Raw genomic sequence first — 115,343 nt, 5'->3', positions numbered from 1 at the left:
CACCCCGAAGGCAAGACGCATCGACACTTCTCCGGCCACCCCCATGCCGTCGCGCGCGATCAGGCCGATGATCACCGTGATGGCTCGCGGTCCACCCCGTACACCCGGTGGTGGGAGAGTGGATCTCGGAGACCGGAACCCGATCGCAAGATCAACAGAAGCGTCGACCCTACCATGTGGACGGACGTCGGCCCGGGCCGGTCTTCGTCGGGCTGTCAGACCGGCGCCGCAGCGCCCGGCGGCCTCAGTTCCGGGCCGAGCCCGAGTCGTCGGGCGCCCACCAGCGGGCCGTGCCGGGCGGGCCACCCTGCTGCGCCTCGATCGCCCGGATGTGCCGGTACGCGATCCACAGCGGCGGGAACGCCCCGACCGCGAAGGACAGGTCCACCACCGTCCAGAACCACGGGATCTCCCGCAGCGGCCCACAGATCAGCGCCAGCGGCACGATCCCGACGCAGGCGATCATGCCGAGTTGCACCACCCAGACGTTTCGCACCGGGTCGCGCAGCGGCCCCCAGAACGCCACCGCGAGCACCAGGTGGGCGAACGCGAGCCAGTCGGTCCCGTACCGCATGAACGGGTAGCGTTCCCCGGTCTCGACCAACCCGACGTGGACCCGCTCGATCCAGCCGACCAGCGCCGGGAACTGATCGGCGAGCGGATCCGCCGCCCGCAACAGCCAACGCACCTCGATCTCGAGCGGGAACGCGGTCACCCCGCTCAGGAACAACCCCACCACCACGACCCACAGCCAGCCACGGATCCGCCGTAGACGTGTCTCGATCTCCACTCGGCCAGGTTAGTACGCAGGTGCGACCAGGCTACGGCCGGTCAGCCTCGGTGAGTTGGTCGCCCAGCAGGGTGCGTTGGTAGAGCAACCGTCGCCCGGCGCGGGCTGCGCTCGCCAGTCCGGCGTTGCGCAGCGTCGTCAGGTGGTGTGAGGCCGTTCCCGCAGCCAGGCCGAGGCGCGCCGCAACGTCGCTGGTGCTGTGCGGGGCGGCCAGGAGGGTCAGCACGGCCGCCCGGGTCGGGCCGAGCAGCGCGGACAACGGCCTGTCTGCGGTGCTGCGCTGATCCGAGGTCCAGAGGTTCCCGAACCCTCGCGGCGCGTACCAGAGGGCACGGCCGGCCGGCGAGTCCGGCATGGCGTACACCTCGGAGCCGGCGAAGCCGATCGGCAGCAGGGTCAGGTCATGGCCGTCGAGGCTCCACCGTCCCTGCTTGTGCGGATAACGCAGGAGCAGGGCGGAGCCGGTCCAGTCCAGCTTCGCATGCAGTCCGTCGACCAGCATCCGGGCTCCGTACTCCGAGGCGGCGCGGGCACGGGTGGCGATCTCGACGTCGGCGGCGGCGCGCAGCCGGGGCCAGAGCGGCTCGATGGCGACGGTGAAATACCCGCGAATCTCGGCGAGGAGTTCCGCGAGGGCGGCCCGTGGGTCCCGGACGAACCGGTCGATCTCCGGCGGTGCGTCGTGCCCGGCCCAGCCGGCGACGACCTGCTCCACGACCTGGTCGAGCGGGGTGGCGGCGACGTCGGCCAGTTCCTGCGCCAGCGTCGGGCGGCCGGTACGCGGAACCGGGGTGAGGAAATCCGGGGCGTACCCGCGCGGGCCCAGCAGGACCGCCCGGAACGTGGGCCAGTTGGGCAGGGACGGGGTCACCCGAGACCGCCACGACGTCTGTAGCCAGCGATCAGCGCCGCCACGCAAGGCGAAGGCGCTGGCCACGACCTCGGCCAGCGGCGAATGCGCGAACCGAAGCCGAGCCAGGTCCGCGACACCGAACTCCCACTCGATCACCGCCCCATTCGAGCACGGTCGAACGAATCGCCGCCACGGCACGGACGCCCTAGCGTCGCCCGCCATGAGATACACCCGCCTGGGCCGGACCGGCCTGACCGTCAGCCGGCTCTGCGTCGGCACCATGAACTTCGGCTGGCAGATCGACGAGGAACAGAGCCATGCGATCCTCGACCGGGCCATCGAGGACGGCCTCAACTTCGTGGACACCGCCAACATGTACGGCCGGGAGACCGGCGACGGCCTCAGCGAACGCTTCATCGGCACCTGGTTTCGCAACTCCGGCCATCGGGACAAGGTGGTCCTGGCCACCAAGGTGTACGCCCCGATGACCGAATGGCCCAACGACGGCGGCCTGTCCGCCCGCCACATCGTGGCGTCCTGCGAAGCGTCGCTGCGCCGGCTGCGTACCGACTGGATCGACCTGTTCCAGATGCACCACATCGAGCGGCGTACCCCATGGGAGGAGATCTGGCAGGCGATGCAGACCCTCGTCAGCCAAGGCAAGATCCGGTACGTCGGATCCTCCAACTTCGCCGGGTGGCACCTCGCCCAGGCGCAAGCCACCGCCGATCGCCGTCACTTCCTCGGCCTCGTCTCGGAGCAGTGCAAATACAACCTGCTCACCCGGCACGCCGAGATGGAGGTGCTACCGGCAGCCGCTGAGCTGGGCATCGGCATCCTGCCCTACTCGCCGCTGCACTTCGGTGCGCTCTCCGGAGCACTGCGCAAACAACGCGACGGCGTACCCGGACGCGCGGTGCTGCACGCACCGGATCGGGTGGAACCGCATCGGGCGGCCATCGAGCAGTACGAGCAACTCTGCGCCGACCTCGGGCAGGAGCCCACCACCGTGGCGATCGCCTGGCTGTTGTCCCGCCCTGAGGTGACCGCCCCGATCCTCGGCCCACGCAACCCGGAGCAGTTGGCGCTACCGATCGCCGCGCTCGACCACCCGATCACCGAGGACACCAGCGCCATCCTCGACGGCATCTTCCCGCCGATCGGCAACGGGGGTCCCGCCCCGGAGGCCTGGGCCTGGTAACGCCGAACCGGGCCCGACGACAGGTGGGCAGACATCCAGCTCGGCAACTCCCGGGTAGGGTCTGCTGATCGACGCTGACATGCCGCACACGCGCGCCGCACTCGCCGACGACCTGGCGTCACTCGGGGTGCGGCGCGGGTCGGTACTGCTCGTGCATTCGTCACTCAAGGCGCTCGGCTGGGTCTGCGGCGGCCCGGTCGCGGTGGTCCAGGCGCTACGCGACGCGCTGGGCCCGGACGGTACGCTGGTGGTGCCCACGCACACGCCGGACAACACGGATCCCGCCGGCTGGCGGCACCCGCCCGTGCCGGAGTCGTGGTGGCCGGTGATCCGCGCCCAGATGCCCGGGTTCGAAGCGGCGGTGACGCCGAGCCGGTGGATGGGCGTGGTCGCGGAGACAGTCCGTACCTGGCCGGGCGCGCGGCGCAGCGACCATCCGCAGGTGTCGTTCGCGGCCGTCGGTCCGGCCGCCGAAGCCGTGGTGACCGGGCACCAGCTCGACGAGATGCTGGGCGAGCACTCTCCCGTGGGGGCCGTCTACCGGCTGGACGGCGACGTCCTGCTGCTGGGCGTCGGACACGGCAGTAACACGTCGCTGCACCTGGCCGAGTACCGGTTGCCGGACCCGCCGCGCAGGTGGGAGGGCTCGGCTGTCCGCACCCCCGCCGGCCGAACCTGGACGCGCTGGGTGGACGTGGACACTGACGAGAGCGACTTCGACCAGGCAGGCGCCGCGTTCGAGGCCATGGGCAGCGCGCGGATCGGGCAGGTCGGCGGGGCCGAGTGCCGGCTGATGCGCCAGCGGGTGCTTGTCGACTTCGCCGTGGACTGGCTCGCTGCCCATCGCGGCACCCGCGAACCACAGCGTTAGCCGCCGACCGGGACGACCTGTCGGCGGTGGTATGCAGGACAGCAATGCTGGGTGGGGTGCCGGCGCTCGCCGACACCCCACCCCCCGCTCGGTCAGGTCAGCCTGTCGAGCAGCTCGCGGTTGGCGTGGTGTTGTTGCCGTTCTTGTAGAGCGTGATGCCGAAGTTGTTGCCGTTGCCGTTCGGGCGGGCCGTGAGCGTGCCGCTGGTGCCGCTGATCGAGGCGTTCCAGCTGTTCTGCAGGCTCTGGCTGCCGTTCGTCCGGATGCTGACGACCCAGTTGTTGCTACCGCTGACCGAGAAGTTCACGTTGAACCGGTCGCTCCAGTCCTCGGCCCGGCTCACGCTGACCGAGCAGCCACCGCTGCCCGGCGGCGGGGTGGTGGGCGGAGGGTTGGACCCGCCGCTGTTCACCGTGATGTTGGAGCTACCGCTGCTCTGGTACCCCTCGGTGGCCATGATCTGGTAGTAGTGGTTGCCGAGGTTCATGCCCCGGCTGGCCCACGCGTCGAAGTGGTTGCCGGTGGTGATGGTGCCACCCACCCGCTTCGAGGTCCGGACGCTCCAGTACTGGTAGAACGTCGCGGTGCCGTCGATGGAGGGCTGGTTGACCCGCTGCGTGCGGTAGATGTCGTAAGTACCGCCGTCGCTGTTGACCGTGCCCATGGAGCTGGCGCCCGGGGGCCGCCAGCTGCCCCAGCTGTCCACGATGTAGTACTCGACCAGCGGGTTCCTCGTCCAACCGTAGAGGGTCAGGTACGAGTTGCCGTTCGGGTTGTAGGTGCCCGAGTAGGACACCGTCCGACGGGTGCCCGGGTTCCAGCCCTTACCCGCGACGAAGTTGTTGACGTTGCTCCACTGGGTGCTGTACTGGCCGCCGTTCCCCATGGTCATGGAAACGTTGCCGCTGTCCTTCCAGAAGGAGTAGAAGAAACCGTTGTGGTTTCCTTCCGAGTTCGACGTCACGGTCTGCGCGTGGGCAGGGCTGGCCAGGATCGCCATGGTGCCGGTGGTGACCAGCGCCACGGCGCAGGCGGCACCGATGAGTGACCTGAGGCGTACGCGTCCGCGGCGTCTCAGTTGGACGAGTCCCTCATTCATACTTCCTCCTCATGACGGCTGGCCGGGGCCAGCAGCGCTACGAGCCGACGAGGTCTCGGTGGCCGGGCGACCGCCATCGACTGTCGGCGTCGTACCGCGGTGGTGGGGTACCGATCGTGCTGTGTGGTGACCGGCGGCGTGGTCGCGATGCTCGACAATTGAGCTGCGTCGATGGCGACCAGTATTGGCCGGGCCAGGTCGCAACGTCAACAACTTCCGGAAATACTCTCGAAACCTTTGCTGCCGCAAGGGGTCAGCGCGACAGGCCATCAACGCTGCTCAACAGCACCAGCGGATCGACACGCCCCGGATGACTCCACGCCGGCCGATGGCCGATGACCTAGGGCTGAGGCCGACATCAGCGGAAGTTCCAGCGGCTTTCGACAGACGTACCGGGAGGGGGCCACCACGGCGGGTCCGGCTCAGGCAGGGCCTGCCCTGGCTCAGGCAGGCGGCCATCGCGGGCCGGAACACGCGTGACAGCAACGCGTGACGGGTGTTGGCGTCAGCCGGGCGGAGATGAGAAGGTATCCGCCGCGACCGTTTGATCATTTCCGGTCGGGCGCGTGCGCGGAAAACAGCAGGAGACCACCATGCCCGAAGACGGCAACGACCAGTCACGCCTGCGGATAGGTGGCTGGCTTCCCGGCAACGGCCAGCTCGGCGCGGGTCCGACCGGGCCGGCGACGGATCGCCCGGTCACCGGTTCGCAGCCGTACCAGCCCGCCAGACTCCTAAGGCGGACCACCCCGTGGCCGCCGCTGACCACCCTCGTCCGGCCGTTGCCTGCCCGGCATACGACCATCTACGCCGACGCGGGTGTCACCAACGGCCCTGACCTCGCGACCGGGACACCCGTCGCCGGTCAACTCTCCGCCGGCCATGCGCCACCTGGCATCGCGGCCGACCTGGGTGCACTCGCCGGCCGGGCAGACCCGCGGCGCACGCTACTGCTCGGCGGCGTCGCCCTGCTCGTCATCACCACCCTCGTCGGCGTGATGGCGTTGCGCGATGGATCCCAGGAGCCAATCCGCGGCGAGTTCGTTGCCGGGGTGCCCCAACCCGATGGTCTTGCGGGCGGTCCCGTCAACGGCGACTCGCCGCCCGGTCTGGACGGCACCGGATCCGACACCGGCCGCGACGGGCCCCCACCTCACGGCCCGTCCGGCGCTCCTGGCGTCATGCCCGGCCTCAGCCCGCAGGCCGTGCCCGGCCTCAGCCCGCAGCCCGCCAGCACCGGCGCCGGCACCGGTGGATCCGGCTCCGCCTACCCCGGCACCGCCCCACCGAACCCCGCCACGAACGCTCCGCCACCGGCCACGAGCACCCCCGCCGCACCCTCTCCCGCGCCGACAGCCCCGGCGCGGCCCGCCCTACTGCCCGGCGCCCGGATCGGCTTGGAGGTCGCCAGCCTGCCCGGCCAACGGGTCCGACACGCCAACTTCCAGGCTCACGTCGCACCGGTCGATGCCGCCAGCAGCACCGGCACGAAAGCGGACGCCGCGTTCATCGTCCGTTCCGGCCTCGCCAGCGGCAGCTGCGTCTCCTTCGAGTCGGTCAACTTCCCCGGCCACTACCTACGGCACTCCGAGTTTCGGGTATTCCTGCACCGTGCCGACGGCAGCGCGCTGTTCCGCGCTGACGCCACGTTCTGCCCGGTCACCGGTCTCGGCGGCACGCACACGTCACTGCAGTCGTACAACTACCCGAGCCGTTACCTACGCCACGACACCCACAAGCAGATGCGGGTCTCCCTGATCGGTGACGGCGCCTCGTCGTCGTCGGCCACCTTCGTCGTCCGCCCCGCCCTGTGACCAGGAGTAGCTACTGCTGATAGGTACTCAGGAACGTGCCGAGGCGGCCGATGGCGTCGCCGAGCACGTCGGTCGGGGCGAGGAAGACCAGGCGCAGGTAGTTCGGCTCGTCGATGTTGAAGCTCGTCCCGTGCGACAGCAGCATCTGCTGCTGCTCCAGCAGGTCGATGACGAGTCGCTCGTCGTCGTGGATCTTGTAGACGGCCGGGTCCAGGCGGGCGAACAGGTAGAGCGCGCCCGCCGGCTTGACGCAGTCGACGCCCGGGATCGCGGTCAGCTCCTGCCAGGCTCGCTCACGCTGCTCGTAGAGCCGGCCACCGGGTCCGATCAGCGGCTCGATGCTCTGGAAGCCACCCAGCGCGGTCTGCACCGCGTGCTGGGCCGGCACGTTCGGGCACAGGCGCATGTTGGCGAGCAACTGAAGCCCGTCCAGGTAGTCGGTGTCTCGGCCGGTGAAGCCGCTCACGGCGAGCCAGCCCGACCGGAAGCCGGCCGCCCGGTACGTCTTCGACAGTCCACCCATGCTGACGATCGGCACGTCCGGGGCGAGGGCGGCCAGGGTGTGGTGCTGCGCCCCGTCATACACGATCTTGTCGTAGATCTCGTCGGCGAAGACCAGCAGTTGGTGCCGGCGGGCGAGTTCCAGCATGTCGAGCAGGGTCTGACGGGAGTACACGGCGCCGGTCGGGTTGTTCGGGTTGATGATCACCATGGCGCGGGTGTGCGGGGTGATCTGCGCCGCCAGGTGGTCCAGGTCGGGCAGCCACCCGGCGTTCTCGTCGCAACGGTAGTGCACGGCCCGGCCGCCGCACAGCGTCACCGCGCCGGTCCACAGCGGGTAGTCCGGGCTCGGCACCAGCACCTCGTCGCCGGTGTCGAGCAGCGCCTGCAGGGACATCACGATCAGCTCGGAAACACCGTTGCCGAGCATCACGTCGTCCGGCTGCACGCTGGTGACACCCTGGTTCTGGTAGTACTGCGCCACCGCCACCCGAGCCGAGTAGATGCCCCGGGCGTCGCTGTACCCCTGCGCGGCACCGAGGTTGTAGACCACGTCGGCGACGATCGGTTCCGGGGTGCTCAACCCCCAGGGAGCCGGGTTGCCGATGTTCAGCTTGAGGATCCGGTGACCGGCCTCCTCCATCTGCTGGGCGCGGCGTAGCACCGGACCACGGATGTCGTACCGGACGCTCTTCAGCCGTTGCGCCTGCTTCATCTGGTGATCTCCGTTCTTCGCCGGCTCCCGCGCCGGACCCGTCGCGGGCGACAAGCAATCGTAGGCCCACGGCTAACGGCGTGTGATCGGCCGCCACGGCTGTCACGGCCGGCCTGAGCCAAATTAGAAACAGTCTTGACAGTTGGCATCAATATCGACAAACTTCTCCGAGAGAGCGCTCTCCCATGAACTCCCCGCGATGCTCGACATCGCCTCACCCCAGGAGGAGTCCCATGCCGCGAGCGCCACGCACTCTGGCGGCGGCCACCGCCGCACTCTTGATCGCCGGCCTGTCCGTCGCCATCACCCCGTCATCGGCCACGGCGGGCGGCGAGCGTCCCGAAAGCCCCACCGCCGTCGCGCCCACCGCCGATCTCGCACCGGAGATGGTCCGCGCGATGCGCCGTGACCTCGGGCTGACCGACGCGCAGGTGAACAACCGCCTGCGCGTCGAGGCGAGCGCCGCACACGTCGAGCGGCGCCTGCGCGACCGCCTCGGCGCGGCCTTCGCCGGCGCCTGGATCCCGTCGGGTGGGCAGCGGTTGACCGTGGCCGTCACCGACCCGGCGCTCGCCGCCACCGTCCGGGCCGAAGGCGCCGAGGTCACTACGGCCAAGCACAGCGAGTCCACGCTGGACCGGGTCAAGCGGGCCCTGGACCGCCACGCCGGCAAGGCCGACCACACGGCTGTCCACGGCTGGTACGTCGATGTGGCGACGAACCAGATCGTCGTCACCGCGGGCGCCGGATCCACCGCCGCCGCGAGCAGGTTCGTGAAGGCCAGCGGCGCCGACGCCAACCTGATCCGGATCATCGAGTCGGCGCAGGCACCCCAACTGCGCTACGACATCCGGGGCGGCGACCAGTACGTGATCAACGGCAACACCCTGTGCTCGGTCGGTTTCGCGGTGCACGGCGGTTTCGTCACCGCCGGACACTGCGGCGGCGTCGGCAGCCCGACGCTCGGCTACAACAACGTCGCCCAGGGGACCTTCGCCGGCTCCACCTTCCCCGGCCGTGACTACGGCTGGGTCCGCACCAACAGCAACTGGACCCCGCAACCGTGGGTGAACAACTACTCCGGTGGCAACGTCGCGGTAGCCGGCTCCCAGGACGCCGCGGTCGGCAGTTCCGTCTGCCGCTCCGGCCGGACCACCGGCTGGCGGTGCGGAACCCTGCTCGGCCGCAACCAGACGGTCAACTACCAGCAGGGTGCCGTGCACGGGCTCACCCGTACCAACGCCTGCGCCCAGGGCGGCGACTCCGGTGGCGCCTGGCTCAGCGGCAACCAGGCGCAGGGCGTCACCTCCGGCGGTTGGGGCAACTGCACCACCGGCGGCGAGACCTGGTTCCAGCCGGTCAACGAGATCCTCGGCGCGTACGGACTCACCCTGGTCACCACCGGCGGCGGCAACGGGAACCGGATCATCAGCAACTGGAACAACAAGTGCATCGACGTGCCGAACTCCAACTTCTCCGACGGCGTACCGCTGCAGACCTGGACCTGCAACGGCACCTCGGCGCAGTCCTGGACCTTCGTCGACGGTACGTTGCGCACCCAGAACAACAAGTGCATGGACGTGGCGTGGGGCTCCCGGGACAACGGCGCGGTGATCCAGATTGCGAACTGTAGCGGCAACCCGGCCCAACAGTTCGTTCTCTCCGCCGCCGGTGACCTCGTCAACCCGCAGGCGAACAAGTGCGTCGACATCGGTGGGTGGGTCAACGCCGACGGCGCCCGCCTGGTCACCTGGGAGTGCCTGGGCGGCGCGAACCAGAAGTGGCGGCGCGGCTGACATCCGTTACGGGACGCGGACGCCCACGGCCGACCGGCCGTGGGCGCCCGCCGTCGCGCTCCCACCACTCCGACGTCACACGCTGAGCGCTCGTGCATGACGATGCACGGGATACGCAAGGCGGGCGCCCGGACCGTCACCTCGGCGGTCCGGGCACGCTGCAAAGCGATCCGCGTAAGCCCATCCCGACGCCTCCGGCGCGTTCCGTCGTCAGGGTGCGGTCTCGGAGGCGGTACGCGGCCGGGCGCCGGCGATGAACGTGTCGAGCGCCGGCCCGTGCAGCACGCCGCCGGGCAGTGGATCGCGTAGTGCACGCACCACCAGGCGAGCCACGGGCAGCCGGTGCGGGCGCGGCGCCGCAGCGAGTACCACGTTGCCGTACCGCCGGCCGCGCAGCATCCGCCGGTCGGCGACCACGCACACGTCGGCGAAGACCGACCGCAGGGTGGCCGCCTGCACGCGGGTCACGGCCAGGGGCGGCAGGTCGGTCACGTTGACCAGGTAGATGCCGTCGGGCCGCAACACCCGGGCGACCTCGGCAGCGAACGCCACGGTGGTCACGTGCGGCGGCATCCGGGCCGCCCGATAGATGTCGGCGAACACCAGGTCGTACGCGTTGGCGCCGGCACTGGCGAGGGCCTCCCCCGCGTCGGCGACCCGGACCTCGACGCCAGCCGGTACGGGTGGCAGATCCCGCGCCACCAGTTCGACCACAGCCGGATCCCGCTCGACGACCAGTTGCGCCGAGCCGGGCCGGGTCACGGCGACGTAGCGCGGCAGCGTCAGTGCGCCGCCGCCGAGATGCAGCACATCCAGCGAAACACCGGACGGGGCGGCGAGATCGGCCACGGCGGCCATCCGGCGGACGTACTCGAAGTGCAGGTACGTGGGATCGGTGAGATCCACGTACGACTGCTCGACGCCGCCGGCCAGCAGCGTACGCCCGGTCGGCCGCGCCGGGTCGACGGCCAGTTCGAGCCGGTCGTCGGTCGCCCCCATGACCACGCAGGCTAATCGACCCGCCCGGACCACGCCCCGCTCCCCCGCCCGGCTGAAGATTCTTCCGGCCTCATGTCGAAACCGGGTCCTGCCGTTCGAGCTATCGGTAGAAGGCCGAGAAGCGGCCTGTACTGGTGAGGAGAACACCATGCTGTCGAGCGTGCATCCACCCGGTGGGGCCCCGGATCGGACCGGGCTCGCACGACGGCGGAACCTGCTGACCGCCGGCCTGGTCGGGGGCCCGCTGTACGTGCTGGTGTCCCTGATCTAGGTTGCGGTCAGAGAAGGCTTCGACCCGTCCCGACACGCCTGGAGCATGCTGGCCAACGGTCCCTTCGGCTGGGTGCACAGTGCGAACCTGATGGTGTCCGGCGCGCTCGTCGTCGCGGGCGCGGCCGGCCTGTACCCGACGCTCAGGAGCCGGACGGCGGCAGCACTGCTCGGGCTGTACGGGGCGGGCATGGTTGGTGCCGGAATCTTTCGCGCGGATCCGGGTCCGCGGCTTTCCGGCCGGCATGCCGGAGGTGGTGCCGGTAAGCAGCACCGATCCCGATAGCTCTACTCACGACGGCCGCCGATGACCTCGCCACCGCCAGGACCGGATCCGCCGACTGGCGTACGCGATCCTCGACGGCACCCTGATCCCGTTCGACCGCGTCGCCGACCAGAAGCCGTACTACTCCGGGAAACACAAGCGCCACGGCGGATAGTTGGCGCGGTCCCGAGCGTCTGTGGTGGTGAATGAGGCGTACTGGACGGAGCTGAACGGTTGGACGACAAGGCGAGCGCCAGGTTCGGCGAGTTCGCGCAGAGCCGGACCGCCGCCCTGATCAGGGCGGCCTACCTGCTCACCGGCGACCAGCATGCCGCCGAGGATCTGGTGCAGTCGGCGTTGGCCAAGACGTACGTCAAATGGCCGACGATCCGGCACGAGGACCCCGAGGGGTATGTGCGCGCGGTGATGTACCGCGAGCGGGTCAGCTGGTGGCGGCGCCGGGGACGACTACGGGAGACGCTTGTCGGCTCGCCGGTCGAGCGGGAACACCCCGACGACAGCCGCCACGCCGACCTGCGGCTGGCCATGCGGGCAGCCCTGCTGCGCCTTCCCGTGGCGCAGCGCGCGGTGCTGGTCCTGCGGTACTACGAGGACCTGTCCGAGCGGCAGGTGGCCGAGGTGCTCGGCTGCTCGGTCGGGACGGTCCGCAGCCGGACCCACCGGGCGGTCAGTCGGCTGCGTTAGGTGCTGCCCGGTGCCGAACTCGTGCTGGAGCTGAAGCAATGAACACCCCGATCGACGACCTCATCCGATCCACCCTTACCGATCTTGCCGAGGAGGCAGTTCCGATGAATCTGGCAGATTCCGCCATCGCTCGGGCGCGCAGGCGTCGTACCCTCACCGTTTCCGTGGGGGTGGCGGGCGTCGTCGCCGCCCTCATGGTCGGCACGCCGCTGGCGTTGGCGGCGGTGAACCGGGACGCCCCGCCGCCGTCCGCTCCCGCAGACCGGCCGCCGGTGGACCCCAGCCCCGTCCCGATCAGTCCACTCCCGTCCCCGCCGGTGGACCGCAGCCCCGTCCCAATCAGTCCTGTCCCGTCCCCGCCGCTGGACCCGAAGGGTCCGGGCACGGGCTCCTAACTCCAGGATCGTCAGCACGCTGTAGGCAATAAAGGCGCTGTATCCGCCACCCGGCGACGTGCCGGGGGTACGAGATATGTTCAAGGAGTGCCACTGTCGCCGACGGTCCGCAGTGGGGATCAAAGACAGATGCGCACCGATCCCGCCGCATTCGGTGTCCAGACCGTCCTGAGTGTCGGCTTGGTGTCGACGGTAAACAGCACGTGCGGAATAGGCCCGAATACGATCTGCACTACCGTCCATCACCCCCTGATAGCCTGAACCTCCGCGATCATCTACCGGCAGGCCGCCAGTTGCTGACGTCCACGCCATGCCGCCACCGCCTCCGGAAAGGAGACACGCATGGTGCTCGGTTGGGCACGCAGCCGGTGGGCAAAGATCTTGCTCGGCTTTGTGGTCGGAGCCGCAGTGGGTGTCGCGATCTATCATGCTAGTCGGCTCACCGGCCGCAACCTGTTCGTCCTTTGTGGTGCGACTGCTGGTGGCGTGGCGGCCGTCGTGGTTCACGGCTACAGCCGCAACGTGCGTCTCACGGACGTGACCATCAGCGTGCCCCAGTTCAGTGACCTGCACTTCGCCGTCACCAGGGACAGCCAGCAGGTCGCGTGGAAGCTGTTCGTCGAGGCGGTCACGCGGATCTCAACACAACCGCTCAACGCAGGCGATGGTCTACTCCGAGAGGCGCTGACCTCGCTGTACGGGCTATTCGCCACCACTCGTGAGGTACTCAAGGAGAGCCAACCCTCCCGGCAGACCGATGGCGGGCCCACCGTCGAGCACTTGGCGATCGCCATGCTGAACGTCGAGTTGCGCCCGTTCCTGTCTCGGTGGCATCCGATACTGGGCAGGTGGGAGAGCGCTCATCCTGAGCAGAGTGAAGCCGGATGGCCGCTGAACGCCGAGTGCCGTAGCGAGTTGGCGGCCATGCAGAAGCGGCTTCTGCCGTACATTCACGGGTTTGGGAAGCTAGCCGGCGTGCGCAAGGCGCCCCAGATCGTCGATGGCACGCTCGGCCCTCAGTTCGCCTCGATGCCCGCGCCACGTCAGGCTGCCGACCCTACTGCGCCCAATTGACGTCGCGTAGCGGTCTGCCGCCGCATCCGGGGCGCCTGGCGTGCGGACGTGGACATACTCTCGGCGACACCATCCGCTACGGACGGTCGCGTCCAGCAACTGCGCTCTGCCCACACGACGTGGCGTCCGTACCGAGGGCGGCGTCCCAGTCGGCCAAGGGGCCCGGTGACGTACGTGCTCGCATCGGGAGCGGCGGGTAGGGTATGCGGCCGTGGCGGTCCGCATCGACGTAGAAGCGTTTCATGATTCGATCCCTACGGCCGTGGGTGAGGCCGCCGCGCGGCTACTGGCCGACGGCAGCGTCGGTGAGCTGGAGCCCGCCGGTGGCGGCGTCCAAGCCGTGGTACGGGACCGCGACGCCACTTTCCAGCCGTGGGTGGGCATCGTCGACGGGATTTTCACCGGCGACTGCGATTGCGGGATCGTCGGGGACAACTTGTGCGCGCACGCGGTCGCGACGGCGTTGACCGCGTTCCACGCGGGCACCACCTTCTCCGGCGCCGCCACCCCACCCGGCGCCACCCCTGTCGAGCCCGACCACGCCCACTACCTTGAGGCGGTACAGCGGCTCTCGCCCCGCCAACTGGCAGACCTGGTGGCAGCGCACGCGCTCCGGGACCGCCTCTTCGCCACCCTGCTACTGGGCGAGGCCGGCATGCTCGATGCCGCCGGCGCGTCCGGCCTCGCCGGCTTCCGCACCGCCGTCGCAGACGCGGCGACGGTGACCAACCGGTAGCAGCTGGCAGATCTCCGACGTGGAAGCCGCCGGGCACCGCCTCGCCGCCGAAGTCGAGATCCTCTGCGCCCACCCCGCGACCGCTGACGCCCTCGACCTGGTCGAAGAGGCCATCCTCGTCTGGGACGATCTGTCCGGGCACCTCCGCGACGCGTACGACATCACCCGCACCGAACCGGAGGAGATCGCCGATCCACTCGTCGGCGCGCACCGCGACCTGTGTGAACGCCTCGACCTCGACCCGGCCGAGATCGCCGAACGGCTGAACCGGCTCGTCGCCTGCTGCCACAACGACACTCTGGACGTCGACGGGTACGCCGATCTTCTCGGCGCGCAGGCGGACACCATCACCTCGCCTACCTGACCGACCGCGTCCGTCGAGCCGAGGGCAGACCCGCGGCGGTACGGCATCCAGTTCTGCCACGGACCCGACGGCGCCGGCTCACCGCGTGGAACTTCACGTCCCGCCAAGCCGCAATCTCCGCCTCGCCGAGGGTACGGCCGCTTCATCGACTGCCGCGACTGCCTGAGGTCCAGACCAATCAGTTCCGGACTATCCCCTCCCAAGACACTGGAGCGGGCTCTTCGCAGTGCGGACACGCTCGCAGCATACCTAGCGGAGCCGGCCGGAACGGACAACGGAGTACGGCTGGTCGGTCCTTGGCTGCCTAGTGGGAGACTAGCTTCACTATCCATATGACCACCATCCGCGAGGCGTTCGCCCGCGCCGGCATCATCCTCGGCATCGCGCTCACCAGTGCCTGTACCGGTGACGCCTCGACCGCGCGACCGACCAGCAACGGTGCCGAGTCCAGCGCATCACCAACTCGGAAAGGGCTACTGGACGAATTGGCCGGCACCTACGAGCAGCCGTGCGGGACCCTACAAACCATCGTGATTGGCCCTGCTGGAACCGCTGTCCTTACCTGGAGTCTGCCAAGACACGATGCAGACAACACCATTGATGACCTCGAGGTCAGATTCGCGTTCAGCAAGCCAAACGACTACGACCTCCTGAGGGGAGCGGTCACGGCATCGAACTACCCAGGCATGCCAGCTGGTGCGCGGGTGCGTGTGGCATGGAACGTCGACGAACCGGGCATCGTGCTGACGACATCGGACGGCGACGATTGGCGCTTCCGGGATCCCGGCTACATGGAAGCCTGCTGAAGCGTGGCGGCGTCAGGCCTACGGTACGCGGCCTTTATCTCGTACAGCACGGACGCTGACAGGCAGTTAGCACGTTCGCTGCGAGGTGAGCTACACCGCTTCAACAGGCCCTGGTATCGGGCACGCGCCCTGCGCGTGTTCCTCGACCACGCCGGGCTCGCGGCCAGCCCCGGACTATGGTCGTCGATCACCGCCGTCCTCGATCAGAGCGAGTACTTCATCCTGCTCGCCTCAACCGAGGCAGCGGCCTCTTCGTGGGTGAATCGAGAGATCGAGTACTGGCTCGACCATAAGAGCGCCGAGCGGCTACTCATCGCTATCACCAATGGCACTGACGGCAAGATCGTGTGGGACGCCACCACCAAGACCTTCCACGAAGGCATGACCTGCATTCCGCCTGCGCTTCACGGCAGACTGCCCGAGCAGCCCCGGTGCATCGACCTTCGGGAGGTCCGAAGCGAGAACTTCTCCGCGCAAGATCCGCGATTCAAGGAAAGGGTTGCCGAACTCGCTGCGCCGCTGCACGGTATCGCAAAGGATGACCTCATCGGTGCCGACATCCGTCAACACCGCATCACGCGGCTACTCATCCGAGCGACCGTCGCCACGCTCACTGTGCTTACGCTGTTGGCCGCAGCAACCACGGTTGTCGCGATCAACAGAGCGCACTTTGCCGAGACCAAACGCGCCGAGGCCGAGGATCAGCGCAATCTCGCTACGACGCGCCTCCTGCTGCAGGAGGCAGACCGGGCACGTGTCGACGATCCGCGCGCTGCGGCACGCCTGGGTGCCGTAGCGCTCTGGTTACGCGACAGCGATGCCGCCCGCGCTGGCCTTCGCGAGACCATGAACAGCACGCCCATCGCCACCACCCTGCACCAGATCCTTCCCGTGCGGGCAAAGTTCGCCACCACCTCACCGACACTGGCCGTTCATCTCGGAGGCGCCGGCGTCGCACTCCTCGACGCCACCAACACCGGCAAGCCCACCTACCTCAACTGGAACGGCACGGACCAGCAGGAGCAGACGGAAGCGGTCGACTTCGCGGCCGATGGGAAACTGCTCGCCCTTGGCAACCGGGACGGCAGCGTAGCTCTGGTCGACCTGACAGACCGTGACCGTCCCCGTCAGATCGGACGGGCGGTACCCCATGGTAGCGGCGTGAAGTCCGTCGCTTTCTCCGGAAGCACGTTAGCGATCGAGGGCGGGGGCGAGATCGTGCTATGGAACATTGCCGACCCTGCGCAGCCGCAGAGGCTTGCATCACTCGGGCGACAGTCCGGCCCGGTGACGTTCTCCCCAGGCGGCCGCACTCTGATGACCGCCACGAGCCAACATTCCTATCTCTGGGACGTCACCGATCCCGCCACACCGCGGCAGCTCAGCAAGTTCGCCGCCCAGACGAGCGGGCCGCTGGTTTCGGCTGGATTCACTCCGCAGGGCGACATGCTGATGACGGCGGGCTTCGACAACTTGGTGATTCTTTGGGACGTTACGGATCTGAGTGCACCGCGACAGCTCGGGCCGCCGGTTACCGACGACAGTAGATTCGTAGCGATTTCTCCGGACGGACAAACCCTGGCCACCGCGAGCGACGACCGGACGGTGAGCCTGTGGGACATCTCGGACCCGATGGCGCCAACGCGTGAACGCCGGCTCACCGGCCACACCGGACCCGTGGTATCGGTTTCCTTTTCACCCGACGGCCTAACCCTAGCCACCACCAGCCTGGACCAAACCGTCATGCTGTGGCGGCTCAGCGACTCGTCGCTGCCGCGCAAAGTCAGCCAGCGCCCGATAGCAAACCGGGCGGTCACCGCCTTGGCGTTCGCGCCCGGCGGCCGCCTGCTTGGCGTCGGTACCGCAGACGGGGCCGTTCTGCTGTGGGAAACCACTGATCCAGGCAGTCCCCGAGCCATCGGTGAACCTATCGTCGGCCATGCCGGGGAACTCAACGCAGTCGCGTTCTCGCCGAGCGGCACTGTGCTGGCCAGCGCCGGCGGACCCCACGTGATCATTCGGGACATCGCGGATCCGGCACGACCCCAGGCGCTCAGTTCGCGGGGCGAAGACGGGCCCTATGCGGGGACCATGCAGGCCCTGAGGTTCCTTCCGGACGGAACAAAGATGGTGACCATCCTGGATGGGAAGCTCCAAATCTGGGACGTTGGCGATCCGAGAAGGCCTCGCACCATCGTCGAGCGCGACGCAAGCATGCAAGGTCCAGCACACCGACTCGCGATCGCTGCTGACGGGCGCGTTATGGCAACCGCTAGCCGCTCGCTCAACACGCTGGAATTCCCCGCCACCATCTGGGACAGCACTGACCCGACCGATCCCACAAACGTTAGCCAAGCCGGCGGCCACGGCAAATGGATCCATGCGCTCGACTTCTCTCCCGATGGAAAGACTCTTGCGACCGGGGGTGACGACGGCACCGTGGTCCTTGTGGACGTCACCGATCCGAGCAGTCCTCGCCAGCTCGGCCAACCGTTCACCCACCACTCCGGCTCCATGGTGTCATCGCTGCTGTTCACTCCCGACGGAAATAGGCTCATAACGGCCAGCGAAGACGGCACGATCACCGCCTGGGATCTAACGGACATGGCCACGCCACGTCGGATCGGGCAACAGAAGCGGGCGCACACGAGCAAGGTATCGGCCATGGCCATCAGCCCGGAGGGCCGCACGCTAGCTACCGGAGGCGATGACGGGAAACTGACTTTGTGGGATATCGGGGGTGAGAACGAAGAAGATGTAGACCTGATGAAGCAGGCGTGTGCCTTCGCCGGCCGAGGCCTGAATGAGAAGGAGTGGTATCAGTACTTCGACCGGGCAGCCCTTCCACACCGGAACATCTGCCCGCAGTGATCGACCCGGTTACGCCGAGATAGATCATGCAGAACAAGTCATCCACCGTCGCTGTCTCGATTGACTCCCCCACCGTCGACCCTGCACCGGTGACACTAATGCGTTGGTTGCCGCCTGACACACGGATGCTCTCCGATCGCCGCGAGGGCTCCACACCGCCTTTGTGTACACCGGAAGCCCCTGAGACAGCCGGCCGATCTTGCAAATAGATGCTGGCGTTGGCCGGCGCGCTGTCCGCCAGGTCACCATGCGGGGCACCTCGCACGAGCATCCCGGGCTAAACTCTATCGATCAACATGTATGTGCTGATCTGCCATGGGGGTGTGGATGACCGTCCAACCGAGGGCCGAGTGGGAACGGAAGATCAAGGTCGGACGCAGCGGACTGGCACCCGGGTGTCCGGCGCACGCCCACTCCGACTCCGTCTGGCACATACAGGACTTCGCGACCGCGCAGCGACTGTTGCGCGATCTACGGACCCGTCAGGGCGGCTTTGGCGTGGAGCACGCCGACAAGTTCCCGGCGAAGATGCGGCAACCGGTGACCTGGCGGGACGGTGAGGAACACCGGGAGCACCGCCGGCAGACCGCCCGGTACTTCGCCCCGCGGCGGGTCGACACCACCTACCAGGCGATGATCGAGTGGATGGCTCAGGACCAGTGTGCCGTGCTGCTGCGCAATGGGCGGGCCGATCTGTCGGAGTTGGCATTCTCGCTCTCGGTCGCCGTCGTCGGCCAGGTGCTCGGGCTCACCGAGGGCGGCGCGGGGCTGGCCACCCGGCTCGACCGGATCTTCAAGGACCTCGACGTCGTCCCCGGTTGGGCCAATCCGCAGGCGGTCCGGCGGCAGGCGGCGGCGGCCTACAACATGGGCGCGTTCTACCGGTCCGACGTACGCCCCGCCATCGCCGTCCGCCGCGTCCAGCGGCGCGACGACCTGATCTCGCACCTGATCGACGAGGGGTGCACCAACGGTGAGATTCTCGGTGAGTGCGTCACCTACGCCGGCGCCGGGATGGTCACCACGCGGGAATTCATCACGGTCGCCGCCTGGCACCTGCTGAGCGACGACGAGCTGCGCGCCTCGTACAGCGGGGGTGACCGGGACAACCGGATGACAATCCTCCAGGAGATCCTGCGGCTGGAGCCGGTGGTGGCCAACCTGGCCCGGTGGACGACCGGGCCGATGGAGTTCGACTCCCCGACCGGGCCGGTCGCGGTGCCGGTGGGCACCCGGCTGGACATCGACGTGGCGGCGGCCAACCTGGACGCCTCGGCGGTCGGGGAATGCCCCGGCCAGTTGCGTCCGGGCCGCCAGATGGCCGCCGGTGTGGCGGAGGTGGGCCTCGCCTTCGGTGACGGCCCGCACCGGTGCCCGGGCGCCCACATCGCGATGGCGGAGACCGAGATCTTCCTGACCAAGCTGCTGGCGCTGCCCCAGGTACGCATGATCGCGCCACCGTCGGCGAGCCTTCGGCCGGAATTCGCCTCGTACGCGATGAGCGGATTGCAGGTGGCGGTGGGGCCGACCGACCATCAGCGACGGACTCCGCGCACCAATGGAAGGGCGAAGATCCCGATCGCCGCCGGGTCGCGGCAACGCCCGGAGGGCGAGGCCAGCGACACGAACGAGCACTACATCGCCCCGAGTTGGGCGACGCAGCACATGTTCAACCGGGTCGTCGGCCAGCTCAGCCGGCGCGGGATCAGTCTCTTCGGCGCGCGGGAGCTTGCGGTCCGTGGGCGCCGGAGCGGCCAGTGGCGAACCACCCCGGTCGGTCTGGTCGAGTTGCAGGGCCGGCGCTACATCCTCTCGGCCACGGGCAACAGCCAGTGGGTACGCAACCTGCGGGCGGCCGGCACGGGCGAGCTGCGGCTCGGCTCCCGGGCGGAGCCGTTCCGGGCGCGGGAGTTGCCGGAGCAGGAGCGGCTACCGGTGCTGCGCGCCTACCTCACCAACCGGTGGAAGTCCGAGGTGGAGCGGCTCTTCGACGGCGTCGGTTCGGACGCCTCCGACGACGAGTTGCGCGCCATCGTGCCGAAGCATCCGGTGTTCGAGATTCTGCCGTTGACGTGAGAGCCGGGCAGAGCGCTTAGCTGTCGGCCCCGGATGTGATGATGGCGTCGTGATCGTGGAGTTCGACGGCGAGCTGTGGCTTTGGGCAGCCCGGCGTAACGAGAGCTGGACTTTCGTTAGCCTGCCGGCCGAGGCGTCCGAGGAGATCCGTGACCGCTGCAGCGGGGCTCGTCGCGGGTTCGGTGCGGTGCGGGTATGGGCCACCATCGGTGGCAGCAGGTGGACGACCTCGATCTTTCCCGACAGCACCCGGGGCTGCTATGTGCTGCCGGTCAAACGTGCCATCCGCAACGCCGAGGCCGTTGACGTCGGTGACACCGCCACCGTGACCGTCGAACTGGTCGATCGCTGAACTGTCGCACGGTCATCGGAGTAGCCGGGCTGGGTCGGCGGCGATCGTGGCCGCTTGCGGGTCGAGTTGCCAGCCTTTCGCGTACGCTGCCGCGAACTCATCGGGGCCCAGCGCGGCTTTGCCTCGCTGGGTGAGTTCGCGGACCTGTGGGTCGGTGTGGTCGTGCGTGCCTCGCAGCCGGGCGGCGGCGCCGAGCAGCATGGCCGACTCGTGTTGCCGCCCGCGCGTTGCGGCGAGCGCGGCCGTGTTCACTGTCACCGGTGACAGGGCCGGCAGTTCCCGGGTTGCCAACGCGGCCGCGTACGCCTCCCGCACGGCCGTGTCCGCGCCGGGCAGGTCGCCCAGCGCCAGGCAGAGCGCAGCCCGTGTGGTGCCGACCAGTGCCCGGGTTTGGTCTGCGGGTAGGGCGGTGTCGGTGGGTAGGCCCCGTTCGGCGTCGTCGAGAAGTTCGCCCGCCCTTCTCAGGTCACCGAGTCGTAGCCGCAGGCTGGCCTCTTGCGTGTCGATCAGGACCAGCATGTCCGCCGAGGATGCGTGCAGTGCCCGCTGTCGGGCGGAGTCGATCATGGCTATTGCCCGGCCGGTGTCGGCGCGCCGCAGGTGTATGTCGATCCAGCGGAGGTCGCTGTAGAGCTGGTCGCTGAGGCTGAGGGCGCCGAACTCGCCGGCCAGGGTCCGGGCTTCGTTCAGGTCGGTCAGCGCGCCGTCGAGGTCGTCGTACCGCCGTAGGTGGGCGCGCATCGGCAGCACGGCGGCCCGTCCCCATCGGTCGCCGGCCTGCTGAAAGCGGGTCAGGGACGTCTCCACGTGGGCGCGCATACGGTCGAGCGCGCCGGCGTTTCCGGCGATTTCGGCGAGGAACATGTGGGCCAGTCCGGACAGCCAAACGTGGTCGCCGTCGGCCAGTCCCTGGAAGGTCGTGAGCGCCGCCTCGTCGCCTTGGAGGAAGAGCAGGATCGGGCCGAACACGCGGTAGTGGCTCGGTAGCTGCGGATGCGCGAGCAGCCGGCCGGCGAGCTCACGCATCTCCGCCCGATCGTTCGCGGCGTGCCCGGCGGTGGTCCCTGACAGAGTGTCCGCCCGACCGAGCAGGTAGACGGCTCGGGCGCAGTCGCGTTCGGGCGTCGGCCCGCCGCCGGGCACCGCGAGCGCCTCTCCCAGCCAGTAAGCGCCGTCGCTTTGGCGGCCGGACATCTGCCAATACCAGGTCAGGCTCAGCGCGAGGGTGATCGCGCCGGGGGAGTCGCGGGTGGCGCACAGGTGGCGCAGGGCGGCGAGCGTGTTGTCGTACTCGGCACCGATGACCGTCATGGCCGGCAGCTGGCCGGTCCCGCGTAGCCGGGGGTCGTGGCGAGCCATCAGCTTGGTGAAGTGGGCGGCGGCCAGGGCGCGGGCCGTGCCGAGGTTGCCGGTTTCGGTCAGGCGGTCGGCGCCGTACTCGCGGATGGTTTCGAGCATGCGGTAGCGGCCGGGGCCGGGCGCGAGCTGCAACAGTGACCGGTCGACGAGCGTGGCGAGCAGGTCGGGTATCGCGGCGGCGGGAACGGTGGTGCCGGCGCAGACGGCGGCAGCCGAGGCTGGGGTGACGCCGCCGGCCAGCACGGAGATCCGTTCTGCCACGGTCCGTTCCCGCTCGTCGAGCAGTTCCCAACTCCACGTGATGACCGCGCGTAGGGTGCGGTGCCGGGGCGGGGCGGTGCGGTGGCCGGTGGTGAGCAGCTGGAAGCGGTCGGAGAGCCCATCGGCCAGGTCGGGCAGGGAGAGCGTCCGCAACCGGGCGGCGGCGAGTTCGAGGGCCAGTGGCAGGCCGTCCAGGCTGCGGACGACGTGGGTGATCTGCGGCAACGTCGAGCGATCAACATCAAAGCCGGGGCGTACGGCGGCGGCCCGCTCAACGAACAGGCGCACCGCGGCCGTACGCCGGGCTTCGTCGACGCCGTCATCGGGCTCGGGCAGCGGCAGTGGTCCGAGTGGCACGAGCGCCTCGCCGTCGATCGCGAGGGGTTCGCGGCTGGTGGCGAGCACACGGAGCCCGGGGCACCGGGACAGCAGGTCGGCAACCAGATGGGCCACGGCGTCGATCAGATGCTCGCAGTTGTCGACCAGCAGCAGACTCTCCCGGCCGCTGAGTTCGCCGGCGAGGACGTTCAGCTCGTCGCCCTCGGCGCGTTTGCGGGCGTCGAGCATCGCGGTGCCGCGCAGCCCGATCCCGGCGAGGACAGCTGCGGCGACCTTCACCGGTTCGGTGACGGACGCGAGGTCGACGAGCCACGCGCCGCCGCGGTACTCATCGCGGTGGAGGCGGGCGGCCTCCAGCGCGAGCCGGGTCTTCCCCGCACCGCCCGGACCGAGGACGGTGACCAGGCGTCCAGCGGTGAGCAGGGTGCCGATGCGGGTGAGATCGTCGTCGCGGCCGACGAAGCTGGTCAGCGGCACCGGCAGGCCGGCGGGCCGGATCCGGTCAGGTTCGGTGATCGGCTGCCGGCGGGCATCCCGCCCGTTTCCGCTCAGGGCTGTCGGGGGCGCCACGTTGCGGGTCGGTGCGTTCGACGCCGGGACGGGACGGCCGGGCTGCAGCAGGCGCAGATGGCGTTCCTGTAGGGCGGTGCCGGGGTCGGCGCCGAGGATGTCGGCCAGTGACTCGCGGACCCGCTCGTAGACGGCCAGCGCTTCTGCCTGACGTCCCGCGGCGGCGAGCGCGTCCATCAGCAGCGCGGTCGCCCGCTCGTGGACCATGTGCTCGGCCACGAGTCCGGTCAGCCGGGCGATGGCGGCCTCCACCCGCCCCAGCGACAGTTCTGCCTCGGCCAGGTCGGCGACCGCCTCGATCGACACCTGCGCCAGCCGCGCCGCGACCGCGGGCGCGACTGCGGCGATGACCACCGGTTCGGCGCCGGGACGTTCGTCCCACAACGCCACGGCCTCGGCGAGCGCGGCACTCGCCGCCTCCGGGTCACCTGCCCGCAGTCTCGCCCGGCCGGCGGCGGCGAACTGCTCGAAACGCAGTGCGTCCACATCGGCCGCGTGTACCGCCAGCCGGTAACCACCGGCCACCTGCACGACCACGCTACCGGCCGTGCCGGCCGGGGCGAGGGCGCGGCGCAGTCGGGAGACGAGGGTCTGTAGCGCGGCGGCGGGGCCGGACGGTGGTTCCTCGGCCCAGATCGCGTCGACCAGTACGCCTGGCTCCACCGCGCGTCCGCCGGCGAGCGCCAGCCGGACGAGCAGAGCTCGCAGTCGCGCGCCCGGGACGGGCAGGGCGGCGCCGCCGCGGGACACCTCGAACGCTCCGAGCAGCGTGATGCCAAGCCCTGCGCCCCTATCCATCGCCCCATCCTCGCGTGCTCACCCGTACGTCCTCACTCAGCGCGGCCCGCGCCAGCGCGGTGTCTGTCTCGTGTTCGTCCCGTGTCAGCGACCCGGGGCAGTCTTCGCCTGACCTGAACCACAGGAGGGACCCCATGAACGACCTCAAGCCCGATCCCAGCACGGTCCCCCGCGGCCGCGCAGCGGGAACCGCGCTCGTCGCCAGCGCAGTCATCTATTTCGTCGCCGAGTTCATCGCCGCGGCGGCGTGGACGGACCCGCCTTACAGCTATACGTATCACTTCATCAGCAACCTCGGGGTGCGCGGCCCGTCCACCGCGTTCGGGCAGTACATGTACTCGCCGCTGGCGTGGGTGATGAACACCGGTTTCATCCTGTTCGGCCTCGCCGCGCTGATCGGCGTCCTCATGCTGAGGGGCCTGCCGGCCGGGCGGCGCGCGGCGCTGGGCGCGATGGCCGTGCTGTTGGCCGCCGGCACCACTTTGGTGGCGCTGTTCCCAGGATCCAGCGAGGCGTCCGCCCTACACGGGCTGGGCGCTCTCGCGGCCTTCGGCGGCGGCAATGTGCTCGCGATCCTGCTCGGCCGGTCGCATCGGCTCCTTGGCGTTTCCCCGAAGTTGGGCAGGGCGCTGGTGTGGCTGGGGATTCTCGGGTTCGTCTCGCTGGTGGTCTACCTGACCCTCGCGACGGGGACCGGGGTTCTCATCGGCTTTTTCGAACGCGGTGTCCTGTACCCGTTCCTGATCGGCTTCATCGCTCTAGGAGCCGCGCTGAAAGCTCCGGTCCCAGCTGTCCGATGACCGGTCGGCGGCGGGGCTGGTCGACTCACGTACGAGATCGGGCCGGTGCCTGAGTTCCCGTCGAGAGTTGATGCCGAGCTTGCGGTAGATGTTGCGCAGGTGGGTGTCGACGGTGCGAGGGCTGATGAACAGCTGGGCGGCCACCTCGCTGGAGGTCGCGCCGGCGGCGACCAGCCGGGCGATGTGCAGCTCTTGGATCGTCAGCTGGTCGTACGTGTGTGGTGACCGCTGGCGTGGCCGCTCCCCGGTGGCGCGCAGCTCGACGGCGGCCCGCCGGGCGAACGCGTCGAACCCTGCCTCGGACAGCAGGCGGTGCGCGGTGCGCAGGTGCGGTCGGCAGTCCCGTCGGCGGCCCTCGCGCCGCAGCCATTCCCCGTACACGAGATGGGCTCTGGCGCGGTAGGCCAATAGCGGACTCCGCTCCAGGTGCGCGACGGCGGTTCGATACTGCTCCTCGGCCCCGGTCACCAGTGCCCGGGCATAGGCCGCGATGCCCAGACCGGTGGCGGTCCCGCTGGCGTCGGCGCGGTCGACCAGCGACTCCAGTGCCGCGGCGGCGGCGTCGATGTCGCCGCAGCGGACTGCCGCTTCGACCAGTTCAGGCAGGGAGAAGCTGGCGAGGAAGAGGGTGCCGTCCGCGACGGCCCGCCGAGCGGCGGCCAGTGCGGCCGGATAGTCGGCGAGACCGTTGTGCAGCACCGCGGACGCCCAGTCGATGTTGCCGAGCAGGAGACCACTGCTACTGGTGGTGGCCGCGTCCGTGGCGCTCTCGAACAGCGTGAGCGCCTCGGCGCGGCGACCGCGCATGGCCGCCAGGTGGATCCGGTGGTAGGGCATGGGCGGCCCGCCGATTGCGTCGGCGATCGCTTCCTCCTCGGCGATCGATGCCATCGCCAGGCCGAGGTCGGCGGTGAGGGCGCCGTATGAGCCGGTCTGGGCGAGCCCGAGACGCAGCAGGAGCGGCGAACCGGACTCGCGGCCGGTGCGCACCAGCCACTCGACGATCGTCGAATACCGTAGCGGGTCCCATATTTCCGCCGCGAGCATGAGGGCGAGGGCAGGGTACTCGGTCCATCTAGGCCCGTCGGGACCGTCCGGGCCGTCGAGAACCTGCCGGATCAGCGGGATCGCGCTCCGATGTCCCGCCGTTTGCAGCAGGTGCAGCGCATCCAGCACGTCCGGCGGTCGCGACGCGGTCACCGGTACCGACCGTACGGCGGCCAGCACCAGGTCCAGCACGCCGCTGGCCCGGCCGACGAGCAGACTCATCTCGATCGCGTCCTGGAAGCACCTGCGGGCCCGCTCCGGATCCAGACCGGCCAGGCGTCTGCCCGCGCGGATCATGAACTCCGGGCCGTTCTTGTCCTGGTGGCTCTGGAAGGCCACCTGCCCCCGCAACAGGTCGGCGTGGGCGAGTTGGAACTCGTCGAGTGCGGTGTGCTCGACGGCCCTGACCAGGGTGGCGGCCCGGTCGGGGCGGCCCGCGGCGAGGGTGGCCTGCGCCGCCGCGAGCGTTCGTTCGATTCGGCCGGCGGGGTCCCGGGAAAGCTCGGCCGCGCGTTCCAGGAAGGCCGCCGCGGCCACCACGCCGCCGCGCGCCTGGGCGCGGGTGGCCGATCGTACGAGTTCGGCGGCGACGCCGTCGTCGGGGCCGACGCTGGCCTGGGCGCGGTGCCAGGCCCGCCGGTCCGGGTCGGTGACGGCGTTGGTCGCCTCGGCTAGTGCCCGGTGCGCCCGCTGCCGTTCATGCGCCGACGCGCCGCGGTAGACCGCAGAGCGGGCGAGCGGGTGGCAGAAGCGGATGCCGGTGGCGAACTCGACCAGACCTGTCGCGGCCGCGCTGGCGCTGGCGGTCGACACGTCGATGTCCAACAGTCGTACGGCCGGCCACACCAGGGTGGGATCGCCCGTCGGGTCGGCGCTCGCCACGGTCAGCAGGAGACGGGCTTCGTCCGGTAGATCCGACAGCCGGGCTCGGAAGCTGCGCTCGATCCGGGTCGGCACCGGCGAGGTGTCCGGCGGCCCGAAGCCGCCCGCCTGGGGCAGTTCGAGCAACGCCAACGGGTTTCCTCGGGCCTCGGCCAGCAGCCGGCTGAGGACCTGTTCGTCGAGGAGCAGGTGACGGTGGGCCGCGATCAATGTCCGCGCGTCGGCGTCACTCAGCCCGGTGATGTCGAGGCTGGGCAGTTCGTGCAGTTCGTCCGAGGCCGGCATCCGCAGCGCGAACAGCATGGTGATGGGCTCGGCGGCTACCCGCCGGCCGACGAAGGCCAGCGCCTTCGACGACGCTGCGTCCAACCAGTGGGCGTCGTCGATCACGCACAGCAGCGGGCGTTCCCGGGCGGCGGCGACCAGGAGACCCAGGGTTGCCACGCCGATGTGGAACAGGTCGGGGGTGCCCGCCGCCAGCCCGAAGGCGACCCGGAGCGCGTCGGCGTGCCGGGTGGGCAGGTCCGCGAGGTGATCCAGCACCGGCACACAGAGCTGATGTAGCGCACCGTAGGGCAACTCCCGCTCGAACTCGGCCCCGGACGCCTGGATCACTCGCGAACCGGAGGCCGTGTCGCGGGCGTGTGCCAGCAGCGTGCTCTTGCCGATGCCGGCCTCGCCGCGGACCACCAGCGCCCCGCCGCGGCCCGACCGCGCGCCCTGGATCAGCTCGTCGAGGACTTTGATTTCGACGTCCCTGCCGACCAGGGGACCCCGATAGCCAGCGGCGGTTCGCACGCCGGACAGGCTACTCCCTGTCCGGCCCCGACGCAGACGCCCGGAATCGCACTGTTCGTGATCAGCGGCCGACCGGACGGTGAGGTGATTCCGACCGAGGCGAGGTGGAGCGGTGTCCCGCAGGTACGTCTGGATCGGGGCGAGCCGCGCGGCCGTGCCTTGACGCGTCCGCGACCACGCGGGCGGCTACGCAATTCCCACCGATGCGGTGCCGAGCCCTGATGACGGAAGGTCTCCCTGTCCACGCTAACGAAGTAAGCGAGCAGACGGGAAGCTTCATGACAGCCCACACTGACGTCGCCGCCGCCACCACCGCTGCGGCGCCGACCCGCTGGCAGGATCGGACCGGGCGCATCCTGATGGCGGTCACGGCAGCCGCCACCCTGGTGCCATTCGTCGAGGGCGTCTCCCGCCTCGGTGGCCTGCCCGAAGACCTGATCCTGACCGAGTACTGGCGGACCTGCGCCTACATCGTGTTCGCCGGGATGTGGGCCATGCTGGCGGTCGCCCCACGGAAGCAGCGCGGCATGTGGGAACTCCTGCTCTTCCACAAGATCGCGGTAACCATCCAGGCCGCTTTTGTTCTCGATGCCCCGCACGCGGTACGGACCCTGATCGCCGATGGGTTCGTCTCGGTGACCACCATCGCCGCCTATGTGCTGTGCCGTGGCTGGTACACCTGGCGCCGCGGGGCGCTTGGGCCCAACGACAACCGCTGACCGTACATGGCCGCGGTGGCGGCCATGCCGTCCGACACCGGTGCGAGCACGTGCCTCTGGCCGGCCAACCAGTAACCGAGAACTTGCGGAGGAATGTCGTCATGACCAACGCCGTCACCATAAATGCGACCGAGGTAGTCCTACCGGGCGTGGTCGAACCGAGCGGTCTGGAGGTGCGGATTCGGGAACTGCCCGCGCCGGCACCGGGGCAGGTTGTTCTTCGGATGGAGGCGACCGGCGTGTCGTTCGCTGAGCAACAGATGCGCCGCGGCAAGTACTACGACCAGCCGCCGTTCCCCTTCGTACCCGGGTACGACCTGGTCGGCACCGTCACCGCCGTCGGCCCCGGCGTGGACGCCGACCTGACCGGACGCCGGTTCGCCGCGGTGACCAAGATCGGCGGGTGGGCCACGTATGTGTTGATCGAGGCGGCGGACCTGGTTCCGGTGCCGGACGGGGTATCCGCCGCCGCCGCCGAGACCGTGGTGGTCAACGGCATCACCGCCTGGCAGATGTTGCACCGGCTGGCCAAAGTCCGGCCCGGGGACATCATCGTCGTGCTGGGCGCGAACGGCGGCGTCGGTTCCACGCTCGTCCAGTTGGCCCGACACTGCGGGGTCAGGGTGATCGGCACGGCGTCGGAACGACACCACGATGCGGTACGCGAGCTGGGCGCGACCCCCGTCGACTACCGCGACCCCGGCATGTACGACCGGATCAGGGAGTTGGCGCCGGACGGCGTGGACGCCGTGTTCGACCACGTCGGCGGCCCCGGCGTGGAGCGGTCGTGGCAGTTGCTGCGCAAGGGCGGAACGCTGGTTTCCTATGGCACGGCAGCGACGAAGAACGAGGAGGGCAACTCGCGGCTGCCGGTGCTGAAGCTCTTCGCGCAGCTGAAGCTCTGGCACACCCTGCCCAACCACAGAAACGCCTACTTCTACAACTTCTGGGCGGGCCACCGCCGGCTGGAGACCTTTCGGCGCACCCTGGCCGACGACCTCACCCAGGTGTTCCAGTTGCTTGCCGACGGTGTGCTCGACCCACAGATCGCCGCAGAGATCCCGCTGACCGGCGCCGCGTCGGCGCTGGCACTCGCCGAATCTCGCACGGTCACGGGCAAGGTAATCCTCGTGCCCTGAACGCTTTCCCCGACCGCCGGGATGCGCAGAGACCTCAGGAGTGGTGGTGCCTCGCTGGTGGGACGCCAACCTGCTCGCCCTCGCCCAGGACAACGAACTGACCCATCATCCCGTCGTCTTCGTGCGCGAGCAGGTGGCAGTGGTACATGTACGGCATGTTCGGGTCGGTGTGGTCCCGGAAGCGCATCGCCAGACGGTAGCGTTTGCCCTGGACAAGCAGGACGGTGTCCTTCCATCCGCGCAGAGGTGGTTCCGGCGCCCTGCCGTCGACGGTCAGCACCTGGAACTGCACGTCGTGGACGTGGAAGTTGTGCAGATACCCGTTGTCGTTGGTCACCTCCCACACCTCCACGGTGCCTTCGCGGACACCGAAGTCGATGCGGTCCATTGCCATCGACCGGCCGTTGATCTGGTTCGACGCGAGCACGAAGGTGCGTTCCTGGGCGGCTGCCTCGCCAGCGAGGTCCGGGGCAGCGCCGAGCACGGCGGGAACGGCGGTCCCGCTGGACAGCGAGCCCGCCGCTCGGAACTGGCAGATGTCGAAGCGGTCGTCGAAGCCGTCGAGCCGTCCCAGCACACCGCCGTGCTCGGCCGGATACGAGCGCAGTTCGACCTGCTCCCCCGGCTCGAAGGCCACCACGATCTCCGCGCGTTCCCCCGGCGAGAGGTACAGCCGGTCGGTCTCCCACGGCGCGGCGAGCAGACCACCGTCCGTGGCGATGAGCGAGAAGCGTCGCTCGTCGGAGAACCCGAAGTGGTACAGGCGCGCGTTGGAACCGTTCAGCAGCCGCAGCCGCACAAGCCGGGTCGTGACGTCGAAGTAGGGCCCGATCGTGCCGTTGACGAGGATCTCGTCGCCGATCACCCCCAGTGAGCCCGCCAGCGGTTCCCGCTGCGCGAACTGCTGCTCTCCGTCGAACGCGCGGTCCTGGACGATCATCGGGACGTCGTCGACACCGTACTCCGACGGCAGGTTCAACGCCTCGACCTGCTCGTCGTCGACGATGAACAGTCCGGCCAGGCCCCGGTACGTGTGGTCGGCGGTCGATCCGTGCAGGTGCGGGTGATACCAGAGCGTCGCGGCGGGTTGGTCGATTGTCCACCGCGGTTTCCAGGTCCCTCCGGGCGGGACCGTCTGGTGCGGACCGCCGTCCATCACCGCCGGCAGGTGCATGCCGTGCCAGTGCAGCGAGGTCTCCTCATCGAGGCCGTTGTGCACCGCGAACTCGACCCGCTCGCCGCGCCGGACCCGGATCGTCGGGCCCAGGTATGTGCCGTTCACACCCCAGGTGCGGGTGGGCCTGCCGTCCTTGAACCGGGTTTCTCCCGGCTGGATGCCGAGCGTGAAGACGCGGGCCCCCGATACACCGCTCTGCGACTGGGCCAGGGCGGGAATCGGCAATGCCGTGTCGAAGGCGATCTTTCCAACAGTGTCCCGCTTCGCGCTCAGGTAATAGGCGCCGAAGCCACCGCCGCCGAGGACGACCGTGCCCCCGATTCCCCACCCGAAGACCTTCAGCACCGTACGACGTTTCATGGGACAACCGTGTCGCGGCCGGCGGTGCCATCGCGTCGGCGACAACTGCGTAGCTACGAGGCTCACGCCCGTGCGGCCACCTCCTGAAGTACCGACGGCGGCGACACCAGCACGACGCCTCGATGGCGGTCGGGTGAGGTCAATCTCAGGGAAGCGTCTGCGCGCCGATGACGGACAACATCTGGAGTTTCTCGTAGCTCTCACTGCCGGGAGTGGCGGTGAAGACCATCAGTGAGTGGGCCTGGCCCGGGTCTACCAGACGCTGGCAGTTCAGCTCCAACTCACCGACCTCGGGGTGGACGAAGTGCTTGACCTCGTGCGGACGTATGCCGATCTCGTGGTCGTCCCACACCCGCCGGAACTCCTCGCTGCGGTCCAGCAGCAGCTCGGCCAGGTGCGCTGCCCGGGAGTCAGCGCCCCGGAGGGTGACCAGTTCACGCAGGCCGGCTGCGTACATCCGGGTCAGGAACGCATGTTCCTTGGGCGCGTAGCGCTGCCGGGCGGCGGGGTCGGTGAACCACCGGTAGCCCGCGCTGCGGGCCGGCCCGGTGTACCGCGTGGTGTCGCCGTTGAGCGCGACGCCCATCGGGGACTGCCGCAGGGTCTCCCCTAGCTCGGTGACGATCTCGGCGGGGGTGTCGTCCAGGCGGTCGAGCACCCGCAGCAGGCCCGGACTGATGTGGTCGTTGGAGGTGCCCCTCGGGGGCGGGTTGTGGCCGGCGAGGCGGAACAGGTGGTCCCGCTCGTCGATCGACATGTGCAGGCCCTGGGCGATCGAGGCGAGCATTCGGTGCGACGGCTGAGGGCCACGTTCCCGCTCAAGCCGGGAGTAGTAGTCGGCCGACATATGGCACAACGAGGCGACTTCCTCGCGCCGTAGCCCGTTCGTCCTGCGCCGCTGCCCACGCGGCAGCCCGACGTCTTCCGGTTGCAGTGCCTCACGCCGGCTGCGGAGGAACTTCGCCAACCCGCTGCGATCGATCACGATGCTCCCCCTTCGAGTACTGCCCCATTTCTACCGCTTGCCGAAAGTGGTAGCCACGGTCCGCCGATCCCCCCATGTGAAGTCGCAGGGGTGACCTGGCGAGCCTGTGATCGACAGGCCGTGGTTACCGCAGCGCATTGCGCCGACGATCGACGGCATACACCGGAGGATCCGGGCAACCACGTGAGGGAGCAGCACCCAATGCCACGTACACCGATCGACATCACCGTCCCCGACCTGTCCGGGAAGCGCGCCGTGATCACCGGCGCGAGCGACGGCATGGGCCTGGGGATGGCCGCGCGACTGGCCGCCGCCGGCGCCGAGGTGATCCTGCCCGTCCGCAATCCGCGCAAGGGCGAGGCCGCGATCAGCACGATCCGGCGGGCCGCCCCGGGTGCGAAGGTCTCGCTGCGCAGCCTCGACCTGTCCTCGCTGGCGTCGGTCGCGGCCCTGAGCGACACCCTGAGCGAGGAGGGTGCACCGATCCACATCTTGATCAACAACGCGGGTGTGATGCGACCCCCGAACCGGCAGTCCACGGCCGACGGTTTCGAGCTGCAGTTCGGCACCAACCACCTCGGCCACTTCGCGCTGGTCGCCCGGCTCCTCCCGCTGCTGCGCGCCGGCCGCGCCCGGGTGACCTCGCAAATCAGCATCGCCGCGCGCCGCGGCCGCATCAACTGGGACGACCTGAACTGGGAGCGTTCATACCACGGCATGCGCGCCTACAGTCAGTCGAAGATCGCGTTCGGGTTGTTCGGATTGGAATTGGAGCGGCGGAGCAGGGCGCAGGGTTGGGGCATCAGCAGTAACATCTCCCACCCGGGGGTAGCTCCCACCAGCCTGTTGGCTGCCCGGCCGGAGATCGGCCGTGGTCAGGACATCCCTCAGTACCGTCTGATCCGGGCCATGTCGGCGCGTGGCATCCTGGCCGGTACGGTCGAGACCGCGAAGCTGCCCGCGCTCATGGCGGCGACCGATCCGGGCGCCAAGCCCGGCGTCCTGTACGGGCCCAGCGGCCCGGGGAACCTGGGGGGTCCGCCGGCCGAGCAGCGGATGTATCCGCCGCTGCGCAGCGCCGATGAGGCCGCGCGGGTCTGGAGGGTCTCCGAACAGCTCACCGACACCGCGTTTCCAATGTGACGACCATTCGGAGGGTCGGGGTGACCTCTCACGATGTTGCTGCGGGCCGCGTCGCTGGCCTGGTCCTGGCCGGCGGTGCGGGGCGCCGCTACGGCGGCCCCAAGGCGCCCGTGTTTCTCGGGCGGGCACTACGCGTGCTCAGGGACGGCGGCTGCGACCCGATCATCGCGGTCCTCGGTGCCGGTGCCCGCCAGACCCGGGCGGTCGTCGACCTGACAGGTGTTCAGGTGGTCGACAATCCGGGCTGGGTCGAGGGCATGGCCTCGTCGTTACGGCTCGGAATCATCACGGCCACCCGCCAACCGGAGGTCTCGGCCGTGTGCGTGCATCTGGTGGACATGCCCGGAGTTTCCGCGACGGCGGTGGCACGACTGCTGGCACAGGCACACGCCGGCTGCCTGACCCGCGCCTGCTACAACGGCGAGCCGGGCCATCCGGTGGTGCTGGGTCGTGACCATTGGGCTGAGATCATCACGACCGTACGTGGCGACCAGGGGGCCCGGGCATATCTACGCCGGCATGCCGCCGACGTCACCGCAATCGAATGCGGCGACGTGGGCGCCGGGTACGACATCGACGAACGATGACCGGGCCTGCCCAAACCCGGGCGTGACTGCCGTGACCGCCGTCCTAGCCTGGGATCGGCAGGTCCTGGCAGTCATCGACTCCGATGGTCAGGGTGGAGGAGCACCTGACCGGTTGCCCGTCACACGGTCTCCGGTGTGCCCCGTCCGACGCCCATCCGGGGAGGATCGATGAATCCAAACGATGACGCTGGCCACGGCCCGCCGGGAGTGTCCCGGCGAGGCGTACTGGGTGGCGGTGCCGCCGTCGCGGTGGCGGTGCCGCTGCTGGCCACGGGGGCGGAGGCCACGCCGGTGGCCGACCCGGCGAGCGCCGATCTCGTGACCGTCAAGGTCAAAGTCAACGGTAAGCCGGTATCCGTGCAGGTGGATCCGCGGGTCACCCTGCTGGACACGCTGCGTGAAGGGCTGGAGCTCACCGGGACGAAGAAGGGCTGCGACCGTGGCCAGTGCGGGGCCTGCACCGTGCACGTCGATGGTCGGCGGGTGCTGTCCTGCCTGACGCTGGCGGCCACGGTCAACGAGCGTGAGATCACCACGATCGAGGGTCTGGCCCGGGGCGATCGGCTGCACCCGATGCAGCAGGCGTTCATCGAGCGCGACGGCCTGCAGTGCGGCTTCTGCACGCCGGGGCAGATCATGTCGGCGGTCGGAATGGTCCACGAGGGCCACGCGAACTCCGACGACGAGATCCGCGAACGCATGTCGGGCAACATCTGTCGGTGCAGCTGTTATCCGTTCATCGTCGAGGCGATCCGCGACGCGCAGAAGGTGATGCGCTGATGCGGGCCTACACGTTCACGCAGCCGCGCTCCGTCCGCGAGGCCCTTGCGCACGCCGACGCGGGCGCTGCCTTCCTCGCCGGCGGCACGACCCTGGTCGACCTGATGAAACTCGACGTGATGGCGCCGACCCGGGTCGTGGACATCAACCGGCTTCCGCTGCGCGGCATCAAGCTCGACCGCGACGGGCTGCACATCGGTGCGCTCGAACGGATGAGCGATGTCGCCGCCGACCGTAACGTGCGCCGCGACTATCCGATGATCGCTCAGGCGCTGGAGCTGAGCGCGTCCGCTCAGCTGCGCAACATGGCGAGCATCGGCGGGAATCTGTTGCAGCGCACCCGGTGCGGCTACTTCCGTGACGTCACCACCGGCTGCAACAAGCGGGAGCCCGGAAGCGGCTGCCCGGCGATGACCGGGTTCAACCGCACACATGCGATCCTCGGCACGAGCGATGCCTGCGTGGCGACCCATCCCAGCGATCTGGCCGTCGCGTTGGTGGCACTCGGCACCGACGTGCACCTGGCCACCGCGCAGGGCACTCGTACGGTGCCACTCGACACGTTCTACGCCCTGCCCGGCAGCACTCCCCACGTCGAGAACGTGCTGCGGCCGGGCGAGCTCGTCACCGGCATCACCGTCCCTCGCTCGATGTGGGCACCGCATTCGGTCTACCTGAAGATCCGCGACCGGCAGTCGTACGAGTTCGCCCTCGCCTCGGCGGCTGTCGCCGTCGAATGGCGCGGCCGAACCATCAACCAGGCCCGGATCGCCGTCGGTGGGGTCGGCACCACACCATGGCGGCTGCCGGTGGTCGAACGAGCGCTGGCCGGGCAGTTGGCCACCGCCGACACGTTCGAGGCGGCGGTCCGCACCGCCGCGGACGGCGCCCGGCCGCTGGCACACAACGCGTTCAAGAGTGCACTGCTGCGTCGTACGTTGGTCCGGGCCTTCACCGTTCTGGCGCAGAGCCGATGAACGACCAGTACGAGGCCGTGACCTCCCCCGTTCGCAGCGGCGGCGCTCATGCTTGAACTCGCCGCCGAGCTTCTCGAACGGATCCGTGACCGGACACCGTTCGTGGCCGCCACCGTCACCCGGGTGCAGGGCAGCGCACCGCGCCAGCCCGGCGCGTCGCTGGTCGTCGACGCGAACGGTGCGGTGCTGGGCAACGTCTCCGGTGGCTGCGTCGACTCCGCTGTCTACCAGGCGTGCCAGGAGATGCTGCTCGGGGACCGCGGCTCGAAGACCCTTCGGTTCGGCTACACCGACGATGACGCCCTCGGCGTCGGCCTCACCTGCGGCGGGACGATCGAGCTCTTCCTTCGCCACCACGACCCGTGCGCCGAACCCGGCCTCGAATCGGCGTGTACCGACGCCGTGCAGGACGAGCCGGTCGCCGTGGCCACGGTCGTGCGCGGCCCGGACACCCACCTCGGACGAATGATCGTCGTACGACCCGGGCAGCCCTGGGAGGGAACCCTCGGCGACGAACGGCTCGATCAGGTGGCCGTCGCCCACGCGACCGGGGTCCTGCACGCCGGGACGAGCGGCACCGTGGAAGTCGGGGTGGCCGACGGCTACTGCCAGGAGCCGATGACCCTGCTGGTCGAGTGCAACACCCCAGCACCACGGATGCTCATCTTCGGGGCCATCGACCATGCCGCGGCGTTGGCCCGCCTGGGCACCTTCCTCGACTACCGGGTGACCGTCTGCGATGCGCGGGCCACGTTCGCCACGCCAGACAGATTCCCGTACGCCGACGAGGTCGTCGTCGACTGGCCCCACCGCTATCTGGAGGCGCAGCGTCTCGACGGCAGCACGGTCATCTGCGTACTCACCCACGACCCGAAGGTCGACGTGCCGCTGCTCACCGCCGCCTTGCGGCGTCCGGTCGGCTATGTGGGGGCGATGGGTTCACGGCGCACCCACGAGCAGCGCCTGGTGCGGCTACGCGAGGCCGGCCTGACGGATCGGGAACTCGGCCGGCTGCACTCGCCGATCGGACTCGACATCGGCGCCCGCACCCCCCAGGAGACGGCGCTGTCGATCGCAGCGGAGATCGTCGCTCACCGGCTCGGCGGCACCGGGGTGCCGCTGCGCAGTGGGGTACCCATCCACCGTCGCACCGTCCCGTCGTCGGCTGCCTTCCCGCCGGACTGGACGGCGGAACACCTCGATCACAGCGCTGGCATCACCCGGCCTCGGTCCTCTTCCCGCAGCTAGGAGTCACGATGACCGTCTCCCCACTCGGCCGCGACATCGACCGCGTTGACGGCCGGGCGAAAGTCACCGGCGCCGCCCGGTACTCGGCCGACTACCCGGCCTCGGACCCGACATCGAAGATGGCGCACGCCTACCTGGTCACCAGCACCATCGCGCGAGGCTCGATTTCCGCGATGGACACCGCCGCCGCGCAGAACGCGCCCGGTGTCATCGGCGTGTACAGCCCGTTCAACAAACTCGGGCTGCGGCCGATGCCCGGCATCGGTGAGAACTACGCACCCCTGGAGGACACCCAGGTCCGTTTCCGGGGGCAGATCATCGCCATGGTCGTCGCCGAGAGCTCCCGGCAGGCGCGTGACGCGGCAGGGCTGATCACCACGACCTACGATGAGCAGCAGCCGCGTACGTCGCTCGCCGACGAGCCCCGCGTACCGGCCGCCGGGCCGCCCGGCCAACCCCCGCCGAGCGCCACGGTCCTCGCCCCGGGCGTCGACTCGATCGAGGCGGCGCTGGCCGCGAGCGACGTCGTCGTGGAGGCGACCTTCCATCAGCCGATGCAGCACGCCGTCGCGATGGAACCCCATGCCGTCCTCGCGGAGTGGAACAGCGACCGCACCCAACTGACGCTGTACAGCGGCGCGCAGTTGCCCCACCTCGGCGCCATGGCGGCAGCCGGCCGGCTCGGCGTGCCGCCGACGGCGGTGCGGCTGATCAGCCCGTACGTCGGCGGCGGTTTCGGCAGCCGGGTGATGCCGTGGTACGACGCCGCCCTGGCCGCAGCCGCGGCCCGCCAGCTGAACCGCCCGGTCAGGCTGGTCCTGGCCCGGGAGCAGGTGTTCACCGTGGTCGGCCACCGCAGTGCGATCGACCAGACCATCAAGCTGGGCGCCTCCCGTGACGGGGTCCTCAACGCGGTCAGTCATGTGACCGACGCGTCGATGCCGTTCGTCGGCTACCGACACATGCAGCCGGCCGTGGACACCTCGGCAGTGCTGTACAAAACCCCCAACCTGTCCATCGATCAGCGGCACGTCATGCTCGACGTACCACCGACCTGCGCCATGCGCGCACCCACCGAGGCTCCCGGATCCTTCGCGCTGGAGACCGCGATGGACGAACTCGCCATCGCCACGGGTATCGACCCGGTCGAGCTACGGCTGCGCAACTACGCCACTGCTGTACCCGGAACGGGTCTGCGGTGGTCGAGTAAGCATCTCGACGAGTGCTACCGCGTCGGCGCACGACGCTTCGGCTGGTCGGCCCGCCGAGCCGAGCCCCGCAGCCGGGTCGACGGGCATTGGCTGGTCGGGATGGGGATGGCCACCGCCATCTATCCGGGCAGCCGCAGGCCGGAACCAATCCAGGCGCGGGTCCAACTGTTCGACGACGACACCGCCGTGGTCTCCTCCGCGACCGCTGACACGGGCACCGGGGCGTTGACCATGCTGGCGATCACCGGGGCTCATGAGCTGGGCATCCCGCTGCGCCGGGTGACACCCGAACTCGGTGACACCGCCCTGCCGCCGGGCGCACCATCGGTGGCGTCGGCCGGCACGTCCACTACCGTGCCGGCGGTCGAATCCGCCGCCAATGCCGCGATCGCCGAACTCGTCACGGTCGCGATCACGAGCCCGCGGTCGCCCTGGCACGGTGCGAACCGCGAGGACCTGACCTACGAGAAGGGCAAGCTACACGGGAAGGGACGCTCGATGTCCTTCGGCCGCCTGCTCACCACGGTCGGCCGCCGCAACGTCGAGGCCACCGTGACGGCTCAGCCCGGCCCGGAGGCCACCCAGTACCGGTACCACAGTTTCGGCGCGCACTTCTGCGAGGTCAGGGTCAACCGGTACACCGGGGAGCCCCGGGTGACCCGCTTCACCACAGTCGTGGACATCGGCCGGGTCGTGAACGCCCAGGCCACCCGCAGCCAAATCGTCGGAGGCGTCATCTTCGGCATCGGTCACGCGTTGCTGGAGGACAACCCCCTCGAACTCGACACCGGGCGGCTGGCCGCCAGCAACATGGCCGACTACATGGTCCCCGTCAACGCCGACATTCCCGACCTCGATGTCCACTGGCTCGACAGACCCGACCCCGTCATCAACAACCTCGGCGCCCGCGGTGTCGGAGAACTCGGCACCGTCGGCTCGGCCGCCGCAGTCGGCAACGCCATATACAACGCCACCGGCATCCGGGTCCGCAATCTCCCCATCACCCTCGACAAACTGCTGTAGACATTCACGCCCGCAGAAGTACGACGGCCCAATAGGTTGAGTTGGTCGCGCATCGCCGTGGGAGGCCGAGTGGGGTACGAATCGGACCACAGCAGGATCACCCACAGCGAACTCGCTACCGAGCTGAACGAGCGGATGGACCGCGACCAGAGGGCACGGTCCGAGGTCGCCCGCCGGGCGACCTCGGACGACCTGTGGGCCCGGGTACGCGAGGTGGACACCGACAACACCGCGTGGCTCACGCAGGTCATCGAACAACACGGTTGGCCGCGACGCAGCCACGTCGGAGCAGATGCCGCAGCCGCCGCCTGGTTGCTCGCGCAACACGCCGACCACGACCCTGATTTCCAACGCCGCTGCCTGACCCTGCTCGCACAGGCGGTAGACGACGGCGAAGCCAAACGGTCCCACTTGGCATACCTCACCGACCGGGTCCGCCGCGCCGAAGGCAGACCGCAGCGCTACGGCACCCAGTTCTGGTACGGGCCCGACGGCACCGGCCCGCTCCAACCCCAACCGATCGAAGACCCACAACACCTCGACGAACGCCGCCGCAGTGTCGGACTCGGCCCCTCCGCCGAGTACGCCGACCAGCTGCGCCAGCAAAACTCCGAAGACCGTCGACGACAGTGACCGGCATCCGGGCCGTGCTCCCGTATCGACTCAGGGCGAGCCGTCAGACTTGATCGTCAAGCCCACTTGCCGTCGCACGCACCGCAGCCGAGGCATGCCCCGGACTCCACCGGGTACTACCAGCCGTTGCTCACCGCGCAGCGCGCCGCCTCCGCGCCGACGCCCTGAACCTCGGCGTGAGATCACCCGTCGGCGTCGCCGAGGCGCCGTGGGCCTTTCTGGACAAGTACTTCTGGGGTTGACCCGGTCCGACGGACCGGGTCAACCCCAGGTGCAGATAATCTCGGGCTACGGCGTCATCCGGATGCCGTCGGGTTCGCTGGCACATTGGCAGCAGATTGGCCGGGGCGCGAGCCACTGCGCTGCGGGAGGCTCGGGTCAGACCAGTCGGATTCGGAACATGTCGCGGTCGATGACGCGGTTGTCGTAGTAGAAGAGCCCGAGCAGGCTGCCGGCGTCCGTGTTCTCCCAGTCGGGAATCATGCATGCGCTGTACCCGCCGCTGTCGCCCTGTCGTCGGGGTTGCAGCCACGGCACCTGGCAGCTGAAACCCTGTCCGCCCCCGTTGATGCCGCCGAGGATGAAGAACGTCCGGCCGTAGGCGTGAGACGCTGCTCCCTCATATGTGGACGCGAACGGATACTCGTCGCAGGAGAATCCGGCCGGCCGTGGCCGGCCCTGTGGATCGGTGCAGGCGATCCTGCGGTTCGACTCGTTGCGGGTGCCGTCGGTGGTGCGGGTCAGCCGGCTCGGCAGGCCGAAGTTGAGTGCCAGGCCGATGTGGCGGGCGTAGGTGGGGTGGGCCAGGGAACTGATCGTGTGGGTCGGCTCGACGAACGCGACGGTACAGCCGACCGGCCGCCCCGGTAGCGCGTCGTCGCAGCGGTGTGCGGGCGGTGTGATCGACAAGGAGTTGCTGATGGGTGGTGTCCAGGCCGGGTTGCTGAACGTGAACTGCCAGGAGGCCGACGACTGCCAGGACACGTACGGCCCGCCGTACTGCGATGAGAAGGACGCGGCGCCCGGCACCACTGAGCCAGGTCCGAACAGTGTGGTGATCCCCGGGCTCGAAAGGTAGGAACACATCTGGCCGCAGAGTGGTACGGCGTTGAGAGTGGTGCCGGCGATGGCGCCCGCGCCGCGGTAGCCGGTGAAGCGGACGTAGGTGTCCCACCGGTCGCTGCGTCCGCTGAGCATGACCTCGACCCGGACGCCGTAGTCGATGGTGCCGACGATCACGCCCTGCGGGACGGTGAACACCACGAGCTGGAATGATTCCTCGCCGCAGATGGTGGTCCGGGTGGCGATCCAGCTATTGGAACCGCACGGGGTGCTCATCACCCCGGCGCGCTCCGACGTCGACCGGGTCGGTGCGGCACGACCATTTTCGCGTACGCAGGTGGCCGTTCCCGGGCCGCTGGTACGGGCCAGGGTGGCAGCTCGGGCCGGCAGGTTGGCGCAGTCGGTGGGAGCGGTGAGAATGCTGCTCCCGGTGGTGACCGTCGAGACGGCGGGAGCGGCCGGCGCGCTGGGTGCGGCCGTGACGGACGGACCGGCCATCGCCGGAGCCGCCCAGGCCAGGGAGGCGACGACGACCGCGGTGACAGACACCGCGATGATCCGCCGGAGTACGGGCATTGCCATGGTCCCTCCATTTGGTGAATGGCAGGAATCGATCGGCGGGAGGCTATCGCTGGGCACTGGACCGCGATTGGATCGACGCTGGACACTGTCCAGTAGTCGAAAGGGGTGGACCCGGTGCTGGTCGTGCAGATCCTCGGACGATTACGGGTCTGGCGGGACGGAGACGAGGTCGACCTGGGTTCGCAGGCCCGGCGGGCAGTGTTGGGCCTGCTGGCGCTGACTCCCGACAAACCGGTCCGCCGGCATGATCTGATCGACGCGATGTGGGGCGACGATCCGCCCGCCAGCGCCGTCAATGTCCTTCAGACACACGTCAAGCACCTGCGCCGGACGTTGGAGCCAGGTCGTCCGGCCCGGGCCGCGAGCGTCGTTCTGCCGAGCACCGGTGACGGGTACCGGCTGCACCTGGCCGGTGGCAGTGTCGATGTCGTCCGTTTCCGCGACCTGGCCGCCGCGGCCATCCGGGCCACGGCGAATCCGTCGCGTGCGGTCGAGCTGTCGGGAGCCGCGCTGGCGCAGTGGCACGGGCGGCGGGTGCTGTCCGACGTCCCGCTTCTGACGCGGCTGCCGGCGGTCACCAGACTCACCGACGAACGGCGGCGGCTGCTCGCCATACACGCCGAACTGCTCATCAACCTCGGCCGTGCCCGGGAGGTTCTCACGACTCTGGCGGAGGACGCCGACGACCATCCGCTCGACGAGTCGGTCCACGCGTTGCTGGTGCGGGCCCTTGCCGCAACGGGTCAGCGTGCCCGCGCCGCTGAAACGTACCGGGCAATGCGGGACCGGCTCGCCGACGAACTGGGCGTACCGCCGGGAGTGACACTGCGCTCGGCGTACGAGCAGGTCGGCGGAGCCGGACCCAGCCGAACTCCGGCAGCCGGTGCCACGGGCCCACCCGGGACGCGGCGCGCCCCAGTGCCGCGACAGCTGCCGGCGGAGGTCACGGACTTCGCGGGGCGGGCCGACGAACTTCGCCAGCTCGACACCGCCGGTCCGCTCATCCTGCTCTGTGGCACCCCAGGCGTCGGCAAGACCGCACTGGCTGTGTGCTGGGCGCACCGGGTGCGGAGCCGGTTCCCCGACGGGCAACTCTTCGTCGACCTGCGTGGGTTCGACGCCGACCGGTCGGTGTCGGCGGGCGACGCGCTCGCCTTGCTGCTCAGCATGCTGGGAGTTCCCGACGGCGAGATCCCGACCGACCCGCAGCACCGGATGGCCCGGTTCCGCTCAGCGGTGGCCGACCGGCGCCTGCTGATCCTGCTCGACAACGCCGGCTCGGTCGAGCAGATCCGCCCGCTGCTACCAGGCACCGCCAGTTGCACGGTCGTGATCACCAGTCGTGCCCACCTCGGCGGACTCGCCGCCCTGCACGGCGCCCGCCGCGTCGAGATCAACCCGCTCCCGGTGGCTGACGCGGTCGGGCTACTACGCCGACTGATCGGCGACCGGGTTGCTGCCGCACCAGCTTCGGCCGCAACGCTCGTCGAACAGTGCGCCCGGCTGCCTCTCGCCTTACGCGTCGCCGCCGAACTCGTCGTCGCCCGGCCCGGACGGCCGCTCGCGGACCTCGTGGCGGAGCTCGCCGACCGGCAGCGACGGCTGGATCTTCTCGATCTGGGCGACGATCCCCGAGCCGCCGTCCGCGAGGTCATCTCGTGGTCGTACCAGCGGCTTCCGGCCGTGGCGGCGACCGCGTTCCGGCGGCTGGGCCTGCTGCCCGCCGCCGTCTTCGACGGCCATCTGTTGGCGGTGCTGACCGAGACGAAACCGGCGAACGGTCACCGGCTGGCCGGCGTGCTGTCCCAGGCGCATCTGGTGCAGGCCACCGGCGACGGCCGGCTGACCCAGCACGACCTGCTCCGCGCCTACGCGACCGAGCTGGTCCATCGGATCGACACCGACGACGACCGGCGCGCCACCATCGGACGCCTGCTCGACTGCTACCTCGCCCACGCACGAGCCGCGACTCGGCTGCTGTACCCGTCGCACGTCGGGCAGCCGGCCGACCCCTGCCCCACCGTCGGCCACCCGGACGGCACCGCTACGTGCACCATGGCGGACATCGCGACGAACATTCACGCGGCCCGCACCTGGCTGGACTCGGTGCGACCGGCGCTGGACGGACTGGGCTCGGCGGCGGTGCACCACGGCTTCACCGCTCAGGCCATCGGACTCGCCCTCGCCTTGCAGGACTATCTCACCGGCGGGCCCCACGACGGCGCGCTCGCCGTGCAGCGGCACGGTCTGTCCGCGGCCCGCGCCGCCGGCGACCGCGTCGCGGAGGCGACGTTGCTGTCCAACATCGGCGACATTCACCGGCTGCTCGGGCAGTACGGGCCCGCTGTCGAGCAGCACCGGCGCGCCCTGGCGATGCATCGCACGGCCGGCAACGACCGTGGCGCGGCCCGGACCCTGACCCGCCTCGGTATCGTCCTGGAACGCATCGGTGACCATGGCGCCGCGACCCGGCGTCACCGCCAGGCGGTCGCGGTGTACCGGCGCCTCGGCGACCGCACCGGGGAGGCGTCCGCGCTGGTCAATCTCGCCAACGCGTTGAGCGCGGGCGACCGACTCGACCTGGCGGCCGACGCGCTGGACAGGGCCCGGGACACCTTCCGCGACCTCGACGAGCGGGTCGGCGAAGCGAGCGCACTGGCCAACCTCGGCGAAGTCCTCACCAGGCTCGGGCGATACCAACTGGCGTCCACGGCGCTCAACGAGGCGCTGGCCCTGTTCCGGCGTGCCGGGCACCGCGACGGCGAAGCGACGGCGCTGTCCAACCTGGGGACGGTCAACACACACCTCGGCGCGTTCGACACCGCGGTCCGCCAGTCCCGCACGGCGCTGGCCATCTTTCAGGCCAGCGGCCACCAGTACGGGCAGGCCAGTGCGCTGAACGTGCTCGGCAGCGCGTTGCTGTCGATGGGTAGTCCGGCGCAGGCGCGCCACCACTACGCAGAGGCACTGACAATCGCCCAGGCGACCGGTGACACTGACGAGATGGCCCGCGCCAGGGCGGGCATCGCGATGGCACAGACCAGCGAAAGCTGACGGCGGCACGATCGTGCGTCGCGCCACAGCGGCTATTCGAGCGGCACGACGCGGAAATCGGTGACGAAGCTGGCGACGCGCCCACCTGCGGTGCGGCCCACGTAGGTGGCGTACACGCCGTCACCCCAACGAAACACGCGCCGTCCTACGCCCCTGGCTCACTGCCACCCACCGCCGTCTCCCCTACCTGACCTGGGCCTACACCCTCGGCCCCGACCATCGCGAGGTCGACGAGGAACTGGCAGCAGACTTGCGCGCCACAGCCGACCTCGTGCTCCACGCCGACACGATCGAGGAGGGAGTTCCAGGCGGCCACGCGCCCCAACACTTCACACTGCCCGCTGCCCCCACAGACGACCCACGGCAGTGGCTCTCCACCTGCTACGAGACCGGCTCACGGAGCATCCTGGCAGTGGGAGCCCACCACGGAATGGTTCACGACCTCGAACATGTCGACGAAATCGTGGTCACTGTAGATAGAACGCCACCGATAGATGGCGTCGCCACTGCCACCCGCCACCTCACCGCAGCAGGATTCGAGCTGACCGGCATTTCACCCCAAGGAACCAGTGCCCGCCTTCACCTTCGCCGATCCGAGCCGACGTCCGGACCGTAGCCCGACGCCCCTAATTACTAGGTCAGCCGACGGCGTGCCGTGACCGACGGCGCAGCCGTTCACGTGCAGCTTTGATCCAGCAGAGCACGGCCTCAGGTAGAAGTGCACCCATGGCCGGAAGGTGCTGGGCTCGGCCTGGTCGCCAGTCGACATCCACGCATGCCACGTTGCGGATGCTGGCGTCCGTTCACCCACGCGCACCGTAAGGTCCGGGCATGGCTAACGCGAAGATCAGGCTCGACCACTGCGTGATCGCGGTCAGCAACTGGGAACGGTCCACGACCTTCTATCGGGACGTCCTGGGTGCCGACGTGGTCGACCATCCCGACGGTCACGTGGCCTACCGGTTCGGCGACCAACAGCTCAACGTCCACGGACCGGGCCTGGATGTCGGAACGCTGGTGGCACGGCCGCCCGTCACGCCAGGCGGCAGCGACCTGTGCTTCGTTTGGCCCGGCACCACCGAGGACGCGATCGCTCATCTTCAACGCCACCGCATCGAAATAGAGGCAGGGCCGGTTATTCGCAGCGGTGGGGGTGGGCGTGGCGTGAGCGTCTACTTCCGGGATCCGGACGGTTCCCTGCTGGAGCTGATCACCTACACCAAACCCTCGTAGCCAGGAGCTGGGCACCAGGATCATCGATGATGGTCAGACCCTTGGCGGCTGTCCGCAGGAATCCGTATCTGCCGCGAGCAGCGCGTAGCTTTCGGACGGATGCCGCCTGACGGCTCGCAGCTACGACGACCGGCTGCCGCGATGGGCTCGCCGCTGGAGGCCGCGTCGGCGCTGTCAGTGTTGGCTTGGGACTAGGCAGAAGGGTGCCCGGCCGGGTCGGTGAGCACCCGGAACCGGTACGTGGCCCAGGCGCTCGCCGTCGGCGCGAATGGTTTCTTGCTCAAGGCCGCCGATCCGCGCGAGCTCATTCTCGGCGTACGGTCGGTCGCCGATGGAGCCGCATTCCTGTCCCCGAGGATCGCGCAGCGGGTGATCACGAAGTTTGGGCGACAGCCTGGTCCGATCGAGGACGGCCCAAACCCGGCTGGAACAGTTGACCAACCGCGAGCGGGAGGTGCTGGCGTTCGTCGGCCGGGGCATGTCCAACCACCAGATCGCCCGATCGTTGTCCCTTGCCGAAGGAACCGTAAAGGCGCACGTTAGCGCCATCCTGCTGAGGCTGGGCCTGAACAACCGCGTCCAGGCAGCGATCCTGGCCTACGAGGCCGGACTGGTCGACGACGGCGCATGATCGAACGGCGGAATGCTCGGCGGGGCGGCAAGCGCTGTCATCGACGGTCGCGACTAGACACGTACTGGAATCCTGTGATCGTGGAAAGTGGAATGCGTGTGCCCGCTGGGCCGGCTGGGCGGACGCGGCGGTGGTGGGGCGTGTTGCGGCTCGCTCTGGTCCTGTTGTGGCTGCTTGCGGCAGCCGTCAACTGGTGGACGGCACCCCGGAAGCACAGCTACGAGCAGGCCCGGGCGGACGTTACTGCTGGCCACGTGACGGCGTATCAGTGGGGCGACAGTTGGGCCACCGGCGGCAGCCCGCTGCCGTGGTTCGGTGCGTCCGACCTGCGGGCGTCCGGCACACTCGGTCCGCTGTTCGCGTGGCGAACTCCCGATGGTCGGGTGTACTGGACCGACACCGGTTACTTCGACCAGGTCACCACCACGAGCGCTGTCGACCCGGCGAGCTACTCCGGGCCCGGCGCCATCGGCATTGCACAGGATCTGCGGGCCGGCGGCCTGGAGCACCGAGCTGGCGAGGTCCATTCCCTGGGGGTTGCCGTCACCGTCATGGGGATCGGCCTGGTCCTCGCTGCCGTCTTCCTCGGCGTGGTTGTTGCCGGTCCGGCTCCGGTCCTCGGCACTCGATGGTTCTGGTTCTGGCTGGTCTGCGCCGCACCGTACGGCCTCGGGCTGCTCCTCTGGTTGTCTCGGGACCGGCCGTGGACGCGTCCAGCGGTACCGGCCGCCATGCCCGGCGATCGGGAGCGGCGGGACCGTGGGGTCTTCGGTCTCGTACTCGGGATCCTCGCGGGGATCCTGGTCAGCCTTCTGCTATTGGCGCTGAACGAAGCCCTCGGTGATCGGTGGGTACCGCTGTCTGGTTCCTAGAACGACCAGACGCACCGGCGCGATCGAACACCCAGGCCCCGACCGTACGTCCTTGCGCCCGGGTGGGCAGGCGCGCGGGCCGAGGAACAGGCCACGACTGGCGTCGATTACCTGGCCGGTGACCCAGCGCGCGGCGTCGGGGGCTAGGAAAGCGACCACGTCGGCGACGTCGCCGGGCCCGCCCAGCCGATTAGGCGCCGTCATTTCGGTGATCAGCTCGGTGAGGCCCGGTGTCTCGAAGACCGGCCCGTTGGTTGCCGTCCGGGTGGCGCCGGGCGCGACCGCGCTCGACCCAGGGTTGACTTTGTCTCATGCTATGACTCATCTTGTTGATACAGACTTTGCGACATACAGAGGTGGATGGCATGCGACAGGCAGATCACACGGAGGCCAGGCGGTGGCTGGACCGGCACGGCCTGGCCGATGTCGAGCCGACCCCACTGCTCGCGGCGCGGCTGGCGGTGCGGCGGCGTGCGAGGCTTGCCGACAGCCTCCTGTTGGCCGCGTTCCTGCTCGGCGCGGCACTCACGCACGCGTTGCGACTCACCTACGCCCCGTCCTCCTGGCTGCCACTGCTGGCGCTGACGGCGTTGGTGGTCGGGTTGCTGGCGGCGCAGTGGCTGCTCGGCTGGCGGGTGCGGCGCGTCGACCAGCAGGCCGGCGTGCAACTGTCCCGACGGGTCGCCCACCCGGTCAAGCTCGGCTGGCCAGCGGTGCTGGGCCGGCCGTACGCCGCCTTCACGGTCGCCGCCTTCATCAGCGCGGTGCTGCTGGCGGTGAGCGTGCTGCCGGTTTCGGACTCCGGCTTGCGGTACGGGGCGGTCGTCGTGCTGATCGGCCTCGCCGGCACCGGCGTCGGCACCATCATGCAGCTGCGCCAGGTGCTGGCGAGCCCGGCCGTGGCGGAGGACGAGGCGTCGCTCACCGCCGATGTCATCATGCGGGTCGAGGACGCCCGCGCCCTCGTCACACCCAGCCTGGTGTGGTCGCTGCCGGCCATCTTCCTGTACGGGGAATCGCTCGGCTGGTGGAACGCGGTCTCGCTAGTGCTCGTGGTGGCGGGCGTCCTCGCGCTCAGCCTGATCCAGACCCGGGCCACCGCTGCCGGGTCAGCCGCACGGCGAGCCCTGGCCACCCGATGATCGTCATCGACGCGGCCTCGCCGACGCCACCGTACGAGCAACTCCGGGCCCAGCTCGCGAGGCAGATCCAGGACCGCTCACTCGCCGTCGGCACGAGACTGCCGACGATCCGCCGACTCGCGGCCGACCTCGGCCTGGCCGTGAACACCGTCGGTCGTGCGTACCGGGAACTGGAGGAGGCCGGGCTGATCGAAACCCGTGGGCGGGCCGGCTCGTTCGTCTCGGCCGCCGGCGAGCAGGCCCTCGAGCGGGCCCGCCGCGCCGCCCGCGACTACGCGGCGGTCATCACCAGCGTCGGCATCGATCCCACCGAGGCGATCCGGATCATCGAGGCGGCACTGGACCGTGCTTCAACACCGTAAACCATCGGTTACTCACTGCTGCCGCGCCTGTGCCTGAGGCGGTTAGGTTCTGTCTCGCGGATCTTGTTGGTCGGGGAGGGCGGGCAGGCCGATTGAAGTTCGACGAGTCGAGCAAGGCGTGGAAGTGGGTACCGGGCATGTCGTACCTGGCCGCCTGATCGCGCCAGTGCCCGTGAGATTGCAGCCGCGTTCGACCTGACTGCGTTACTCGTCCGCGCGGTCCAACATCGCTGGTCGGCCTCCTAGTCGACACCACCGATCCTGGCCGCGGATCTTGGTACGAAACGGCCCTCATGGGAGCCGTTCCGTACCAAGATCCGCGAGACAGAACCTAGTGGCACCGGTCATCACCAGGGCTGGGTGGTCACCCCGTCCAGTTCGCGGATGGCGTTGCGGTTCTCGGTGGCCAGGATCGTGAGGGTTCGCTCGGTCTCGTCGAGGCTGGCGTACTTGCCGACCGAGGCGGACTCGGCCACGAACGGCGACTCCAGCCACAACTTCCCGTTCTCTAAACGCATCTGCACGATGCCGGCATCGTGCACGGCGGCCAGCCACGAGTCCGTCCGGGTAGGCAGCCGCCGCACGACGGCGAGTATCTCGGGCAGGCACATCGGCCGTCCGGCGACCTGCTGCGGGCCGCTCGGCATGCACTGGTAGGTGACCTCGATCAGCCCCGCCTCACCAGGCACCTCACCCTCGTCTTGCCCGCCGAGAAGCCGCAATCCCTCGAAGCGACCCACCTGCCGGCCGTCGTCGCTGATCAGGCGATGCCTCTCCCGCCAGATCGTCACGGTCCGTTCGCCATCGTCGACCCGCACGCTCGTATCGTCGGGCAGCCAGGGCAGCTCGAGCGCGGCGAGCGCGGACACTGACATCGGCGGAATAATCATCTGCCGGCCAGGAACGAACTGCACGTGCACGGTACGGCCGGGCTCAGCGCCCACCGGGAAGGCGGCCATCCGGCCGTACCGGCGTTTAGCCCAGTGCAGTCGGACGTGAATACGCTGGGCGGCGTCGCCGGTCCAGTCCACCTCCAGGCCCTCGCCGCGTAGCGCGGCCACGACCTCCTCGCCGACCTGCGCGGCGTCGATCTGCTCGTCGAACGAGCCGTACGCCAGCCACAGGGTCCCGCCCTGAGCGGCCCGTTCGGCGTCCTGTCCGTGATAGAAGACGTATCCGCGAGCTGGTGCCCCTTTGGTGACCTCGTCGCCGATCTCGCTGCTCCCGCATGACTGGCAGCAGGCGAAATCTTCCCGGGCCACGATCCCCGTGATGTCGAGCGCGCGGAACGCGTCCGTGAGTCGGTCGCTGTCGGTCCGCGCAGGCCACTCCGCCTGGGCATCGAGGTGCGCGGTGAGCTCGCGCGGCACGATCTCCCAGGCCAGCGCGTACCGGTCGGCGGGGTCGCCCTCACCGTGCAGGTACTCCGCCGTGCCGGACACGATCATCGCGCACGTGAGGAGCCCGCGGGCCACCTCACCACGTGCGTACTCGGTCGCGGACTGCCGAAGGTCATCGGGTCGCATCGCGGCAAGATACCAACGTCCCGCCGAACGACCAGGCCGCTCCGGCACCAACGCCCGATCGGCGGCATGACCGGACGCCGGGGTCGCGCTCCCGGTCGAATGGCAGGCTGGGAATCATGGATAGGAAGCAGGTGACCGGCTGGCTCGCGGCCTACGAGCATGCGTGGCGGACGCCGGGCACGGAGATGTTAGCGACGATCTTCACCGCAGAGGCAAGCTATCTGCAGGGGCCTTACCGCAATCCGGTCATCGGTCTGCCAGCCATAGCCCGGGTGTGGGAAGAGGAGCGGGACGGCCCGAGCGAGGTGTTCCAGATGGCCAGTGAGATCGTCGCGGTCGAAGGCGACACAGCGGTGGTGCGGGTGGAGGTCCGGTACGGCGATCCGGTCGACCAGGAGTACCGCGACCTGTGGATCATGCGTTTCACCGAGGACGGGCGCTGCAGCTTGTTCGAGGAGTGGCCCTTCCCCCAGCACCCCGTTGGCATACCGGGACCGAGCTAGGAAGTGTCTTCACCATCGACACCACCATCAAGATCTGGTCCGCGATCTCACCGGCAACACCTGATCCACAAACACTAGCCAGCGCAAATCGGCCGTCAGTCTGATTTGACAACTCATCGGTTGTCAGTTCAAGCTGACGACATGAGTGTGGATCGTTTGGAATCCGCGTTGGCGTCCGACGACCCGGCGACGGGGTTGTGGGCGGTGCTGGCGCTGCGTCGGCTGGCCGAGCGGGTGGAGGCCAACCAGGTCGCCGCGGCCCGCCGGGCGGGCTGGTCCTGGCAGCAGATCGGGGACGCCTTGGGGGTCACCCGCCAGTCCGTCCACGTCAAGTACGGGAAGTGAGGCGACAATGGTGCGGTTCAACCCGCAGGCCGGCATGGGCCACGTGTACCTGAACGCCAATGCCGAGGCTGTGCGCAGGGGCGACCGCAAGGTCAGCACCGAGCATGTGCTCTTGGCGCTGCTGATCGATCCCGGTTCGATCACCGGTCAGGCGTTGGGGGTAAGCCTGAATGAGGCGCGCGAGGCGCTGGAGCGGCTGGATCGAGACGCCCTGGCGTCGGTGGGTGTCCAGGCGGCCTTTGCCGGGCCGGTCTTTCCGGGCCGGGACGATGATCGTCTCCCGCTGACTCCGTTAGCCAAGGCGGTCTTCACGGGGCTGCGCAAACAAGCCGGTCGGGACCGGATCGGCGTTCACCACGTCCTGCTCGGCCTGCTGGCCAGTACCCGCCCGGACCCGGCGGCCGTGCTGCTGGACGCGCTGAGCGTTGATCGTGCCGCGGTGCGCACCCGCCTGGGTCAGGGGTGAGAGTCGATGGACGCTACCGCAGTCTCCTATGAGACGGGCTCGGTGACCTCCAGGGACGGCACCGTCATCGGCTACCGCCGGTTCGGGACCGGACCGGCGGTGGTGCTGATGCACGGTTCGCTGATGACCTGCCACAACTTCATGCGATTGGGCGCGGCACTCAGCGGCAATTTCACCGTCTACCTTCCCGATCGGCGGGGCCGCGGGATGAGCGGCCCGTACGGGCCCGACTTCACCCTGCAACGCGCCGCCGAGGACGTGCAGGCGCTGATGGAACGGACCGGGGCGCGCAACGTCTTCGGGCTCAGTGCCGGTGCCATCCCGATCCTGCACTGGGCGCTGACCTGCCCGAAGGGGTACAGAATCGCGGTGTATGAGCCGCCGCTGCCGGTCCACGGCCTCGCCTTCTCTCCGGTGGCGTGGCTGCCCCGCTACGAGCAGGAGATGGCCCAGGCGCGGCTGGCGGCTGCGTTGGTGACCATTGCCAAGGGCACCAAGGACTCGCGGCTGATCGAAGCCCTGCCCCGCGCCGTCATTGTCCCGCTCATGAGCGTGGCGTTGCGAGCCCAGGCCCAGCGGGCCGACGGCGACGTCACCTTGAACGATCTCATTCCCACCATGGGCAAGGATGCCAGGCTTGTGGTGGACGCCGCCGGACTGATCTCGGCGTCCATCGCCGTACAGGCCGAGGTTCAACTGCTCGGTGGCAGCAAGAGCGCCGGCTATTTCAAGGACGCGCTGGACGCCCTGCATGCTGCCATCCCGCACGCCCGCCGGGTGGAACTGCGCCGCTTGGGGCACCTGGCCGCCGACAACGACGGACACCCGGACCGCGTCGCCCATGCCCTGGCCGACTTCTTCACCAACGATCACCCATCACCGGGATCGGGCTGACCGGGCCCGCGGTGCCCTTACCGGCCCGGTCAGCGGCTCTGGGTATTCCCGGAACAGGATGCCGCTGATCACCGTCCGGTGATCGTTTCACCGACCACCTTCGCATGATCCACAAGACACTTCCTAGCCTCCGACGCCGCAAGCTGGGTCACCGGAGCAGCGGAGGTGGCCTCCGGGCGACGCGGGCAGTGGCCGCGGCGACGGTTGCCAGGTCTTCGCCGGAGAAGCCGGAGCGACTCAGCACCGCCAGGGATTTGTTCGTCGCCAGCGTGCACAACGCCAGCTCCGCCGCGTCCTGTTCACCGGCACCCGCCGCGCGCAACGCCTGCTCCAGCATCGCCCGCAAACTGTCGATCATGGCGCGGACCATCGCCTGGCCCTCCGCGTCGAGGGCCTGGAGTTGCGCGGCCGACATCGTGAGCAGGCAGCCGTCCGGGACCGCCGGGTCGGCGATCCGGTTCAGGGCGACCCGCAGGTAGGCGGCCATCACGGCCTCCGGGCTCGGGTGGGGGCCGGACAGTGCCCGCTCGTACAGCGGGTGGTAGGTCTCCGCGTACCGGAGGAGGCTTTTCCGGAAGAGGGCGCTCTTGTCGCCGAAGGTGCCGTAGAGCGAGCCCCGGCCCAGGCCCGTGCCCTCGGTCAGGCGATCGATCGATGCCTCCGAATAGCCCCAGCGCCAGAAGACGAGCATCGCGCGTCGTAGCGCCTCGTCCACGTCGAACTGCTTACGGCCCGCCATGGTTCGTCAGTATACATATCTTGTACCGATCGTTCAAAGATGTGTATCGTCGCCGGCATGACCGACCTGAGTTCGCTACAACTGCCTGACGGGTTCCTCGACGTCTTCACCAGCCGGCTCGTGAAGGTGAACGAGCTACGGCTGCACGCGGTCACCGGCGGGAACGGGCCGGCGCTGCTACTGGTCGGCGGGTGGCCCCAGACCTGGTACGCCTGGCGGCAGGTGATGCCCGCGCTCGCCCGCGAGCACACCGTCGTCGCCGTCGACTCGCGCGGGGCCGGGCTCTCCGACAAGCCCGACGACGGGTACGACGCCGGCACGCTCGCCGCCGACCTGGTCGCGTTGATGGCCGCGCTCGGGCACGACCGGTTCGATGTGGTCGGCCACGACATCGGTACGTGGACCGGATACGCCCTCGCCGCCGATCACCCCGAGCAGGTGGGCCGGCTCGCCGTCCTCGAAGCCGTGATCCCCGGCCTCAGCCCGTCCCCGCCGTTCTTCGGCCCAGCCGCGGCCAGTCAAAAGCTCTGGCAATTCGGCTTCAACCGGCTCACCGACCTCAACGAGGAACTGGTCCGGGGACGGGAGCGGCTCTTCTTCGGCTGGCAGTTCGCCACCAAGGCCGCCACCCCGACCACAATCCCCGAGTACGCCGTCGACGTCTACGTCGACGCGATCGCCGCGGACCCTCGCGCGCTGCGGGCAAGCTTCGCCTACTACCGGGCGCTGGACGAGACGATCGCGCAGAACCAGCAACGCAGCAAAACCCGGCTGACAATTCCGGTGCTCGCCGTCGGCGGCGCGCTGTGGAGCGGCCCGAATGCCGCCCAGACGATGCGGCTGGCGGCCGACGACGTCACCGGGGTCGTCCTCGACGACTGCGGCCACTACCCCGCCGAGGAGCAGCCGGCCCGGTTCGTCGAGATCCTGGAGAACTTCCTCGCGGCCAACCGGTAGCAGGCACCCCACCCGACTGGCTGGCCGAGCTGTTCGACCAGCCAGGCCCGGATGTCATCGCGGACGGTCGGACTCGGCGTGACGCGCCATCGGCGGCGTTGCGCTGGTACGACGGTTCAGCCGTTCTGGTGCGAGCCTATGATCGCCGGGAATCGTCGAAGGGTGGGAGCGCGGATGAGGGTCGCGATCTCCGGGACGCATGGGATCGGAAAAACCACGCTGGCCGAAGCGCTGTGTGCGCATCTGCCAGGACACGTCATGGTCGACGAGCCGTACTACCTTCTGGAAGAGCAGGGGTACGAGTTCAGTTTCCCGCCGTCGTCGGAGGATTACCGGGCGATGTTGGCCTGCTCGGTTCGGAGCATGCGGTCGCCGTCAACATCCAGTGCCGTCTTCGACCGCACACCGCTCGACTATCTCGCATACTTGGCCGCAGGCGGAGCGGATCCGTCGGAGCAGGCCGATGCCTCCACGTTGCGGCTCGCGTTCGCGACTCTCGATCTACTGATCATCGCGGTGATCACGCCGGAGAGCGAGCGGATCCTGCCCGCCGCGGAGTTACCCGGCCTTCGGTCGCGAATGAATGACGCGCTCCTGGAACTGGTGTACGACGACCCGCTCGACGCGTGGAAGGACACTCCTGTCCTGGAGTTGAGTGGACCCTTCGACAACCGGCTGGATGCGACCCTCGACGTTCTCAAGCCAGAATCGGCGGGCCCAGGTTCGGGCACGACCGAAGCCGGGGCAGGAAGGCCGTGGCCAGTTTGACAGTGCGCCGCTGCCCCGCAAGAAGTACCGCGTGGTCGAATCGCGTACCCACTTGATACGCGTGCAACTTTCGCCGTCGTCCTCCCGCCGGCCGAACTATGATTCGGCCCCGGGCCCCGAAATCCTGGGAGAAGACGCATGAGCGATGTGAGCATCGGCACCGGCAAAGTGGTCGTGAACAGGGCGATGTCGCTGGACGGGTTCATCGCCGGTCCTGGCCACGCGATGGACTGGATCTTCGAGTACCTGACTGCGGATACGTTTCCGGAGGTTATGGCGGCCACGGGTGCCATGCTCGTCGGTCGGGGCACGTACGAGGTCGCCAAGCGTATGGCCGACGAGGACACCGCCTACGACGGGGGAGGACAGTTCGTCCTCACCCATGAGCCTCCTGACGAGCCGGACCCTACCGTCACGTTCCTCACCTGTGACATCGAGGAAGCCGTTGCCACGGCACGCAGCGCCGCGGGTGGCAAGAACCTGGAGATCCTCGGTGCTGACGTGGCCGCCCAGTGCCTGCAGCGCGGGCTCGTCGACGAGATCCTGGTGTATGTCCTACCGGTGCTGCTCGGCGACGGTGTCCGCTTCTCGCCCTCAAGCCTCGGCAGGATCGACCTGGAACCTTTCAGCAACACCCAGTCGGGCGCCGTCACGATGCTCCGCTTCCATGTGCGCAAGTAGGCACCACCCTCCACCAGTTGACACCAGCCACGCACGCGTTCTGCCACCCGCCCAGCCTGAGCCCGGCCACGGCACCCGACCGTGGTGATTGCTGCGGCGGTCCAGGTTGTTTACCGGTCCGGTTGTAGCGCATGGTGGGGTGGGCCGGCGCATCGGCAGCGATCTGGACGCTGCGGCGGCTGACGGCGGCATCGAGGATCGCCAGGAGAACGGGACGGACCGGTCATTCTGCTGGCGGCGTCGCACCACGACCTGGAACCCGAGGCGTCGCCGCGAGAAAGTGGTGCTGCGGCACGTGCATCCGGGAGGGTCAATGACCACAATGTCCGGCAAGGTGTGCCTGGTGACCGGCGGGACCAGCGGGATTGGCCGGGAGACGGCGGCCCGGCTGGCCGAGTTGGGGGCAACCGTGGTCGTTGTCGGGCGTGACGCCGAGCGAGGACAGGCGGCCGTCAAAGCGATCCGGTATCGGGCGCCCAGTGCCGGGGTGGACCTCCTGACGGCCGACATGTCGAGCCTGGCCGAAGTGCGCCGGGTGGCCGCCGAGGTGCTGGAGAAGTACCCCCGGCTCGACGTGCTCGACAACAACGCCGGTGTAATCGTGCTCAAGCGGCAGCTCACCGTCGACGGCTACGAGACCATGTTTGCCGTCAACCACCTGGCGCCGTTCTTGCTGACCAGCCTGCTGCGGGAACGGCTGGTGGACAGTGCGCCGGCCCGTGTGATCACGGTGTCGTCGAATGTGCATAATTCGGCCAGGCGAGTCCCGTGGGACGAACTGGCCTCCGGCGAGCCGAGCTACCCGCTGTCGAAACTGGCGAACATCTTGTTCACAGTCGAGTTGGCCAAGCGCCTGACCGGCACCGGTGTGGTCGCCAACTGCCTGCACCCGGGCCTCATCCGTACCCAGTTGGGCCGCGAGGCCAGCGGCGTCGCCAAGCTGCTCATCGCAGCCGCCAAGCCCTTCATGGGTACCGTCCAGACCGGCGCGGCCACCCCGGTCTACCTGGCCAGCGCCCCAGAGGCGGCCGAGGTCACGGGAGGCTACTTCTTCCGCGGCAAGCAGATCGAGCCGAGCCCTCTGGCCCGTGATCCCGAGGCCGCCGCGCGTCTATGGGCCCTCAGCGAGGCACTGGTGGCGTAAGTCGATGTCCGGCCACGGAGCGGAGGAATTCGTGGAGTTGCCAGACGTCGAGCCCGACAGCGAGGAGATGTTCGACTTCGGTACCTGGGATAGACCTGGCGAACTGGCGTGGGTGGCCCATTATCTGCCCGGAGTCCGAAGCTTCTTCGCTGCGGTCGCCAAGGACGGCGACGCGGTGATCTGCTGGCTTGACTGAGTGGTGACTCAGCCTTGCGGAGCGCAAGCCCACGTTCACGTCCCGCTACGCCGATGGGGCAGCGTGTGCCGGCTGGACCGGAAAGCCGCAGAGCGATCGAGATCTGCGGCAGAACCGTACAGACGGCGAGGAACGCGGTGGCCGTCCGGGGCACGGCATGTCGGTGTCCTCTCGGTCCCGCGCACCGCTCGCGGCATGAGCGTGCACCCGATCTTGCGATCTACGGGGCAGCGGCATGGGCCAAGTACACCGGCGCATGCGACTACGACGAGGATATGCACCGGGCGGGGTTGTCGGTGAGTGGGTTATCGAGTCGGCGCACCCGGCGGCCCCGTACGCGATCGACCAGACGGGCCTCTGGCCCGCGGACCTGGCGGCGCAGCCGAACGCCACCCCGGACGGGCCGCTGAGCATCCTCGCCGGGGACTTCAATGCCACCCTCGACCACGCCCCGCAGCGGGCCCTGCTTGGCAGCGGCTACGCCGACGCTGCCGACGCTGCGGTCGGCGCCGGGCTCACCGGCACCTCGGGCCCGTACAACGGAGACCTGATCCCACCCGTGGTGATCGACCACGTGCTTGTCGACCGCCGGATAGCGGTGCGCGCGGTCGCGATGCACCCACTGCCCGGCAGCGACCACCGCATGGTCCTCGCCGAACTACGTGCCCGGGTAAGGAGAGGCCCTTTCTTAACGCCTGCGTAGAGAAGGGTTCTCTACTCACACCTCGCGCCGCGCACCCCGCGCCACACCCGGTGTGATGCGCATCACTGCATTGAACCCGAGCCTGGGCGCGGCCGTCAATCTCGCATTGACGAGGGCAAGGCCCAGAAGCGCCTCCGAGAATGGGTGGCGTTTATTGGTCCACGGCGCCCGACGGAAGGCGCAGCCACGGAACGCTGATTCCATCCTGTCGCCCAAGAAGGAGTAACATTCATGGCCGATGTGGGGTATGACCGATACGCCGACCCCGATTACGTGTCAGGGTCAGCCTACAATCAACTTTCAGGCCGCGAACGGAGGCACTTTGACAACCTCTCCGAGGAGCGGCAGGAGTGGATCGGATCGCATTCCGAACTGATCGAAGCTGTGAGGGAGTACGACGCGGCGAAAGAGAGCGTCGAATTTCTAAACTCAATCAAGGACGGAGCCTACGATGATCTCTATTCGGGGCCTTATCGGGAACACCTTCCCGGAGGGCAGGAATATGTGAACCCTGGACATATCGTAGGGACCCCCAACTGGAGTGTCGATAGACCTGTTACCTATCACCACGTGACCAGAGCGGGTGAGCGGAACATGACCGATGCAGAACGGGAGCAGCTTAGGCAAGCCAACGGATTGGGATTTGTTGCCTACGACCGTGAAATCGACAACGCCAATTGGAGAATCGGCAATTCGGCTGAGATAGTCCGACGTGAAACCGCGCGGCTGATTGGTGTGATCCGACGCGCCGATTCTGCCGCCGGCACGTCAGTCGTTAGGAACGATGCGCAGGGTCAGGGGTCGAACACGAATCGACGTTCAGACGGTTCAAGCAGTTCACGGAGTCATGGTAGCGGACGTTCGAATCGACGCCGTTGATGTATTCAGATGTCCGTATCCCAGACTCGATGATTCGCGCCTGACCCTGCGTTCCCAACCCCGCCCGTCTGATCGTTGCCGACTAGCGAGAATGCGGTTGTGCAGCTCGTGAAGCCGGTCCAGCACGGCACCGGCTCATCTGCGGCAGAGTCGCTACGGATGAGCAGGTGCCGCCGGTGTTTCTCGGGGACCTGCGCGATGGTTCGGGTGTACACATCGAGGTAATCGGCGGCAGTGTTCGCGCCGCTTCTCACGCCCGCCGCGCTTCTCAGCGAGTGTTTGACAAGGGGCGTGTCGGCCCCGGTATGCGGCTGATGGTTGTGGATGCCTGGTTGCCTTCGGCGTGCCTCGTAAGCGATCGGACTCGACACTTCCATCAACCACCCACAGCCACTGATCTTTCCGCCTGCGATCGCCGCCCTCCAACTCGAACCGGCGGCGACCTCCTACCCGATCGCCCGGCCACGCGCTAAGCGGCAGATGCGAATACTCGGCGACGATGTGCAGATCCAGGGCAGCATGGATTCATGACCGGACGCTTGCCCCAGACCGGGCTGATCGAACAGCCCTCGCACCTCGGATGAACGGGTATAGCGATGGGTGAAGGTACCTGCGGGACGGCGGATCGTGGTACGCCACCGCCCGTGTGCGTGGCGGATGGTGACTCCGGCCTTGACTACCGCAAAGTCGTACGCACGTCGCCCGGCATATGAGCGCGCCGATGTTGTTACGAATTTACGGTGCCCTGCGCATTGCTATCGCGCCTGAGCGTGAAGGCTTGGATCTGATTCGGTCCTGTGTTCGCTTGAGGATTTTCGTCGAATAATTAATTGGAGACAAATTACGAACACCGCAAGGCGAAGTAGCCAACTGACCACCATAGTCACAGCATGCAGTGGTGTCCCTGTCCAGATCACGATCCCCAGCACGTCGAGGCAGCCCGCAGCACCGAAGAACAGGAAGGTGAGGCCGAACCTTCGGCCAACTTCCCCCATGACTTTGGCGACCATCGCATCTTCAGCGCCAGTACACCACCAAGCGCCATTGCCAGGCTCAACGTCAATGCTACCGGCGGGCGGCCTGCCACACGGCCCGCGCGTGTTCCGGAACGGGGAGCACGCGCGGGCCGCGGTGGGTGGTGTGGTCAGCCCCGCGCCACGTCGGCGGCGAAGGCGCTGACCCAGGCCAGGGCCGAGTTCCAGTTGATGGTGATCTCGTTGACCGACCAGGCCTCCAGGTTGTCGACGTAGCACAACTGCGGCGCGCAGCCGTGCAGCCAGGAGGCGGCCAGCGGATCATCCAGGCCCGAGTTCGGCCCGCCCGCGACCGACCCGACCGGCGGGTGCGGCAGCCGCGCGTCGAGGGACTTGGCGTACCAGCGGCTGTGCTGGTTCTTCGCGTCGTTGGTCCCGTACCCGGTGACGTAGGACTGCCCGAGGGCGTTGCGGCCGAGCAGGTAGTCGAAGCCCTCCAGGACCGCGTCGGCGTAGACCCGACGGTTCGTCAGGTCGTACGCGGTGGCGAGAACCACCTGGTTGTTGAGGATCGAGGCGTTCGATCCCCAGGCGTACCGGCCGGAGGCCGGCGTGTAGGTCTGGCCGAACCGCTCCGCCCGCTGGAACGAGATCAGCCGGTCGGCGGCGGTGGTGACCCAGGACCGGATCTGGTTCCGCTCGGACAGGTCGGTGCCGAAGCGGGCCAGGTCGAGTTGGGCGAGCGCGGCCACCGAACCCCAGTAGAACCCGCTCTGGCTGAACGCCACCCCGGAGGCGTGGTGCCGGCTCAACCGCAGGTCGTCGAGGTAGGTGCTGGTCTTCGTAGTCAGGTAGAGCTGCGCCGCCGCCCAGTAGAACTCGTCGGTGACGTCGTCGTCGTTGTAGGGGCCGCCACCGACGCGGTCCGCGCGCGGGGCGTACAGCGTGGGATTGGTCCGCGCCGCGGTGTAGGCGTACCCGGCGGCCACCCGGAGCCGGTTCGCGAAGGCAGCGTCGAAATTCTGGTAGACCCGCGCGCCCTGGGCGGCGACGGCGGCGAGGTTGAGCGTCGCCGCCGTGGAGGGGCGGTGCAACTCCCGCTTCTTGCTGGCCTGGTGCGGCAGCATCGGCGGGCCGCTCCACGACTCGTCGTGCACCTTGTGGTGCACCATGCCGGCCAGTGGCTTGCCGGCCGGAACCTGCATCTTGAGCATGAACTCCAGGTTCCAGCGGGCCTCGTCGAGGATGTCCGGCACGCCGTTGCCCCGCTCGGGAACCGCCAGGGTCGAGTCACCGAGCTGGGCCTGGGTGCCCGCCGCGACGGCCCGCTCCCAGGCCGACAGTAGTTGGTAGGTGGCGATGCCGCCGTTGACCACGTACTTGCCGTGGTCGCCCGCGTCGTACCAGCCGCCGGTCACATCGAGGCGGTAGTCGCAGGTCCAGTTGTCGACGTAGGACTTCGGCGTCTGGCACGCCACGTTGGTGTCCCCGCCGTTGGGCGAGGCCGCCACGTGCCCGGCCGGGCGGGCGTACCCGGCTCCGGCGATGCCGCCGTCGATGGCGATGCCGCTGCGGTTGGAGTAGAAGAATCGCATCGAGTCCGTCCGCAGCGACGCGTACAGGTCGGACCGGATGTCGAAGGGGTGGCTCACCTCGTTGCCGATCGCCAGTTCGAAACGGCCGGTGGCGGTGACCTGGCTGAAGTCGATCGTGTGCACGCCGGTGCCGGCGGAGCCGTCGAAGCCCGCCGGCTTCGTCGTACCCGTGGCCACCGTGCCACCGCCGACGCGACGCAACGTCCAGCTGAGCGCCGAGGTCGCGTTGGTCACCATCGTCGCGCGCTTGGGTCCGATCGGTGCGTACCCGTGCTGGTTGACCTTCAGCAGGGGCCCCCGATTCGCGGTGTAGACGTACTCCCGCCCGGCCAGCGAGACGTCGTCCATGCAGAACTCGTACGACCCGCTGGCCCCGCCGAGCCGGAACTGGAGCTGCGCGAGGACGTACGGCTGAGCGAAGGTGGTGTCGAAGGTGTACTCGAAGGTCTTCCACCCGTCACCCAGGGTGGGGTACTTGGCCAGGTATGTGACGTTGGTGGGGTTGTCGAACGGCGCCAGCTGTACGACGACCTGCCGGCTGACGCTCGCGCGGGCCCGGAACCGCAACGTGTACGAGTTGCCGCCGGGCAGGTAGATGCTGTTGTGCCCGACGATCACGTCCCACGGGTTGGTCCTCGCGGGAGCGGTGACGCAGAAGGCGCCGCCGCTGAGCCGCTCGGTCATCCCGGCGTTGACCCACCACGGCTTGGTGGTGTCGGCGAAGTCGGTGTTCTCCAGCAGCTCGCCGTCGAGTTGGGGCCGGGGGGTGCCGCCCCGGTACGGCGGCAGGGTGCCCGGCTCAAGTTCACCCGGACCGTCTCCGCCCTCCGGGTTACGGGCGATGATCTCGTCGATCAGGCCGCCACCCGGGAAGTCCATCATCAACACGCCGGTGCGGTCCATGCTCTGCCGGCCGCCGAAGTTGTCGCCCCGGTCGGGGTAGAACTCCGGGCACCGGCTGTTGCGCTCACGCAGGCACTGGAGCAGGAAGTTGTTGACCCCGGTCACCCCGGGTTGCCCGCCGGCCACCATCAGGGGGTGAACGGTGTCACCGGTGCCGCTGGCGAAGTTGACGTAGATCGCGTCGGGCCGGTGCGGGTGCGCGGTCTGCTCCCCCCGGTTGCCGTCCCACACCCCGTTGGTCTTACGCAGGTGGGTACGGACCTTCTCCCACTTCGGTGCGATGTCCCAGAGGTTGGGTACCTGGAAGCTGTCCTGCACGTACTCGGTGTAGGACGTGTCCGACGCGAAGGTGGGCAGCACCCCGTACCCGTTGTAGACACCGCCCCGAGGCCCCCGGAAGCCGAGCAGCACGATCTTGCCCCGGACCTGGTCCAGGGTGGGGACCGCCGCCTTCTGGTTGCCCGTGACCGAGTCCGCCCAGAACAGCTCCCGCCAGGCGGTCGCGGGCTCGTACTCGTCACCGTCGCCGGTGTAGGCACGTCCCTCCAGATAGGACCGAAAGACCTTGAGTCGCCAGTCGGTGGTGCCGTATCCGTCGGCGTCGTAGCAGGTGAACGCCCCGGAGCCCGAGCACTCGGCCTTGAGGCTCAGCAGCACGGTCTCCGACGGGTTGGCACGCAGGAAGTCCCGGGTCTTGGTCAGCACGTCGGTGAAGTTGGCGTGCTGGTAGTACACGCCGTGGTGGATGGTGAAGCTCAAACCGGCGTCGCCCTTGTCCACCCGGACCCGAATGTCGATCGCCCGGATACCGGCCTCGTACTGCGTGGTCAGGGTCTGGCCGGAGTAGCCGTGATCCTCCTGGGTCTTGGTGACCGAAGTGCTGAAGCTCTCACAGCCACCACCGCCGGAGAACCCGCACAGCGACAGGCTGTCGTGGGTGCCCGGAACCGACAGGGCGGAAAGCTTGGTGTCGTCCGGGACCCGGCTCATCCAGTTCCGGTTCTCCGGCGAGGCGTCGGTGATGCTGTTGTAGTAGTCGTCGGCCTGTGCGGGTGAGGCCGTCGAGGCCATCACCACGGTCGTCGCCGACAGGGGCAGCAGAACGGCCAGCACGGCGCGGAGAACCGTCCGCCGCACCGGCGACCGGCCACTCGGGCCTGGTCGCCGGATCGGGATCTTCATCGATGTGCTCCTTGAACATGCCTCAGCGCGAGGGCTGCATGGTCGCGTGGCGTACCGGTCCGGGCCGGAGCCACCCCCGGGGTTCGGGGCGGTCGGCTGACACTACGGACGGACGCGCCACGGGTTCAGGCACGGCGTGACCTTTCTTGGCCCGGCGGGAATCCGGGTGTCCGTCCGGATCGGAGTCCGCCGCGCGTCCTGCGACCCATCCGGCGAGCCATGCCCAGCCCGCTCCGCAAGCGTCCACCCGTGCGTAGCCGTTGATTGTCGGGATTACGGAAGCCGTAGGCGTCGTGGGCGATGGTTTCGATGACGCGGTTGGTGCCTTCGGAGCCGGCGTTGGTGATTTGCGTGGCCGAAACGCTGAGTTGTGGCCACCACGAGCGTGACTCCCTGGAACCGTTATGCTGATGGTGACCTACCTGGCGCTCAGGGGAGTCCGCGCTGACGCGCGCTCGCTGAGGAGTTCGCCATGCCATTTTCGTCGGGTCCGGTCACTGGGCAGCCGATCTGGGACATGCTCGGTACCACGATGCCGAGGGGGATCCTCGGGCTGAGCGACCCCGACGTCCATCTGATCCACGGCCGCTGGTTCATGTTCGTCGGCGGGTTCTCCACCAGCTTCCGGAACCGGCTCTACCAGGCGCGGCTGCCCAACGGTGCCGGACCGGATCAGGCCGGCTGGCTACTCGACCGGCGTCCGATCATCGACGACCCGCCCAAGGGGGCGTGGGACGCGGGCGGCATGCACACCCCGAGCTACGTGCCACCTCACGGCGAACGAAGTGCGCGCATCTACTACGCCGGTCGCGTCGGCGCTCGGCATTACGGCCGGGGCAGCGCGTACGCGATCGGTGTCCTCACGCGGAACTCCCGAGGGCAGTGGGCGCGAAACGCGGCGCCGGTTCTGTGCGGATGGCCAGGCCGGCCCAGCGTGCTCGAACCGCTCGTCATCGCCGTCGACACCGGTTACCGAATGTGGTTTCTCGCCACGCCACACGAGGTCGCCCCCGGTGAACAGCCCAACTTCGAACTGCATGTGACTGACAGCGCCGACGGTATCCAGTGGGAGCCTTCGCGTCGCTTCGCCACATGTGAGGAGGGTTTCTTCGACAACGCGGTCTACCCGACCTCGCACGGGTGGGAGATGACACTGGCGCGCGGTACCAACCTGCACGGCACCACGCCCTACCCCGACCAGGGTCTGTGGGTGATGCGCGCCGCGACCCCGTCGCCGGACCGCGCGGCCTGGTCAACGCCCGAACGCGTGCTCGACACCGCTGCACCCGGCACCCCATCGTGGATGGCCCGCGGAGTCTGCGGCCCCTCGGTCATCCCGCTTCCCGACGGGCGACGGATCGTCTTCCTCACTGGCACCCACGACGTCGACTCCTGGTGGCAGGCCACCCGACTACGGATGGCCCACGCACGGCGTATCGCTGTGCCATCGCCCTACTTCCTCGCCACCGGCACCATCGACATGACCGACGTGACGTGAGTGCTCCGGCTCGCTCACATCGGCAGTTCGGGGAAGTCGGCCGGGCCGACGTCCGGCCACGGAGCGTGGCGGCAGCAGTCGCTCGTCCCCGGCAGTGATGGTCAACGGAAAATTTCTTCCGTGGGGGTAAATGGATCGGGGCGCTGATGCGTGAACCCCGTGTGGAACGAGAACGGAAGGACTTCGCGGACTTCTATCAGCGATTTCGAGACAACTGCCTGCGTGCCGTACTAGCTGGTACGGGCGATCGCGCGCTGGCGGAGGATCTGGTCGCTGAGGCGTTCGCGCGAGCCTGGGCCTCCTGGCCAAAGGTGAGCCAGCATCCGGCACCGGCGGCGTGGGTGGTGCGCACCGCCCTCAACGTCCGGGTGTCCTGGTGGCGGCGACGCCGGCGGGAGGTGGCCCTCGACGGCCACGACCGGGCGGTCCTCATCGGGGACGAATTCGACACCAACGACGCCCTCCTGGCCGCCGTTCGCCGGCTGCCGCGGCGGCAGCGTGAGGTGGTCGTGTTACGTATCTGGCTCGACCTGGACACCAGGTCCGTGGCTGCGGTGTTGGGCATCTCCGCCCAAACCGTAGCCGTCCATCTGTCCCGTGCCACCGCAACCCTGCGGGCGCAGCTCGTGCCCGCAGCCTGTTAGGAGATTCGCTCATGAACGACGATGAGGTGTGGGACGCGGTGAAGCAGACCCTTTCCGACGTACAGATGGATCGTCCGGTCGAGGCGATCGAGCAGCGCGGCCGTGCGCGGCGGCGCAAGCGCCACGTGATCGGCGTGGCCGCCGGTGGTGGTGTCGCGGCCGTGGCCGCGCTCGCGCTGGTCCTGCCGATGGCCATCGGATCCGGTACGGCCCCGGCTCCGACCGGCCCGAACAATCAGGCGGGGCCTGTCTCCCCGGCACCGGCAGGCGACATCAAGCTCGTGTCCCTGGCGGCCAGCCTCGCAGCAGACAACGCCGTACTGCCAGGTGACGCGTCGCTGATCATCGAGAAGGTCGATGTCCGTCGGGGCACCGTGCCATCTGGTACCCGGTACCACCTGCACACCGACAGCGGCGACTACTACTTCACGGAGGCCCGGCGCCAGCTCCCACGGGTGGTCGTTCGTGGTGAGAACCTCGGTAACGGCTTCAATACCCGTGGGGTGGCGGCGGCGCGGTACGCGGCAACCGGTGACCTTGCCAAGGCCCGAGAGCAAATGATCAACTCCGTGTACGACGAGGGAAAGCCCCCTACTGCTGAGCAGGACCGAACGGAGATCCTTCGACAGCTGGGGGTCACCAGCCCGCCGCCGGTTACCGAAGAACAGAAGAAGTTCGCCGCCAACAACTACCTCTGGGTCAACAGCGTCATCGTGCTCTCCGCGGGGGGAGGCGACCCGAAGGTACGGGCAGGCGTGCTTCGCCTGATCTCCACCATTCCCGATGTCACCGTCGCGGAATCGACGACCGGCGGGCAGCCCACCCTGACCCTCACTGCGAGGGTGTTTGGGAACGACGGCCAGCAGGTGCTGACGATCAACGCCCAGAACGGGGTGCCGATCAGGTCCGTGCTGGATTATCCGGATCTGAAGACCACCATTGTGGAAACCTTCGAGGTCTCCCGTGTGACGGTGGCCGACATCAAGGCCGGCAGGTTCTGACCCTCGCCCCTTCACCGTGCGCGCCGTCCACACCAAGTGGGCGGCGCGCACGGACCGCGTTCATGGGCAGTCATCACGGCCGATCGCCCGGCCGCTCCGATCACGACGTGGACACCGCGAAAACAGTTTGATCAAAGTGGACAGCATCGGGACGATCACCACCTCCCGGCCGACGCCGGGGATACCGTGATGGGCGAGGCTGGGCGTCACCCCAAGCGTTCCCGGGAGGGCGGCATGCGTCCCTCCCGGAACGGCAGCCCAGGCGGTCGGCTCCCGTGACAGGCTCCCCGATGGTCCGACCCATCCCCGCGCCGCCAGTCGCTGTACCCAACGAGTACCCGGCCCGATACCGACAAGTACTGATGATGCCCTGCACACACCCAGCTGCCGCCCTCCGCCCTGCCAGATGAGGCGCGGTGGGTTGACCACTCGCTCGTACCGATGAGCGGATGGCGTGACCGACGACCATCGGCGTGACGCATTGATCACGGTAGGTAGGGTGTGGTGGTGGCTGGCAATCGGGTCGGTGGCCGAGGGCGGCGCCTTGCGTGGGGTGCGGGCCTTGTGATGCTGGGTATGGTGCTCTACCTGCTGGCCCGGTCCTTACACGACAATGACGTGCTGGATGGGCTCGACAAGGTCTTCAGCGTCATCGGGGGCATGTCCGGCCTCCTCGGGCTCGCCTTGGCGGTCCAGGCGGTGCGGTCTGCTGGTGGTCCTGCCGGCACTCCTAACGGGCATGCGGATTTGTCGGGGTTGGGCGGACTCGCCGCCGCGGTGGAGCAGGTGTGGCGTCCAGAGTTGGGCCGTCGCCGGCTCGCCAACCCGCATCCCTTGCCCGTTGCCTGGACCACGATCGGCCCGCCGATCGCCGACCACTGGAGCAACATCCGCAGCGACGGTGAACCGACGCCGCTGAACCTCGACGGATGCCTCGACCTGCATCACCCCGACGCCCTGCACCAGGTCCTGACGGACAAGCGGCTACGCGGCCGGGTCGTCATCCTCGGCGAACCCGGCGCCGGCAAGACCTCGCTACTACTACGCGAGGCCTTGCGCCTCCTCCAGACACGCAACCCAGAAGACCGGGTGCCGGTGCTGTTACGCCTACCCACCTGGAACCCCGACGAACAGACCCTCGAACAATGGATCATTAGCCAACTCACCACCGAGTACGGCTACCGCAGGCCCATCACCACCAACCAACTTCTCCCGATGCTCGACGGTCTCGACGAAATGCCCGCTCCTCGCCGAGCACGCGCCGTCCACGCCATCAGCAACACCTTCGACCCCGACCAACCACTGATTCTGACCAGCCGCACCACCGAATACCTCGACACCCTCACCAGACTGCCCCGCACCACGATGGCCGCCGCCACAGTCCTGGAAATCGCCACCATCCCCGCTGATGTCGCGTGCGCATACCTGCAACGGACCACCAACCGCCCCGACGACTGGGAGGCAGCCTTCCGCCGCGACGCCACACACCAGGGCGGCCGGCTCGCCACCGCCCTCAACGCACCCCTGTGGATCGACCTCGCCCGCATCACCCACACCGACCCCGACCAACCCGACAACCAACCCGGCAAACTCCTCGACCTGCCCGACACCGAAACCGTCCACGCCCACCTCCTCGACCGGCTCATCCCCGCCGCCTACCCCGACCCACCCGAACCAGACCCCACCGGCCGCACCTGGCACCGCGCAGACGCCGACCGATACCTCCGCAACATCGCCCACCACATGCACCAGCGCAACACCCACGACCTCGCCTGGTGGGAACTCGCCCACACGCTCCCCCGCCACATACGACTCGCGTTCGGGCCCGCGTTCGGGCTCACGTTCGGGCTCGCGATCGGTCACGCGTTCGGGCTCACGTTCGGGCTCGCGTTCGGACTCAGGCTCGGGCTCCTGTTCGGGCTCGCGTTCGGGCTCCTGTTCGTGGTCGCGTTCGTGGTCGAGGGCGGGCTCACGTACGGGCTTGCGTTCGGGCACGTAACTCCATCCCGACGGCAGATACGCTGGCGACGGTCGGACCGGTCGTTCATCCGTCGCAACGGATCCGGGCTCCTGGGCGGACTCGTGGTAGGGCTCGTGGGCGGGCTCGTGGTAGGGCTCTCGGACGGACGCGTGGCAGCGGCGCTCGCAGTAGGGCTCATAGCTTTGCTCGTTTTGGAGGTCAGCACCTCCTTCCGCAGCGGCGACGCCGAAGTCACCGCCTCTGACCCGCTCGCACTCCTACGCAACGACCGGCGTCGAGCGCTGGCAAACGCGCTTGCGTTCGGGCTGATGTGCGGGCTCGCGTTCGGCCTCACATTCGGGATCGCACTCGGGCTCACGCTCGGGCTCGCGCTCGGGGTCACGCTCGGGCTCACAGTCGGGCTCGCGGTCGGGCTCTTGACGACCTCATGGGGTGCACTCCAATATGCGCGACTATGGTGGTGCATTCGAAACGACTTGCCCTGGCCGCTTATGGCATTCCTTGCCGACGCCCATCGCCGAGGCGTACTACGCCAAGCCGGCGGCGTCTACCAGTTCAGACACGGCCTGCTGCGCGACCGGCTCACCTAACACGAAGACGAACCGTACCGGCCTGCCGCAGACCGGGTGCGAGTTCGGCGCGAGCTTGCTCGAAACAGGGACCATGCTCGGTCAAGCACCCGGTGCGATGCCGCCCTGGTTCTCGTCGCTGGTTGCCGGACGATGTGGCGGTCAGGTGGCTGTCAGGTCCGCGTTGGCGCTGGCCAGGAGGGCGTACATGAGCGCGGCGAACAATTCGTGGGTGATCCGTTCATACTCTGCATGACGTTTGGTCTCCGGGAAGCCGAGATCGTTCCATGATCCCATTCCTCCGAAGACCCAAGCCGCGTGTGCCATCGATGCGAGTCGTCGACTCGCATCGTCGTAGCAACCGTCCGGTAACAGGTCCGGGTGGTAGGCCGGCTCAGCGTCGCGGGCGAACCATTGTTGTCGAGCGCGAGCGAAGACTCCGTGCCACGGGTAGAGGTCGTACCGCGTGGCGAACGCTTGCGCCCGTTCGAGCGATGCGATCAGAGTGGCCGCCGCCTGGTCGGTATCAGGGCGTTGGGGACCGAAGGAAACCGGCGTGTTGTGGTAAGTGACCTGCCAGATTCGGTGGTCTGGCGCGTCGCGATCGCCGACGTCCCATGATGCGCGCCACAGCTGATTGCCTGAACTGCTCGTCGCGAGCAGGCCTGCGGGGAGGCCACCTGCGAACGCCGCCTGATGGTGCCACGGCAAGGGACTGGTGCCGTCGCCTGAAAGCAGGTCGGGCATGGCAAGCCAAAGCCTGTCCACACGTTCGGCCGACAGCCGTTGCAGCCAACCCAGGACGCTGTCCGTGTCGCCGAAGGTCACGGCGCCGACGCCCTCAAACGCGCGGTGAGTCTGCTCCGGCCGCGCGGGAATCGACGCGGTACGCCCGTCCAACCAGGCGCTGCCGTGCGTGGCGAGCGCGAAGTACTGGGCAAGTTCGCCGTTCACGTAACGACCGTAGCCCACAACGGCAAACAATCCGGCCGGCGCAAGCCTCGCCCAACAGCGCTAACTGCCGGCCACCGCTTGTGCGCTGATCTGCCGCCGACCGAGATAGCGCCACCGCGTCCTCCGGATCTGGGTAAGTAGCGTCTCCAGGTCCGCGTGATTGACCGCCACCGCAACTACATCCTCGCCGTCTACATGGCCACCGGAACATAGCCGGTGAACTCGTGTTGCGCGCTGCGGCGTCGGCCTCCGGTGGGATCTTCTCGGCACCACCTGACTTCGCCGCACCTGCCAGCCAGGGCACCGAGGTCACACATCCGATAGCAATTGTCAGGATGAGGCTGGTCCGGTCGTCTCCGCCGGGCCATCCGGACCCGGGTCTGATGACGCCCGATGGGGTCAATGCGAGAACGGCTCCAGGCACCCGAATTCGGAAGCCGAGCCGGTAACCTCGACCATGACCCGGTCGGGCCGCACGTCCCCGATCACACAGCCCACGTTCGCGAAGTGGACCGCGTACACCGCACCCGGCGGGGGGGTCTCCTGTCCGGTCGGCGGTCGCATGGCGGTGACCTCGATCGCGGCTGCCTTGATGCCCAGTTCGAGCAGCTCTCGCTGAGTGGACGCCGGCGCGAAGTCTCCAGCCGCGCGTAGTGCCTCGAGCTTGGGCCGGATCCGCGCGGCGAGTTTCTGCCCGGTGCGCTGGTCTGCGGCGGAGAGTTCGTGCCGTTGCTTCCAGCCGTTGTTGTCGGCGTGGTTGGGGGGTGCGTCTGCCTGCGGACCGGTCGGCTCCGCCACCACTGCGGACGAGGCCGGCGTGTTCGTGGGTACCGCCGGCACGTCGCCGTCTCGGGTGCCTGGGGCCGCGCAGCCGAGCGCTAGCACGGCGAGCGAGGCAACAGCCGTCAACCAGATGATCTTACCTGCCCGCATCACCGACCCCCGTCGTTACGACACCGAGGATCAGATTGTACGAGGTCGCCGTCAATTCCGGCATTCGCTGTCCTATGGCCCACGAGACAAGCCACCTGAAACCATTTTGAGTGAATCTGGTGGCAGAGGCCGTGTTGGGTCATTGTTGCTGCAGGGTGCCGTGGGGGCCGCCAGCGGCTCACGGAAGACGTCAAGCAGGTAGCGTCCCGTCTCCGGCTCGCGCGGCCACGTCTGCCGGGTGGCAGTCAGCACCTCTGGCGTGGCCGATTCCCAGATCCGAGCGGCGCCAATCGCGTCAAACGTGAACTCGGCGAAACGCTCGCGGATCTCCGGGAATCGTCCGGCTGGCACAGCGATTTCGATGTCGTGGTGCTCGCGGGTCTGCTCACCGCGGAACAGATCCAGCGCCCAGCCTGCCGCCACATACCAGGGCACGGTGATCCCGACCAGGCGGCGTGCGACATCCGCCGAGGACTCATGCCACCGACTGATGTACGGCTGCGAACGGCGACTACCGCCGCCCAAGAGATCAGCGACGTGCGAGTTGGGCCGTGGTCGGCGGCGCACGGTAGCCGGTCATTGGACGGCCTTCGCCGTGACCTCCGCTGGTGTGAGGGTCGCGTCGATAGATGTCAGCTTGTCAAGTGAGCGGTAGTGGTTGAGTGTGGCTTCAGCGGCTGGTCGGTAGGACCGCAGGCCTGCGGTGATGCGTTCAGGGCTGTCGTCGTAGCGCCGGAACAGCTCGCCTCCGCAGCGGTCGCAGATGTCGGGGCGGGCTGGGGCGGCGAACTCGGTGTGCCAGGGTATGCCGCAGTCGCGGCAGGTGCGGCGGCCGGTCAACCGGCGTAGGACCTCGGCGTCGGGCAGGACGAGGTCTATCACACGGTCGATGGGTGCGCCGAGGTCGGACAGCATCGTGTCGAGTGCCGCCGCTGTGATCTTGTGGTTGGGGAAGCCATTGAGGACGAAACCGGCGGTGGTGTCGGGTTGGGCGAGACGGCTGCGGATCATGGACAGGAGCACATGGTCAGGCACGAGTTCCCCGGCGTTCATGTGCCGTAGGGCCTGGATCGCTGCCGGGGTGTTCGCTTGAGTCTCGGCCTTGAAGATGTCGGCCAGGCTGATGGAGGCAACGCCGACACGCGCGGCGATGGTGCCGGCGAGGGTCTCCCGGTCGGACCCAGGTGGTCCGAGAACGGCCAGGCGCATCGGTGCAGCTTATCGCCGTAGCGGGGCCTCGCGGACACCGTCCGTCCGACCGAGATGCGGAACCGAGATCAGCAAGCGTCGGCGTCGTAGCGGGCGCGTGCGGCGCGGATGTCGTGCTCGTGGGCTTCCGCCCAGCGGCCGACCTCAATGATGAGTGGCAACAGCGATCGACCCAGGTCGGTGAGAGCGTAGTCAACGCGCGCAGCAGGGCCGGGGTGTGGTGTCCGGTCTACCAGCCCGTCGCGTACCAACCCCCGCAGCGTGCAGGTGAGGATCCTCCGGCTCAGCCCGTCCACGGCCCGATCGAGTTCGTTGAACCCGTACGGCCGTTGCGCGAGCACCGCCATCAGCAACACGCTCCACTTGTCGCCGGTGCGCCGCAGCACGTCCGTCGCCGTGCACAAGGATCGGTCCTGCGCCGTAACCGGCACCGACAGAAGTGGAGACATCGATGTTCCTTCTTTCGCCGTCCTCACCGTCAGCCGAAGATCGAGCGTACCGGCAAGTGGAAGGGGACGACCTGTGCGCACATTGGTCATCACCGGTGGAACTCAGGGCATCGGCAGGGCGCTGGCTCTGCACTATCTGAGCCGAGGCGACCAAGTCATCGCCGTCGGAACGAACCAGGTCAAGGGTGAAGCGCTACTCACCGAAGCCGATCGGCTCAGCGCCGGCGACCGGTGCTCTTTTCTGTCCGCCGACCTCAGTTCACCGACGATGACTATCCGGCTCGCCGACCGGCTACGCACAGAGCACCCGCGTATCGACGCCCTCGTGTTCGGTGCCTTCCGCTATCAGACCAAGCGTCAGGAAACCGCCGAGGGGATCGAGCGCACCTTGGCGCTGTACGTGCTCAGCCGGTATCTGCTCGCCGAGGAACTACGCACCACGCTCGAACGAGCGCCCCACCCGGTCATCGTGAACCTGTGCGGCACCGGCAGCAGAGCCGGTCGGCTGCGCTGGGACGACCTCCAACTCCGCAGACGCTACCGACCCTTCGCCGCCACCATGCAGGGCGCCCGCGCCAACGACCTGCTCGGCGTCGCCTTCACCGTCGAACATCCCGACAGCCCTGTCCGGTACGTGCTGCACAACCCGTTGTTCGTCAACACCGGACTTGCCGAACCATTCCGGCAACCGACCCGCACGGCAGTAAGCATCATCGCGAAGCTGTTTGCCGCACCAGTCGACAGAGCGATCCAGCCGATCGTCGAACGGATCGACACCCCACCCGAGCCCGCACTGTCTGCCTTTCAGGCACGCCGCCCGATCGACGTCACCGGCCCGGGCTTCGACCCGGGCGCCGCCCGCCGACTGACCATCACCCTACGTAACCTGACCATCAACGGTGCCGCGGCGTAGAAACGCCGAACGAAAGCGGTCCGGCCTGACGTCCGTCGGGGCCGCTGCGCTGCACCGGGCCCGATCAGGGCACGTCCGCAACGACCTACCACTGGTGGAGACCTCGGGCGGGGCGATCGCGCCAGGACCGATCATGCGGCTGCTCGCGGGTCCAGACCTGCTGGTGATGCCGGCGCTCGGGGCCGTCATGTTGAGTTCCGGCGTGGGCTGGTGGCGGGTGCTGGTCCAGGCCGGGTTCTCGGCCGTCTGCCTTGGCCTACCTCCGGTTCGTGACCGACCGGCGTCGCCCGCGCCTGTGACACGGCCTCAGGTGTCGGCTGGCCGGTCGGCCGAGCTGGGCACGTCTGCGGTCCACTGCGCGGACAGGTCGGCGGAAATCACTGTGATGAGGCCGCCAATCATCTTTATCTCGTGGCTGCACCCTTTCTCGTGTGGCAGCAGCTCATCGAGCTGGAACCTGCCCAGCCGCCGGATCGTCGGCTCCACCCACCGCCCTCGTGTAGCGGTCACTGAAATATGGAAGTCGACGACGTCGAAGTAGGTGATGCGCAGGCCCTCGTCTGGGGTGTCGTCGTTCAGCAAAGCAAAGAACAGCTCCAGCGTAAGTTCGTCGTTCTGGTCTGTCGCGCTCATGCGGGATGGCCGTAGGTCTTTGGGGCACCGGGGACTGTGGATGTCGTAGTGCCCGGGATCGGTAGCGAAGCTGGTCGCACCCGGGGGCAGCGCCCCCGGGTGCTGCTCAAGCCAGTCCAGGTACGCGGTGGGGTCGTGCAGGTACCCGGTACCCGTCCAGTCGACCTTCACGTACTTCACTAACAAGCCTCGATTCGCGGCCGCTTCCACCCGTCACCCTTGACGCTATCACCATTTTTGAGCTGGCCGCTGCGACGCATGTAGTCGACCGCGTATCCCTTGAGGATATTTTCCAGCTCCTTGGGCGGGTTGCTGGGAATGGAAAGGCCATGCTTCGGAAACCACCCGTTGCTACCGAAGAACCCGTATTCCCTTCCCTGGTAATAGACGTGAATTTCGAAGCTGGCCTGACCACCCTTGCTCAGGTACCGGTCCAAGCGGCCGGTGTAGTCGCCGACGAACCGCAGCGGATCCATATCGCCCGGCGCCGCCAGCACGCCAACCCGCTCACCATCGGCCGACCTGCTGGCGGCCCGACCTCCCGGAACCGGGCAGGCATCACTCTTCTTACCGAACTTGCGCAGCTCGCGCAGCAGGTCCACGCCGCGCTTTCCGCCAGCGACCCAGCCGATGCCGGGGATCATCGCGAACAGTGAGGTGAAGCCACCTTCGACATCGCCTTCCAAGAAGGCGATGACCGCATCCAATGCGTCGCACCCCTCACCCGCCACCGGCACGAACCCGCAAATGGTCAGGACGAGCTGGACGACCCGCTTGTCCTGCTCGTTCTGCTCCTTGTAGTGCTCCATGACGCCGTCGCAGACCGGCCCGTGGCCGAACTGGAGCGTGCACCAGTTGTCGCCACGGTTTATCGCGTCCAGCAGCGGATCATTACAGGCCCCGTGCAGGTACAGCGCCAGATTGCACTGCGTACCTTGCGGGTCCGGCTGGTTCGCCCGCCGACGCGCCTCGGCCTCCTCCCGCTGCCTCTCGATCGCCGCCTGCAACGCTTCCGTGGCAAGCTGCCGCGCCTCGGCGGCGCTCTTGCCGGCGTCCTCGGCGGACTTGCGGGCCCGGCCCGCCGCGTCGGCCGCCGAGGCCGCATAGTGCTGAGCCCGCGCCGCCGACGTGGTCGCCTGTGCCGCGGAGCGTTGGGCCGACTGGGCGGACGCCTTGGCCGACGCTGCCGCTGCGGCAGCGCGCTGCGCTGAGGCGGCCGCCGCAGCGGCCGATTGCTGCGCCTGCGCCGCCGACTGGCTCGCCTGTTGCGCGAACGCCGCAGCCTGGTTCGCCGACGCGACGGCTTGCCGGGCGTACTCGGCAGCGTCGGTCGCGGCGTTTCGAGCCCGGGCGGCGGCCTCCGCCGCGCGGGCAGCGTCCACCCGCGCCTGCGCGGCCACCCCGGCCGCCTCGGCCACCATCACGCGCATCTTGGCCACGTGTGCGGCGCTTGCCTGATCCCGCTCACGAGCCTTGTGCTGGGCCACATCGAGGAAGTGCCGCAGCGCGGCGCGGGTGCCAGCCAGCGCAATCGTGGCTGCCGCCTTCACCTCCGGCCCGCCAGCGGTCATGACCTGCGCGGTCGCGATCCGGTCGTCCTGCTCCGCCGCGGCGAACCGGCCTTCGCGCAGGAACTCCAGTTGGTCCGCAGCGGTTCCGTTCAATGCCGCCTGCGCCGCCGCCCGCATGGTCGGCCCGCCATCGGCGATGAGCTGACCGATCAGTATCCGGTCGTCCTGCTCCTTACCCACATACTCACGAGTTTCCAGCCATCGCTGCACGTCGGCATCGGAACCGAACAGCGCCGCCTCCGCAGCCTCCTTGATCGCCGGCTTGGCGGCCGTGTCGGCCAGATGCGCCACGATGGCGCGGTTGTCCTGCGCCGCTGCCAGTGCCAGCCCAGTGGTGACGAAATGCCGAACGTCAAGGTCGGTGCCGAGCAGCGCATCCTCGGCCGCCACGCGGGTCCAGGAGCCGCCGGTCTTCAGCAGCCGGACGGCGATCTGCCGGCCGTTGCGGACGACCACCTCCGGGCTGGCGTCCGGCGCGGTGGCCTCGGCCAGCCACTGCCGAACCTGGGCGTCCCGACGCGCCTGTTCGGCGTCATCCCAGGCAGCCCCGGCGAGCTTTGCGACTTCTTCCCGGCGGGCGGCCTCAGCCTCCAGCAACGCCTCCGCCGTCTGCGCCGCCAGCCGCTGCGCGTCCGCCTCGCGGGCCGCCTCCTCCACTTGCCGGGCCTGGTCGGCTGCGGTCGCGGCAGTGTCCGCCGCAGTCAGCGCGTTGCGTGCGTGCTCCAGCGCTTTCTGCGCCGCGTATGCCGCATCGCCGGCATGCGCCGCGGCCTCGTCGGCGGCCGCCGCAGCGTTGTCGGCATGGGTGGCTGCCCCACGGGCGGCCGTTGCGGCCTGGCCCGCCGCCGTCGCGGCCCGACGGGCCTCGCTCGCCGCCTCGTTCGCTGCCCGCTGCGCCTCACCTGCCTTCCGCCGGGCCAGCGCCGCCGCCTGGCGTGCCCGGGCCGCCTCTGCCTGCGAGACGGCCGATTGTCCCGCCGCCTCCTCGGCTGCGGCTGCGGCCAGCAACGCGTTGCCCGCCGCACCGGCTGCGGCGAGTACGGCCTGGTCCGCCGCCGCCGAAGCACGCTGCGAGGCCTCGGACGCCTCGGCGGCACGCCGCGCCTGAACTGCCGCGTTCCGGGCCACCTGCGCCGCGTTTCGCGCCTGCTGCGCCTTGGTGGCGTCCGCCGCCGCAGCCGACGCGGCGGTGTTCGCCCGGGAGGCCGCGCTGCCAGCAAGGGCAGCGGCCCGCCCGGCCCGCGCCGCGGCGCTGGACGCCACCCGCGCGGCGTTACTCGCGGCGTTCGCGGCGCCGATCGCGCGCTGCGCCGCGTTGGCGGCCCGTCCGGCCGCGTCCGCCGCCCGGCCGGCCGCGGCGGCCGCCTGCCGAGCGTCCTGGCCAGCTTCCCTGGTCTCCCGTGCGGCCCGCTCCGCCGCCTCCTTCGCCAATCGGGCCGACTCGACCGCCTGGGCGGAGGCCTGCTCCGCCTGCAGCGTCTCCTGCGCAGCGAGCGCGCCGGCCTCCCGGGCCAGGTCGACAAGTTGGGTGATGGTCTCGGTCTCGTTGTCCTGCGCGCGGGCAACGTGCTGCCCGTGCAGCAGGAACTCACGGATGTCCTCCCGGCTGCCGTTCAGCGCTGTCTGTGCGGCGGCCTTCACAGCCGGGCCGCCGGCCGTCAGGATCTGGCCCACCCGGATCCGGTCGTCGGTCTCCCGTGCCGCGTACTGACCAGCGGAGAGGAATTCGGTGACGTCCTCGTCGGTGCCGTTCAGCGCGGCCTGACCGGCGCGTTTTGTGGTGGCGCCGCCTACCGCGATGAGCTGACCGACCCGGACTCGCTCATCGAGCACCCAGGCCGTCTCCCAGCCGCCGCTGAGAAAGGCCGAGCGATCTTCGGCCGAGCCGGCCAGCGCCGCCTGCGCCGCCTGCTTGATTGTCGGCCCGCCCACGGCGCCGTACTCCTCGACGCGGACCAGGTCGTCCTGGGCCCACGCCTCGCCGTATCCGGACTCGAGGAACCGGGCGACGTCCGCGTCGGTACCGGCCAGCGCCGCCTCGGCGGCCCGGGCCACGTTGCTGTCGCCCAACCGCATGGCGAGCAGTGCCTGGTACCGGTCGGCCCGGGCGTCGTCATCCAGGTCTGCCGCCCGGGCTGGTGCGCCCAGCAGCCCGACGCCCATCACCGCTGCCAGCACGCCGGCGAACACGGCCCTGAGCCCAGGACCGACGCCCCGCAGCCGCCGCGAACGAGACACGTTCATGAGGTCCCCACTTCTCTAACCGAGTGGCGGCAGCAGCCGCGACGATGGTCGGGCGTCTCGCGCCGACGGACCAGGCGCGGTATAGAGGTACGGCCCGTTGAGATGCGCCCCGGTGGGCGGGTGAGAAGAGCCGTCAGGAAGCGGCGTATGGGTAGCGCAGTTCCAGCAGGATCGCCTCGCCCTCGCTGGCGCCCACACCGACCGGCTGCCACTCGCCTGGGTCGATCTTTTCCGTCTTGATCTCGGCGGGTTCGCTCTGCTCGTCAGCCGGCAGCACCTCGAGCGTCGCGGACGTCGTACGACTGTTGTCGCCCCGGATGAAGTAGACCTTGGGGATCTCCATCGATAGGTATCCCGAGGTGCCCGTCGCCTTGAAGCAGAAGTTGGGGCCCCCTGGCAGGGTCAGGTCGTTGGTCTGTACGAGGATCAGATCGGCCGGCGGGCGATTCGGGTCCGAGCCACATCCCACCAGCATGATCCGCCCGTCGCCCTTATGCAGCGTGATGCCGCGCCGCTCCAACACCTCGGCGGCCCCGGGGTAGCTGAAATCCTCCACAATTGAGCCCGGCTGGTCGGCCGCGGCGCCCGGCTGCGCCACAGCGGGCTCCGTCGCGCGGTCCGGACTCGCTCCACCGGCGGCTGTAGCCACCGCACCTATCACGACTGTTAGGCCGAGCGTGACGCCGCCCGCGACTATGGCAACCAGAGATGACGAAACCTTGCCCACAGCAGCCCTTCCCCCGTTGTGCTGCGGCGCAGAGCTCTGATGCAGAGTCGACAAAACTGCCCGACTCGCGCCCCCGCCGTCAGATAGACCGCACTCTACGTCATGAGTCCCGGCGCCACCAGACCGTACGGTGACCGCTCGGCAACGTAAAGCGCACCGCGAGCGTCTTGTTTCACCGATGGATGTGGACCGGGGTTGTGGGGGCGTCCTGACCGTCGATCCATCGGTGGGGCGCGGTGGGGTCGACGGCTAGCGCGGTGGCTACGCCGGCGACGGCCGCGCCGCCGTCCAGTACGCGGAGCGCGGCCGTGCGGCGGCGGATCCCGCCGGTGAGCATGATTGGCAGCGGCGCGTCCGCGAGGATCTCGGACGCGGCCTGCAAGAAGTACGCCTCGCGGGCGAGCGTGCGCCCATCTGCGGTGTGTCCGTGTACGGCCAGGCTCTCTACCGGGCCGCCGGAGAGCTCGACCAGGGTCGGTGCCGTGTTGAGCGAGCATGCCGATCACCTGGTGGGCATCGTCCTCGGCGGAGCCGCCGCGTTGGAAGTCCGCTTGGTTGAGCAGGTAGCCGTGCGCGGCGTGCACCTGGACGCCGTCGAAGCCCGCGTCGCGGGCCAGCGCGGCGGTGGCGGCGAATCGGCGTGCGGTCTGCTCGATCTGCTGGGCGGACATCGGTCGGCCAGCGCCTGCGGATCGATCATGACGTGGCCGGTGATCAGTAGCCCAGGCCGCAGCGGTACGCGTCATCGCGGTCCCGACAGGCAGACACCGCAGGACAGGGCATCAGCGGGCTGCTGCTCAGCGGCATCGTGCATCCCGGGTCAGGAGAGAGCATCGACGATGACGACCACCTGGCATGATCCGGGACGCCCACTCCCCCGGGCCGATCCGCCGGTCCTGATCAGCGCCATCGCGTTGGAGCTACGCCCGGGCACGGGGCAAAGGCCGGCCGGTGGCCCGAGGTGCACGACGTTGACCTGTAACGCCGCAGGTCAACGGCCAGCGCGCTGCTGCGTACCGACTTCGCCACAGGGCCTTTTCGGCCGCCGGGGAAGGTGAAAGAGTGACCGCATCCCGCGAATCATGACCGGATACACCGGATGCAGACGATTGGATCGACCCGATGACGAGCCCGGCGCTACGGTGGCCGATGACGCTCGCGCTGATGGTCGTGGTGCCGTACTTCACGAGCCGGCTGCTGCATCCCGCACGTCGGCAGCCGGGCACCGGCCCGGCACCGGCCGGCTGGTCCCGGATGCGCGAGTTTCCCCATCTGCTCATGGCGACCTCGATGGTCGCCATGGTCTGGCCGATCGGGATACCAGCGCAGGTGTGGATCGCGCTGTTCGCGCCGATCGCGGTCTGGTTCACGGTCCGCGCCGCCCGGTCCCGGGATCGGCTGCCCCACGGTTCCCGAGCGGTGGCGACGTACTTCGCCGTCTCCACGGCGGCGATGGTGTGGATGGCCGCCGCGCACGGCGTGCGGGCCGGCGGGCATCACGGCGGCATGCCGGAGGCGACCTCCTGGTGGTCACCGGTGGTCAGTCTGGCGCTGGGCGGATACCTGCTGCTCAGCGCGGGATGGTGGGCCAGCCGGGGCCTACGCCTGACACCGCGCTGGCAGGAACCGGGCGGATCCGAGCCGCCCGAGTCCCGGTCCGGAGCGCGGGCGGACGGCATCTGCCACGCCGCGATGGGGATGGTGATGGGTCTGATGCTGCTCGCGATGGTCTGAGCCGACTGCCGACGCCCTGACCGGGCGGCCGGCTCGCAGCGGCCGGCCGGTCAGACCGGGGTCGTCAGCGCCGCCCGCCAGCCACCGGCGGCGCTGACGTCACGGGCCCCGCGTATGCCGTGTTCGGCGGCCAGGAAGCCGATCACCGTGCTGCCGTCGTCCAGTCGAATCGGGCCGAGCCCGAGCGGCGCCGGGATGGTGCCGAGCAGGGCGCCGATTGCCTGGTGCGGCAGCTGCCACACCTCGACCGCGATGCCGCCGTCCGGTCCGTCGCCGGTGAAGATCAGCCCCGGCCGGGCGACACCCGGTCCGGGCAGCCGGTACAGGCGGTACCCGGCGGCCGTGCGGGCGCGGGTGTGCAGCCGTCCGCCGAGCCCGACGAGCTGCGGATTGAGCGGCATGCCGGTCAGGTGTGCGCCGACGACCGCGACCAGCGCGGTGCCCGCCGGCGGCCGGTCGGCACCTCCGCCGGGTCGGTCCTCACCGCACCAACGTGCGGCCAGGTCCAGCAGTGGCCGGTCGGCGAAGGCCGGCGCGACGAACTGCACCCCGAAGGGCAGTCCGTCGGCCCGGGTGCCGGCCGGCACCGCCACCGCGCACAGGTCGAGCAGGTTGACGAAGTTGGTGTACGTCCCGAGCCGGCTGTTCACCCCGACCGGGTCGGCGGCGACCTCGGCGAGGGTCGGGTGTCCCGGCGTGACCGGCAGCAGCAGCGCGTCGACGTCCAGCCAGATTCGTTCGGTCTGTCGCCTCAGTGCGGCGAGGCGGTCCAGCGCGGTGAAGACGGCCGGGCCGGTGACGTCGCGGCCAGCCGTGACGACGGCCCGTACGGTCGGGTCCACGCCGGTCCCGGAGAGGTACGCCCCGAACGCCGCCCACCGCTCGGCCACCCACGGTCCGCCGTACAGCAGCGCGGCGGCGGCCAGGAACGGCCCGATGTCGACGGGTACCACCTGGGTGGCGACCCTGCCGAGCCGATGCAGCGCCGCCGCCCAGGCCACCCGGTGTGCCGGGTCGAGGTCGAGGTCACCGGCGGGTACGGCGATGGTGCGCATTCGTGCCGCCACGCCCGGGGGCGGCGTCGGCGGAGCCGGACGTGACCATGGATCCTCGGGGTCGGGCCAGGCGAGGACGTCGAGGGCGGCGACGCCTTCGGCGACGGACCGGGTGAAGGTGGTGACACAGTCCAGCGACCGGCAGGCCGGCAGCAGCCCACGGGTGGACACCAGGCCACGGGTGGGCTTGACCCCGACGACACCGTTGAAGGCGGCCGGCACCCGGCCAGAGCCGGCGGTGTCGGTGCCCAGGGCCAGCGGTACCAGGCCGGTGGCCACGGCGACGGCGCTGCCGGAGCTGCTCCCGCCGCTGACGTGCTGCGAGTTGTGCACGCTGTGGCAGGCACCGTAGGGGCTACGGGTGCCCACCAGCCCGGTGGCGAACTGGTCCATGTTCGTCTTGCCGACCGGCACCGCGCCCGCCTCGACGAGCCGGCTCACCGCGACGGCGGAGGTGGCTGCCGCCCGGTTCGCCAGATCGGGGCAGCCGGCCGTGGTCGGGTACCCGGCGACGTCCAGGTTGTCCTTGACGGCGAACCGTACGCCGGTCAACGGTCCGTCGGGGGCCTCGGCGGCGAGGCGCGTCACTTCCTGCCGGGAGAACTCGGTGATCCAGACGTGCGGCGCGGCCTCTGTCGACACCGCCTCGCCGATCGGTGGGCTGCCACCGGTCGGGGGAAGCGGCGTCACGACGCCCATCCGAGCAGTCGCACCGGGGTCGGGTCGTAGCCGTTGCACGGGTTGTTCAACTGGGGACAGTTGCTGATCAGTACCAGGATGTCGCGTTCCGCGCGGAGTTCGACGTGCTTGCCGGGCGCCGAGACCCCGTCTGCGAAGGTGAGTCCACCGGTCTCGGTCAGCGGCACGTTCATGAAAAAGTTGATGTTGTGGGTGAGGTCCTGTTTGGTCAGCCCACCGGCCACCGCGTACCGGAGGAAGGTGGCCCGGCAGGCGTGCTGGTGCCGGGTGTGCTCGCCGTAGCGCACCACGTTGCTCTCCTTGGCGCAGGCGCCACCGAGTGTGTCGTGCCGGCCGCAGCTGTCGTCGACGATCGTGGCCAGCGGATCGAGGCGTACGCTGCGCAGCACCGAACCGGTGGTCAGGTACGCCGAGCCCTGTGCCCGGATGGTGTCGACGGCGCTGTACCGGTTGGCGGTGTCCCGCGCGTCGTACAGCAGGGTGTCGACGGCCTGGTTTCCGTGCAGGTCGACGATGCGCAGCCGACCACCGGCCGGTATCTCGCCGAGCCATCCGTCGCCGGCGGCGACGGTCACGTCGAACAGTGCCTGCGGTACGACTGTCACCGCACACTCCTCTCGGTGGCGGCCAATGCGCGGCCCGATTCCGCGCGGAACGTCCGGCTGGCGTCGTCGGCGGGCGCGGGCTCGCCCGGGGTCACGGTCGCCCGTACCCCGGCTGGTTGCCACTGCGGCGACGGGTCCAGGGGGTGCGGCGCGGTGCTGAGCACCACGAGTAGGTCCTGCTCGGCTCGCAGGCTCACCCAGTCGCCGGCGCGGGTGTGCCCGGGTTCGTACGTCAGGGTGCCCCGCGCGTCGCCGCCGGGGCGTACCTTCACGAACCAGTTGACCGTGGCGTGCAGGTCCCGTTCGCCGAGGCCGTGCACGTACAGCTCGTCGAGTAGCAGGCTGCGGGCGCTGCGACGCCAGTCGTTGCGGTCCCGGCCGTAGTCCGATGGGCCGAAGCGGGTCAGGTCGCCGTCCAGGCTGTGCCCGGTGATCGCGTCGTGCCAGTCGGAGGAGGAACCGGTCACCGAGACCAACGCCTTGCCCATGTCCGACATCAGCACCATCGGCGGGTGGATCCGCGCCGACATCTGCGCCTTGAGCGTGTCCGGCACGTTGAGTCGCTCCTGCCGGTCCGCCGCGTAGATCAGCATGCTGGCCACGGCGTCGGTGCCCTGCGCCTCGATGCGCAGCGTGCTGCCGCGGGCCAGGGTGAGTGACCAGGCCGCGCCGCCCGGAACGTCGTGCCGGTAGCCGGCGGCGTAGGTCATCGGGTCTCCTCGTCGGGTTTGCGTGGGAGCCGCACGCGCCGCTCGCCGATCACGACGGCGGGCATCACCGGTGGCCCCAGGACGCGACAGGCGCGGGGCCGCGGTTTCCCGCGGCCCCGTCCGTGATCAGCCTGCGAGCCACTTGGTGTACCAGGCCAGCAGTTCGTCGTTCGCCTTGGCGCGTTCCTCGGCGTTCAACGGGATGACACTGGTGTTCGCGGGCGAGTTGACGATTTTCGCCTTGGTTTCCTCGTCCATGAAGTTGAACGCCTCGGGGTTGCCGGGGCCGTATCCGGTCAGCTTGGCGAACGCGGCCTGGCGCTGCGGGTCGTTGAACACCTTGGCCAGGGCCTGGATGTTCGCCATGTTGGGTGCGGTGGCCGGGATCGTCATCACGTTGGGGTTGACCAGCGCCTGGTCGAACGAGATGGTGACGTCCACGCCCTGGTTCTTGAGGGCGGTCGCCTGACCGGAGGGCCCGGCCACGACCGCGGCGGTCTTGGAGGTCAGGAGTTGCTGGATCTGCGGGTATTGGGTGTAGAAGACCATGTTCGGTCGCAGCTCGTCGAGCTTCTTGGTGCAGAGATCCAGGTCGAGCGGGTACAGCTTGTCGGGTGCGACGCCGGCCGCCAGCGAGGCGATCTCGCAGGCGCTGTCGAAGCTGCCGGGGCTGCCCATCCAGCCGCGCTTGCCGGGGAACTTGGCGACGTCCCAGAAGTCGGCCCAGTTCTTCGGCCCACCGTTGGGGAACGTCTCGGTCAGGTAGGCCTGGACGTGGCCGACCATGAAGGTGCCGAAGGCGTAGTCGCGGATGTTCTCGGGCAGGTTGATGTCCCGACCGACCGAGTCGTCGAGCCGGGCGATGTTGGCCTTGTGCTGGTAGACGGTGTCCAGGCCGACGTGGATCGCGTCGTACGGCCCCTTGCCGCCGGTGAGCATCGTGTTCACGATGGCGTCGCCCTCGACCTCGGAGATGACCTTGACGCCGGTTTCCTTGGTGAAGTCGTCGAAGTAGCTGCCGCTTCGTGCCTTGTTGGTGGGGCCGCCGAAGTCGGCCCAGACGACCTGCCCGCTCAGTCCGCCGGAGGCGTCCGAGTCGCCACCGGATTCAGCCGACGTGCAGCCGCCGAGAACGAGTGCCAGCGCTGTGCCGGCGACGAGCGCCGCGCGCATCCGCCGACGCGGGTTGATCAGGAGTGTGCGCAACCTTCCTCCATGTGCTTCCGTGTGCCTTCAACAGCCGTGACACCGGCACCCCGCCGCCGTGGATCCATTGAATCTCAGATTGGATCCCAACCTCAAGATGTGCATCCATAAAACCCGGGTCTCGATTTTGCTACGGTGGCGTTTCCCACCCAGGTCAAAGCCCTAGAACAAGCCGAAGTACTCCCGTTGCTCCCAATCGGAGACGTGCCGCAGGTAGCGCTCGTACTCGGTCCGCTTCAGGTGGGCGTACCAGTCGACCACCACGTCGCCGAAGGCGGCGCGGAACACCTCGTCGGACTCCAAGGCGCTCACCGCGTCACCGAGCGACCGGGGCAGCAGCGGCGCCGACGTGTCGTACGGGCTCGTGGTCGGCGGCCGCAGCTCCAGGTGTCGGGCGACACCGTCGAGCCCACTGACCGCCTGCGCGGCGATGTACAGGTAGGGATTGGCCGCCGGCTCCCCGCACCGGTTCTCCAGCCGGGTGGCCGGATCTCCCGGCCCACCGACGGCCCGGACCATGGCCCCCTTGTTGTCGATCCCCCAGGCGACCCGGTCCGGGGCTAGCGAGAAGCTCTGGTAGCGCTTGTAGCCGTTGACCGTCGGAGTCGCGAACACCGACGCCCCGGCGGCATGACAGAGCAGCCCCTCCAGGTACGCCTGACCGGTGACCGAGAGCGGCCCGCTGTCCTGCTCCCCGGGCACGAACGCGCCCCGCCCGGTGTGCAGACTCGTCAGCGACTGGTGCAGATGCCATCCCGTGGAGGCCGACTCGGCGCCCTGCGGCCGGGACATGAAGGTCGCGTGAAAACCGTGCCTACGCGCGATCTGCCGGACCGCGCTGCGGCAGACGACCACCGCGTCGGCGGTCGTCGCCGCGTCCGCCGCCGCCATCGTCAACTCCAGCTGACTCGGCCCGAACTCCAGCTCGATCGAGCGTAGCGGCAGGTCGAGCGCGTTCAGCCCGGTGTACAGCGCCTGCACCAGCTCGTCGAGACCGTCGAGCGTCTCCTCGTGCAGCAACTGGGAACCGGGCGTCGTCGGGCCGACCGACACGGCAGCGCCAGGCGCTCCCGGCCGACCGACCCGGTCGCTGGCGAACCCCGCGTCCACGACCCGGAAGGCGTGGAACTCCAACTCGGCACCGACGACCATCTGGTAGCCGCGATCAGCCATCTTCCGCAGCTGCTCCCGGAGCAGGCTCCGGGTGCAGAAGGGCACCGGCGAGCCGTCCGGGAAGCGCACGTCGCACAGGATCCAGCCGGTCCGGTCGGCCCAGGGCACGATCCGGAACGAGGTGGGGTCCGGCACCAACACGATGTCGCCGGCACCGGCGAAGCCGGCCACCCCGACACCCGTGTCGGCGGCGAAGACCGGATACGTCGACTGGCCCGAGGTGTCCTTGAGCAGCAGCGAGCTGGGGGCGGTCAGGCCCGATCGCATGGCCGCCGCGACCGCGGAGCGGGCGATGGTCTTGCCGCGGACGATGCCGTGCTGGTCGACGAAACCGAAGCGCACCATCTCGATGCCGAGCTCGTCGATGACCCGGCGCATCTGCGCCGCGGCGGCGTACTGCGTCTCGGTCCACAGGTCGTGCCGGTCGACGAAGCCGCCGCGGTCCTTCGCCAGCATCGGCCGGGCGCTGGCCCCGCCGCCACCCTCGGCGACGTCCCGCTCGTCGACGTTACGCATCGGCCGACTCCGGCTGCGCCTGGCACCACGGCGACCGGCTACGGCGTTCGGCTTCCTTCTCCCGCCACCGGTCCTGCCAGCCCTCGCTGGGCGTGACCAGGTCGACCGCGAGCGGGCCGACCAGCCGGGACGCCGACGCCTCGTCCAGCGGATGCGCGGGAAGCGCGCCGCCGGCCTGGAACGTGTCGATCGCCCGCAGCAGCATCCGCCGGTTGGCGGTGACGGCGCGGTCGGAGACGCCCAGCCGCTCGACCGTCCGGTCCTGGATCCGTCCCATGCTCTCCACCGCCCACTGGTCGTGGACGTTGATGTCGAGCCCCATCCCGGTGTACGTGAGGTCGCGCTGCTCGGCCGGGTCGAAGCCCCAGTTGTTGGAGCGGTTGCGCAACGGCCGGTAGTCGGGGAGGGAGACGCCCTCCAGCCGCTGCCGCAGCAGCGTCTCCTTGTCGGTCTCCTCGGCGAAGTCGTAGAAGATCATGTACCAGTAGTGGTTCTCGTCGTCGATCGGCACGTGCCACTGGGTGAAGACCTTGCTGTTGCCGAAGGGCACCACGAAGGCGTTCGGGAACATCAGGTTGGTGACCCGGACGTGCTTGATGTCCTCGGTCAGCTGGCGGATGGCGAACAGTCGCAGCCCGTGTTCGGCGCTTTCCACCTCGATGTCGGGACGGTAGTGGTCACCGACCAGCTTCGACAGCTTCGTACCGGTGCCCTCGACCACTTCGCTGAACTGCTGGCCGTAGACGTCACGCGGGTCCTCGCCGACGAACCGGTGCAGGAACGAGACGTGGCTCGGGTCGATCCCACCTTCCAGACCCTGGAGCCAGTTGCACTCCCAGAGTCCCTTGAAGGCGAAGGTGTAGGCGTCCGGCGCGGTGAAGCAGTCGTACGCGGGGAAGGGCGGCGGGTCGCCGGCGCCCAGGTAGGCGAAGATGATGCCGTTACGCTCCACGCACGGGTAGTTGGCGATCCGGATCTTGTCCAGGAACTGGCTGTGCGGGGGCTCGGCGGGCTGCTCCACGCAGCGCCCCTCGTCGTTGTAGAGCCAGCCGTGATAGAGACAGCGCAGCCCGCCGTCCTCGAGTCGGCCGTAGGAGAGGTCGACCCCGCGGTGGGCACAGAAGCGGCTGATCAGTCCCCAGCCGTCGCCCCGGCGGAACAGCACCAGTTCCTCGCCGAAAAGCCGGATCGCCTTGACCGGACGATCGACGGGCATTTCCGACACCAGGCCCGCCGGTTGCCAGTAGGCCCGCATGAGGCCACCCAGTGGGGTCCCGGCTCCGGTCTGGGTGAGTTTGTCGTTGTCTTCCTGTCGCAGCACTGCTTACCTCCGCGGTTCGAGGACGAGGGTGGAGCGGGAAGCAGGTGCCCGGCGCCCATCGGCGGCGGACGGCACCGGCAATACGCGACGTCGGCTCACAGGTCCAGGACCAGCCGCTCACCGGCTGCGCGGGAGACGCACACCATCATGCAGTCCCCCGCGGCCCGCTCCTGTGGCGTGAGGATGTGGTCCCGGTGGTCGATCTCTCCGCCGAGCACCCGGGTCTCGCAACTGCCACAGATTCCCTCCTGGCAGTCGTGGACCACGTCGACACCGGCCTCCAGGAGGACGTCCAGCCCGGAGCGGTCGGCGGGCACCGTCAGCTCGACATCGCTGCGTTCGAGCCGGATGGTGAACGAGCCGTCCTCCGGCGACGACTGGACCGCCGCCGGCGCGGCGAACAACTCGGTCCGGAGCCGGTCGAGGCAGCCGGCCTCGGTCATGGCGGCCCGGAGCGCGTCCAGCATCCCGATCGGGCCGCAGGCGTAGACGAGCGTGTCGGAAGGCAGTTCGTCGAGCAGCGTCCGCAGGGCGGGCTGGGGACCGTCGGTCTCCGCGTACACCCGGACCCGGTCCCCGTACGGCGTCAGCTCGTCGATGAAGGCCATGTTCGGCCGGGCGCGGCCGAAGTAGTGCAGCTGGCCGGTGGCACCCCGTCGGCTCGCCTCGGCCAGCAGCGGGAGCAACGGTGTGATGCCGATGCCGCCGGCCACGAACACGTACCCGGCGGCGGGTTCCAGCGCGAAGTGGTTGCGCGGCCCGCGGAGCCGGACCCGGTCACCGGGGCGCAGCTCGTCGTGGACCCACGCCGAGCCACCCCGGCCGGCCGGCTCACGCAGGACGGCGATCCGCCACACGGGCACGCCGGGATCGCCACACAGGGAGTACTGCCGGGTGGAGCCGTCGCCGACGACCAGGTCGACGTGGGCGCCGGGCGCCCAGTCCGGAACGACCACACCGGCGTCCGGGACGAGTTCGACCGACATCACGCCGACCGCCTCCAGCCGGAGTGCGCGAACGACGAAGGGTAGCTCTACAGACACAGTTCCCCTCTCATTGGATCCAATGTTAATGGCTTCGGATCCTGAGCGGAAGCAAAGATACCCAAGTTCACCCCAACTGCGTCCACGCAACCACCGGCCTGCTATCTTGATGTGACTCAACGGGCAGGTTTGGGCACTGGCGGGCGTTCCCCACGCCGCCGCACCTCAGCAGTCAACGTCAGCCCGTGCCGCGTCGTCGTCGAGCTAGAGGAGAGTGGCCGGGTGACCAGCGAGCCCGCGGAAACGGCGGTAACCAGGAAGACCGGCGCAGCCCTCGTCGACGACCTCGCGGAGCAGATCCGCGACCGGATCATGACCGGCGCCATCCCGATCGGGGCCCAGCTGCGCCAGGCGGAGCTGGCCAGCAACTTCGGCGTCTCCCGCACGCCGGTCCGGGAGGCACTGCGCCAGCTGCAGACCAGCGGCCTGATCGAGGTGCTGCCCAACAAGGGCGCCGTGGTCAGCGTGCCGGCGCCGTGGGACGTCCGCGAGGCGTACGAGGTCCGGGCGGAGCTGGAGGCGCTGGCCGCCGCTCGGGCCGTTCCCCGGATCACGCGCGACCAGATCGAGCAGCTGCGGGTGGCCAACCAGGAGATGTACGACCACTCCGCGGGGCGCCACCCCGTGCCCGCCCAGCACGATCACCGGCGCAGCAACGACATCTTCCACACGCTGATCGCGAGCATCTCCGGCAACGCCCGGCTGAGCAAGGCGATCAGCGACATCAACGAGACCTTCCCGCGCAACGTCTCCGCCCAGCTGGTCGTCAACGACAGCCGGCACCGCGACGAGAACTTCCACGAGCACGAGCGGATCCTGCAGGCACTGGCCGACGGCGACGCCCAGCAGGCCGCCGACCAGATGCGCGAACACGTCATCAAGGCCGGCGAGCAGCTGGCCCGCTGGTACGAACTCCGCTCGTCCACCGTCTTCCGCGGATGAGTTTGGATCCAATCTAGTCCGCATGGCATCCAATGCGTTAACCTGGGCTTCCCGCTCGTAGGAGGTCAGATGACGCTCACCACCTTCCCCAGCACCGCCACGGGCCTTGAGGAGAGGCCACTCGGGCCACCGAGCGCGCAGCCGCTGAGCGGCGAGATCCTGGTCCGCAGCCGCGTCGACTTCACCAACGGCAACCGCACCGTCATCTCGGGCATCTGGGAGTGCGAACCGGGCTCGTCGCGCTGGGAGTTCCTCACCCGAGGCGAGATCATCCACGTGGTCTCCGGCCGGATGACGGTCCAGGAGGACGGGGCGGAACCGACCACGGTGACCCCCGGCACCACCGCGTACTTCCCGATCGGCTGGCGCGGCACGTGGACGGTGCACGAGACGCTGCGCAAGGTCTACGTGGTGTTCACGGCATGACGACCTCAGTGCCGCCCGCCGTCGTGGGCAACGCCGTACTCATCGTGGTCGACATCCAGGGCGGCCAGGTACCCGACGAGGAGTCTCGCTCCGAGATCGCCCAGATGGGTGGGCGGCGGGAACGTGCGGACCGGGTGGAGCGCCTCATCGACTCCTGCCGCGAACACGACGTGCCCGTCGTCTTCATCCAGGAGGTCCACAAGCCGAGCCTGGTCGACATCGGCCGCGAACTCGACGGTGCCGAGGGCCCGCACTGCGTCGAGGGGTGGCCCGAGACGGAACTCGCACCATGGGTCCGGCCCCGCCCCGACGAGTTCCTGATCCGCAAGCGGCGATACTCAGCGTTCTTCGGAACCGAACTGGAGATCGTGCTCAAGGCGTACAAGGCCGAGACGGTGCTGCTCATCGGCGGCCTCACCGACGTCTGCATCCACTACACGGCGGTGGACGCGCACCAGCACGACTACCGCGTCCGGGTACTGACCGACTGCATCGGCGGCTCCAGCCGGGAGGCGCACGACGCCGCCCTGCGGGCCATCGCGTACCTCCAACGCGACGCCCTGGTCACCAGCGAGCACGTCTTCGACTGGCTGGCCGCGGGCAAGCCGACCGCCGGCTGACCCACCCGTGCCGGTGGCGGGGCCCGAAGGCGCCCCGCCACCGCCGCGTCCTACCGCCCCGGCTCACTCACCGAACATCGCCCGCCGCGGATTGTCCAACGTCATCGAGGCGATGACATCGGGATCGATGCCGACGGCCACGGCGTACTCGGTGAACTCCTCGAACAGGAAGCACATCCCCGGGCCGCCCTGCGCCGCCTGGTGAGAGCGCTGGCTGACGTCCTGGGAGAGCAGGATCTTCGCGGCGAAACCACGGTCGACGAGGTGCTTCAGGTATTCGACCCGCCGCCGAAGCTCCGCATCCACCACCTGTCCACCGACCTTGCACGCCATCATGCAGTCGTACTCGACGTACACGCCGCGGTGGAGCAGGTCGAGGGAGTACCGCACATCCTTCACCGTGTCCGTGTGACCGACGATGATCCGCTCCGGGTCGACGCCCTCGGCGGTGAGGATGTCGATCTGCGCCTCGCCGGTCGGAAAGGTCGGCGCGTGCGTACTCACCAGCGCACCAGTCTCCACCGCCGCCCGCCCCGCCGCCCGGAACGACCGCTCCTCATTCGCGGTGATCCTCGGGCGATCAGAGGCGATCTCCCCGATGAGCCCGGCGCGCACACCGGTGCCCGGAATCTCGTCGAGCAGGTCCGCGACGAGATAGTCGGCGATCTGGTTGGTGGTGTTGCGCTCCCACCATCCCGGGTCGAGGTACGCCTCGAAGTAGTGACCGGTGCCCAGGACCACGTTGACACCGGTCCGCTCCGCCATCTCCCTGGTCGCCAGCACGTTGGCGACCGAGCGTGACCCGGTGACCGGATTCTGCACCTGGTGGGCCGGATCCCGGTCGTAGTAGACGGGTGCCGCGTGGTCGCTCAGCTCACCGTTGGTGACGTCCCACAACGTCGACCCGCCGCGTTCGACGAATCGCCGGATGTCGCGCTCCCGTTCCTCCCACACCGTCATGAACCCGTCCCGGGACTCGGTCGGGGTCAGGTTCACGAAGACGTGCTCGTGCGGAAGGGTCACGCCGAGATCCGCCGGGCCGAGCGGCCCGGTCACCGACCACACCTGGTCCATGCGCCGCGCTCAGTGACAGCAGCCGTCGGAGGTGGCACCGTGCCGACGGGGAGCCGGCAGGTCCAGCGACGGGTTGCGGTCGAAGAAGCCGTCCGGTTCCAACCGCATGCCGATGCGGTGCGCCGCCATGATCGGCCATTCCTCGGGACGAGGATCGTGGTGCACGCCGACCACCGGCCAGAGCACGAGTTCGACACCGTCGAGGGATCGGCCCGCCTGCTGCCAGGCCGTGATGCCGTCCTCGCCGAGTGGCGCCTGGTTCGGGTACTCCCCCGCGATGAACCGCTCCGACGGTTCGTACGGCGTGGCCCAGAGTTGCTTGGCGACGAAGGGCGCCTTGCGTTCGACGACACTGCCGGGCCGCGCGAACAGTCGCGCCGTGTTCGGCAGGGTGAGCCGGTAGCCGGTCTTGTCACCGTACCGGTTGGTCCGATCGCTGCTCTCGACCAACCAGTGCACCGCCCGCGCCGGGTTGCTGTTGCGCGCCGCCTCGGCCTCGCTGGCGATCGGGGTCCGCACCATCCGGCAGGCGTTGCCGTACGGGTTGAGCTCCTCGTCCTCCTCCACCTCGGCGTGGATCTCGGAAAGCCGGTTCAGTGGACCGTCGACCCCCATGTCCAGCCGCAGACCGAAGTAGTGCTGGTGGTTCGGGGCCTGCACGTTGGGGGCGACCATACGGCCGTAGCGTGGCGTCTGACCGTCGTCGATACCGGAGACCGACAGGATGCCGGTCAACTTGATCTCCAGGTCGATCATGCCGTCCTGGTAGAACGACCAGTAGAAGCCGTAGTCGTAGTTGGCCACGGTGGCGAAGAACGAGACCACCATCCGGCGACTGCGCCGCACGTCCGCCTCGCCGGTACGGGTGTTGACGTGCTTCCAGAGGATCGAGAAGTCCTCCTCGTGCATGCAGATCGCGTTCTTGATGGTCCGCGCCTGGCCGTGACCGTTGAGCACCGCGGCGTCGAGGTACCGGATCTCCCCGAGGCAGTCACACCCCAGTTCCAGGGACGCGGTGAGCGGGCCGGCACCGTACTCGCCCCAGTCGAAGAAGTTCTTGCGGTACGCGGTCGGGTCGCTGTCCAGGTACGGCACGTACATCTCGCTGACGGCCGCCCGCTTCAGCACCGGCCGCACCTCGTCACCGTCGCGGTAGGTGATGTCGTGCAGCACCAGACCCTCGCGGTGGGTGAACCCGACCCGGAAGGACCAGTTCTGCCAGGTGACGAGTTGCCCGTCGATGGTGAAGCCCGGCCCCTCCGGCTGGATGATCTCCAACGGCGCGACGTGCCGGTCCGGTCCCCAGGTGCCGGAGCGGTAATTCCCGGTCTCGGATGCCATCGGGATGACCCCGTGGTCCTCGATCCGGACCACTTCGAGGGTCTCCAGATCCATGATCGGAACGAGTCCGGCCACCGGCCGGGCGTAGCCGTTGTCGTCCTCGCTCAACCGGTGCCAGACGGTGCCCCAGGACAGCCGGCGACCGGCCAGGTCCTCGGGCTCGAACCCGGTGATCGACTCGGGGTCGACCCAGATCAACGACGGGTCGGTGATGCCGCGTTTGGCGAGCGCTGCCTGGAACGCGGCGTCCTGCCGGCACGCCTGGGCGACCAGCCGGGCCTCCTCGCTGGAGACACCGGGTCGCTCGGAGTCCACGGGTGTCCACGAGGCCACCGATGCCGCCCGGTCGGTGCCCGAGGTCCAGGCACCGACCTCCCAGGCGGCGTGCTCGTCGGGATTCATCACCACCAGCCGCACCGGTCGGCCCTGCCCCGGGGCCAGGGCCCGGGCCAGTCCCTCCTCGACCGCGATCCCCCAGTAGCGCGGTCGTTCCCCGATGCGCGGGTCGGCACCGACCAACGCGACGACTTCGGCGATCTCGGTTTCGGTGAGCGGATCGTTCCAGTGCACTGCGCTCGTCATGACTTCTCCACTGCGTGCGGCTTACGGTCGACGGACGGCGCCGGGCCGGCTGCTGCCGGAGTCGGCGGGGACAGGGACATCACTGGCTGAGCCGGCGCTGCACGCCGACGAAGTCGAGGTCGCGACGCTCCTCGCCGCAACACAGGTCGGCAACCGCCTCGCCGATCGCCGGGCCGAACTTGAATCCGTGCCCCGAGCACGCGGCGGCGACCACCACCGACGGCGCCCAGGGCAGCCGGCCGAGCACGAAGCGCCGGTCCTGGGTCATCGTGTACAGGCAGGCGGCCGCCTCGGCCACGTCCCGCGCCGGGTCGGCCCGTACGCCGGGGACGTACTGCGCCATCAGCCGGCACAGTTCGCTGATCTCGCCGTCGGTGGGCGGCGCGACCGGCTGGCCGGGATCCCATACCTCACCGACGTCGACGCCCGCCTTGAAGCCGTTGCCGGCGGCGTCCGGGATGCCGAAGACGAGCCCTTCCGGACGGTCCACGGAGAAGGCCCCGAGCCCCGGTGGTCGGGCAACCGGTTGGTCGGCCCGCAGCGAGACGGTGACGATCCGCCACACCTCGAAGAGGTCGGCGAGCCGGGGCACGACCCGACCGACCCAGCCGCCGGTGGCCAGCACCAGCGACCGGGCCCGGATCCGGCGCGCGGAGGTCTCCACCAGGCAACCTTCGCCGACCGCCTGCCAGCCCAGCATGCGTTCGCCGTAAGCCAGTTCCACGCCGGCGGCGCGGGCCCCGGCGCGGGCGACCGTCAGGGCGCTCTCGGCCTCCACCACACCGGCGGACGGGTCGAACACGGCCTGGTAGCCCTCGGGCACGACGAACGAGGGCATCAGCTCGCGCATCCGGGACCGGTCCTCGACGACCTCGCATCCGGGTCCTTGTAGGCGGGAGACGCCGCGATGGGCGTAGAGGCCGCCGGTGCGGTGCACCAGGGTTTCCCCGCTGGCCCGCTCCCAACGCTCCCAGCCGGCGAACGCCCGGGCGACCAGGTGGTTCCAGGCCGGGTTGGGGTAGGCCCGCCGGATCATCCGGGTCCGGCCGTGCGACGAGCCCCGGTGGTGGCCCTCGGCGAACTGGTCGATCGCGATGACCGACACGCCGCGCTGACCCAGCTCGTAGGCGGCGGCCGTGCCCTGGACGCCGAGCCCGACGACGAGGACGTCGATCTCGGTCTCGTCACTCATGGGTTCACTCCCCCGGCGATCTCGGCGACCGCACCCAGCAGCGCCTCGTGGTCGGCGTCGTTGTTGTAGACATGCACCGAGGCCCGGACCACCGAGGCCACCCCGCGAAGACCGAGGTCCCACTGGCCGTGGCTGGCCGGTACCGACACGGTCCGCACGCCGCGTACGGCCAGCCGGCGGCTGACCACGTCGCTGGCGAGGCCGTCGACGGTGAACGTGACGATGCCCGAGTGGCTGGCCGGTGGATCCTGCACGGTCACCCGGTCGATGGCGGCGAGCCCCCGGCGCAGCCGGGCACCGGAGGCGACCAGGTACTCCGCCGTGGCGTCGATGCCCCGGTCGAGCAGCTGGGTCAGCGCCATCCCCAGACCGAGCCGGCCCGCCACCGAGGATTCCCAGGTCTCGAACCGGCGCGCCGTCGGCGACAGGCTCCATTCCCGCGCTGCGGTCCAGACCGCACCCCGCACGTCCGGGGCAGTCGGTGTGAGCCGTTCGAGCAGGCTGCTGCGCAGGTAGGCGAAGCCGGTGCCGCGCGGGCCGCGGAGGAACTTGCGGCCGGTCGTGACCAGGGCGTCGCAGCCGATGGCGTCGACGTCGACCCGCAGCTGTCCGACCGACTGCGTCGCGTCGAGAAGGTAGAGCGCACCGGTGCGGCGGGTCAGGTCGCCGATCTCTCGGACCGGCTCGACCAACCCCGATGACGTCGGTATCTGGGCGACGCAGACGATGTCGCGCGGGCCGCCGGTGAGCGCCTGCTCCAGGTAGTCGAGGTCGACCGAACCGTGGCTGTCGTTGGGCAGCAGGACGAGTTCGGCGCCGGTCTCGTTGGCCAGGCTGAGCAGGTGCAGGGCGTGGCTGACGTAGGTCGAGCGGGCGACCAGGATGCGGGCCGTCGAGTCCAGCCGGAGGGCGTCCACGACGACCCGCAGCCCGGTGCTCGCGTTGTCCGACAGCGCGATCTCCTCCGGGCGGGCACCGAGGAGGCGCGCCGCGCCGGCGTAGACCGCTTCGACGCGGGCGGCGGCCGCCGCCGCGGCCTCGTAGCCACCCTCCGTCTCCTCCCGCCGCAGGTGGGCCACGACCTCGTCGACCACCGCGACCGTGGGCAGCGCGGAGCCGGCCGAGTTGAGGTGGTGCGCGTGACGAACGCCGACGGTCTGTGCCCGTTCCCGGGCCACGTCCACGGCCCGGGTGCGGACATCGAGCCGGTCGACGTCCACGTGGTCAGCGTTCACCGAGAGGTCCACCGTCGACCGCTCCCCTGCCTCGAGTCCTGGATCCAAAGTTGTTGGATATGGATCCCAGGATACGCCAAGCCCGTAAGCCCGAACAACATGATGGATACCATCCAACTTGTGATGGATACGATTTACAGGCTGACGACGACTGCCTTCGGCTCCAGATAGCTGTGCAGCGCCTCGTCGCCGAGATCGCGGCCGAGGCCCGAGTCCTTACGGCCACCGAAGGAGAGCGCGGGATCGAACACGTTGTAGGTGTTGACCCACACCGTCCCGACCTCCAGCCGGGAGGCGACCCGGTGCGCCCGACTCAGATCGGTGGTCCAGACCCCCGCCGACAGTCCATACGTCGAGTCGTTGGCGATCCGCACCGCGTCGGCCTCGTCGTCGAAGGCGATCACGCCGACGACCGGCCCGAAGATCTCCTCCCGGGCGATGACCATGTCGTTGGTCACGCCGGTGAACACCGTGGGTGCCACGTAGAAGCCCTGCTCGGGCAGGTTCGTCGCGCCACCGACGACCATCTCCGCGCCCTCGCGCCGCCCCTGCTCGACGTAGCCGAGAACCCGCGTGCGCTGCTCCGCGGAGACCAGCGGACCCACCGAGATCCCCCCGGAAAGTCCGTCTCCCATCGGCACCCGGGCGGCCGCCTCGGCGAACCGGGCGGTGAACTCCGCGAGGACGCCACGCTCGACCAGCAACCGGCTGCCCGCCGTACACATCTGCCCGGAGTGTCCGAAGGACGCCCGCACCGCGGTGGCGACGGCCGCGTCAAGGTCGGCGTCGCCGAACACGATGTTCGCGCTCTTGCCGCCGAGTTCCAGGGTGACCCGCGCGAACCGCCGTGCGGCGGTCTCCCCCACCAGCCGACCGACGGCGCTGCTACCGGTGAAGGACACCTTGTCGACATCGGGATGCTCGACCAGGGCCGCCCCGACCCGGCCGTCACCGGTCAACACGTTGAACACGCCGGCCGGCACACCCGCCGCGCTGAGCAGGTCGGCCAGCCGGAGCATCGTCAACGGCGTCTGCTCGGCCGGCTTGACCACCACCGAGCAGCCGGCCGCCAGGGCCGGTGCGATCTTGAAGGCGCCGGTCATGATCGGGAAGTTCCACGGCAGGATGAGCGCGGCCACCCCCACCGGTTCGAGGGTGGTGTAGACGTGGTGGGCACCGGGGTCGATCGGCACGGTGCTGCCCAGCAGCCGGCTGGGGGCACCAGCGAAGTGCCGGAAGGTACGCGCGGCGTTGGCCACGTCGGCGCGGGAACGCTCGATCGGCTTGCCGTTGTCGCGGGTCTCCAGGACCGCGAGGTCCTCCAGTTCCGCCTCGATCAGGTCGGCGACCCGATTCAGGACACGGGTCCGCTCCAACGGCGGCAGGCCGGTCCAGCGCCGCTCGGTCAGACTCCGCCGGGCCGCCTCGACCGCGGCGTCCACGTCGGCCGCGGTGGCCTGCACCGCTCGGGTCAGCACCTCCTCGGTGGCCGGGTCCACGACCTCGAACAACTCACCGCCGGGTCGCCACGCACCGTCGACGAACAGCGACTGGCTGGGCGCGAGAGCAGGTAGGTCAGCACGCATCACGGATCTCCTCGACCGAGGTGTTGGTCAGGTTGGCAGGCGAACGGTCACCGGCGGACGACCGGTCCAGCAGCCGCAGCGGCTCAGTGGTCATCATGGCCTCCAGCCGGTCCACGGCGACCCCCCGACGGACCAGTTCGGGCAGCACCCGGGTGGTCAGGTGGTCGTAGCCCTCGCCGCCGTAGCGGCGCAGTTGGGTCTTGGTCCACACCGAACCGCCGAGCACCCACCGGCCGTCGGCCCGCCCGGCGAGGAACGACTCGAAGAAGTCCAGCCGCTGCGGGTCGGACGGGTTCCGCATCCGCCCGACGTGCTGTAGTTCGGTGCCGAAGCACATCTCGAGCGTCACCCCGGTGTCGATCAGGTCGTTCCAGTACCCCGGGTCGAGATACTCGTCGGCATTGGTGAGCAGGATCCGGTCGGCCGGCAGCCCGGCACCGGTCATCTCGGCCACCACCTCGACGCCGTTTCGGACGTCGCCGTCGAGCCGGACCCCGACACTCGCGCCGGTCTGGCCGGCCGCACCGGCCGCGGCGCGCAGCCGGGCCCGCTCGACGGCGGGAAACTCCGCGGTGGTTCCCATGATCCCGATCAGGGCAGCCCGGTAGTCGGTACCGGGAACCCGGTCGGTCAACGCACCGAGCAGGTGTCGGTACACCCCGTCCTCGTCGAGGTCGCGCGCCCATCCGGGCAGGGTCGGTGTCACGTACAGGCCGTACGCCACGGCGACGTGTACGCCCGCGGCCCTCGACACCGCCGGCAGGGCCGCGTGGTCGGGTCCCAGGCCGACGCTGGTGTCCTCGACGACCAGATCGACGCCACGGGCGGCGTGCCGCAACTCCGCGACGGCAAGGTGCGGATCGTCCAAGCGCAGGTTGTCGGCCAGCGCCAGGGCATTCCAGCGGAGGAAGCCGAGGTTGCGGATCGTCACCCGATGATCGGTGGGGGTCTGTTCCCGGCCGGGGCGGCACAGGCTGCTGGCATCGCTGAGCAGGTGCTGGTGCATGTTGACCCGGCCCACTACGGCTGCCGGCACCGGCCCCAGCACCGTCTCGATCATCGTTGCCGTCCCGGTTTCCGCACGGCCCTCACGCGACCAACTTGAGTGGTTGGTCCGCCTGCGCCGGCCGGATCACGTGGATCCGGTCCGGATCCACGCACCCGAGGGTCACCTCGGCACCGGGCACCAGGACGCTGGCGTCGGTGTGCGGCGGCAACGAACAGACCACGCTCTGCCCGCTCGGCGTGGTCATCTCCAGCCGGAAGCGGCTGCCCTGGAAACTGACCAGGCGGACCACACCCTTGACCTGCCAGTGACCGGCGGCCTGAGCCGGGTCGACCACGACCAGGTCCTCGGGGCGGATGACCGCGGTACCGACCGCCGTGTCGCCGGTGCCCGGTGGCAGCAGGCCCTGCCGGTCGGCGGGGAAGAGATTCGCCTCGCCGAGGAAGCCGGCCACGTACTCGTCGACCGGCCGGCGGTAGAGGTTCTCGGGCGAGTCGATCTGCACGAGCTGACCCTCGTGCATGATCGCGACCAGGTCCGACATCGTCATCGCCTCGGCCTGGTCGTGGGTGACCGCGACGGTGGTGATGCCGACCTGCTGCTGGATCCGCTTGATCTCGACCTGCATGCGCTCGCGCAGCTGCTTGTCCAGCGCCGCCATCGGCTCGTCGAGCAGCAGGATCCCCGGATCCGAGGCGAGTGCGCGAGCCAGGGCCACCCGCTGCCGCTGGCCTCCGGACAGCGACGCCGGAGAACGGTTGACCATGGTCCCGAGGTCGACCAGGTCCAGCATCTCCTGGACGACCTTGCGTCGTTCGGCTGTCGGCCGGCGCGCGGCCCGCAGCGGGAAGGCGACGTTCTCGCCCACGGTCATGTGCGGGAACAGCGCGTAGGACTGGAAGACGACGCCGACCTTGCGCTTGCGGGGTGGCCGGCTCTCGACGTTCTGCCCGTCGAACAGCACGTGCCCACTGTCGATGTGTTGCAGCCCGGCGATGACGTTGAGCAGCGTGGTCTTGCCGCTGCCGCTGGCGCCGAGCAGGGTCACGAAGGTGCCCGGTGCGGCGTCCAGGCTCACCCCGCGGAGGACCTCGAACTGGCCAAGTGTGACGCGGACGTCCTGGATCGACAACGCGATGCTCATACGGTCGCGGCCTTTCGGGAGAGGCGCCGGGCGCGGGCCGCGCGGCGGCTGGAGAACAGGCTGTAGCCGCCGAGCAGCAGGACGGCGGCCATCGAGACGAGGGTCGAGGCGGCGGTCAGCTGCGGCGACAGCTCCTCCTGTGAGGCGGTGAGCATCTGCAACGGGAGGGTCTTGACACCCACCGGGGTGAGGAAGACCGACAGGACCACCTCGTCGAAGATCACGGCGAAGGCGAAGACCGCACCGGCGAGCATGTGGCCGGCGATCATCGGGAGGTCGACCCGCCAGACGATCATCGGCCAACCGGCACCGAGGGTGCTGGCCACCGGGCGCAGCGCCGGGTCGGCCTGACTGAGTCCGGAGGAGACCATCACGAAGACGTACGGCACGGCGAGCAGCGCCTCACCGAGAATCAGGAGCCCGAGGTTGTCCTGTAGTGCGGTGGCCCGCAGGCTCACCGAGTAGAGCCCGACGGCGTACGCCACGGGTGGGATCGCCATCGGCACGATGAACAGCGTGCGGATCCACCGACGGGCCGCCCGTGAGCGCAGCCGGGTCAGCGCCAGCGCACCGAGGGTGCCCAGCAGCACCGCGATCACGGTGCCGATCCCGGCCACCCGTAGGGAGATCTTGAACGCGTCCATCCACTCCACGTCGCCGAGCACCCCGATGTAGGACTGCAGTGAGAAGCCCTCGGGCGGGAAGATGATGTACGAGGTGCCGGTCCAGCTGGTGGCCACCACGACCAGGAACGGCAGGTAGAACAGCAGGCAGGTGAGCACGGCGACGATCAGGATCGGAATCCGGTACCAGCCGATGCTGCGACGCAGCGGAGAGTCCGTCATGTCAGCCCCACCTCTCGCTGACCTTGAAGAGACGGTCCGCGACCAGGTAGATCGCCACGGTGCCGCCGACCAGCAGGAGGCTCATCGCCGCGCCCACGTCGGCGCGGTTCGCGGTGTTGAGCTGGGCGTTGATGATCCCGGACACGGTCATGTTTCCCGGCCCACCGAGCAGCATCGGGGTCACGTAGAAACCCATGCTCATCACGAACACCAGGACACCGCCGCTGATCATGGCCTGCCGGATCGTCGGCAGGACGACCGCGCCGAGGGTGAGCAGCGGTCCCGCGCCGAAGATGGTGGCGGCCCTGAGCTGCTCGCGGTCGAAGGCGAGGACGGCCGCCAGGATGGGCAGCACGGCGAAGGGCAGCATCACCGCGATCATGGCCGGGTACATCGCGGCGGTCGTCTGGTAGATCTCGATCGGCGACGAGCGCAACTGCAGCTTGTTCAGGAGCCAGAAGATCGCCCCGGTCGGAAGTTCGAGAAGCATCCAACCGATGGTGCGGACCATGACCGAGGTCCACAGCGAGATCAACAGGCCGCCCATGAGCAGCGCCTTGACCCATACCGGTCCGACCGCGATCGCGAGCGCGTAGATGGTGCCGACCAGCACCGTCGCGGCGGTCACCACCACCGCGAGCAGCAGCGTACGGCCCACTGAGGCGACGAAGACCTCGGACTGGAGGGCCTCGGCGAAGGCGTTGTCCTCGCCGGACAACGCCTGGTGCACCAGTGCGACGACGGGGCCGGCGACAGTCAGCAGGAAGAAGGCCAGCGGCGGCCAGAGCAGCCACCGCCGCTCGACGTTGCTGCCGTCGGCCAGCAGACGGCGCTGTCGCTTGGCGCTGGGCGCGGCGAGTGCTCCGTTCACTGCCATCGGGGCACGCTCCGGCCCGTTGCCGGCATCGCGCCGACGCAGGCGGCGTTATCGGGCTGCGGCCGATGAGTCATCCGGTCTTCCTCCCACCGAAGGGAACAACATGAACAGCATTGGATCCACAGTATTGCTTTATGGATCCAGGATCGTCCCACGCGTGTTGCCGACGTGTAAACAGCTGGATACCGCCGTCGTCAGCGGCGATCCGCGCCCTGCGCGCGTTCACCCGGTCGCCTGGTGAACCGTCCGGCCCCCCACCACCGTGCGGAGCACCCGCAGGGTGAGCAGATCGTCGGGGGCCACCTCCAACGGATCCCGGTCGAACGCGACCCAGTCCGCGAGCCGGCCGGGGGCGAGCCGGCCACGCTGCTCGCCGTCGAAGGCCGCCACGGCCGCGGTCGCGGTGTAGGCCGTCAACGCCTCCGCCACGGTGATCGCCTCCTGCGGGGCGAGCGCGTCGCTCCGGCCGCGAACCCGTCTGGTCACCGCCGACCAGATCAGCTCCCGCGGGTCGAACGGGAAGTACGGGCCGTCGGAGCCGAGCACCACCGGGACACCGCCGTCGAGCCAGGAGCGCAGCGGGTTCATCCGTTCGGCTCCCGCACCGAGCTGCGCGACGAGGCCGGCGGCGTTACGCAGGCTGATCGAGGGCTGTGCGGCCAGGACGACGCCAAGCCGCGCGGCGAGCGCGATCGACTCCGGCTCGACCTCCAGGTAGCCGTGGATGATCTGCCACTGCCGGTGCGCGATGGTGCGCTTGCGATCGGCCTCGGCAAAGCAGTCGAGCACCGCGGCTATGCCGGCACCGCCGACCGCGTGCACCCCCACTGACCACCCGTCGGTGGCGCAGAAGTCCACCAGCCGCTGGAAGTCGGCGGTGGGTAGGCGTTGGTGGCCGGTCGAGCCGCTGTGCGGCCAGGGCGTACGGCGCAACGCCTCGCCTTTCATCGCCTCACCGTCGAAGTAGACCTTGATGCCGCCGATGCGCAGTCGGTCGTCGCCGAAGCCGGTACGCACACCGACGCCCCTGAGCCGCTCGATCGCCCCGTCCACGTCCGGATGGTCGAGGTCGCCCACGTCGGGGTAGGGCATGGCGACCACTCGCATGGTCAGCTCGCCGCGGCCCCGGCTCTCCTGGTAGCCGCGCATCTCCTCGGCGGTCACCGCCGGGTCGATGACCCCGGTGAAACCGAGCTGATGCATCAACGGCTGCACCAACCGCAGGGCGGCGGTGCGGTCGTCGAGGGTGGGGGGCGAGGACCCCCACCCGGACTCGAAACCCTTCTCCCGCATCGTCGAGATCACCAGATCGAGATCATGGACCCCGGCACCGAGATCGTGCATGATCTTGAGACCGCCGCGCTGCATGTGCAGGTGGGTGTCGATCAGGCCCGGGGCCACCGCGGCACCGCCGAGATCCTCGACGGGTGTCCCGTCCGGGCAGGCCGCGAGCACCTCGGCTCGGCTCCCGACGGCCAGGATCCGATCCCCGGCCACGGCCATCGCCTCGGCCGCCGGACGCGCCGGGTCCATGGTGTGGATCCGCCCGACGACCACGTACGAAGGTGGAAAACTCACCCGATCTCCTCACCGAACCAACGGGGAACGACTTCAGGACACGTAGGCTGCCGCTGGTTGCCGCGGATCGGCGGCGGACTCCAGAAAGCCGGTCCGGCTGTTGCGGTAGATCGCCTCGACCGCGGCCGCGTCGCGGGTGAAGGCCGGCCAGGTACGCACGTCGTGCCCCATGGCCCGCAGCGCGTCGAGCGTGCCGGCGGGAAACCGGTCCTCGACGAAGAGCCGGGACGGCAGATAGTCGAAGGGTGCGAAGGAGTTGGGAAAGCTCCAGGTGGAGAAGCGCGGCGCGTTGACCGCCTCCTGCAACGGCATGCCGAAGTGGAAGGCGTTCAGGAAGAACTGCACCATCGCCTGCACCTGCATGTCACCGCCGGGACAACCGAACGGCATGACCGATCCGTCGTCCCGGAGCACGATCGCCGGGTTTGGCGTGAGTCGGGGCCGCTTGCCCGGGGCCACCCCGGACGGATGTGCCGGGTCGGGGCGCGACTGCATGCCGCGCAGCGACGGCACGAACCCCGTCCCCGGGATCACCGGCGAGGTCGAGGCGCCGTCCGACGGAGTCGCCGAGAAGGCGTTGCCCCAGGCGTCGACGACGCAGACGTACGAGGTGGCCCCCTCGCCGACGACCGGCAGTTCGTCGTAGTCCTTGGGTTCGGGAAGGGGCTGCGGGACGCCGAAGACGAGATCGGGCAGGCCCGGGTGGGCCTGCCGTGGGTCGATGCCCGCCGCGCGGGCCGCCGCGTGCCCGGCGGACAGGAGCCGCTCGACGTCGACATCCACGAAGGCCGGGTCGCCGTAGAGGTGCTCACGGTCGCTGAAGACACCCTTGAGTGCCTCGACGACCAGGTGGACGTACTCCGGCGAGTTGTGGGTCAGGCCGTCCAGCCCGTACGCCTCAAGGATCTGCAGGGTCTGGGCCAACGCCGGCCCCTGGCACCAGGCGCCGCAGGTCAGCACCTCGAAGTCGCGCCAGCGGGTGCTCAGTACCGGTTCGTGGCGACAGCGGAACTCGGCGAGGTCGGTCGCCGTCAGGTAGCCACCGTGCTCCCGGTGGTACGCCACCATGCGTTCGGCCAGCTCGCCTTCGTAGAAGACCGCCCGAGCCGCTTCCAGGCCGGCCTCCCGGCCACCGGCGGTGGCCGCCTCGGCGTCGACCATAAGCTGGATGCTGTGCGCGAGATCGGTCTGCACGAACCGCTCCCCGACCCTCGGCGGTCGGCCTTCGGGCAGGTAGATCGCCTCGTTCGCCGGCCAGTTCCGGTAGCCCCGCTGCCGCGCGGTGATGCCCTCGACGAGCAGGGGGAACGCCGCGAAGCCGTCGCGTGCCAGCCGGATGGCGGCCTCGGCGACCTGGCCGAAGGTCATCGTGCCGTAGTCACGCAGCGCGGAGATCCAGGCGTCGGGCGCGGCCGGCACGACGGTCCGCAGCAGTCCTCGCGGGATGGTGCCGCCGTGCTCGCGCCGGAAGAGGTCGGCGGGGATTCCCGCGGGCCAGACGCCGAGGCCGTCGATGCTGACGGTGGTCCCGTCCGCCATCCGAATCATGATCGGCGCGACCCCGGCGAAGTTGACCTCGTCGGCGTGGAGCACCGCGAGTGCCATGCCGGCGCAGCAGCCGGCGTCGACGGCGTTGCCGCCCGCGTCGAGGATCGCCAGCGCCGCCGAGCTGGCCAGATAGTGCCCGGAGGAGACCGCGTGCCGGGTGCCGAGGACGGTCGGGTTCGGGACGTGCCACTGCGGTGCGCTGTGCTGACCCATCGGAATCCTCTCCGTACGGCATTGCCGGGGCTGTCGAGGGCAGGGCCGGTCCGCGGGACCCGCCGGCCAGCCCGGGGGGCGGGTTAGCTTCCCGAGCCCGAATAGTGTATCCATGCTATATGACATTGGATCCAATGCGCGAGCACCAATTATGACACCTACCCAGGCCACCCTCCTCGCCGTCGCCGGCGTGGCCGGCGGTGCCATCAACGCCGTCGCCGGCGGCGGCTCGCTGATCACCTTCCCCGCACTGCTGGCGATCGGGTTGCCACCGGTGTCGGCGAACGTCAGCAACGCGCTTTCCGTCGCGCCGGGGTACGCCGCCAGCGTCCTCGGCAGCCGAGCCGACCTGACCGGCCAGGGCACGCGGCTTCGCCAGGTGATACCGACGGCGGTGCTCGGAGCCGTCGCCGGAAGCACGCTGCTGCTGTCCACCCCGCGCGCGGTCTTCGATCTCGTGGTGCCCTTCCTGGTGCTCGGCGCGACCGCGACGCTGGCCTTCGGCAGCCAGTTGCGCACGCTCGCCGGCCGGACGCGGGCACACTCTCCCCACCGGGCCACCGGCACGCTGCACCTGGCCGTGTTCCTGTGCGCCCTCTACGGCGGCTACTTCAACGCCGCACTCGGCGTGCTGCTCATCGCCGGGCTGGCGTTGGTCCTCGACGAGCCGCTACGCCGGGTCGGCGCACTGAAGAACGCCCTAGCCGCGACGGTGGGCGCCGTGACCATCCTGATCTACAGCGTGTTCGGCCCGGTGAACTGGGCCGCCACGGCGGTGCTCGTGCCGGCCACCATGATCGGCGGCTACGTCGGCGCCCGCCTGGCCCGACGGCTGCCACCCCGCGTACTGCGGACGGTCATCATCACCTTCGGTACGGCCGTCGGTGTCGCGCTCCTGGTGCGGGCGCTCGCCTGACGCGGGACGTCCCGGCCTGCTGACCCCGCGCCGCCCAAATGCCGCCCCGGGTCGGGCCACACGGACCAGGATCACGCTAGGGTGGATCCACTTCAAGGGATATCGGATACAGAACAGGGGAGTTCGTGGCCAGTGCGGAACACCGGGTTCGGGAACTCGCCCTCGACATACCCGACTACGCGGATCCCCCCTACGGACGCCGCTACGGACGCCTGAAACCCTTCCACCGCATCGGCAACCTGCTCGAACTCAGCGGACTCACCCCCGAGAACCGCGCCGGTGAACGGCTGCACCCCGGCGTCGTCGGCGTCGACGTCACGATCGAACAGGGCTACCAGGCAGCACGACTGACCGCGATCCACACGCTCGGGATGATCCGCTACGCGATCGGCTCGCTCGACAACGTGGTGAGCCTGTCCCGCGCCCTCTGTTTCGTGGTGTGCCCGCCGGGATTCGACCGGCTACACGAGGTGTCCAACGGCGCGACCGACCTCTTCCTCGACGTCTTCGGCGAGGAGATCGGCAGCCTGGGCCGCGCATCGGTCGGCGCCACGGCACTGTCCCGGCACAACTGCTTCGAGCTCTGGCTCAGCCTGGAGTGCGCGTCGGAACCACCGACCCCATGACGCCGCCCCGAGACGTCACCCGTACCGCCCCGTTCTGGCTCATCTTCGCCGCCACGACGCTCGCCGCGATGACCAACTCCGCGAGCACACCGATCATCCCCGACTACGTCGAAGGCGTCCTGGGCGGCGGTGCGACGATGTCCGGCCTGATCATCTCGCTCAGCGCGGTCGCCGCGACGGTGGCGATGCCGGTGGCCGGAATGCTCGGCGACCGGCGCGGCTATCGGGTGGTGGCCCTGACCGGGGGCGCGACGGCGGCACTCGGAATGCTCCTGCTGGCCGTCGTGCCGTCCCTGTGGGGAGCCGGCCCGGCCCGCCTGCTCTTCGGCCTCGGCGACGCGGCCGCCATGACACTGCTGATGGCCTGGCTGATCGCGATTGCGCCCCATGAACAACGCGGCAAGGCGCTGAGCATCTTCGGCCTGAGCATCTGGATCGGCCTCGCCGTCGGCCCGCAGATCGGCGTGGTCGTGAACCAGGCGGTCGGCCCCAACGCCGTGTTCGCACTCTGCGTCGTCCTCGAACTGACCGCCGCCGCGCTCATCGCCTGCCTACCCCGGCCGACCCGGCCGCCGGCACCCGCCGCCACCCGGGCCCGCAACCTCGTCGCGGTCTGGCACGCGTTCCGCACCGTGTGGGTACCCGGGGTCGTGGCCGCCGCGGCCTGGTGCGGCGAGGGACTCATGCTGGGCTTCCTCATCGTCCACCTGGCGAGCCGGGGCGTACCGGCGAGCGGGCTCACCGGGGCCGCCTCCGTCTTCGCGGTCTTCTCCGTCAGCGTGATCGGGGCGCGCATCGTGCTGGCGAACCTGCCCGACCTGATCGGACCGGTACGCGCCACCGCGATCTCGCTCTGCGCGCTCGCGGCCGGCCTGGGCATCCTCGCCATAGCCCACGACTTCTGGGTCGCCGCGGCGGCCCAGGTCCTGATCGGTGTGGGCTTCGCCCCGCTGTACCCCGCGTTGACGATGCTCGCCACCCGCGGCCTGCGCAGCGAGAACCAGGCCCTCGGGCTCGGCATGTTCGCGAGTTTCACCAGTCTCGGCTACGCCAGCGGCGCCCTCGTCGGCGGTGCCGTCATCGCCGCCGCATCGACGGTCTGGGCGTTCCTCCTCGTCGCCGGGCTGCAACTGGTGGCGCTGGCCACCGTCGCCCTGTTCGCCCACGACGATCCGCAGCGCACCGGCCGGCAGCGCTGACACCCGCCGGTGACAGGTGACGGCGGGCCGCCGTCGGTCAACAGTGCACCGATGCCGGCCCGCCGCCATCGACCGTCACGGCCGATCCAACAACCGCCGGGGATTGCCGACGAGAATGGCCTCGACGACGGTCTCGTCACCACCGGCCAGATCGGTGATCGCCGGACCGATCCGCCGGAACAGGTGGTCGTAGCCGTTGCCACCGTTACGACGGAGGTTCGCCTGCGACCAGACGTCTGCGGCGATGACGAGTTGCCCGCCGAAACCCTCGCTCAACAGCCACTCGACCATCTCCAACCGCTCCGCGTCGGTGGGATTCCGCAGGGCCGGCGAGCCGTAGTAGAAGTCCGAGCCGAACGTGTCGTAGCCGAGGACGGCACCCGCCTGGGCGACCTCCCGGTGGTACCCGCGGTCCCACCGCTCGTCGAGATGCCCGATGACGACCCGGTCCGCCGGCATACCCTCCTCGACCAACGCCTCCAGCACGGCCGTCCCACCCGTGCCACGGAAGGACAGGTGCATGTACACCGACGCACCGGTCCGCGCCCCGGCCCGGCCGGCCGCCCGGACCAGCCGCCACTCGGCGGCCGTAATCGGCCAGCTCGTGCCGATCTCGCCGAGCAGGGCGGGCATGATGCCGCTGTCGCCGATGCCGTCCGTCAGCTGCGTCACCAGCATCTCGGTGAGGTCGTCGACACCCGCCTCGCGCACGTACGCGGGCATCGTCTCCTCCACGTAGTAGCCCGCACCGACGCAGACGTGCACACCCGCGCGGCGGGAGATCTCCGGCAACTCCTCGATACGCCGGCCCATCCCCTCCAGGGTCAACTCGACGACCGCCGAGGCACCCGCCGTGCGTACGTGTGCGAGTTCCTCGGCGGCGACCTGCGGATCGTCGAGAATCAGGTTCTCCTTGAGCGACAGCGCGTTCCACCGCAGGTACGCGCCGAGCAGCGGACCCATCGGCACGTCCGCCGGCGGCAGTTCCCGGGGCGGCTTCGCCCAGATGCTCAGGTCGCTGAGCAGGTGCTCGTGCATGGAGGTCGGCCCGAGTTGCGCCGGCTCGATCGGTCCAAGGACGGTGTGAACAGGCATCGCGATCCTCCGGATGACGGTTGTGGGTTGTTCGCGCTCAGGACGGGATGACGACGGCCGATCCGTCGGCGCGGGGATCGCTGGCGGCCTGGAACACCACGCCGCTGCGCTCGCCGCGCGTACGCACGACCTGGACGTGACCGGCGGAGTCGGCCCGAGCCGGGAACCAGGCCACGGGCAGCCCATGCGCCCGCGCCGCCGCCGGCACCTCGTCACCGACGCCCGGCTCGGCGACAAGGGTGAGCCCGGCGTGGCCCAGGTCGACGTCGCCGACCACCCAACGAGGCCGGGCCAGGACGTCGTCGAGCGACTGCGCCGGGTCCGTCATCGCGGACAGCAACTGCGCCAGGATCCACGGCTGGGCCCGGCCGCCCTGGCAGCCGGCGACGACCGTGCTCTCGGTCGAGTGCACGATGACCGGGCAGAGCGTGTGCGGCGGACGTGCCCCCGGTGCCAGCCGGGCCGGCGAGGCGGGATCCAGGCTGAACGCCGCGCCGCGGTTGTGCAGCACCACGCCGGTGCCAGGGTCGAGCAGGCCCGCACCGAAGGTCTGGAAGACGCTCTGCACGAGCGCGACCCGCCAACCGGCGTCGTCGCTGGCCACCACCGCGACCGTGTCGCCGTGCGCGGGCGGCTCAGGCCGGCGACCGGCGGCGGGACCGGCATCCAGGCGCAGCATCGCCTCCAGGTCGGCTCCGCCCGATCGAGGGTCGCCGAGGTACACGGTACGGGCGGCAACGCCCGCCAGGCTGGCGTCGAGCACCCGGGTCGGATCCGGCTCGACGTCACCGGGGCCGGCCACCGCTTGTACGACGCCCAGCAGGATCGCTCCGACGGACGGCGGTGGCGCCACCGACCAGGCCCGTCCACCGATCTCCCTGGTCACGGCCGGAACCGTCTCCGGTTGGTATCCGGCAAAATCAGCAAGCGTGTGGGCGCCACCGTGGGCCCGCAACGTGCCCACGATCGACTGCGCCGTCTCGCCCGCGTACAGGTCACGCGGATCGACGGCGAGCCGTCGCAGCGTCGCCGCCAGTGCCGGCTGACGCAGCAGCGCCCCCTGGCGTAGCGGTGCACCCTCGGGCGCGAAAACCGCCCGCAGTCCCGGATCGGCCAGTACCGCCTCGCGGCGGCTGTCGAGCGCTCGTTCAAGGCCCGCGCTGACGCGGGTGCCCTCCTCGGCGACAGCCGCCGCGTCGCGGAACATGCCGTCGAGTGGCAGCGCGGCGCCCAGGCGGGCCAGTTCCCGCCAGCCGGCGACGAGGCCGGGCACGGTCACCGAGTGCGCCCCCGCCCGGGGCATGGCCGACCATCCCGACGACAGCCGACCGATGTCACCGGGTGCCGTACCGGCGGCGACGACCGCCGTGGTCACCCCGTCGGGCGAGCGGACCAGCGCGACGAGGTCGCCACCGAGCGCACACTGATGCGGGTACACCACCGTGAGCGTGCACGCGGCCGCAAGAGCCGCGTCGAGAGCGTTGCCACCCGCCGCGACCGCGCGTTCGCCGGCGCGGACAGCCTCCTGGTGCGGGGCGGCGAGGGCGACGGTCATCGTCGCCGCTCCGGCGTCGGCGTCGCGGCCCCGTCGTGCCATACATCGTGGTTGATGGCAGTCCCTCCCCGGAAGACAGTAAGGGATCCAAAACTAACACGACTGGATCCAACGCGCACCGTGGCGCAGGCACAAGAACGGGCCCGTCGTGGCTGGCCGCGATCGGCCGAGCCGGCACGTGGTCGTTCGACACACCGACGGTGCTCGGGGCGGCGGCACTCACCGCCGCCCTGCTGGCGCTCGCCTCCGCGTCGCGACCAGCTGAGCGGCCGTAAGAGTTCCACAACAATTTGCCCAGCGCTGTGGCAACCCTCCCGGCCGTACGCTGATCAACGTGTGGAAGCGCCGCTACTCCAGCCCGTTGAGCTGGGTTCTGACCGTCGTCGTCGTTGCCGGTGTGCTCTTCGGCGGCTACTGGTTCCAGCCGTGGAAACTCGTCACCGACAACGTCGTCGACGAGTCCGTCCCCGTGATCCAACAAACCGCCACCGACGACCCGAGCCCGGGCACGAGCCCCAGCGTGAGCCCGAGCCCGGCCGGGAACCAACTGCTCGCGTCCGGCCAGTTCATCTCCCACGAGTACGAGACCACCGGCACCGCCCAGGTGATCCAGCTCGGCGACGGCCGTCGCCAGCTCGTGCTGCGCGATTTCGCCACCTCCAACGGCCCGGACCTGCGGGTCTGGCTCTCCGATCAGCCGGTGCTCGAAGGCCGCGCCGGCTGGCACGTCTTCGACGACGGACAGTGGGCCGAGCTTGACCGGCTCAAAGGCAACCAGGGCAACCAGGTGTACGACATCCCAGACGACGTCGACCTGGCCAAGCTGACCAGCGTCTCCATCTGGTGCAAGCGGTTCTCGGTCTCCTTCGGCGCCGCCGACCTGACCGCCTGACCTCACTCGGAGCATCTGGCCACGATGAACGCCACCACCGGCCCACCCGCCCGGATCCTCGTCGTCGACGACGACCCGACCGTCTCCGACGTGGTGCTCCGATACCTGAAACGGGCCGGCTACCTGGTCGAACAGGCCGCCGACGGGCTCACCGCACTGGCGGCGGTCGACCGGTCGCCCCCAGACCTGGTGGTGCTCGATCTGATGCTCCCCGGGCTGGACGGGCTCGGGGTGTGCCGGCGGCTCCGGCAACGGACGGCCACCATACCGGTGATCATGTTGACGGCGCTCGGTGAGGAGGCCGACCGGATTCTCGGCCTGCAACTCGGCGCCGACGACTACGTCACCAAGCCATTCTCGCCCCGCGAACTGGTGCTGCGGGTCGGCTCAGTGCTGCGCCGGGTCGGCACCGCCACGGCCAACGAATCGTCTGGCACCAACCCGACGAGCCCCGACCCGATAATCATCGACGGGGACCTGAGCCTGGACACCGGCCGTCGGCTGGCCCGCCGTCACGGCACCGACCTGGCACTTACCGTCCGCGAGTTCGACCTGCTGCTGCACTTCGTCCGGCACCCCGCACAGGTGTTCCGCCGCGACGAACTACTCACCCAGGTGTGGGGGTGGAACTTCGGCGACCAGTCCACGGTGACCGTCCACGTACGCCGAATTCGAGAGAAGGTCGAGGACGACCCGGCACAGCCCCGCCGGATCGTCACCGTCTGGGGCGTCGGATACCGCTACGAGCCAGCGACCGGCAATGCTTGACCTGCCACCGGGCGACATCATCGCGGTCCTCGCCGTCGGGCTCGGCGCCTCGCTGCTGGTCGGGCTGCCCGGCGCGGCAGCGCTACGGATCGCCCGCCGTCGCACCATCACCGTGCACGTCACCGTACTGCTCACCATTACCGTGCTTGCGGTGCTCGCCGGGGTGGTCGGCGCCGCCCAAGCCATGTTCCTGTCCGCCCACGACCGTGACGTCGTGCTGCTGGTCGTCGCCGGCTCCGGGACGGTCAGCCTCGGCGTCGGCTGGTGGCTCGGCGGCCGACTGGCCCGCGACGCGGTCTGGGCCGACCAACTGCGCCAGCGCGAACGCCAGGCCGAGGCGAACCGGCGGGAACTCGTCGCCTGGGTGTCACACGACCTGCGTACCCCGCTGGCCGGGCTACGGGCGATGGCCGAGGCACTGGAGGACGGCGTCGTCGCCGACCCGGCCACCACCGCCGAGTACCACCGACGGATCCGGGTCGAAGCCGACCGGATGACGCAGCTCGTCGACGACCTGTTCGAACTGTCCCGGATCAACGCCGGCGCACTGCGACTCTCGCTGCGCCCAGTCCCGCTGGCCGAAGTGGTCTCCGACGCGCTCGCCTCCGCCGCGCCACTGGCGCGGGCGCGTGGCATCCGGCTGGTCGCCGCCGAGTTCGGCTGGCCGGCGGTCGTGGCAAGCGAGCCGGAACTGGCCCGTATCGTCGGCAACCTGCTGCGCAACGCGGTCCGATTCACCCCGCACGACGGGATGGTACAGATCACCGCCGGCCGCGACGGCAACCGCGCCTGGCTGGCGGTGGCCGACACCTGCGGCGGCATCCCCGATGCCGACCTGCCCCGGGTGTTCGAGGTGGCGTTCCGTGGCGAGCCGGCGCGCAGCCCGACCGGTGCAGACGCACCGGCCCGGCCGAGCTCCGGTCCGGTCGGCGGCGGGCTCGGCCTGGCGATCGTCCGTGGCCTGGTCGAGGCGCACGGCGGCCGGGTCGAGGTCACGAACGCCGGAGCCGGTTGCCGGTTCCTGGTTCACCTGCACGCCGCCGGCTAAGCCAGCCAACCACTCCCCAACGGCCGCGCCCACGGCCTGCTGGGCGTTGCAATCCTCGCCCGGCGCGATGGCCGGGCGCAGCACGCTCGCGGTGGCGGCCAGGCGGATCCCGATGTCGCTGCGATCCTCGCCCGGCGCGGTGGCCGGACGCAGCGACTCGGGATCCCGGTCAGTCGGGTTGCCGGCCACAAGGTTGCGATCCTCGCCCGACGCGGTGGCCGGGCGCAGCAAGCCGGTGCGGGTGTGGGACTGGTCGTGCATGCACCGGGTTGCGATCCTCGCCCGACGCGATGGCCGGGCGCAGCCAGCTTGTGACCCGCCCCGACTGGCCCGAGCCCTACGACGTTGCGATCCTCGCCCGACGCGATGGCCGGGCGCAGCCGGTAGCTCCCGGCGACCAGGTCACGATCCACCAGGAGCGGTTGCGATCCTCGCCCGACGCGATGGCCGGGCGCAGCGGTTGAACGATGCCGGCACCGCCGAACTGGTCGGAGAGGTTGCGATCCTCGCCCGACGCGATGGCCAGGCGCAGCAGCACAGGAGCAGCAAATATAGTGCATTGACGATGCGCTACCTGCTATTACAGCGTCCGATTCGCCAGCTTTAGCCGCCTTTCCTGGTTCGAGCCTCCCCGCGTTTCCGCGAGCACTACCGGTTCCTAGATCATCGGCGCATCCGATCACTCTACTGGGGCCGACGGGGCGAAGTTGGAGACGTGGCGACGGGCATCGGTCCCATCAGACGGAGGGCGTCGAGCTTGCTGGGCCATGTAGCGCTTGCCGGGGTGGATCCCGTTGTCAGGACACGCACGCGGTCGAGCCGCGTCGGTGGTAGTCGAGATCGCGAAACGCGATCACGATCTTCGGGGCGATATGTGGAAGGGTGCCGGCGGCAGGACTGCCCGGGGGGGGTGTCGCTGCCGCCGGCCGGCCGTTTTGCGCCAGCGCACAACAGGGCTGTACTCACGACCGAAGCTCGCCCCTCATCGCCGCATCCGATCGTCGGCGACCGGCACGGAGGTCACCGTAGGTCGCGCGCTTCGCGGCATGAGATTGGTACCCGGCTCTTGTGGTGTGATGTGCAACTGTTGGCACTTCGGTTGGATCGGCTCTTATCCCACGTCATCGGCCACTCGCTGAAGTCGCTTTGCTCCATTCGGGAGCGCCCTGTCGGGCTTCCGTCTTTGCAAATTCTGCTTGGAGCGGGTAGTGCGTTTGCGTGGGCTCGTCGCTAGTCGTGGGGAGGGTTGTTCTCGTCATGTGATTGTGATGCCTGTTGATTTGGGTGGTTGGGGTCGGATGATCGGGTGGTTGTGGGTGGGAGTGGGGTTCTGGGGTTTGGCTCGGGATTGAAGGTCGTTAGGGTCTGGTGACTGGGCGTTCTGGGTGAGGGGCGATTGGTGTGACGGGTCTGGTGGTTGACGATTCGGGTTTCGAGGTTCTGGTCGGTGGGGAGCGGATCGGGTCTCGGCGGGCGTTGACCGAGGCCGACGGGGCGCGTTTGGCGGATCTTGGGGCGCGTTATGTGCGGGCGGTGCACGCCGGGGCGGCTGACGAGGTTTTGGTGGGGTTGGGTCGGGAGTTGTGGTCCTGGTTGGACGGTGATCAGGGCCAGTTGACGGCGTTGCTGGATAGGGCGCCGGCGCCGGTGGTGTTCGAGGTGCGGGGGCCGAGGTCGCCGTCGGGCCGGGCATGGGCGGTGTTGCGGGCACCGTTTGAGTTGTTGGCGCGTCCGGGTGAGGGCTTTCTGGCCGCGGAGGCGTTGCGGTTCTGTGTGGTGCGGCGGCTTGGTGTGCCTGGGGCGTTGCCGGAGCCTGATGGATTCCGGTTGGGTCTGGCGTTCATGGCGTCGTCGCCGCGGCGGCAGCATGAGTTGGACTTCGAGGCTGAGGAAGCGGCGATTCTGAAGGCTGTGGACGACAGCCGGGTTGATCTGGTGGTGGAGGACACGGGTAATCCGGTGGAGTTGGGGCGGCGGCTGGCGGATGTGGGTGGGATGCCGGTGGTGCACCTGTCTTGTCACGGGGTGAACAGGTGGCCGGTGCGGCCTGGCCAGCCGGGTGTGCCGGTGTTGATGATGGAGGACGAGGTCGGTGATGATCTGCCGACCACGGCTGCTGAGCTGGTCAGGATGATGACCTCGATTCCCCGGTTGCTGTTCGTGTCGGCGTGCCTGACGGCGACGGCGGCAGACGCGGACGGGTATTTGCCGGCGGGTGCGGGGCGCCGTGGCCCGACGGATTCCGGCGGCGATGGGGATGTTCTGCTGGCGCATTCGATGGCTACGGCGTTGGTGTCCGCAGGTGTACCGGCGGTGCTCGGCTGGGACGGTTCCGTGGGCGACGTGGCGGCGATCGCGTTCGCCGAGCATTTGTACCAGCAGTTGAGTACGCGGGCGGACCTTGCCGTCGCGGTCGGCGATGCTCGCCGCGTGCTGTTGAATTCCGCCGAGTCGGGGTTGCGTGCGGACTGGCATCTGGCGAGGCTGTGGTTGGGTCCCTCTGGTGGTGGACGGCTGGTGGCCGGAGCAAGGCGACGATCGCGGGTGTCGGCGGTGCACGGCACCAAGGTTTTCCTTGACCGTAAGCATCATGTGCCGGTTGCCGCACCGGACATGTTCGTTGGTCGCCGCCCCGAGCTGCAGCACGCGTTGCGGGCGCTACGCTCGCAGGATCGGGCGGGGGTACTGCTGCACGGGCAGGGTCGGCTCGGTAAGTCGAGTCTGGCGGCGCGGATCGCGGACCGGTGCCCGCATCTGGTCCCTGCGGTGGTCTTCGGTGACTACAGTGCGGCCGCGATTCTGGACGTGATCGCTGAGGCGGTACGCGCCAACCCGGACGCCCGTGACCTGATCAAGCGGCGGCGG

At 69.4% G+C, this 115,343-nt stretch carries 101 protein-coding genes, 5 pseudogenes and 1 riboswitch (2 of these 107 only partly in view); of the genes and pseudogenes, 58 read left to right on the top strand and 48 right to left on the bottom strand.

Features of this window, described 5'->3' with window-relative positions; translation table 11 throughout:
- The 3 genes from E0H26_RS13785 to E0H26_RS13775 all read right to left on the bottom strand — a co-directional run.
- On the bottom strand, nt 1-75 hold the 5' portion of the coding sequence (locus tag E0H26_RS13785) for an AfsR/SARP family transcriptional regulator (RefSeq protein ID WP_131303983.1). The gene continues 2,865 nt to the left of window position 1, outside the view; only the first 75 of its 2,940 coding nucleotides appear in the window; the start codon lies at nt 73-75; the stop codon falls past the left edge of the window.
- A gap of 169 nt (nt 76-244) precedes the next feature.
- Nucleotides 245-790, bottom strand: a complete 546-nt coding sequence (locus E0H26_RS13780; RefSeq protein WP_240742150.1) for a hypothetical protein — start codon at nt 788-790, stop codon at nt 245-247.
- Between the two features lie 31 nt (nt 791-821).
- Complete coding sequence (locus E0H26_RS13775) at nt 822-1,799, bottom strand: ArsR/SmtB family transcription factor (protein ID WP_131303982.1); 978 nt, start codon at nt 1,797-1,799, stop codon at nt 822-824.
- Nucleotides 1,800-1,863: 64 nt separating this feature from the next.
- On the opposite strand from E0H26_RS13775, the gene E0H26_RS13770 reads away from it, so the two are divergent.
- Entirely contained in the window at nt 1,864-2,844 is a 981-nt protein-coding gene (locus E0H26_RS13770) for an aldo/keto reductase (RefSeq protein ID WP_131303981.1), read from the top strand.
- Between the two features lie 79 nt (nt 2,845-2,923).
- Complete coding sequence (locus E0H26_RS13765; protein WP_165521853.1) at nt 2,924-3,715, top strand: AAC(3) family N-acetyltransferase; 792 nt, start codon at nt 2,924-2,926, stop codon at nt 3,713-3,715.
- A 97-nt stretch (nt 3,716-3,812) separates the two neighbouring features.
- Here the strand turns inward: E0H26_RS13765 and E0H26_RS13760 are convergent, their stop codons facing one another.
- Nucleotides 3,813-4,814 (bottom strand): glycoside hydrolase family 11 protein, encoded by a 1,002-nt coding sequence (locus E0H26_RS13760; RefSeq protein ID WP_131303979.1) that lies wholly within the window; start codon nt 4,812-4,814, stop codon nt 3,813-3,815.
- Between the two features lie 566 nt (nt 4,815-5,380).
- Between E0H26_RS13760 and E0H26_RS29570 the strand changes: the two genes are divergently transcribed.
- On the top strand, nt 5,381-6,628 hold the full coding sequence (locus E0H26_RS29570; RefSeq protein WP_206025074.1) for an AbfB domain-containing protein: 1,248 nt from the start codon (nt 5,381-5,383) through the stop codon (nt 6,626-6,628).
- 10 nt (nt 6,629-6,638) lie between these two features.
- Here the strand turns inward: E0H26_RS29570 and E0H26_RS13750 are convergent, their stop codons facing one another.
- Complete coding sequence (locus tag E0H26_RS13750; protein WP_131303978.1) at nt 6,639-7,844, bottom strand: pyridoxal phosphate-dependent aminotransferase; 1,206 nt, start codon at nt 7,842-7,844, stop codon at nt 6,639-6,641.
- A gap of 233 nt (nt 7,845-8,077) precedes the next feature.
- On the opposite strand from E0H26_RS13750, the gene E0H26_RS13745 reads away from it, so the two are divergent.
- Nucleotides 8,078-9,640 carry a ricin-type beta-trefoil lectin domain protein gene (locus E0H26_RS13745; protein WP_131303977.1) on the top strand — a complete coding sequence of 521 codons (1,563 nt, stop codon included), beginning with the start codon at nt 8,078-8,080 and terminating at the stop codon, nt 9,638-9,640.
- Between the two features lie 210 nt (nt 9,641-9,850).
- Here E0H26_RS13745 and E0H26_RS13735 read toward each other — a convergent pair whose 3' ends face one another.
- On the bottom strand, nt 9,851-10,639 hold the full coding sequence (locus tag E0H26_RS13735; protein WP_131303976.1) for a spermidine synthase: 789 nt from the start codon (nt 10,637-10,639) through the stop codon (nt 9,851-9,853).
- 148 nt (nt 10,640-10,787) lie between these two features.
- Here E0H26_RS13735 and E0H26_RS30310 point away from each other — a divergent pair, with 148 nt between their 5' ends.
- The 11 genes and pseudogenes from E0H26_RS30310 to E0H26_RS13690 all read left to right on the top strand — a co-directional run bounded on the left by E0H26_RS30310 (nt 10,788) and on the right by E0H26_RS13690 (nt 20,553).
- A complete protein-coding gene (locus tag E0H26_RS30310) occupies nt 10,788-10,910 on the top strand; it encodes a hypothetical protein (RefSeq protein WP_276320392.1) in 123 nt (40 codons plus the stop codon).
- A 15-nt stretch (nt 10,911-10,925) separates the two neighbouring features.
- A pseudogene (locus tag E0H26_RS30600) lies at nt 10,926-11,195 on the top strand (DUF998 domain-containing protein); the annotation flags it as partial.
- Nucleotides 11,192-11,343: pseudogene (locus E0H26_RS13725) on the top strand (IS5/IS1182 family transposase); the annotation flags it as partial. The pseudogenes E0H26_RS30600 and E0H26_RS13725, both read left to right, overlap by 4 nt.
- Before the next feature lie 65 nt (nt 11,344-11,408).
- Nucleotides 11,409-11,879 (top strand): SigE family RNA polymerase sigma factor, encoded by a 471-nt coding sequence (locus E0H26_RS13720; RefSeq protein WP_131303974.1) that lies wholly within the window; start codon nt 11,409-11,411, stop codon nt 11,877-11,879.
- 737 nt (nt 11,880-12,616) lie between these two features.
- Nucleotides 12,617-13,348 (top strand): hypothetical protein, encoded by a 732-nt coding sequence (locus tag E0H26_RS13715; protein ID WP_131303973.1) that lies wholly within the window; start codon nt 12,617-12,619, stop codon nt 13,346-13,348.
- Nucleotides 13,349-13,610: 262 nt separating this feature from the next.
- Nucleotides 13,611-14,084: a hypothetical protein gene (locus E0H26_RS29920; protein ID WP_240742149.1), complete on the top strand. Its 474-nt coding sequence runs from the start codon at nt 13,611-13,613 to the stop codon at nt 14,082-14,084.
- Nucleotides 14,085-14,103: 19 nt separating this feature from the next.
- Nucleotides 14,104-14,448, top strand: a complete 345-nt coding sequence (locus E0H26_RS13710; protein ID WP_240742148.1) for a hypothetical protein — start codon at nt 14,104-14,106, stop codon at nt 14,446-14,448.
- Between the two features lie 332 nt (nt 14,449-14,780).
- A complete protein-coding gene (locus tag E0H26_RS13705) occupies nt 14,781-15,254 on the top strand; it encodes a hypothetical protein (protein ID WP_131303972.1) in 474 nt (157 codons plus the stop codon).
- Nucleotides 15,255-15,257: 3 nt separating this feature from the next.
- Entirely contained in the window at nt 15,258-18,125 is a 2,868-nt protein-coding gene (locus tag E0H26_RS13700) for a toll/interleukin-1 receptor domain-containing protein (protein WP_131303971.1), read from the top strand.
- 327 nt (nt 18,126-18,452) lie between these two features.
- A complete protein-coding gene (locus tag E0H26_RS13695; protein WP_131303970.1) occupies nt 18,453-20,201 on the top strand; it encodes a nitroreductase family deazaflavin-dependent oxidoreductase in 1,749 nt (582 codons plus the stop codon).
- Between the two features lie 49 nt (nt 20,202-20,250).
- Nucleotides 20,251-20,553 carry a DUF1905 domain-containing protein gene (locus E0H26_RS13690; RefSeq protein WP_131303969.1) on the top strand — a complete coding sequence of 101 codons (303 nt, stop codon included), beginning with the start codon at nt 20,251-20,253 and terminating at the stop codon, nt 20,551-20,553.
- Nucleotides 20,554-20,565: 12 nt separating this feature from the next.
- Here E0H26_RS13690 and E0H26_RS13685 read toward each other — a convergent pair whose 3' ends face one another.
- Nucleotides 20,566-23,880, bottom strand: a complete 3,315-nt coding sequence (locus E0H26_RS13685) for an AfsR/SARP family transcriptional regulator (RefSeq protein WP_131303968.1) — start codon at nt 23,878-23,880, stop codon at nt 20,566-20,568.
- 134 nt (nt 23,881-24,014) lie between these two features.
- Here E0H26_RS13685 and E0H26_RS13680 point away from each other — a divergent pair, with 134 nt between their 5' ends.
- Nucleotides 24,015-24,680 (top strand): DUF998 domain-containing protein, encoded by a 666-nt coding sequence (locus tag E0H26_RS13680; protein ID WP_131303967.1) that lies wholly within the window; start codon nt 24,015-24,017, stop codon nt 24,678-24,680.
- Here the strand turns inward: E0H26_RS13680 and E0H26_RS13675 are convergent.
- Complete coding sequence (locus E0H26_RS13675; protein ID WP_131303966.1) at nt 24,639-27,407, bottom strand: AAA family ATPase; 2,769 nt, start codon at nt 27,405-27,407, stop codon at nt 24,639-24,641. The two genes, E0H26_RS13680 and E0H26_RS13675, sit on opposite strands and share 42 nt — an antisense overlap.
- Before the next feature lie 278 nt (nt 27,408-27,685).
- Between E0H26_RS13675 and E0H26_RS13670 the strand changes: the two genes are divergently transcribed.
- Both E0H26_RS13670 and E0H26_RS13665 read left to right on the top strand, forming a co-directional pair.
- On the top strand, nt 27,686-28,126 hold the full coding sequence (locus E0H26_RS13670) for a hypothetical protein (RefSeq protein WP_131303965.1): 441 nt from the start codon (nt 27,686-27,688) through the stop codon (nt 28,124-28,126).
- A 101-nt stretch (nt 28,127-28,227) separates the two neighbouring features.
- Complete coding sequence (locus E0H26_RS13665) at nt 28,228-29,265, top strand: medium chain dehydrogenase/reductase family protein (protein WP_131303964.1); 1,038 nt, start codon at nt 28,228-28,230, stop codon at nt 29,263-29,265.
- A 34-nt stretch (nt 29,266-29,299) separates the two neighbouring features.
- Here E0H26_RS13665 and E0H26_RS13660 read toward each other — a convergent pair whose 3' ends face one another.
- Both E0H26_RS13660 and E0H26_RS13655 read right to left on the bottom strand, forming a co-directional pair.
- Nucleotides 29,300-30,802, bottom strand: a complete 1,503-nt coding sequence (locus E0H26_RS13660; RefSeq protein ID WP_131303963.1) for a multicopper oxidase family protein — start codon at nt 30,800-30,802, stop codon at nt 29,300-29,302.
- Nucleotides 30,803-30,947: 145 nt separating this feature from the next.
- A complete protein-coding gene (locus E0H26_RS13655; protein ID WP_131303962.1) occupies nt 30,948-31,787 on the bottom strand; it encodes a helix-turn-helix transcriptional regulator in 840 nt (279 codons plus the stop codon).
- 183 nt (nt 31,788-31,970) lie between these two features.
- Here E0H26_RS13655 and E0H26_RS13650 point away from each other — a divergent pair, with 183 nt between their 5' ends.
- The 7 genes from E0H26_RS13650 (at nt 31,971) to E0H26_RS13620 (ending at nt 39,389) form a co-directional block, all read left to right on the top strand.
- Nucleotides 31,971-32,930 (top strand): SDR family oxidoreductase, encoded by a 960-nt coding sequence (locus E0H26_RS13650; protein ID WP_240742147.1) that lies wholly within the window; start codon nt 31,971-31,973, stop codon nt 32,928-32,930.
- A gap of 20 nt (nt 32,931-32,950) precedes the next feature.
- Nucleotides 32,951-33,517, top strand: a complete 567-nt coding sequence (locus tag E0H26_RS13645; protein ID WP_131303961.1) for a nucleotidyltransferase family protein — start codon at nt 32,951-32,953, stop codon at nt 33,515-33,517.
- Between the two features lie 318 nt (nt 33,518-33,835).
- The gene (locus tag E0H26_RS13640; RefSeq protein ID WP_240742155.1) at nt 33,836-34,297 is read left to right on the top strand and encodes a (2Fe-2S)-binding protein; all 462 of its coding nucleotides are present in this window, start codon (nt 33,836-33,838) and stop codon (nt 34,295-34,297) included.
- On the top strand, nt 34,297-35,274 hold the full coding sequence (locus E0H26_RS13635) for an FAD binding domain-containing protein (RefSeq protein ID WP_131303959.1): 978 nt from the start codon (nt 34,297-34,299) through the stop codon (nt 35,272-35,274). Before E0H26_RS13640 ends, E0H26_RS13635 begins: the two co-directional genes overlap by 1 nt.
- Nucleotides 35,275-35,322: 48 nt before the next feature.
- Nucleotides 35,323-36,522 carry an XdhC family protein gene (locus E0H26_RS13630; protein WP_131303958.1) on the top strand — a complete coding sequence of 400 codons (1,200 nt, stop codon included), beginning with the start codon at nt 35,323-35,325 and terminating at the stop codon, nt 36,520-36,522.
- 8 nt (nt 36,523-36,530) lie between these two features.
- Nucleotides 36,531-38,756, top strand: a complete 2,226-nt coding sequence (locus E0H26_RS13625; RefSeq protein WP_131303957.1) for a xanthine dehydrogenase family protein molybdopterin-binding subunit — start codon at nt 36,531-36,533, stop codon at nt 38,754-38,756.
- 69 nt (nt 38,757-38,825) lie between these two features.
- Nucleotides 38,826-39,389 carry a DUF6624 domain-containing protein gene (locus tag E0H26_RS13620; protein ID WP_206025070.1) on the top strand — a complete coding sequence of 188 codons (564 nt, stop codon included), beginning with the start codon at nt 38,826-38,828 and terminating at the stop codon, nt 39,387-39,389.
- A gap of 378 nt (nt 39,390-39,767) precedes the next feature.
- On the opposite strand, the gene E0H26_RS13615 is transcribed toward E0H26_RS13620, so the two are convergent.
- The gene (locus E0H26_RS13615) at nt 39,768-41,033 is read right to left on the bottom strand and encodes a NucA/NucB deoxyribonuclease domain-containing protein (protein WP_131303956.1); all 1,266 of its coding nucleotides are present in this window, start codon (nt 41,031-41,033) and stop codon (nt 39,768-39,770) included.
- Between the two features lie 114 nt (nt 41,034-41,147).
- Here E0H26_RS13615 and E0H26_RS13610 point away from each other — a divergent pair, with 114 nt between their 5' ends.
- A complete protein-coding gene (locus E0H26_RS13610) occupies nt 41,148-44,087 on the top strand; it encodes an AfsR/SARP family transcriptional regulator (RefSeq protein WP_165521852.1) in 2,940 nt (979 codons plus the stop codon).
- Between the two features lie 32 nt (nt 44,088-44,119).
- On the opposite strand, the gene E0H26_RS30595 is transcribed toward E0H26_RS13610, so the two are convergent.
- Complete coding sequence (locus E0H26_RS30595) at nt 44,120-44,224, bottom strand: DUF4241 domain-containing protein (protein WP_420812838.1); 105 nt, start codon at nt 44,222-44,224, stop codon at nt 44,120-44,122.
- Between the two features lie 694 nt (nt 44,225-44,918).
- Here E0H26_RS30595 and E0H26_RS13600 point away from each other — a divergent pair.
- From E0H26_RS13600 to E0H26_RS13590, 3 genes are all read left to right on the top strand, one after another.
- Nucleotides 44,919-45,320, top strand: coding sequence for a VOC family protein (locus tag E0H26_RS13600; protein WP_131303954.1), 402 nt, complete (start codon nt 44,919-44,921; stop codon nt 45,318-45,320).
- 433 nt (nt 45,321-45,753) lie between these two features.
- Nucleotides 45,754-45,951, top strand: a complete 198-nt coding sequence (locus tag E0H26_RS29915) for a response regulator transcription factor (RefSeq protein ID WP_240742145.1) — start codon at nt 45,754-45,756, stop codon at nt 45,949-45,951.
- Nucleotides 45,952-46,043: 92 nt separating this feature from the next.
- Nucleotides 46,044-46,823: a hypothetical protein gene (locus tag E0H26_RS13590; RefSeq protein ID WP_131303953.1), complete on the top strand. Its 780-nt coding sequence runs from the start codon at nt 46,044-46,046 to the stop codon at nt 46,821-46,823.
- On the opposite strand, the pseudogene E0H26_RS30305 reads toward E0H26_RS13590, so the two are convergent.
- A pseudogene (locus tag E0H26_RS30305) lies at nt 46,767-47,096 on the bottom strand (SDR family oxidoreductase); the annotation flags it as partial. The gene E0H26_RS13590 and the pseudogene E0H26_RS30305 sit on opposite strands and share 57 nt — an antisense overlap.
- 92 nt (nt 47,097-47,188) lie before the next feature.
- On the opposite strand from E0H26_RS30305, the gene E0H26_RS13580 reads away from it, so the two are divergent.
- Together E0H26_RS13580 and E0H26_RS13575 are read left to right on the top strand one after the other, a co-directional pair.
- Entirely contained in the window at nt 47,189-47,965 is a 777-nt protein-coding gene (locus E0H26_RS13580; RefSeq protein ID WP_131303952.1) for a hypothetical protein, read from the top strand.
- Entirely contained in the window at nt 47,962-48,327 is a 366-nt protein-coding gene (locus E0H26_RS13575) for a GntR family transcriptional regulator (protein WP_131303951.1), read from the top strand. Before E0H26_RS13580 ends, E0H26_RS13575 begins: the two co-directional genes overlap by 4 nt.
- 347 nt (nt 48,328-48,674) lie before the next feature.
- Here E0H26_RS13575 and E0H26_RS13570 read toward each other — a convergent pair whose 3' ends face one another.
- The gene (locus E0H26_RS13570) at nt 48,675-49,853 is read right to left on the bottom strand and encodes a DUF6891 domain-containing protein (RefSeq protein WP_131303950.1); all 1,179 of its coding nucleotides are present in this window, start codon (nt 49,851-49,853) and stop codon (nt 48,675-48,677) included.
- Between the two features lie 116 nt (nt 49,854-49,969).
- Here E0H26_RS13570 and E0H26_RS13565 point away from each other — a divergent pair, with 116 nt between their 5' ends.
- From E0H26_RS13565 to E0H26_RS13550, 4 genes are all read left to right on the top strand, one after another.
- The gene (locus E0H26_RS13565; RefSeq protein WP_131303949.1) at nt 49,970-50,356 is read left to right on the top strand and encodes a YybH family protein; all 387 of its coding nucleotides are present in this window, start codon (nt 49,970-49,972) and stop codon (nt 50,354-50,356) included.
- Nucleotides 50,357-50,497: 141 nt separating this feature from the next.
- Entirely contained in the window at nt 50,498-50,701 is a 204-nt protein-coding gene (locus E0H26_RS13560; RefSeq protein WP_131303948.1) for a hypothetical protein, read from the top strand.
- A 7-nt stretch (nt 50,702-50,708) separates the two neighbouring features.
- Nucleotides 50,709-51,167 (top strand): Clp protease N-terminal domain-containing protein, encoded by a 459-nt coding sequence (locus E0H26_RS13555; protein WP_206025068.1) that lies wholly within the window; start codon nt 50,709-50,711, stop codon nt 51,165-51,167.
- A gap of 99 nt (nt 51,168-51,266) precedes the next feature.
- Nucleotides 51,267-52,061, top strand: coding sequence for an alpha/beta fold hydrolase (locus tag E0H26_RS13550; protein ID WP_338106210.1), 795 nt, complete (start codon nt 51,267-51,269; stop codon nt 52,059-52,061).
- Between the two features lie 148 nt (nt 52,062-52,209).
- Here the strand turns inward: E0H26_RS13550 and E0H26_RS13545 are convergent, their stop codons facing one another.
- On the bottom strand, nt 52,210-52,800 hold the full coding sequence (locus tag E0H26_RS13545; protein WP_206025066.1) for a TetR/AcrR family transcriptional regulator: 591 nt from the start codon (nt 52,798-52,800) through the stop codon (nt 52,210-52,212).
- A gap of 57 nt (nt 52,801-52,857) precedes the next feature.
- Here E0H26_RS13545 and E0H26_RS13540 point away from each other — a divergent pair, with 57 nt between their 5' ends.
- The 7 genes from E0H26_RS13540 to E0H26_RS13510 all read left to right on the top strand — a co-directional run bounded on the left by E0H26_RS13540 (nt 52,858) and on the right by E0H26_RS13510 (nt 58,128).
- Nucleotides 52,858-53,757: an alpha/beta fold hydrolase gene (locus tag E0H26_RS13540; RefSeq protein WP_165521851.1), complete on the top strand. Its 900-nt coding sequence runs from the start codon at nt 52,858-52,860 to the stop codon at nt 53,755-53,757.
- Between the two features lie 174 nt (nt 53,758-53,931).
- Nucleotides 53,932-54,525, top strand: a complete 594-nt coding sequence (locus E0H26_RS13535; RefSeq protein WP_131303946.1) for an AAA family ATPase — start codon at nt 53,932-53,934, stop codon at nt 54,523-54,525.
- A gap of 138 nt (nt 54,526-54,663) precedes the next feature.
- Complete coding sequence (locus E0H26_RS13530) at nt 54,664-55,206, top strand: dihydrofolate reductase family protein (RefSeq protein WP_131303945.1); 543 nt, start codon at nt 54,664-54,666, stop codon at nt 55,204-55,206.
- Between the two features lie 139 nt (nt 55,207-55,345).
- Entirely contained in the window at nt 55,346-56,350 is a 1,005-nt protein-coding gene (locus E0H26_RS13525) for an SDR family oxidoreductase (RefSeq protein ID WP_206025064.1), read from the top strand.
- Between the two features lie 31 nt (nt 56,351-56,381).
- Nucleotides 56,382-56,546 (top strand): hypothetical protein, encoded by a 165-nt coding sequence (locus tag E0H26_RS13520; protein WP_240742143.1) that lies wholly within the window; start codon nt 56,382-56,384, stop codon nt 56,544-56,546.
- A 256-nt stretch (nt 56,547-56,802) separates the two neighbouring features.
- A complete protein-coding gene (locus E0H26_RS13515) occupies nt 56,803-57,249 on the top strand; it encodes an endonuclease/exonuclease/phosphatase family protein (RefSeq protein WP_338106209.1) in 447 nt (148 codons plus the stop codon).
- 231 nt (nt 57,250-57,480) lie between these two features.
- Nucleotides 57,481-58,128: a hypothetical protein gene (locus E0H26_RS13510; RefSeq protein WP_131303944.1), complete on the top strand. Its 648-nt coding sequence runs from the start codon at nt 57,481-57,483 to the stop codon at nt 58,126-58,128.
- Between the two features lie 1,144 nt (nt 58,129-59,272).
- Here the strand turns inward: E0H26_RS13510 and E0H26_RS13505 are convergent.
- Both E0H26_RS13505 and E0H26_RS30590 read right to left on the bottom strand, forming a co-directional pair.
- Complete coding sequence (locus E0H26_RS13505) at nt 59,273-62,782, bottom strand: phosphatidylinositol-specific phospholipase C domain-containing protein (protein ID WP_131303943.1); 3,510 nt, start codon at nt 62,780-62,782, stop codon at nt 59,273-59,275.
- Between the two features lie 248 nt (nt 62,783-63,030).
- Nucleotides 63,031-63,189, bottom strand: a pseudogene (locus E0H26_RS30590) (transposase); the annotation flags it as partial.
- 65 nt (nt 63,190-63,254) lie between these two features.
- Here E0H26_RS30590 and E0H26_RS13495 point away from each other — a divergent pair.
- The 4 genes from E0H26_RS13495 to E0H26_RS30300 all read left to right on the top strand — a co-directional run bounded on the left by E0H26_RS13495 (nt 63,255) and on the right by E0H26_RS30300 (nt 68,496).
- On the top strand, nt 63,255-64,280 hold the full coding sequence (locus E0H26_RS13495; RefSeq protein WP_131303942.1) for a hypothetical protein: 1,026 nt from the start codon (nt 63,255-63,257) through the stop codon (nt 64,278-64,280).
- Between the two features lie 146 nt (nt 64,281-64,426).
- A complete protein-coding gene (locus E0H26_RS13490; protein WP_131303941.1) occupies nt 64,427-64,924 on the top strand; it encodes a sigma-70 family RNA polymerase sigma factor in 498 nt (165 codons plus the stop codon).
- An 11-nt stretch (nt 64,925-64,935) separates the two neighbouring features.
- On the top strand, nt 64,936-65,925 hold the full coding sequence (locus E0H26_RS13485) for a hypothetical protein (RefSeq protein WP_131303940.1): 990 nt from the start codon (nt 64,936-64,938) through the stop codon (nt 65,923-65,925).
- A gap of 249 nt (nt 65,926-66,174) precedes the next feature.
- A riboswitch (ZMP/ZTP riboswitch) is annotated at nt 66,175-66,256 on the bottom strand.
- A gap of 245 nt (nt 66,257-66,501) precedes the next feature.
- The gene (locus tag E0H26_RS30300; RefSeq protein ID WP_165521849.1) at nt 66,502-68,496 is read left to right on the top strand and encodes an NACHT domain-containing protein; all 1,995 of its coding nucleotides are present in this window, start codon (nt 66,502-66,504) and stop codon (nt 68,494-68,496) included.
- 141 nt (nt 68,497-68,637) lie between these two features.
- Here E0H26_RS30300 and E0H26_RS13475 read toward each other — a convergent pair whose 3' ends face one another.
- From E0H26_RS13475 to E0H26_RS13455, 5 genes are all read right to left on the bottom strand, one after another.
- Nucleotides 68,638-69,429, bottom strand: coding sequence for a hypothetical protein (locus E0H26_RS13475; RefSeq protein WP_131303938.1), 792 nt, complete (start codon nt 69,427-69,429; stop codon nt 68,638-68,640).
- Nucleotides 69,430-69,828: 399 nt separating this feature from the next.
- Nucleotides 69,829-70,338, bottom strand: coding sequence for a hypothetical protein (locus tag E0H26_RS13470; protein ID WP_240742141.1), 510 nt, complete (start codon nt 70,336-70,338; stop codon nt 69,829-69,831).
- Nucleotides 70,339-70,434: 96 nt separating this feature from the next.
- Nucleotides 70,435-70,929 carry a nucleotidyltransferase domain-containing protein gene (locus E0H26_RS13465; protein ID WP_206025062.1) on the bottom strand — a complete coding sequence of 165 codons (495 nt, stop codon included), beginning with the start codon at nt 70,927-70,929 and terminating at the stop codon, nt 70,435-70,437.
- 9 nt (nt 70,930-70,938) lie between these two features.
- Entirely contained in the window at nt 70,939-71,571 is a 633-nt protein-coding gene (locus E0H26_RS13460) for an adenylate kinase family protein (RefSeq protein WP_131303935.1), read from the bottom strand.
- Between the two features lie 68 nt (nt 71,572-71,639).
- Complete coding sequence (locus tag E0H26_RS13455) at nt 71,640-71,957, bottom strand: winged helix-turn-helix transcriptional regulator (RefSeq protein ID WP_240742139.1); 318 nt, start codon at nt 71,955-71,957, stop codon at nt 71,640-71,642.
- On the opposite strand from E0H26_RS13455, the gene E0H26_RS13450 reads away from it, so the two are divergent.
- Nucleotides 71,944-72,933 (top strand): SDR family NAD(P)-dependent oxidoreductase, encoded by a 990-nt coding sequence (locus E0H26_RS13450; protein ID WP_240742138.1) that lies wholly within the window; start codon nt 71,944-71,946, stop codon nt 72,931-72,933. The genes E0H26_RS13455 and E0H26_RS13450 overlap by 14 nt on opposite strands.
- 306 nt (nt 72,934-73,239) lie before the next feature.
- Here E0H26_RS13450 and E0H26_RS13445 read toward each other — a convergent pair whose 3' ends face one another.
- From E0H26_RS13445 to E0H26_RS29885, 5 genes and pseudogenes are all read right to left on the bottom strand, one after another.
- Nucleotides 73,240-73,746 (bottom strand): hypothetical protein, encoded by a 507-nt coding sequence (locus E0H26_RS13445; RefSeq protein WP_131303932.1) that lies wholly within the window; start codon nt 73,744-73,746, stop codon nt 73,240-73,242.
- Nucleotides 73,746-77,327, bottom strand: coding sequence for an ALF repeat-containing protein (locus E0H26_RS13440; RefSeq protein ID WP_240742137.1), 3,582 nt, complete (start codon nt 77,325-77,327; stop codon nt 73,746-73,748). Before E0H26_RS13440 ends, E0H26_RS13445 begins: the two co-directional genes overlap by 1 nt.
- A 187-nt stretch (nt 77,328-77,514) precedes the next feature.
- Nucleotides 77,515-77,979 (bottom strand): hypothetical protein, encoded by a 465-nt coding sequence (locus E0H26_RS29895; RefSeq protein WP_131303931.1) that lies wholly within the window; start codon nt 77,977-77,979, stop codon nt 77,515-77,517.
- Between the two features lie 301 nt (nt 77,980-78,280).
- Entirely contained in the window at nt 78,281-78,490 is a 210-nt protein-coding gene (locus E0H26_RS29890; protein WP_240742157.1) for a hypothetical protein, read from the bottom strand.
- 181 nt (nt 78,491-78,671) lie between these two features.
- Nucleotides 78,672-78,779 (bottom strand): annotated as a pseudogene (locus E0H26_RS29885) (oxidoreductase); the annotation flags it as partial.
- Between the two features lie 478 nt (nt 78,780-79,257).
- Here E0H26_RS29885 and E0H26_RS13425 point away from each other — a divergent pair.
- Nucleotides 79,258-79,842: a DUF5134 domain-containing protein gene (locus E0H26_RS13425; protein WP_165521847.1), complete on the top strand. Its 585-nt coding sequence runs from the start codon at nt 79,258-79,260 to the stop codon at nt 79,840-79,842.
- 50 nt (nt 79,843-79,892) lie between these two features.
- Here E0H26_RS13425 and atzF read toward each other — a convergent pair whose 3' ends face one another.
- From atzF to E0H26_RS13390, 7 genes are all read right to left on the bottom strand, one after another.
- A complete protein-coding gene (gene atzF / locus E0H26_RS13420; RefSeq protein ID WP_240742136.1) occupies nt 79,893-81,587 on the bottom strand; it encodes an allophanate hydrolase in 1,695 nt (564 codons plus the stop codon).
- Nucleotides 81,584-82,201, bottom strand: coding sequence for an urea amidolyase associated protein UAAP2 (locus tag E0H26_RS13415; protein ID WP_131303928.1), 618 nt, complete (start codon nt 82,199-82,201; stop codon nt 81,584-81,586). The genes atzF and E0H26_RS13415 overlap by 4 nt, the downstream gene beginning before the upstream one ends.
- Nucleotides 82,198-82,911 (bottom strand): urea amidolyase associated protein UAAP1, encoded by a 714-nt coding sequence (locus E0H26_RS13410; protein WP_131303927.1) that lies wholly within the window; start codon nt 82,909-82,911, stop codon nt 82,198-82,200. The genes E0H26_RS13415 and E0H26_RS13410 overlap by 4 nt, the downstream gene beginning before the upstream one ends.
- Nucleotides 82,912-83,037: 126 nt before the next feature.
- Nucleotides 83,038-84,117, bottom strand: coding sequence for an extracellular solute-binding protein (locus E0H26_RS13405; RefSeq protein WP_131303926.1), 1,080 nt, complete (start codon nt 84,115-84,117; stop codon nt 83,038-83,040).
- A 162-nt stretch (nt 84,118-84,279) separates the two neighbouring features.
- Nucleotides 84,280-85,806 (bottom strand): glutamine synthetase family protein, encoded by a 1,527-nt coding sequence (locus tag E0H26_RS13400; protein WP_131303925.1) that lies wholly within the window; start codon nt 85,804-85,806, stop codon nt 84,280-84,282.
- Entirely contained in the window at nt 85,799-87,127 is a 1,329-nt protein-coding gene (locus E0H26_RS13395; protein ID WP_131303924.1) for a Rieske 2Fe-2S domain-containing protein, read from the bottom strand. Before E0H26_RS13395 ends, E0H26_RS13400 begins: the two co-directional genes overlap by 8 nt.
- 95 nt (nt 87,128-87,222) lie before the next feature.
- Entirely contained in the window at nt 87,223-88,170 is a 948-nt protein-coding gene (locus tag E0H26_RS13390; protein ID WP_240742135.1) for a PDR/VanB family oxidoreductase, read from the bottom strand.
- A 222-nt stretch (nt 88,171-88,392) separates the two neighbouring features.
- Here E0H26_RS13390 and E0H26_RS13385 point away from each other — a divergent pair, with 222 nt between their 5' ends.
- The 3 genes from E0H26_RS13385 (at nt 88,393) to E0H26_RS13375 (ending at nt 90,158) form a co-directional block, all read left to right on the top strand.
- Nucleotides 88,393-89,112: a GntR family transcriptional regulator gene (locus tag E0H26_RS13385; RefSeq protein WP_206025058.1), complete on the top strand. Its 720-nt coding sequence runs from the start codon at nt 88,393-88,395 to the stop codon at nt 89,110-89,112.
- 69 nt (nt 89,113-89,181) lie between these two features.
- Nucleotides 89,182-89,538 carry a cupin domain-containing protein gene (locus E0H26_RS13380; RefSeq protein WP_131303923.1) on the top strand — a complete coding sequence of 119 codons (357 nt, stop codon included), beginning with the start codon at nt 89,182-89,184 and terminating at the stop codon, nt 89,536-89,538.
- A complete protein-coding gene (locus E0H26_RS13375) occupies nt 89,535-90,158 on the top strand; it encodes a cysteine hydrolase family protein (RefSeq protein ID WP_131303922.1) in 624 nt (207 codons plus the stop codon). Before E0H26_RS13380 ends, E0H26_RS13375 begins: the two co-directional genes overlap by 4 nt.
- Before the next feature lie 63 nt (nt 90,159-90,221).
- Here the strand turns inward: E0H26_RS13375 and E0H26_RS13370 are convergent, their stop codons facing one another.
- The 11 genes from E0H26_RS13370 to E0H26_RS13320 form a co-directional block, all read right to left on the bottom strand.
- Nucleotides 90,222-91,214: a phosphotriesterase family protein gene (locus E0H26_RS13370; RefSeq protein ID WP_165521846.1), complete on the bottom strand. Its 993-nt coding sequence runs from the start codon at nt 91,212-91,214 to the stop codon at nt 90,222-90,224.
- Nucleotides 91,215-91,241: 27 nt separating this feature from the next.
- A complete protein-coding gene (locus tag E0H26_RS13365) occupies nt 91,242-93,155 on the bottom strand; it encodes a primary-amine oxidase (protein WP_131303920.1) in 1,914 nt (637 codons plus the stop codon).
- Between the two features lie 79 nt (nt 93,156-93,234).
- The gene (locus E0H26_RS13360; RefSeq protein ID WP_131303919.1) at nt 93,235-94,347 is read right to left on the bottom strand and encodes an FAD-dependent oxidoreductase; all 1,113 of its coding nucleotides are present in this window, start codon (nt 94,345-94,347) and stop codon (nt 93,235-93,237) included.
- Nucleotides 94,344-95,582, bottom strand: coding sequence for an aminotransferase class V-fold PLP-dependent enzyme (locus E0H26_RS13355; protein ID WP_165521845.1), 1,239 nt, complete (start codon nt 95,580-95,582; stop codon nt 94,344-94,346). The genes E0H26_RS13360 and E0H26_RS13355 overlap by 4 nt, the downstream gene beginning before the upstream one ends.
- A 134-nt stretch (nt 95,583-95,716) precedes the next feature.
- A complete protein-coding gene (locus tag E0H26_RS13350) occupies nt 95,717-97,168 on the bottom strand; it encodes an aldehyde dehydrogenase family protein (RefSeq protein WP_131303917.1) in 1,452 nt (483 codons plus the stop codon).
- Nucleotides 97,158-98,228 carry a phosphotriesterase family protein gene (locus E0H26_RS13345; RefSeq protein ID WP_131303916.1) on the bottom strand — a complete coding sequence of 357 codons (1,071 nt, stop codon included), beginning with the start codon at nt 98,226-98,228 and terminating at the stop codon, nt 97,158-97,160. Before E0H26_RS13345 ends, E0H26_RS13350 begins: the two co-directional genes overlap by 11 nt.
- A gap of 28 nt (nt 98,229-98,256) precedes the next feature.
- Entirely contained in the window at nt 98,257-99,318 is a 1,062-nt protein-coding gene (locus E0H26_RS13340) for an ABC transporter ATP-binding protein (protein ID WP_131303915.1), read from the bottom strand.
- Nucleotides 99,315-100,163 (bottom strand): ABC transporter permease, encoded by an 849-nt coding sequence (locus tag E0H26_RS13335; protein ID WP_131303914.1) that lies wholly within the window; start codon nt 100,161-100,163, stop codon nt 99,315-99,317. The genes E0H26_RS13340 and E0H26_RS13335 overlap by 4 nt, the downstream gene beginning before the upstream one ends.
- Nucleotide 100,164: 1 nt before the next feature.
- Nucleotides 100,165-101,040 (bottom strand): ABC transporter permease, encoded by an 876-nt coding sequence (locus E0H26_RS13330; protein WP_131303913.1) that lies wholly within the window; start codon nt 101,038-101,040, stop codon nt 100,165-100,167.
- A gap of 222 nt (nt 101,041-101,262) precedes the next feature.
- On the bottom strand, nt 101,263-102,618 hold the full coding sequence (locus tag E0H26_RS13325) for an amidohydrolase (RefSeq protein WP_131303912.1): 1,356 nt from the start codon (nt 102,616-102,618) through the stop codon (nt 101,263-101,265).
- A 33-nt stretch (nt 102,619-102,651) separates the two neighbouring features.
- Complete coding sequence (locus E0H26_RS13320; protein ID WP_131303911.1) at nt 102,652-104,379, bottom strand: gamma-glutamyltransferase family protein; 1,728 nt, start codon at nt 104,377-104,379, stop codon at nt 102,652-102,654.
- A gap of 151 nt (nt 104,380-104,530) precedes the next feature.
- Between E0H26_RS13320 and E0H26_RS13315 the strand changes: the two genes are divergently transcribed.
- The 3 genes from E0H26_RS13315 to E0H26_RS13305 all read left to right on the top strand — a co-directional run bounded on the left by E0H26_RS13315 (nt 104,531) and on the right by E0H26_RS13305 (nt 107,120).
- Nucleotides 104,531-105,295, top strand: a complete 765-nt coding sequence (locus E0H26_RS13315; RefSeq protein WP_131303910.1) for a sulfite exporter TauE/SafE family protein — start codon at nt 104,531-104,533, stop codon at nt 105,293-105,295.
- Between the two features lie 125 nt (nt 105,296-105,420).
- Nucleotides 105,421-105,921, top strand: coding sequence for a RidA family protein (locus tag E0H26_RS13310; RefSeq protein WP_131303909.1), 501 nt, complete (start codon nt 105,421-105,423; stop codon nt 105,919-105,921).
- The gene (locus tag E0H26_RS13305; RefSeq protein WP_131303908.1) at nt 105,918-107,120 is read left to right on the top strand and encodes an MFS transporter; all 1,203 of its coding nucleotides are present in this window, start codon (nt 105,918-105,920) and stop codon (nt 107,118-107,120) included. The genes E0H26_RS13310 and E0H26_RS13305 overlap by 4 nt, the downstream gene beginning before the upstream one ends.
- Before the next feature lie 75 nt (nt 107,121-107,195).
- Here E0H26_RS13305 and E0H26_RS13300 read toward each other — a convergent pair whose 3' ends face one another.
- Together E0H26_RS13300 and E0H26_RS13295 are read right to left on the bottom strand one after the other, a co-directional pair.
- On the bottom strand, nt 107,196-108,215 hold the full coding sequence (locus E0H26_RS13300; RefSeq protein WP_131303907.1) for a phosphotriesterase family protein: 1,020 nt from the start codon (nt 108,213-108,215) through the stop codon (nt 107,196-107,198).
- A 37-nt stretch (nt 108,216-108,252) separates the two neighbouring features.
- Nucleotides 108,253-109,812 carry a gamma-glutamyltransferase gene (locus E0H26_RS13295; protein ID WP_240742134.1) on the bottom strand — a complete coding sequence of 520 codons (1,560 nt, stop codon included), beginning with the start codon at nt 109,810-109,812 and terminating at the stop codon, nt 108,253-108,255.
- Nucleotides 109,813-110,104: 292 nt separating this feature from the next.
- Between E0H26_RS13295 and E0H26_RS13290 the strand changes: the two genes are divergently transcribed.
- Genes E0H26_RS13290 through E0H26_RS13280 form a run of 3 tightly spaced genes read left to right on the top strand, consistent with a single transcriptional unit; the run spans nt 110,105 to nt 112,478 of the window.
- Complete coding sequence (locus E0H26_RS13290) at nt 110,105-110,662, top strand: DM13 domain-containing protein (protein ID WP_131303906.1); 558 nt, start codon at nt 110,105-110,107, stop codon at nt 110,660-110,662.
- Nucleotides 110,663-110,686: 24 nt separating this feature from the next.
- A complete protein-coding gene (locus E0H26_RS13285; protein ID WP_131303905.1) occupies nt 110,687-111,430 on the top strand; it encodes a response regulator transcription factor in 744 nt (247 codons plus the stop codon).
- Nucleotides 111,423-112,478 carry a sensor histidine kinase gene (locus tag E0H26_RS13280; RefSeq protein WP_131303904.1) on the top strand — a complete coding sequence of 352 codons (1,056 nt, stop codon included), beginning with the start codon at nt 111,423-111,425 and terminating at the stop codon, nt 112,476-112,478. The genes E0H26_RS13285 and E0H26_RS13280 overlap by 8 nt, the downstream gene beginning before the upstream one ends.
- A 337-nt stretch (nt 112,479-112,815) precedes the next feature.
- Here the strand turns inward: E0H26_RS13280 and E0H26_RS13275 are convergent, their stop codons facing one another.
- Nucleotides 112,816-113,016, bottom strand: coding sequence for a hypothetical protein (locus E0H26_RS13275; protein WP_131303903.1), 201 nt, complete (start codon nt 113,014-113,016; stop codon nt 112,816-112,818).
- 863 nt (nt 113,017-113,879) lie between these two features.
- On the opposite strand from E0H26_RS13275, the gene E0H26_RS13270 reads away from it, so the two are divergent.
- Nucleotides 113,880-115,343, top strand: the beginning of a protein-coding gene (locus E0H26_RS13270) for a tetratricopeptide repeat protein (protein WP_131303902.1). It continues 2,112 nt past the right edge of the window; the window shows 1,464 of its 3,576 coding nt (coding positions 1-1,464); the start codon lies at nt 113,880-113,882; the stop codon falls past the right edge of the window.

Source organism: Micromonospora zingiberis (assembly GCF_004331455.1).
GTDB lineage: Bacteria > Actinomycetota > Actinomycetes > Mycobacteriales > Micromonosporaceae > Micromonospora > Micromonospora zingiberis.
This window is presented reverse-complemented; position numbering and strand designations above follow the sequence as displayed.

Bases quoted from the DNA above. Each gene is read 5' to 3' on its own strand.
- E0H26_RS13625 (WP_131303957.1), top strand. From the start codon at position 36,531: ATGACCGTCTCCCCACTCGGCCGCGACATCGACCGCGTTGACGGCCGG.
- E0H26_RS13680 (WP_131303967.1), top strand. From the start codon at position 24,015: ATGAACGACCTCAAGCCCGATCCCAGCACGGTCCCCCGCGGCCGCGCA.
- E0H26_RS13745 (WP_131303977.1), top strand. From the start codon at position 8,078: ATGCCGCGAGCGCCACGCACTCTGGCGGCGGCCACCGCCGCACTCTTG.
- E0H26_RS13695 (WP_131303970.1), top strand. From the start codon at position 18,453: ATGACCGTCCAACCGAGGGCCGAGTGGGAACGGAAGATCAAGGTCGGA.
- E0H26_RS13560 (WP_131303948.1), top strand. From the start codon at position 50,498: ATGAGTGTGGATCGTTTGGAATCCGCGTTGGCGTCCGACGACCCGGCG.
- E0H26_RS13380 (WP_131303923.1), top strand. From the start codon at position 89,182: ATGACGCTCACCACCTTCCCCAGCACCGCCACGGGCCTTGAGGAGAGG.
- E0H26_RS13665 (WP_131303964.1), top strand. From the start codon at position 28,228: ATGACCAACGCCGTCACCATAAATGCGACCGAGGTAGTCCTACCGGGC.
- E0H26_RS13375 (WP_131303922.1), top strand. From the start codon at position 89,535: ATGACGACCTCAGTGCCGCCCGCCGTCGTGGGCAACGCCGTACTCATC.
- E0H26_RS13510 (WP_131303944.1), top strand. From the start codon at position 57,481: ATGGCCGATGTGGGGTATGACCGATACGCCGACCCCGATTACGTGTCA.
- E0H26_RS13335 (WP_131303914.1), bottom strand. From the start codon at position 100,163: ATGACGGACTCTCCGCTGCGTCGCAGCATCGGCTGGTACCGGATTCCG.
- E0H26_RS13660 (WP_131303963.1), bottom strand. From the start codon at position 30,802: ATGAAACGTCGTACGGTGCTGAAGGTCTTCGGGTGGGGAATCGGGGGC.
- E0H26_RS13400 (WP_131303925.1), bottom strand. From the start codon at position 85,806: ATGCGTAACGTCGACGAGCGGGACGTCGCCGAGGGTGGCGGCGGGGCC.
- E0H26_RS13750 (WP_131303978.1), bottom strand. From the start codon at position 7,844: ATGAAGCAGGCGCAACGGCTGAAGAGCGTCCGGTACGACATCCGTGGT.
- E0H26_RS13485 (WP_131303940.1), top strand. From the start codon at position 64,936: ATGAACGACGATGAGGTGTGGGACGCGGTGAAGCAGACCCTTTCCGAC.
- E0H26_RS13530 (WP_131303945.1), top strand. From the start codon at position 54,664: ATGAGCGATGTGAGCATCGGCACCGGCAAAGTGGTCGTGAACAGGGCG.
- E0H26_RS13735 (WP_131303976.1), bottom strand. From the start codon at position 10,639: ATGGGGGCGACCGACGACCGGCTCGAACTGGCCGTCGACCCGGCGCGG.
- E0H26_RS13285 (WP_131303905.1), top strand. From the start codon at position 110,687: ATGAACGCCACCACCGGCCCACCCGCCCGGATCCTCGTCGTCGACGAC.
- E0H26_RS13410 (WP_131303927.1), bottom strand. From the start codon at position 82,911: ATGACCTACGCCGCCGGCTACCGGCACGACGTTCCGGGCGGCGCGGCC.
- E0H26_RS13345 (WP_131303916.1), bottom strand. From the start codon at position 98,228: ATGATCGAGACGGTGCTGGGGCCGGTGCCGGCAGCCGTAGTGGGCCGG.
- E0H26_RS13535 (WP_131303946.1), top strand. From the start codon at position 53,932: ATGAGGGTCGCGATCTCCGGGACGCATGGGATCGGAAAAACCACGCTG.
- E0H26_RS13590 (WP_131303953.1), top strand. From the start codon at position 46,044: ATGCGTGTGCCCGCTGGGCCGGCTGGGCGGACGCGGCGGTGGTGGGGC.
- E0H26_RS13765 (WP_165521853.1), top strand. From the start codon at position 2,924: ATGCCGCACACGCGCGCCGCACTCGCCGACGACCTGGCGTCACTCGGG.
- E0H26_RS13575 (WP_131303951.1), top strand. From the start codon at position 47,962: ATGATCGTCATCGACGCGGCCTCGCCGACGCCACCGTACGAGCAACTC.
- E0H26_RS13685 (WP_131303968.1), bottom strand. From the start codon at position 23,880: ATGGATAGGGGCGCAGGGCTTGGCATCACGCTGCTCGGAGCGTTCGAG.
- E0H26_RS13315 (WP_131303910.1), top strand. From the start codon at position 104,531: ATGACACCTACCCAGGCCACCCTCCTCGCCGTCGCCGGCGTGGCCGGC.
- E0H26_RS13295 (WP_240742134.1), bottom strand. From the start codon at position 109,812: ATGGCACGACGGGGCCGCGACGCCGACGCCGGAGCGGCGACGATGACC.
- E0H26_RS13670 (WP_131303965.1), top strand. From the start codon at position 27,686: ATGACAGCCCACACTGACGTCGCCGCCGCCACCACCGCTGCGGCGCCG.
- E0H26_RS13340 (WP_131303915.1), bottom strand. From the start codon at position 99,318: ATGAGCATCGCGTTGTCGATCCAGGACGTCCGCGTCACACTTGGCCAG.
- E0H26_RS13715 (WP_131303973.1), top strand. From the start codon at position 12,617: ATGGTGCTCGGTTGGGCACGCAGCCGGTGGGCAAAGATCTTGCTCGGC.
- E0H26_RS13600 (WP_131303954.1), top strand. From the start codon at position 44,919: ATGGCTAACGCGAAGATCAGGCTCGACCACTGCGTGATCGCGGTCAGC.
- E0H26_RS13365 (WP_131303920.1), bottom strand. From the start codon at position 93,155: ATGACGAGCGCAGTGCACTGGAACGATCCGCTCACCGAAACCGAGATC.
- E0H26_RS13360 (WP_131303919.1), bottom strand. From the start codon at position 94,347: ATGAGTGACGAGACCGAGATCGACGTCCTCGTCGTCGGGCTCGGCGTC.
- E0H26_RS13515 (WP_338106209.1), top strand. From the start codon at position 56,803: ATGCGACTACGACGAGGATATGCACCGGGCGGGGTTGTCGGTGAGTGG.
- E0H26_RS13760 (WP_131303979.1), bottom strand. From the start codon at position 4,814: ATGAATGAGGGACTCGTCCAACTGAGACGCCGCGGACGCGTACGCCTC.
- E0H26_RS13320 (WP_131303911.1), bottom strand. From the start codon at position 104,379: ATGGGTCAGCACAGCGCACCGCAGTGGCACGTCCCGAACCCGACCGTC.
- E0H26_RS13350 (WP_131303917.1), bottom strand. From the start codon at position 97,168: ATGCGTGCTGACCTACCTGCTCTCGCGCCCAGCCAGTCGCTGTTCGTC.
- E0H26_RS13300 (WP_131303907.1), bottom strand. From the start codon at position 108,215: ATGCCTGTTCACACCGTCCTTGGACCGATCGAGCCGGCGCAACTCGGG.
- E0H26_RS30300 (WP_165521849.1), top strand. From the start codon at position 66,502: ATGGTGCTCTACCTGCTGGCCCGGTCCTTACACGACAATGACGTGCTG.
- E0H26_RS13630 (WP_131303958.1), top strand. From the start codon at position 35,323: ATGCTTGAACTCGCCGCCGAGCTTCTCGAACGGATCCGTGACCGGACA.
- E0H26_RS13280 (WP_131303904.1), top strand. From the start codon at position 111,423: ATGCTTGACCTGCCACCGGGCGACATCATCGCGGTCCTCGCCGTCGGG.
- E0H26_RS13490 (WP_131303941.1), top strand. From the start codon at position 64,427: ATGCGTGAACCCCGTGTGGAACGAGAACGGAAGGACTTCGCGGACTTC.
- E0H26_RS13580 (WP_131303952.1), top strand. From the start codon at position 47,189: ATGCGACAGGCAGATCACACGGAGGCCAGGCGGTGGCTGGACCGGCAC.
- E0H26_RS13305 (WP_131303908.1), top strand. From the start codon at position 105,918: ATGACGCCGCCCCGAGACGTCACCCGTACCGCCCCGTTCTGGCTCATC.
- E0H26_RS13425 (WP_165521847.1), top strand. From the start codon at position 79,258: ATGACGCTCGCGCTGATGGTCGTGGTGCCGTACTTCACGAGCCGGCTG.
- E0H26_RS30310 (WP_276320392.1), top strand. From the start codon at position 10,788: ATGCTGTCGAGCGTGCATCCACCCGGTGGGGCCCCGGATCGGACCGGG.
- E0H26_RS13615 (WP_131303956.1), bottom strand. From the start codon at position 41,033: ATGGCAATGCCCGTACTCCGGCGGATCATCGCGGTGTCTGTCACCGCG.
- E0H26_RS13495 (WP_131303942.1), top strand. From the start codon at position 63,255: ATGCCATTTTCGTCGGGTCCGGTCACTGGGCAGCCGATCTGGGACATG.
- E0H26_RS13635 (WP_131303959.1), top strand. From the start codon at position 34,297: ATGCGGGCCTACACGTTCACGCAGCCGCGCTCCGTCCGCGAGGCCCTT.
- E0H26_RS13540 (WP_165521851.1), top strand. From the start codon at position 52,858: ATGACCGACCTGAGTTCGCTACAACTGCCTGACGGGTTCCTCGACGTC.
- E0H26_RS13460 (WP_131303935.1), bottom strand. From the start codon at position 71,571: ATGCGCCTGGCCGTTCTCGGACCACCTGGGTCCGACCGGGAGACCCTC.
- E0H26_RS13505 (WP_131303943.1), bottom strand. From the start codon at position 62,782: ATGAAGATCCCGATCCGGCGACCAGGCCCGAGTGGCCGGTCGCCGGTG.
- E0H26_RS13770 (WP_131303981.1), top strand. From the start codon at position 1,864: ATGAGATACACCCGCCTGGGCCGGACCGGCCTGACCGTCAGCCGGCTC.
- E0H26_RS13545 (WP_206025066.1), bottom strand. From the start codon at position 52,800: ATGGCGGGCCGTAAGCAGTTCGACGTGGACGAGGCGCTACGACGCGCG.
- E0H26_RS13570 (WP_131303950.1), bottom strand. From the start codon at position 49,853: ATGCGACCCGATGACCTTCGGCAGTCCGCGACCGAGTACGCACGTGGT.
- E0H26_RS13330 (WP_131303913.1), bottom strand. From the start codon at position 101,040: ATGGCAGTGAACGGAGCACTCGCCGCGCCCAGCGCCAAGCGACAGCGC.
- E0H26_RS13555 (WP_206025068.1), top strand. From the start codon at position 50,709: ATGGTGCGGTTCAACCCGCAGGCCGGCATGGGCCACGTGTACCTGAAC.
- E0H26_RS13565 (WP_131303949.1), top strand. From the start codon at position 49,970: ATGGATAGGAAGCAGGTGACCGGCTGGCTCGCGGCCTACGAGCATGCG.
- E0H26_RS13705 (WP_131303972.1), top strand. From the start codon at position 14,781: ATGACCACCATCCGCGAGGCGTTCGCCCGCGCCGGCATCATCCTCGGC.